Here is a 115,343-nt window from a genome sequence, read left to right on the forward strand (position 1 = left end):
GGCCCCTCTGAAGACGGTAACCACCGAGATTGCCGGGCGCGATGGCGAAGATATGCGCCCGATTTCCCCTCACGATGCACCGGAAGAAATCCGGCCCCTGACGACGGCGCTGAATGCGCTCTTCTCGAAGGTCGAAGCCGCTCGACGACATGAACGGGAGATCACCGCCTTCGCAGCCCATGAATTGCGCACCCCCCTGGCGGGCCTGAAGACACAGGCCCAGGTGGCCCTGGCGACGCCCGACGGCCCCGGTCGGGAGCGGGCGCTTCGCCATATTGTCACCTCGGTCGACCGCACCAGCCGGATCGTTCGTCAACTCCTCGCCTTGGCCACGCTTGAAGCCGCGCCACCGGCATCCACAGTGGCCAGGTTCAATGTCGGTGAGGTGCTCCAGGACATTGTCGGGTCAACTCCAAAACCAGACCTCGTTTGCGTTGTAATCGATGAGACGATCGCTCATCTGACGATCCGAGGTGACCCTGATGACCTGAAACTTGTCCTGCGCAACCTTCATGAAAACGCCATCGAGCATATGCCTGAAGGGGGACGAATTACCTGGAATGCGATGCCCGGCGGCCATGGCATCGTTGTTGCAGATCAGGGATCTGGCGTCGACGAAGATGACTTGCCACGCATCACGGAGAGGTTTTTCCGGGGACGAAATAAGAGCACTTCCGGCACAGGCCTCGGGCTCACGATCGCGGCAATGGCAGCCCAGAGACTGGGTGCCGCCATCACGTTCCAGAACCAGCCGGACGGCTCAGGTCTGATCGCGGAGCTACGGTGGCGGGCAGAGATCTCCTGAAACCATACGCCCACCCAGCCGGTCGAAGATCAGCCAGTCTTTTCGAGACGCGCCCAGTGCGCCATTTCGTCTGGAAAGCTCGCGTCGGCACGCCGGGTTGATGGAAGCGCAGTCACTTTCGACGGGATGGGCTAGACGACGACTGTGGAGAGTGTTCCACAGAACATCTGCATGAGCATTGTCATAACGACGGCGACGCAATCATCGGCGATGGAATAGTAAATCTGCGGGGATTCACGGCGGGTCTGAACGACGCCGGCCTGCCGCAGTTCCGACAGTTGCTGCGAAAGCGCTGGCTGCTTGAAGCCGAGATCTTCCTGGATTTCTCCGACCGACCGCTCTTGCTGCGCGATGTGGCAAGAAGCATGAGACGGGCACTGTAACGTTAACCGAGAAACGATGAAAATGTAGGATCTGGCGGCATGACCAGATCTGCACGTGATCCTCTCTATCGTCGCCACCGTTTTCCAGCGGAAGCGATTGCCCATGCCGTATGGCTCTATTTCCGGTTTCCGCTCAGCCTACGCATGGTCGAGGATATTCTGGCAACTCGAGGTATCATCGTCTCTCACCAGACCGTGAGACTGTGGGCGGAGAAATTCGGCAGGCAGTTCGCCAATGATATTCGGAGGCGATCAGCCGGTAGGCTTGGTGACAAATGGTACCTCGACGAGGTCGTCATCACCATTGGCGGGAAGAAACACTGGTTGTGGCGCGCCGTCGATCATCATGGCTTCGTCCTCGACATTCTGCTCAAAAGCCGCCGCGATGCCTGGGCTGCCAAGCGGTTGATGCGCAAGCTTCTGAAAGCGTTCAAGTCAACCCGACAACTTCAGCGCTTCGTTCCAATCCACGACCCGATCGCCAACCTCTTCCAAATTCCCCGCCACGACATCCCATCTCACCATTATCGCGAGCTGCGAAGGGCCGCGATGAAGATGTGGAGCGAGATCACCCATCTTCAAGTAGCCTGATCGCAGACCTCGTGCCTTACCTTGACCCGAGGCCGATAAGTTTACAGTGCCATGCTGTGCTCGTATCAGTCACCAGGTCCAATACCTCGCGCCATTGATAAGCACGGCAAACCCTTGATTTCATGCTGTCTGAGCATCGCAACGAGGCTGCCGCTACCGATTTTTTCGCCCACACCATCGAGAACAATGGCTGGCCGGACAAAGTCGTGATCGACAAGAGCGGGGCGAATTTGGCAGCAATGCAGAACATTAACCTCCTGCTGCTGTTGCGCGGTTGGTTCTGGCTGATTGAGATTTGCCAAGACAAACATCTCAACAACATGATTGAGCAAGATCATCGTTTCATCAAGAAGCTGACTCGGCTCATGAAGGGGCTTCAAACCTTTTGGTCCGCATCAGCTACACTGGACGGCATCGAAGTCGCCCATATGATCCGCAAACAGCAGTTTTCCACCAGTGGCCAATCGGCATTCAAACAGTTCTCCGCACTCGCCGCATAACTGTGTCCTGGGATAGCCCTCTTTGCGACCATGCCAAAAGTTTGCGACAAAACCCAAGATCCTCTACGAACTCTGGGCCGGTTCCACCGAAGATTTCAATGTGCTGCGTGATGGATGGTTCGAACGTCAGAACCATCATCTGGCGATGGGCGGTATCGATCTTCGTGTCGATGCCCCCTGCGATCGGTCTCGTAAGCCCCTAATTTATTAAGATGAAATGGAGATCGTATGGGATCACGATCGACACCGACGTTGACGCCGCTCTCGTTGTAATTTTGCATTTAAAATCAGCTACTTACTGCATTTTCGAATGAGATCTACCTTTGGTGCTGTTTCAGGGGGTGAATCCGTGAACGTGCAACGGACGCATTGAACTGCCCCCCATTTCGACCGGACAGTCGGCATAAGCAGAAAGGCTCAAGCACAGGCTTGAGGACAGGCTTATGTCTAACGAGTATCGACACGTTGAATTGCTGACGGGTGATGTTCGCCGCAGGCGGTGGACAACCGAGCAGAAGCTGACAATCATTGAGCAGAGTTTCGAACCAGGCGAGACGGTATCGTCCACCGCTCGCCGCATGGCGTTGCGCCCAATCTGCTTTACCGGTGGCGCAGGCTGTTGAGCGAGGAGGTGCTGCAGCCGTGGATTCAGACGAGCCGGTTGTCGGCAATTCGGAAGTGAAGAAGCTGGAGGATCGCGTTCGCGAGCTGGAGCGCATGCTCGGCCGCAAGACGATGGAGGTCGAAATCCTCCGCGAAGCCCTTTCCAAAGCGGACTCAAAAAAACGGATATCGCGGCCGATCTTGTTGCCGAAGGACGGTTCCCGATGAAGACCGTCGCCGACACGCTGGGCGTTTCCCGTTCCAACCTCGTCGAGCGGCTGAAAGGCAGATCGAAGCCGCGCGGCTCCTATCACAAGGCCGAGGATACAGAGCTTTTGCCCATCATCCGCAGGCTGGTAGATCAAAGGCCAACCTATGGCTATCGGCGGATCGCCGCGCTCCTCAATCGCGAGAGGCGAGCCGCCGATAAGCCTGTCGTCAACGCCAAGCGGGTTCATCGCATCATGGGCAACCACGCCATGCTGCTGGAGAAACATACGGCCGTTCGCAAAGGCCGCATCCATGATGGCAAGGTCATGGTCATGCGCTCGAACCTGCGCTGGTGCTCCGACGGTCTGGAGTTCACCTGCTGGAATGGCGAGGTCATCCGTCTCGCCTTCATCATCGACGCCTTCGACCGGGAGATCATCGCTTGGACGGCGGTCGCCAACGCGGGCATCTCCGGCTCTGACGTGCGCGACATGATGCTGGAGGCGGTCGAGAAGCGGTTCGCAGCAACGAGAGCCCCGCACGCAATCGAGCATCTCTCGGACAAGGGCTCGGCTTACACCGCGAGGGACACGAGGCTATTTGCCCAGGCGCTCAATCTGACGCCTTGCTTCACGCCGGTGGCCAGTCCGCAGTGGAACGGCATGTCGGAAGCCTTCGTCAAAACCCTGAAGCGGGACTATATCCGCATCGCAGCACTACCGGACGCCGAAACAGCGCTCCGGCTCATCCACGGATGGATCGAGGACTATAACGAAATCCATCCCCATTCCGCGCTCAAGATGGATTCCCCTCGGCAGTTCATCAGGGCTAAATCAACCTAGCCGACCTGTCCGGTGAAACGGGGTGCACTCCACGCATATTAATTTCAACGGACTGCAGGTGCTGCCGTTTGATCACCCCGACCACTCTTCAAAATCAGAATTTGACAAAACAAAAGAGTAAACCTGAATATGAAAAATTAGAGGTATAAAATTATATGTACTTCTTAGGTTGTTTTTTACGATTATAAATTGAAAATAACTTCCAATAAGAGCGATTCGATAGCGTGTGCAATTTTTTGATTTGGAGTGACGAATGCCCAGAAGCAGCCTATTCTACGTGCTCAGTAGCTTACTGATTTTTGCGCCACAGTCAGTATTTGCACAGACAGCGACGTCTCCTTTCACCGTGCAGATGACGATAACTGCGGACTGTCAAATCACTTCGGCTGGCAATCTGAGCTTTGGCAGCGCCGGGCTAATCAGCAGTAACCGTGATGCGACCAGCACCCTCACCGTGCAATGTACAAATGGCACCGCGTATAATCTCGGGCTAAATGAAGGTGCAGGGACGGGAGCAACTGTAACAAGCCGACTGATGACGGGCCCAGCTTCAGCAACCATCGGTTATGCACTCTATAGAGATACGGCCCGCAGCACGGTCTGGGGCAATACCGTGGGCACCAACACCGTCAGTGCAAGCGGCACCGGCTCAACCCAGACCTATACGGTATATGGGCGTGTGGCATCTCAAACAACACCCGCTGCGGGTGCTTACACGGATACGGTCACCGTCACAGTCACATATTAAGGAAAGGATACGCTGTGCGTATTCGCATTTTTGTCACCCTATTGGCGACGGCTCTCGGATTCTGCAATGAAGGCATGGCCGCTTCTCTGCGCGTTACGCCCGTGATTATCGAACTTCCTGCTCCGATGGCCACATCAAGCCTCAGGCTCTGGAATGAAGCGAGCAAACCGATCAACGTTCAGGTGCGCATTTTTCGCTGGGTACAAAAAGATGGTACGGATGCCCTTCTGCCGGCTGAAGGTGTGGTCATCAGCCCTCCCATTGCAGCTTTGGCACCCAACGGGCAAAATCTTGTGCGCATCGTGCGTACCTCAAAGCAACCTGTTATCGGCGAAGAAAGCTATCGCCTCCTTGTCGATGAATTGCCGCCACCGAACCGGCAGGCGGCAACGGTCGCCATGGTGGTACGCCATTCAATTCCACTGTTTTTTCATGGCCAACAAGCTACGCCAGCATCCGTAACCTGGTCTGTGAATACCGCACCGGGTGGTTATCGAATCACTGCAATCAACAAGGGACATAAACGCATGAAGGTCTTCAATCTGACCATGACGGGCGACGGTAAACAGATCGCCCGGCGGGACGGGTTGCTCGGCTATGTGCTTGGTGGCTCAACAGCAAGCTGGATCTTACCTTCCTCTCAAGGGGCAAAGAGCAGCATCATGATTTATGGCGAGAGCGAGGCCGGGAAGTTCAATGCCAAGGCCGAATTCAAACCGGGGTAGCGTCCACCTAATCGTTATGATTGGCCTTCTGATCTATGCTGGCGGCAATAATCAGACTTTTGCGCTTGCACAACAGTCTTCGACAGACAACCAGGCTGGTCATGAAACGGACTATGACCTTCAGCTGGAGGTCATCATGAACGGTACTCCAAGCGGTTGGATTGCCGCTTTTTACCAGAGGCCAGATGGAATGCTGGCGATTGATCCCGAGCAATTGCGCAATATCGGCCTTATACCTCAAAAAGAAGCTATTCTCGCGGACGGCAAAGTGGATATCGCCCGCCTTCGGGATGTTTCTTTTCAATATGACAAAGAAGAACAGACTATCTCGTTTAGGGCCAAACAACACGCATTGGCCCCACGAAAGCTGGATGGCGGCGGGCGTAAGACCAAACAGAACAATGAGCGTAAACCTGAAAGTCATTTAGGCGCGCTGGTTAATTACACTCTCTATAGCTCTTATGACACGACAAAGTTCGGTTCGCCGTGGATATTCAACGGCATATCGGGATCATTTGAAAATCGTGTCTTTGGTCCGCTCGGAACACTCACATCCTCGCAACTCGTGACGTTCTCGCCGAATGATCAATATTCTACAACGCGCCTTGACACGACATGGTCGTATTGGGATCCGGATAGAATTATCTCCTATCACATGGGCGACGTTATAACTGGTGGACTCTCATGGACGCGGCCAGTGCGATTGGGCGGCCTGCAAATCCAGCGAAACTTCAGTTTACGGCCAGATCTCGTTACCATGCCGCTACCGGAATTATCAGGCAGTGCAGCGGTCCCGTCGACGGTGGATGTCTACATCAATAACACCAAACGGGTGAGCGAAAACATTCCAGCTGGTCCTTTTCAGATTTCTGACGTTCCAGTGGTGACGGGTGATGCGACTGCAAGGATGGTTGTACGCGACGCGCTGGGTCGCGAGACCGTTACTGAGACGCCGCTTTATGCATCGGCTTCTCTCTTGGCCACCGGAATGATTGACTACTCCGTCGAGGTAGGGTTCGCCCGTCGCTCATATGGCACGGAATCATTTTCCTATGACGCACTTTTGGTCGGCTCCGGAACGCTGCGTTATGGTGTAACCGATCGTGTAACGTTCGAAGGCCACGTCGAAGGGGGTGAGACATTCGTAAATGGTGGAATGGCCTTGGTGGCAGGCCTTGGACAGTACGGCGTTGGTACATTTGCAGGGGCGTGGAGTGGCCACCAACGCGGCGGCGGCTATCTTTCGTCTGCCAGCGTGGAGACCACGATATGGGGGGTAAACCTGCGCGCCAGCACCCAGCGAACCTTCGGCAATTATCAGGACATTGCTTCGATATCTTCTGAAAAAACCATAAAATACCAGGGTACGGCGGCTGCAAGCTCAGGGCCGGCAAAAGCTCTCGATCAAGTCACCGTATCTGTTCCGCTCGACTACCAGTCGACCAATCTCAATTTTACCTTCACCAATGTTGAAACGACAAAAAATGATCGGTCGCGGATCTTCAGTGTTAGCGCAAACAGGCCCGTCGGCGAAAAAGGAAATCTATTCGTCAATGTCTATGCAGATATTGAGGATAGTAAGTCCTTTGGCATATATGCCGGGTTAAGCTGGTCTTTTGGAAATAACACGACCGCCTCCACAGCCATGGTAAGCGATGCCGATGGCACTAGTGTCGTTTCGGAAATCTTCACACGAAAACAAAACAAAAACAGCACTATCGACTGGCGTTTTCGCGATTCCGAAGGACACCAAACCTCCCGGGCGGTGGCAGCCACCTATTCTGACGCCACAACAAGGAGCAGCGCTCGCATCGAACAGTCGGGTAATTCGCTTTCCGTCAATGGCGAAGCCGAAGGGGCGCTGGTTTTCATCGGTGGGGAGGCTTTTGCAACTCGCCAGATCGACGATGCATTTGCCGTCATAGACACCGGCAATCCGGGAGTTGAAGTGGAATTCGAAAATCGACCGATTGGCAAGACGGGCCGTCGAGGAACGCTGCTAATTCCCGATCTGCGCGCCTATGAAGGCAATACCATTCGCATCAACCCTGAAAGCCTCCCGATCCACGCTTCCATTGGTAAAACATCTGAAAAGATCGTTCCACATAAACACAGCGGCGTCCGGGTGGATTTTGGTGTCAAAACAGACGTTCATTCGGTCGTGGTTATCTTGAAACGCAAGGATGGAAACTACGTCGAAGCTGGTTCAGTCGTTAGCCTGGAAGACGGCTCCGACAACTATATCGTGGGATATGACGGTCAGGCCTATCTGACGGATGTCAGTGGCCGCGCTCGCCTTGTTGTGTCTCAAACTGGATTTCCGTCCTGCCGAGTCGAGGTGGATTTTGGGCAACGAAGTGCAGGTCGCACTGAGTTTGGGTCCCTAGTATGTGAGGATATTCAATGATCAAGTCTCTTGCCCAGACCATTTCTTTTTTAGTCGGGATCATTGCGTTTGCCCTGCCAGCATTTAGCCAGACGTGCACGGCTTCAATTTCAAATCTGAATTTCGGTACCGTAAATCTTTTGAGTGGTGGCGTTTATGACAGTACCGCGACCCTCAGCATGAGTTGTACAAACACTTTAAATCTGAGCCTCGCCGCAAGAGCCTGTGTCAGTTTAGGAGGTGGCAGTGGCGGTACTTCGGGGAGTGCTCGGACAATGGCGAGCGGGGCGCGGTTGCTGAACTATCAGCTTTATCAGGATTCTGCCCGCTCCGTTCCGTGGGGGGCAGCCTCCGCTTCTGGCTTGGGAACGACTTGGTCGCATGACTTTCTTTTGCTTCCTCTGACCACGTACACAACAAGCAGAACCATCTACGGAAGAATACTGGCCAATCAAAGCACGACACTGGCCGGAACATACATCTCGGCTTTTTCTGGCACCCAAGCCACACTGAATTGGACAGCCTATGATCTCACTGCACCAACCTGCAACACGATCACACAAAATCCGGTCCACCCCAGTTTCACTGTTCAAGCGCTTGTTGACAGGACCTGTAGTGTCACGACCGAGAACATTAATTTCGGAGGCCGTGGGCTACTGAAAACCCAGGTTGATGCTGCCGGCAGACTTTTTGTCAGCTGTACATCAGGCTTACCGTTCACCGTGGGTTTGAATGGCGGTCTTACCAATGCTTTGCCAACACAGCGAAAGATGAGTTATAACGGGCAATCGATCACATATGGCCTTTATAGCGATACATCTCGACAAAGTCCTTGGGGCAATACGGCTGGCGCTATTTTGAGTGGAGTTGGAAACGGCCTGTCGCAGATTTTAAACGTCTATGGCCGTGTCCCGCCGCAAACCACGCCCTCACCCGGGATCTATACCGATACTGTTGTGGTGACAGTGACGTTCTGAGTTGCTTCCACTGGGAGCTCACCCGTGGTGTGAAACCCTCGGGTTGAACCACGAGACGCGAAAAACTGATACGGCTTATCGGTGGGTCGTGAGGTGGTTCGGCGGCATCGAAAAAGCCGCAGAGCTAACTTTACACGGTCGAACAAAACATAAGGCGGCATTTCGGAAAAACGTTATCATGAGCCGTATGCAACTAGATTATTGTATGATGCGATATTTTTATAGTGAAAATATTTATTCTACAATTTGAAGTTGTTTTTGGAGTTATATTGATGAGACAATCCAAAATATCTAAAATTTAATATAAAAAACAATTTTCGCGCCTGGGTAGAATAAAAAATCTCATAATATTTCTTCAATATTGAAATATTATGCTTCATGAGGCGATGACTGTCATTATATTATTATGAATTTTTTAAGGCATATACGATACAAATGTAAATCGAGCGTCGAGTTGCAATCAAGGACGACAGGTCCACAAGATTGTGTTTATCCCGGCATGATGCTGGATTGTCGCCAATTTAATCATGTTTTGAGATAGCAACGGCTCGCCTCTTGAAAGAATTCATCTCTTCAAGTTCGCGAATTAGGGAACTGGACGATGAAAATTCTGGATAATATACGGATCGTAGCAAAAATTGGTCTGACCTTTGCAATCCTTCTTGCTGTCAGCCTTGTTGTAAATATTGTTAGCTGGCGTTCGCTCACAAATCAGGAGCAATCGTCGGGTTGGACCGTGCATACCTATCAAGTTTTGCAGAAAATGGATGCAATCGTCGCAGCCATGGTCAATCAGGAAACCGGTGTTCGCGCCTATCTTCTGTCGGAAGCCGATGAGAAATTTCTCGATCCACAGAAGGCTGGTTTGAAGGGCTATGCCGATGCTTATGCAGCTGTTCGCAGCCTGACATCCGACAATCAGGTCCAGCAGAAGCGTCTCGCTGATCTTGATGCGATCGTTCAGGATTGGCAGACGAAAGTCGTTGCCAAGGAAATTTCCCTTGCGAAAGACCCGGCCACCCGGGATCAGGGCCGCCAGCTGGAAATCTCCGGCGCGGGCAAGACCTATATGGATGGCATTCGCGCCAAGGCCAAGGAAATTGCCGACGAGGAAAACGCACTTCTGACCGTGCGCCAGAAAGTTGCCGCGGAAGCCGCCTATGATGCGCGCCGCAATATCCTGATCGGCAGCGGGTTGCTTGTCGTACTGATCGGTTTCTCGCTTCTGCTTCTCAACAAGGGCATGATTGCGCCGCTGACCCGGATCACGGCGTCGATGCGAGCATTGGCGACCGGCGAAACGGCCATCGACATCCCCGGCATTGGCCGCCGCGACGAAGTCGGTCATATGGCTGATGCGGTTGAAGTGTTCCGCAAGAATGCCATTGCCAATCGCCAGCTGGAAGAGCAGGCCGCGGCCAATCGCCAGGAAACGGCGCAGACCCAGGCTGCCCATCAACAGCGCGCAGAACAGGAAGCGGCCAATCTACGATTTGCAACGCAGACCCTTGGCGAGGGCTTGAAGCGCCTGGCGCAGGGCGACGTATCCTTCCAGCTCAACGATGCTTTTGCGGCTGAATATGAATCGCTGCGCCAGGATTTCAACGCCTCGCTTGAGCAGCTTGGAACGACACTCGGCTCCGTCCTCCAGACCGTTGAAGGCATGGAAAACGGCACCCGTGAAATTGCCGATGGCACCAATGATCTGTCCAAGCGGACCGAGCAGCAGGCCGCGGCCCTGGAAGAAACAGCGGCGGCCCTCGACCAGATCACCGTCAATGTGACCAATTCCTCGCAGCGCACGGAAGAAGCCCGCTCTGTGGCGATTACAGCCAACCAGAACGCCGTGCGGTCGTCGGAAGTCGTCAATCAGGCCGAAAACGCCATGAAGCGGATCGAGGAAAGCTCGCAGCAGATTTCCAACATCATCGGCGTGATCGATGAAATCGCCTTCCAGACCAATCTTCTGGCACTGAATGCCGGTGTCGAAGCAGCGCGCGCCGGTGAAGCCGGTAAGGGCTTTGCGGTGGTTGCCCAGGAAGTGCGTGAATTGGCGCAACGGTCTGCCCAGGCTGCCAAGGAAATCAAGGGTCTGATCCAGAACTCCTCTTCGGAAGTCGATAGCGGCGTTAAGCTGGTGCGGGAAACCGGTGTTGCCCTGAAATCGATCGGCGATCATGTGGTCCAGATCAACCAGCTGATGGAAGCAATCGCTACATCGGCACGGGAACAGTCCACCGGTCTTGCCGAAGTCAATTCGGCGGTCAACCAGATGGACCAGACGACGCAGCAAAATGCCGCCATGGTCGAGCAATCGACCGCTGCCGCTGCCGCTCTTGCCTCCAAGATCGGCAAGGCCTTCGGTGGAGGTGCATCGTCCGCCGCCGTGAAACAGGAATGGGCGGAATTCTGATCGAACTGTCCACCATCATCGGTGGGTGTACGTCAACAAAACCCCGCTTGCTTCATAGCCAGCGGGGTTTTGGTATGTCCACCTTTGAACCAACCTCGAAGGTTGGCCCTATTCGATCTCCATTTAATTTGAGCAAATCAATATTTTAAGCGACTGATTATAGGGATCAACCTAATGGTTCGACTCATATTTGGTGACGGTTTCTTTTATATTGCGCTGATCAATCGTGTCCGAAGAAGATCCGGTTTAGCACGCCCATACATTTGTCTTTTAATGAGCTTCAACCTGTTGATGTGTCCTTCGATATGGCCATTCGAGCAGGGTTCTGTGATTGCTGCAGACACTGCTGCCTTGTCTTTTCCGAGCCCGTTGGCAAAGGGAGCGAACAAGTTTTTTAGTACGTCGGCTAACCATGGGTCGAATTCTGTCCTGGCCTTCCTTCGGATCATTGCCCGGAAACAATCAATCAGATTGCGGGCTTCGACCAAGGCAGGAACACCAACTTCTATGGCCGCGATGGTAATTGTGTCGGCTTTGCTCAGTTGATCGCGAGCAGTTGTCATCAATCAGCGGTCGTTCTGGCGGGCGGCACTTTTTGAAGTTGCTGATCGTAGCCCGCTCGGCTCTCCGTCGCCTTGCCGCCCACTCTCCAACTACTCGAAAACAACCAAGAAAGCCTCTGCATTTGAATTGCCGCCAGAGTTCAGTACCGTTATGCTGCCCAGACATCTAAAGTTGATCTAGGTGTTTGGTCCCAACATGTCATGGCTTGGGTTTCGAATGAAGATTTCCGGCTTTTTCTTGCTGAGTTGGCGGATGGCTTCGTAGGGTGTTTTGAATCGTAACGCTTTGAGCTGTTTGGCGTAGTTGTAGGCGAGTAGCCAGTCCCGGATATGTCGCCGCAGGTCAGTGATCGAGGCGTAATGGAATGACTTAACAGTCGCGTCCTTGACCGTTCTGACCATGCGTTCAGCCTGCCCATTGGTCCATGGATGATAGGGCTTGGTCTGACGGTGCTCGATATCATTTGCTGCGCATACCGCGCCGAAGATGTGATCGACGAACCCACGTTCTGTCCGTCTGTCATGCTGCACGAATTGGACGCCGTTATCCGTGAGCACTGTGTGGATTTTGTAGGGTACCGTTTTAACCACGGCCTTGAGGAAGCCGGCTGCGACAAGCTTTGTCGCCTTGCGATAGGTCCTGGCGACGACGATCTTCGAAATCCGATCGACTGCGACAAAGAGGAAGGCCTTGCTGCCCTCATATCGCAACTCTCAATATCGATATGGAAATAGCCGATTTCGTAGGATTTGAAGCGCTTAGGCTTTTCACGATCCGACTTTGGCAAGCGGGAGATACCGTGGCGCTGCAAGCAGCGATGAAGGCTTGAACGGGACAGATGCGGGATCACACCGACAACAAAAAAAGCCGCGGCGAAATCGCACCCGACCTTCCTCATCTTCGTCCATTCGTCAGGTCAGGACATCCGTGGAGAGGTTGTCCTGACGTCGCTCGCACGACAGCGAGTAGCCGCTTCATCTCGAATGCGAGCTACTGTACCCCTGAAACTTGTTAGGCCACCTTCCGCCGTCGGTTCTGCCCTAGGCCATTTTCCTTTGCCAAACGCGAACGCGCTTCCGCGTATGCAGGAGCGACCATGGGGTAGTCGCTCGATAGATCCCATTTTTCTCGATACTGGTCAGGGGAAAGCGAATGATGGGTCATCAGATGACGCTTCAAGGACTTAAAGCCATTCCCGCATTCCAGACACGTCATCTGATCTTCCTGGAAAGACTTGCGGACCGAAACAGCTGGCTTCTGCTTCTCGACAATGACTTCAGCTACGGCAGGTATCGACGTCGACGTCAATGCTGCGTGGACATCTGCTATCAGCAAACGTAGTTCACTCACGGGGATGACATGGTTGCTGACGTAGGCTGATACGATATCGGACGTCAGTTCAACCAGCAGGCTTTCACTGTGGGTCTTCGGTAATTTGTCCATGGATATAATCTTCTTCCAATGACGCATTCAGCGGTCAGGCAAGCCAAAAAGTATTTCTGCTGTTTCCCATATAAATCCCAGGCGGGCAACCGCCTCCCGTATCCCCGGGCTTTGGCGTCTTTGAGGCCGTCACGAAATCTTTTTGATGGCGCGATTGTCACGCAGGCAAGCTTATTACGGCAGATTTTCCTATGCGATTGACTCTAACGTGCCGCTCGCTGCTGACCCAACAGCGGTTGGTTTCCAACCACGGCCCGATCAGCAACCTCTTCCACATTCCCCGCCACGACATTCCATCCAACCACCATTGTGAAATGCGGGGAGCCGTCTTGGATACTTGGTTTGACGCCACTCGCCTTCAAACTGCCTGATCCCAACAAATATGGCACCTCCCTCGCCATGGCATGTTAAGTTTATGATGTCACAGGAATAGAATTGACCAACGGGCCGGATCATCCAAAGTTAACGGCTGTCCGTGCGCTTGGCGACCGGAAGGAGATCAGGAGCTGTCTGGATACAGTCCCTTCCCGCAGCCTTGGCTGCATAGAGCGCCGCGTCAGCCTGCAGAAGGAGGTCCGTCTTGCGCAGGCCCGGCATCGATTTCAGATTAGCGGCCCCGACACTCACTGTGACGATGCGCTTTTCGCTTCCAACATGCTCGATGGCCAGAGTACGCACGGCTGCACAAACGAGCCTGGCAACTGCCTCGGTTTCGGATATCGATGCATTCGGCAACACGACGGTCAATTCTTCCCCACCATATCGCGCCACAATGCTTCCCGTAAATGACCTGGATGTCGCATGAACCGTGTTGGCGACAAGCTGTAGACATTTATCCCCGGCGGGGTGCCCATAGGTGTCGTTATAAGCCTTGAACCAATCGACATCGATAAGAAGAAGGCCGATATTGGCGCCCTGATCCTTAGCTCTGTCAAAAGCTTGGTCCATGGACGCTTCCAAACCACGGCGGTTCATCAAACCAGTCAATTCGTCCGTATCGGCCAACGCCGACAAGCGATCGTTCAACTCATGCAACCGCGCTTCTCGTTGGCAATGAAGAGTGATATCCGCGTAAACGATCATCGCCTCCCCCTCGCCCGTGACACGCGTTCTTGCCTCGATTGAACGTCCGTCGGCCAGTTGGATCAGACGATCGCTGGGCCGGAACAGGCCTTCCGCAACACGATCGATGATAGGATCGACATCCGATTCAACAGAGGCTTCTTCATTGCGTTCGAAGGATGTCCGCAAGATTTCTCGGATGTTTTTCCCGGGCACCCTGACATCTGCCGTTTCCTTGAAGAGATCGAGGTATCTCTGATTTGTGAAAACCAGCACGCCGTCGCGGTCGAAAAGAGCCAATCCATCCGCCATGGTCGCGAGCGCATCGGCTAGACGGATCTGTGCCGCGGCCAGATCCCTCTCAAGCGCCGTCTGCTTCATCTCCTGTGCGATGGCAAGAGCTGATAACAGGGTTGCTCCAAACAATACCAGCATGAATGGGCCGACTGTTTCGGCGATCAGGTTTCCCCAGGCATCAAAGGGACGCACGACAAAGAAGCCGGCTACGCCGCTGACTGCGACGAACAGAGCAAGTGCTGCGATCTGCGGGAAAGTCGGGATCTTGCCGCGAAGCAATCGGCTTGCAATGACACCAATCAATGCCGCCGCGATGATTTGCCGGATGCCAATCGTGATACCCATGCCTCCGATCATTAGTCGCCTGACAATTGCCGCGACAAGCGGCGGGATGGCGGCAATGGGGCCGCCGAAGAAAGCCGAAATAGCGAGAAACGTATAGCGGGTGTCCAGGAAAACACCTTGGGAGAAGCGAAACGGCAAGGCCATGGTCGCAACGAGCCCAACGGCCATGAAGCAGCCAAAAATCAATGAAAAGGCGCGAGGACCTCGGAAGACGCAGTTTGGCCGGACAAATGTCCAGGTCAATGTCGTGATGGCAACGATTGCCAGGTTCGCAAGGAGTTCAGGCCAAGGATACATTCAGTGCTCGCAAGGTGATGCGATATTTATATCGGCCCGGCCTAAATAAAGCGATAGCGTGAATGGTTAAGAAGCGATCTACCAAGGAGAGGTGCAACGCTTCGCAAGAACTGCCCATATTATTGTGAGGTAAGATTGACCCAGCTTATCGTTTCGTCAAGGCTCGTTTTCAATTCCAAAGGCTTTTTGCCCGCAATTCGTTACGCTTGCTAGGTGGGACGAGGCCAGATGAAAAATGCGTCAAAATCTGCTGAAACTCAACGAGCAGTAGATTAAATCGCGCCAAAATCCAGGCGCACAAATTTTTAATGAGTAATATTTAAAATTAATCAATAATTTTATGCAAAATTTGCATTGCATGCGGATGGGAATTTATCCAACGCAATCTCGGCAGGCATGACGCCCGGCTTTCTCCCAAGCACAATGATTTTGCTCTCGGGGATATTTTTCGCTCACGCGCGTGACCGCTTGGAATAACGGCCATCGGAAAGGTTTGTCATGCAGAACATCTCAATCATCGGGAAATTTCTGCCTATCTTCACCGTTTTTGGTATTTTTGCGCTGGCCGTCGCTAGCTATTCTGCGGTGCAGATGGAAAGGTTTTGATTGAGTGGACGGTCTCCTCCCCCGGCATCTGAGATGCCATAGTGCGGCTGTTGGAAGCCTCAGAAAGGAGAGCCGTCCACTCAATCAAAACCCGTTGTGGTCAGCTCTACCACGTTCACGCCGTCAACTGTCGGAATCACTCAACTGGAACGCTAGGTCTTGGAGGTGTGAGCCTAGCATGAAGCGGTAGTGCCAACGGGGCGGCGCCGGGCCCCTTGCGCGTCATATCGAGACGAAATTCAACAGATCCGCGTCTTTCAAACTGCTTATAGGCATTAGGGGATGAGGACGAAAACTTGGACTACCAGGGGGTAGTTCATGTATTCCTATGAAGACAGGATCCGAGCGCTCGAGCTCTACATCAAGCTGGGCAAACGTGTCAGGGCAACCATTCGTCAGATGGGTTACCCAACCAAGAATGCCCTGAAGGGCATCGTAACGTTAACCGAACATCGAGCAAAATGTGGGATCTGGCTGGATGACCAGATTTACCCGTGATCCTCTTTATCGCCGACATCGATTTCCAGCGGAAGTTATCGCCCATGCCGTTTGGCTGTATTTCCGGTTTCCGCTCAGCCTGCGGATGGTTGAGGATCTGCTAGCAGCGCGTGGCATCATCGTCTTTCATCAGACCGTTTGACTTTGGGCCGAGAAGTTCGGCAGACACTTCGCCAAGGACATCCGCAAGCGATCTGCGGGCAAGCTCGGGGACAAATGGCACCTTGATGACGTAGTTATCACCATCGGTGGAAAGAAGCACTGGCTTTGGCGCGCCGTTGATCAGGACGGCTTTGTTCTCGACGTGCTGGTGCAAAGCCGTCGCAACGCCAAGGCGGCAAAGCGTTTGATGCGCAAGCTCCTCAAAGCGCAAGGCCGCGCGCCGCGTGTAATGATCACTGACAAGCTACGCTCCTATGGCGCGGCAAAACGGGAGATCATGCCCGGCATCGAACACCGTTCTCATAAGGGACTGAACAATCGAGCGGAGAACTCCCATCAGCCCGTCCGACGAAGGGAGAGGATCATGAAGCGCTTCAAGTCGGCGCGACATCTTCAGCGTTTCGCGTCCATCCACGACCCGATCGCAAACCTCTTCAACCTTCCCCGCCACGATCTTCCATCCAACCATCATCGCGAACTGCGAACAGCAGCCTTGGATATTTGGCGAGACGTCGCTCGCCTTCAAGCTATCTGATCGAAGCAAATATCGAGCTTCCTTGGAATTGGCACGTTAACTTTACGATGCCGGACAATCAAGCTCGTGTCCCAGGTGTGCGAATGATGACGGCCTCCCTTAAGAATTCGAAAATGCTTGTTCAAACTTCCCAACTAGAAAGCTCGACCCATCTTCTCATCATTTTCAATTCGTGTGACACAGCCGGTGATCTTGGCAAGCAGGATGTCGAAATCAATCGGCTTGGTTAGGTAGTCAGCGGCTCCACTCTGAAGGCCGGCAATCATATTGTCCCTGTCGGCGAGCGCAGTCAGGAAAATGAACGGAACATTGGAAAACTCGGGATGGTTGATCTGGATCTCCGCCATCACCTGATGCCCATCCATTTCTGGCATCGTAATATCGCAAATAACGATGTCGGGCCATTTTGTCAGGATCACTTCCAGGCCCTCCCTTCCGTTGCTGGCCTGCAACGTCTTAAAGCCGGCATCCTCCAGTTCTTCCACCACCAGAGTGCGGATCGCTTCCTCGTCTTCGATGCATAGAATAGTAATCTTGCTCATGCTGAATTCCCGCCTCAGGCGGCCTCTGTTTTGTGGATGTCTGATGTGATTTTTTCGGTTGCGGCAAATGGGAGGCTGATGGTGAAGATCGATCCCTGGCCTTTTTCACTTGTGACCGAAAGCGTACCCCGGTGAAGTTCGACGATCTGCTGCACCAGGCTGAGCCCGATACCCGTCCCGGCTATGCCGGTAGACGTGCGTGCCCGAAAGTAGCGCTGGAACATTTTCGGCAGGTCGTCGGCGTCGATCCCGATGCCCCGGTCCCTGACAGATACATGAACGCTGCCGTTCTCCTGCCATCCCCGAACGTCGATCTCGGGTGAATTGGGTGCGTATTTGACTGCGTTGGAGAGAAGGTTCGTAACGACCTGCTGCAGCGCAGACCGATCAGCCGAGATCATCGCCGGTAAATGCTCGAGATCCAGATTGAAGCGATGGCTGGGGGTGATATCGCGTTGGCTTGCGGCGCAAAGGCGGATCAGGTCGGCAATGGCGCAAGGTTCCGGCCGGATGTCGATCATGCCATGGTCGAGCCGGCCGACAGCAAGGATGCTTTCCATCAGGTCAACCATGCGCGATACCGAGCCACGGATCTGGCCGACCTTTTCGCCAACAAATTCTGGCGTGACCTCGCTCTTGCGCCGCATCAGGCGCTGCGCCGCCCCGTCTATGATGGCCAGCGGCGTGCGGAACTCATGTGACGCCATGGCCACGAACTGGCGCTGCTGTTCGTTGACGTGGCGTTCATGGTTCAGCAGTCGCTCCAGCTTTTTTGCCTGCAGCTCAATTTCGGCCGTGCGTTCCGTCACGATCTCCTCCAGCCGGTCACGGTGGTGCAGCAGTTCGCGCTCTGCCATCTTGCGGGCGGTGACATCGACATAGGTCAGGACACATCCCCCGCCGGGCGATGGGGTGGAGCGAACCTCAAGCACAAGCCCCGAAGCAGTGTCGCGATCGAATGCATGGTCGACAAACAGTTTGGCGTGGCGAATGCGCTCTTGGGCCAATTGCTCGACATCGCCCTGGCCATATTCTCCACGAGCCGCATTGAACCGCAAAATGTCGCCGAAATTGCTGCCAGCGGGAAACAGCGCCTCGGGCAGGGTCAGAATCTCATAGAAGCGCTTGTTGGTCATGGCGACCGTCAGATCACTAGACAGGACACATATGCCACCGGGAAAATTGTCGATTGTCGCCCGCAGGAGGTCGAGGACATTGTCTCCCGGCTTTCCTCCAGCAGTTTCATCGCCAAGCCGGCGGCTCGCCGCGGGCGCTGGCCCCGATTTCTTGTCAGCCCGCTGCTGCTTGCCGAGGATGACCGTCGAAATGTCCTGCGCCAACATGTCGAGGGCACCTGCGTGTTGGTAGTCCCCGCCGTTGTCGGTATAGACTGCCAGTGCGCCGACAGGCTCTGTGGCGGGGCCTCTGATCGGAACCAGTATCCGCGTCAGGTCTCCATGGGGATCGGCCCCTATCTGGACCGTGCCGCATATGGCAATAGAGTTTTCGAGCTGGGACCAATGGATGTTATAATAGCCCGCCAACATCGCCGTCTGCATGGTGTCGCCATTGAGATAAACGGCGGCTCTCGGCTTCAATTGCAATTGGCTGGTTTCAACGATGACCCGCAAAATATCGGGAATGATCTGTCCGATGATGCGATCCGAATAGCCGATCCGCAGGATTTCGCGCCCGGCGGCTGCGGCCCAGGATGCAATCTCCAAACTGTTTGCGCGCCGTCTGCTCATGGCCAGCCCTAACCCAAGGTTGAGAAACCGCTATGATCACGGCGGGCGGTAAAGATATATTTAAGGACCAATACATATTCAGGACTGCCAACCAATGGGGCCGTGATTAATTCAGCGCGGACATTAATATTTACGTCCCGTTGGCAGGACTTCGGGAGGGACGACGTTGACTGTCGTTTCGAACAAAAAACCGGCTACAACCTCCGCCATCTCGTCACTCCATCACAGTGGTAGAAAGTGAGATAGGAGCCCAATTACCGACGACAAGATCAGGCAACGGAGCTGACTGAGGAGCCTGCGATCTATCGCTAACTCTGTTCAGCTTAAGAATTTTACGGGATCGACATAAAAGATCGGTCCGCTCACTTGACGAGTTTTTCTGCACGCAGTTTCAATACGACGACAACGCCTTTTTCCGACCAGTCGTAGGCTATTATTCCGCCGAGTTGACCCGACACACTCCGGTTGAGCAGCTTGCTCCCATAACCCTCAGCCTCATTGGGGGCTTCCACTGCCGGCCCACCCCGCTCGGTCCAGGTCAGCGTCACCTCGTCGCTTTCTGCGGAGCCCGAGAGATCCAGAATTCCGGTGCCAACGGAGAGCGCACCGTATTTCATCGAGTTTGTCGCCAGTTCATGGAAGATAAGCGCCAAGGCCGTCGCGGCGGTCTCCCCTACCCCCATGCGCGGCACCGCGACCCGAATGCGCCCTTTGAACGCTCCAAGGTCCTCATATGGCGCCAGCAAAACTGATAGAAGATCACCCAGAAGAGCGGCATGACCTTGTGCACCAGGAATCGGGCGGACGAGATCATGTGCTCTTCCGAGAGCCGCCAGCCGAGCCGTCAATTCCTTCGCCATTTCCTTAGCAGTTGTCGTTGACTGCGAGGTTATATTGGTAAGGCCCATGGCAATGGCCAGCAGGTTCTTGACCCGATGGCTCATTTCGCCAGCGAGCAGTTCATTGCCTTCTTCGGCCTGCTTGCGGCCGGTGACATCCAGAAACACGCCGAACATCTGACCTTCGTGCAGTGCGGCATCGTCGCCCAACCCGCGAGCCGAGATCCAGCGTATTTCATTACCAACCATAATTCGAAAATCAATCTCGTAAGACCCAACGATCCCTCTCGTTGCCGTGAAAGCTGCGCGCACACGATCACGATCAGCGGGGTGGATATGGGCTGAGAGGTCTTCAAATTTCACCTCCCCGCCCTTGACGATCCCCCAGAGCTCGAACGCCTGTTCATCCATTGCGAAACGATCGTTCGTGACGTTCCACGACCAGAGGGCGACTCCTGCGGCGTGGACGGCACGACGCAGATTTTCCGGCTTCCACAGCGGATGATTGGGGTCGCTAAACGGCATCGAGGTATCTCCATGGGATTTGCATTTGCTGACTATCGCGAGTTTTGAGACTCAACGGCTTCGAGCTTGCAATAAACCTCACATTGTTGATTGTCGGGGAAGATTAATCCAGTTTATCGTTTCGTCATGATCCACTTTCAATTCGAAAAGTTTTTTGCCCACAACTAGTTACTCTTACGTAGGTGGGATTAGATCAAACGCACAAATGGGGCAAAATCTTCTGAAACTCCACAATGCCTCCGTCGCGGCTATTACCGGAAAGGTAGCATTTGTGCTCTAGAGAATATCTGGCAACCATAGATAAATTTAGCAAAATACAATTCAGCAAAAAGGGGTATTAAATCACAATTCATTAATGTTTATATAGCTAACTTAATCGCATCACTAATTCGGTCAGTCATGAGGCATTGAATGCGACTTCTATCGATTTTTGGTAACGATCTCGCTTATATCATGAAGGCATTCGATCGGTCTCAGGCGATCATTTCCTTTACACCGGACGGCAAGATCCTTGATGCCAACGAGAACTTCTGCAAGGCAATCGGCTATTCGCGCGACGAGATCATTGGCAAACATCATCGCATGTTCGTTGACCCAAAAGAGGCTCAGTTTCCAGAATACAAGGCCTTCTGGAAACGGCTAGCCGACGGTGAGTACGACCAGCGTCAGTACAAGCGCATTGGCAAAGGTGGAAAGGAAATCTGGATCGAGGCTTCCTATAACCCAGTCATTCGCGGCGGCAAGGTGATCAAGGTAGTCAAAATTGCAACTGAGATAACCGCTTCAAAACACGAAAGCTTGGAGAGTAAAGGCAAGCTTGAGGCGCTTTCGCGCGCCCAGGCGATTATCGAGTTCATGCCCGACGGCAAGATCCTGACAGCCAATAAGAATTTCCTTGAGACACTCGGTTACACGCTTGAGGAGATTGTTGGCAAGCATCATCGAATATTCTGCGAACCCGATTTCGTGGCATCGCGCGAATATTCGGAATTCTGGACGAGGCTTGCCAAAGGCGAATACTATAGCGATGAGTTCAAGCGGATCTGCAAAGATGGTCACCCAGTCTATATACAGGCAACCTATAATCCGATCTTGGACGAGGACGGCAACGTCTTCAAGGTGGTGAAATTTGCGACCGATGTATCCGGGCGCGTCTTGGCGCTGCAGGAGATTGGATCGGGGCTCGAGCGCCTTTCAGACTGCAATATACGTGTTACTATCGATGAACCCTTTGTCGAAGAGTTCGAACACCTGCGCCACGACTTCAACGAGTCGCTCGCCAAATTCCAGGAGACGCTGGAAGAGGTTATGTCACAGACCACCATGCTCTCCTCAAAAAGTGGGGACATGAGCGAGAGCGCAAACGGCATTGCCCACCGCTCGGAGCAGCAGGCAGCAGCACTGGAAGAAACCTCGGCTGCACTGGAAGAAATAACTGTTACTGTTCGTGAGTCCGTTGGGAGAACAGCCGAGGCAAGAGACCTGGTTCGAGACGCTCGGTCCGCCGCCTCAAAATCGGTTCAAGTCGTCAATTCTACAGTGAATGCGATGGGGCGAATCGAGGCTGCGTCGAGGGAAATCACAAACATTATTGACGTGATTGACCAGATTTCATTTCAAACAAATCTTCTCGCCCTGAACGCCGGTGTTGAAGCAGCGCGCGCTGGTGACGCCGGCAAGGGCTTTGCGGTTGTAGCACAAGAGGTACGAGAACTTGCTCAGCGGTCAACCAAAGCCGCCAAAGAAATCGCCGTTCTTATCGGCAATTCTTCAAATGCGGTGAAGGACGGTGTGCGCCTGGTAGGCGAAACGGGCGATGCCCTTAAGAGCATCGAAGGCTATGTGCAGTCGATAGATGCAAACATCGATGGTATCGCGTTGGCATCGTCAGAGCAGTCGACCAGTCTCAATGAGATCAACTCAGCTGTGAACTCACTTGACCAGATGACTCAACAAAATGCTGGCATGGTGAGCAGCATGGGCACCATTGCCGAAGCTGTGGCATCAGGCGCTGCGGAGCTTGAAGCGCTTGTTAAACGCTTCAAGCTCAACCGTCGCGAGTGGATTCGTGAACCGGGATCAGAGGCAGCAAAGCTTGGTCCGGAAAGCAGGGGGTATGGTAAGAATACGATATACCAACCCAAGCGTGCTCCTCAACAAACGAAAGGCTCTTCTACGATGAAGCTAGCCTCGTGAGTGTTTCTGGAGGATTTCGCTATTTCAATGCGGCAGGATGTGAAATAGCGCGGAAGGGTGACACCATACGAAAAGGTGGGAAGCGCCTGACTTTACCTGCAAAATAGCACCGAGAGCGGGGTCATCATCGGCGCTGTTTCACAGAGATGACGATGACGATTTCAATCGAACAGCATATCGAGGAACTGCGGCTCGAAGCACGCGAACCGGCAACCAGGCACGAACGCCGCCAGATCGAGGCTGAATTCGGACTGGCGCTGGCCGAGCTTGCAGTTATCACGACTGAGCAGGGCGCAACGTCAGCGCGGAGCCTCCTTTCTAGGAGGCTTACATCGTACTGCCGCCGGCAGCCTTTTCGCCTCACGCATTCAGCGCGTCCTAGACGGCCCTGCCGGGTGTAAAGGTCAGCTTCTTCGATGCGGCGATCTTGATCGTTGCGCCCGTGGCCGGATTGCGGCCTTGGCGTTCCGGAGTGTCCTTGATTTTGAATTTGCCGAACGACGGAATCGACGTTTCCGCGCCGGCTAGAGCAGCATCAGTGATATGTTTAAAGACGCTTTCGACAATGGTCTTGGCCTGCGCCTTGGTTAGGCTCTGCTCGGATGCGAGCTTGCCAGCAATTTCGTTTGTGGTGGTCATGGAAAGACAGTCTCCTTGGGTACGGTGTCTTCCCGGTATCACAATAAAGATGTGGCGGGGAAAGGGGCGTGAGGCTCCTCGCGTCTGCAGATCGTCCGGAAATCACAGGAAATTTAGGTTCGCGGACTTTTGCGGCATTGCCCCCGCTTTTTATCGACAACCTGCGGCAGGTCCAGGACGCTGGACGGCCGAATACAACGAGGGCCGTCAATCACCCCGTGGTAGCAGGGCGTTCCAGCGTGATCCACAACCCCTTCGTTGTCGGGCACATGTTGGGGGAAGAAGTCGAAAAATCGTGCTGGAATGGACAAGAAGTTTTCACAGCACTTTTGAGCGGAACATGAGAGCACGGTCGGCAGCGATTGCCATACCTGATGCAGTTCCAACGGAGAACGTCACATCGATCGTCTCTGGTACCGTTATGGACGCCTCACTGCCACACGTTGCTGTAGGCTTTAACCCTTTGGAAGCATATTGCCGTGCAGCCCTTTCGCTTGCTGACGAAAGCGGCAATGAACTTGCAGCCCCGTATTTAACGTCGGCCCTGAACGTACTTTCGACCCAGCCTGAACGCGAGTGATGCCACTGCCAAATCTGCTGTGACACCTCCATGATGCATGCGGACATTTTAACTTTTTGAATTAGCACTCTATGATATAGTGTGTCCGCTGACAACAAGGTCCTGATTTGTTCAATATTTTGGCGCTTTCTTGCTGATTTTGGCATATGCCTGGATCCAAGCCACCACGAGGTACACGATGAACAAGATGTCCCTAGCCGCGCAGCCAGACTTCGTGGAAACGAGCGCAGCACTCCTGAAAGCGATGGCGAACCCTGCTCGCATTAACATTCTGATTATTCTGGCTGAAAGAGAGGTTTCCGTCGGCCCGCTCAGTGAACTTGTTGGCTTGAGCCAGTCGGCGTTGTCACAGCATCTCGCCAAATTGCGACAGGCCGGTCTTGTGACGACCCGCCGGGAGGGACATGCCGTCTATTATATTTGCAAATCCAGCGCGGTTCTGCGGGTTTTGGCAATGCTCTCAGAGTTCTATCGGCCTCATCCTATGCATGCTTCGAATGCAGCGAAGCCTCAACGTAGTGCCCTGCCAGACTAAGCGAACTTTTTTCGATACCTGAAGCCTCGTCTCTCCTACCCAAGCGATGGTTTGTTCGAGAAGCTTGCCCATCGTGCGGAAAGTTGACCCCTTATTGGATCTTGCCATAGATCTGCGTTGAAGATGAGCAGGCATGTTGAGTTCCAGATGATGGTCGATTTCAAAGGCAGTCACTACCCCAAAGACGTGGTTTTATACGCGGTGTTTTTCTACGTCCGACATGCATTGTCCTATCGTGATCTGGAAGAGATTCTGGCCGAGCGCGGTGTTGCCGTTGACCACGCGACGCTGAACAAATGGGTCGTAAAATATTCGCCGCTTATTGCTTGCCAGGCCCGGTGCCGCTAATCCGTGACCAGCCGTTCCTGGCGAGTAGACAAAACCTATATGCAGGTCAAAGGCAAGTGGAACTATTTCTATCGCGCTGTCGATAAATTCGGCAAAACCCTTGATTTCATGCTGTCCGAGCATCGTGATGAGGCTGCAGCCAGCGCCTTCTTCGCCCGCACGATCGAGACAGTCTCTCAGCCATCATTGAGCAAGTTTATATCTACCAGTAATACTACTCGTTGTCAGTGATTACCTACCGTCTCATTGATGCATCATCCAGCGAGAAAAGGAAAACCCATGCTTCGTAAAATCACCCTCGCAATAGCTGCTCTCATGATCATCACCTCCGGCCCTTCCTTTGCCGCCGAGCGATGCCGGGATGCCAAGGGCAAGTTCGTAAAATGCGCGACGACCAAGCCACCCACGCCGACAAAATGCAAGGATGCAAAAGGTAAGTTTGCAAAATGCGGAACGCCTGGCGCAAAGTCGATGTAACAGTATTTACCCTCGCCTTCGGTCACGCGGATCGCATTCTCAGGCCGCGTGACTGGCTGCTCATCACTAGCGGTGGCGTCGCCTTAACGGCTTGGTTGGGATCGCCTTTTTATTCGGGTTGTCATGACCGAAGCTGCTCATGTTCACTTCAGACACCACCGCTTTCCCGCTGAGATCATTGCTCATGCCGTATGGCTCTATTATCGGTTTCCGCTCAGCCTACGCGACGTCGAAGATCTGTTGGCCGAGCGCGGCATCAACGTCTCATTCCAGACGGTCTCGGAATGGGCGGCGAAATTCGGCTTGAAGTTTGCTTATCAGCTCAGATGGCGCTCACGCGGCCACTTTGCCGACAAGTGGCATCTCGATGAGATGGTCGTGTCCATAAAGGGAAAGAAATACTGGCTGTGGCGCGCCGTCGATGCCAACGGCTACGTTCTCGATGCTCTGCTACAAAGCCGCAGAAACAAGAGAGCCGCTCTTCGGCTGATGCGCAAACTGCTGAAGAGCCAGGGCGTCACGCCCCGCGTGATGGTGACAGACAAGCTGGGCTCTTACTCCGCCGCAAAGCGACAGCTCATGCCGGGTATCGAGCACCGTTCGCACAAAGGGCTCAACAACCGCGTCGAGAATTCTCACCTTCCCGTGCGACTACGAGAGCGACGCATGATGCGGCTCAAGTCGGCGCGGCAATGCCAGCGTTTCGTCTCAACCCACGGCCAGATTGCCAATCTTTTTCTTCTTCACCGGAAGCATTTGACCGCCGCCGATCATCGCCAACTCCGCGCCCACGCCAGCACCACCTGGCGTGAGATCGCCTTGTCGATCAAAGCGTGATATTCACGCCGAAGCAACGATCGCGTGCTGTGCTCGGTTAAGGCGACGCCACCAGTAAAATACCCATGTTGCGACGATCAATTAAATCGGCCTCTCGACCGGAATCTAATCGTTGCAACACGTCCCATCTCAGGCGGCTTTATTTTCGTACTGACGTGCGGAAGCTTGGACGGAAGTTTTGGCGTCGAGTTGAAATTGTTCGATCAGAGCACGAAGTGTATTGGTTTCAGAGGCAAGAGCCGCGCCAGCTGCCGTGGTTTCTTCCACCATAGCGGCGTTTTGCTGAGTGACCTGATCCAGTTGGTTAATAGCTGTGTTCACCTCTGCAAGTCCGGTTGACTGCTCCCGCGACGATGTCGCAATCGCATTCATATGCTCATTGACAGTTACGATGTAGTTTTCGATGGTTTTCAATGCCGCTCCTGTTTCGCGAACAAGCTTGACGCCACTTTGCACCTCGATGCTTGAACTGCGGATCAATTCCTTGATTTCGCGCGCGGCCTGCGCCGATCGTTGAGCTAGTTCCCGCACTTCCTGAGCAACGACCGCAAAACCCTTACCTGCGTCTCCAGCTCGAGCAGCTTCTACGCCGGCATTCAGCGCGAGAAGATTGGTCTGAAACGCGATTTCATCAATGACGCCGATGATGTTAGAGACCTGATTGGACGATTCTTCAATCTTCCGCATAGCGTCCACTGCACTTGCGACAACCACACCTGAATCCGAGGCGCTTGCGTTGGCTTGCGCGGCGACTACACGGGCCTCCTCTGCACGCTTTGTAGAATTTGCAACATTGACTGTGATCTCATCGAGCGCCGCTGCGGTTTGTTCGAGCGAGGCTGCCTGCTGCTCGGTCCGTTTTGACAAATCTCCGGCGGCATGACTGATTTCGTTGCTTCCGGTATCGATAGCACCCACTGAGCCCACAATGGCATGCAGCGTTCCCCCGAGCTGCTTTACTGCAGTATTCAGATCGTGTCGTAGCGCCTCAAACTCGGATGAGAATGGGATATTGATCTGGAAGGCTAGGTCGCCCGCTGCGAGTCGGCGGAGGCCTTTGGCAAGGCCGTCTGTTGCCTCCTGTAAACGCTTTTGGGCTGCCGCCTCAGCCTGCAGGCTCACGCGCTGACGTTCGGCTTCCATCTCCAAATCCGCTTCTTTAGCCCGAAGAGCCATTTCGGCGTTGACCTCCTGGGCGGTCTTCGCCTGATCCATGGCTGCTTCCGCGGATTCAAGAGCGGAGATCAAGGAGTACACCAGAGCGAACAGCACGCCGGTTTCCACAATCAAGATTGCAGCATGCAACACCACACGCGAAAAATCGGATCCCTCTGGAAAGACGGCCAGGGATGAGACGAAGAATAGAAGAATATGATGAACGCTGACAAACGCCGCATATGCCAGGATTGCGCGCCAATCAACCCAAACGGCGCAAATCGCAAGATTGGCGAAGAAATACATATGCATGTCGATCTGCAACGGCGAGCCGGAAAACGAAAACACCAGAATCGCGACTGATGCTGCGTGCGCCATGGACGTCACCACGCGGGTCGTGGGTCCTGTGCGATCGCTGTTCCACAAAACGCTCGCCAGAGTTCCCATGATAATAGCCGTAACGACCGTGGCCAGGTCAACGCCCTCTGATCGAAGCAAATTTCTCAGGATGATCAGGGCGACATTGATCCAGAGAAGCACGAGAATACCAATTGAGGATTTCTGGCGAATTTTATCGAGGGCGTTCATCGGAAGCCTCCTGCTGGCAAGTAGAAATGGAATTGGCACTGAAAACAAAAAGGGCGCCTGCACTGCGCAAGCGCGCCGGAAATGAAGGTGCATTGGAATAAGCAACCGCGACCCACGGTGCGATTCCAGAACTCACGAAAGAGCCATCGGCGTCCGCGATCAGGGACCATGTCGATTGCGCGGTAGTGAACGGTCTTGCTACAACAACGACAAAAGGCCCGCGCGGTACAATCCACATCCAAATGACAAGCAAAGTCATGATCAGAAAAACGCTGGAGACGATCTTCCAATTCACTTTCATCGTAGGGTTGGTAGCAGATGCTTTTTCCACGAGAAGCGCCCGATTTCAATTGCTTGAAGAGTGCTATGGATTTATTGACAACGAATTAAACAGTCAGGCTGGTTCCTTTAGATTCGACGTAAAGGCTTGCAGATGACGGGTGCGCGAACACTTAACTGGGCACTGTAAAGTTAATCTGGCATCGATCTTAACCGCACCGGGTTTGCCGGATGTTAAATTTCAGCAGGATTTGACCCGTTTTTTCGCTTGGTGGCGCGCCATCTAGGTCGACTTACCAATCTGTATATTCACAGCGTTTTTGACTTATGCAGGTTCAGGGGGAAATGAAAAATCCCATACAGGGTCAGTTCTCAGTGACAATCAACAAAGTGCGCTTATGGTCATCCGTTAGATCGATAGTAAGCACTTGCGGCCAACATTATAACTCCGGCGATTGATATCAGAATACCCCAAGAGACATAATAATAAATCGCATCCTCTATGCCGACCACTGTGGGGGATATGTAGATTGCCATGCCTAAAAGGCTGACAACCATCGATGTGGCAGCCCGTACTCGTCCGATTTCCTCGTTCCTCGCCAGAATCAATATGCGGCCATCACAGATCGCTCTTCCCAATGCGAACATTCCACCGAGTAACGCGTAGATCACGACCAGTAAGGTGATGCTTCTGGAGGCGGCAAATACCACCATTGCCAGCCCGACCACTATGAGGATGACAAGCTCCCAACGATGGGCGCTGAACAATTTAGTTTGCGCTGCGGCTGTCGCCAGAATTGCCCCTCCCCCAACCGCCCAAGCTGTTTCAAGGAGGCCATAGACATCGCTGCCCCGTTGAAGGGTGTCTTTGACGAAGCCAGGAACGAGAACATTGGCCATCTGAGATGCGGAGAAAAATAGCCCAACGTTCAAGATGGTAATTGCGAGTGAACGGTGCCTAAGGATCGCCACCACCCCCTCTTTCCATGCTGAAATAATATCCTGTGAAGATTTTGAAGGGGCGTTTTGATAGTCAGCAAAAAACCTGCTGATGATGACGAATTGAACCGTCATCAGGACCACCATCAACAACACCGACCAAATGGCTGGAAAATAGTGAAGGGCTACACCCCCTAGACCTGTGCCGCACAAGATTCCGACTTGGCGACAGATAGAGACCCGGATGGAAAGCTTCATGCGCTGCTGTTCATCTACTGCCAGTTGGACGATCCCATCCAAAGCGCCGGCGTTCAAGGCGGTACCTACCGAAAACAAAACAGCGTAAGCAAACAGCCATGGTGCAGATGTAGAACTGAGGGAGCCGACTGCCAAAGCGGCAACGCCAAGAAGTCTCAAAGCCTGGCCTTGCCGAATAACAGAAAGGCGGTTCTTCCGATCAGTCACCACTCCGGCATAGACAGAGAAAACAAGTGAGGTCGCGCTGCTGGCGAAGAACAATTGGCCGACCAGAGAGATTGATCCCTCGATAGCCGCGATCCAAGATGTCACAACTAAACTAAGGCCAATCGTCGCGAAAGAGGCGAAAGAGAAGACAATAACGGCAATCTCGATCGCCGCAACCTCGCGGAGATACTGAACAAGTCCGGTCGAGCGCGGTTGATTTTCCAAGGTCGCTCCGGCGTTTGGAATTCAAATGGTCATCCGCCGACTCCTGAAAGCCGGCAGACGAAGATTGAAGGCGATTCTACATTACGTGACCGGTATTAACCGCTTCCACGGAAACGCTTCTGAGATAGTTGCGCGTTTCCTCATGTCCTAAGATCGGGTCCTCGAAGATGTCTCGCGCGTGAAAACCACTCATATTGTTTAAAACAATCAATCGGCGGGACCTTTGCTCGGCCGCATATCTGAAGGGATTCTGGGCAATAGCGGTCTGGAAAGACTTCAGGCGATTGGCGTAATCTGTGCCTGCACCTTCTTTCCCTGCGAACTTCCCGTTCATGAATGTGATAATGCTGCCATCTTCGCCTTCGCTGAAGATCGCAGTCTTGACCTTCCGCTCAACGACATTGTCTATCTTAGAACCGTTCTCACCGTATATGGCTGGCGTCAGCTCGAAGGTGAAATCGTCATCGAAGCCGATCCGGTCGACGTGCTCCGACAAGTTGTCGATCGCGGAAATCGGGACCCAATAAAAACTCCCGCACTTCCGATAGTTGATGAACGTGTTGTAGATGGCGATATAGCGCGGTACCCCAAGAGACTTCCCCCGGATCAGCCCGTCAGAATGGAAATCCAGAATGTCGGTCGGAGAAATATTCAAGAGACCAGCCTCGTTGAGCGCTTTGTTGCTCTCATAGGACGCGCTGAACATCGTGAAAGGAGTGAGATTTTCAATGTCTTTTGACGGCTCAATGAGCGTCGACGTAAGGGCGATCGAGACCAGCGCACCAGCAATTGCATCGTCAGTAACGTCCTCGTATATAGGAGGAATATCGATGGCGGCTATCCCGCACGTCTTGTCCGCGATCCGCGTCTCGATTTGTGCAGTGGTACCAGAAAACGCAGTCTTCAATTCACTACTCAACTGTTCCAGAACTGAAGCTTCTCTAGTGTCCCCAAGGGACCGCAGTTCACCGTCGACCTCCAAAACGTCATGGCAGAATTGGCGGACTTTCTCTTTATCCAAAGCGAACGAGGGGGCTTCTGCATATGCTTTGCTGTGAAACATGAGTGGGTTCCTTATTCGATATAGACCTCTTAATTTGAAAATGAAGAAGGGCCGGTTTCCGGCCCTTCTCGATTGTTCACGCTGCTCAGGTAAGTGAGGTATCGGTGCATTCCGGGCGCGTCAGGCTGGGCTTCACACCCTTTGACAGGCGCTTCATCGAAACTGTGGTAACAGGTGCTTCGCTCTTGCGATTATCGATGGTCTGCATCGTCTTACTCCCTTTGAGCAGGATACCCTGCTCTTTTCAGGTTTCGAGACAGCCAACCACTGGCTGCACCCTTAGGTTTCAGAAAGAATGTGGCAAAAATTGTAAGAGCTTATTTTAAAAAACTATATATTTGAATTTTAAAGACAATTTTTTCATCGAACTAGGTGTCACCCTTTTACGATGACGTACGCATTCCTGACATCAATACAATTTACACAACTTTACCGATGACAAAATATCTATTCCTTAGACATAAAAATGGTGTATCGGCGGTCCTAATTAATCGGCTCGAAATTCATTAACCTGACCCATGGAAATCCTATCAATATATCTAATGTTCAGAGAACGCGCTTTTACCTCTATCCAGTTAACCGCAGAATATTTTCAAACGCACGGCTTCAGCAAAAGCTTAAAGGGACTTCTTCAATCCAAATTTTTCAAGCATTGTTACCAGAATAAGATCGAACTCAGATCGCTACCACACTTCCGTGTATTCAATGTCCGGGATCGAGGCACGGCTCTCGTCCCATCGAAGGTCCAACATTCCGGCGAGCTCCTTGACTAAGGGCGAACCGATTGTGGCGGATCGCCGCGTCAGTAATCGGGTGGCCCAAAAAAGCTTTCTCGCCGGGCCGGGATCGCGGCCAGCGGAGGTGAACCAACCGCGTCACGGAGTGACATTTTCCTCTTCATTGCAGGCAATTTGAGGGCAAGACGGTCACACTAGCAATCGAGCCAGGCTGGTTCTACGCGGATAAGATCATCTAATGATTGCTGGGCAATACCGGTGGCAAGGGCAGTATCGGATTCGCTGGTTTCGCGGCCACGCGACGGTGTCCAGGTTGGCAGGCAAGGTGACCAAGTTGATGACGGTTCCATTGCGGGAGAGAGCGAAACGATGCGAGAGAGAATAAATAATGAGTGCGGTTTATACCGGAGATATTGCAAAAACCGCACACATCGTCGCTAACAAAATACGTTCAATAATCTTGCATCATCAGTTTTTATATTCATTTTTGAAAGAAATGTCTTGATCTACCAGCACATTGAACTTGTAGCCGGGGCGAATTTCGAGGGTCGGCTGGACATCCATATTGCGCTGGATGGTACGATCAGCAACCCGGCCGAACGTTTCTGCGAAATTTCGCCGCGCCGCATCCGAGGCTGTATCCTGTGTTGCCAACGTCGAGCTCTCAGGCACGGCCATATCGATCCCAGTGCCGATCAGCGCGATCAGCACGGCTGAGCCGAAGGTTTTCAAATAATGATTGTTCACCTTGTCGTTGAACCCACTATGTGCTTGCGCATCGGTCCCCGACATGCCGCCGATCTGCAACGTCGAACCATTCGGGAAGATGATGTCGGTCCAGACAACCAGCACACGCTTCTGTCCGAATGACACTTTGCTATCGTAACGACCGAACAGCTTTGTGCCCTGCGGGACCAGCAGACGATGCCCGGTGGCGCTGTCATAGACGTTCTGGCTCACCTGGGCGGTGATCCTGCCCGGGAGATCGGAATTGATGCCGGTGATTAGTGTGGCGGGTATGACAGACCCGCGTTTCAACTCGAAGGGCGATTGCTGAGGCACCACACGGTTCGACAAGTAACCGAGATCTTTGAGATCGGCGTTGAAGAAGTCCTCTTTTGAGCTTTGCCCATTGGGATCGGCATTTTGAGCACCTAAGCCAGCGCGCAACGCAGCCGCATAGAGATCCGACGGCTGCCCCGCCGTTGCGGATCGCGTTGTGGCAACTGCGGCCGTGTCCGCAGTCGCGTCTTTTGCTTCCGCGCGCGCTTCGAGCTTGCTGTGATCAATGGCCAACGGCGCGTCGTATGCGGCATTGTTCGCCTGCAGGCGAGCCATCCGCTGGCGCTGCTGCTCCCGCAGATATTGCTCTTGCTGTTCTCGCTGAAGTCGGGCACGCCAGACCTCTTCGGGCTCAAGCTCACGGCCCCGCTGCTGGTTCTCTCGCCCTTCCGGCTGCGACGCGAAGGGATTGTTGATCTTATCTTCGACCCGTTTTGTTTCGGCCGGCGTCGGTTGAAACGTAGTCTGCTGCTGCGGTTCGCCAATGATGCCATCGGTGACGCCGCGTTTGATCTGGTCGGCGTAGGTGGACGCGGGGTTGCCCGAACTCGTCTCCGGGCCAATGTCCTTGCCGAAGTAGAGCCCGCGCGAGGCGAGCCCGTAGAAGATCACGCCCAGAAACGCGACCGCCAGAACGATAATGACGATGATCGGCAGCCGATTGATCCGCTTGATGCGGGATTGCGCCTGGCTATTCTGCGCGCCGCCAAGATTGAGGGATTGCACCATTGGATCCTCCCTTACGCGCGCCGCATGAGCGACAAGGCGCTCGCTGGCGTCGCGCCGTTGGCTGTGACCGTGTATGCCCGTCCGAGCTCGATAGTGTTGGTCGAAAGCCGGGCCAGCACCTGACCATCAACAGCCAACATCACATAGGCGAGCGGGATGACCGTCATGCCACCATCGGTCTTCTGATCGGTGACCACGGCGTAGCCCATCCCTTCAACGCCGCTTCCAGTGCCTGGCCGAAGGACGAGGGATCCACCTTGAGGACGACCGTTGCCTTCCCCGGTCCGATCTGTTCGGCAAGACGGCTCACCATATCGCCGGCGATTGCACTTGCGGCCGGGCCGGAAATCTCGGGCGGCGCATTGCTCGTGACGAGGCCGTCGGCTCCGGTAGACTGGCATCCGGCGAGGAGGATGGTGAGGGCGCAGGCTGCGGCAAGGCTTCGGATTGGGCCCAGGAAGCTTTTCGCACGGGCAAAGGTATCCATCATTGCCCTCCCCTTTTGATCGTTACCTTCTCTTGTTTCCACCCGACGCCGGAAACGAGCACCGCGCGGTCGATATGATAGTCGACGACCATCATATTGTTCTTCATGCGGTAATTGACGATGCGATTCTGCCCGCCTGACGTGACGAACAGAACCGGCGCGTCCTGGCCGGAGATCGTGCGCGGGAACTGGATGTAAGTTTTGAGCCCATCGGAATAGACGCGCGTCGGTCGCCAGCCAGCGCTGCCCGAAACAGAATAAGAGAAGTTCAGCTGCTCGGCGGGGACACCGGCACCTGGAATTGTACTCGCCTGGAGCCGGGCATTGACGTCGGCAAGCTTTGCCGAAACGTCCTCCGGATATTCGAAACCGACGCGCGCCATATACTGGGTCGAATGAGACTTGAGCTGGATGTGATAGGTGCGCCGTGACGTCGTCACCACCATGGAGGTCACAAGGCCCGGCTCCGACGGTTTTACAATCAGGTGAATGGCCTGACCGCCGGCAGCACCCGAGGTCGCTGGCTCTACCTTCCAGCGCACCGTATCACCGACCAATACGTCGCGGACCACCTCGCCGCCCTGAAGCTCGATGTCGCAAACCTGCAGCGGCGAGCAGACGACGGAGGGCTGGACCTCGCCGTAGAGAAAGATCACCTTGCCGTCTGGGCCCTTGGTGACGAGACCCCGCGACCCACGCCATTGGGTAGAAATCCCCATCCCTTTGGCCTCGTTCGCAGTGACACCGTCAGCAGCTAAAGCGTGGAGAGGGTTGAGGAAGACAGAAGTCAGCATCACTGACCCAAGGGTGCTTAAAGTCAGCCTGGCCGAAAAATTCTCAAGTCGGATAATCATGTTCAGGCCATGCCTTTCAAAGCTGTGCTGTCCAGTCGAAATCGCGGAGATAGAGACCAATGGGGTTTAATCGAATGACGCCCTCATCCTGCGGTGGGGTGAGGGTCACGGTGGCGATGCCACGGAATCGGCGGACGGCGGTTTCCTTGCCGCGCCGGTCGCGCTCAAATTCGGTCCAGTCGATCTGGTAACTCTGGTTCGACAGCGCGACGATGTTGTTCACTTCGATAGCCACGGTCGAATTCTTTGCTTTCTCGAAGGGCGAGTTCGAGCGAAACCAGTCATTGACCTTCTCGGTTGCGGGGTCCGAGGTCCTGAGCAATGCATAGGTCCGGTCGATATATTGCTTCTGCACCACGGCATCGGGCGTGACGCTCCGAAAACTCGAGACGAAACTGCCGAGGGTGGCGCGTACCACCCGCGGATCGGCATATTCGATCTGTTGGGGAACGCCGGCATTGACGGCCGTGCCGAGCTTGTCGACCTCGACGATATAGGGAACGAGCTTCACCTGGGTGCTCTGGTAGAGTGCGTAGCTAAAGCCGATCACAGCCATGGTCATGCCGATGATACCGACGATCCGCCAGGCGGCGGCGGCCTTTACGTAGGATCCATAGCGCTCGTTCCATTCGTTGCGCGCAGCGAGATAGGGATTATCGGGCATGTTTTGTCCGGCCATGGTGGATCGGCCTCCAGTCATTTGGTGTCGTTGATCGGCGGGGGTGGAGGCGTAGCTCCGGGGCGGCTGGCCTGCTGGTCGAGTTTGGCATTCGCGAGCCCCAGCAGCGAACCGGCATAGGCGCCGGGTGACCCGACCGCTTTGTCTTTCGCGGCCGAACCGACAGCACCTGCCGCGCCACCGATGCCGGCCTCCATGCCGCGCATCGCGGCACTGCCAAGGGACGCTCCCCCTGCCCTTGCCGCACTTGCAGCCTGAAACCCTCTGCTGGCTGCTGCGGTAGCCAAAAAGCCGGCGCCCGCCGCAACAGATGCGGCCTGTCCGCCGTGGCGGATCGACTCCATGCCACTGGTTACGGAGGCGCCCTGAACGACACCCTGCAGGATTGGCGGCACATACATGGCGATGACGAAGACCACGACCGATATGCCGGCGATCGCGAGCGTCGTGATGAACTGCTCCGAGGTTGCGGTTGGTGCCTCCGCCAGGCCCAGCAGGATGTCGGAGCCGATCTTGGCGATCATCACCAGCGCCATCAGCTTCATGCCGACAGAAAAGGCGTAGACCAAGTATTTGATGGCGAAGTCCTTGGTATAGGACGTTCCGCCCAATCCGAGCATGATCATGCCGGCAAGCAAGCCGACATACATCTCGACCATGACCGAGACGAAGATGGCAGCAACAAGCGAGAAGCAGACGACGACCACGACCATGGCGAAGACGGCGGCTATCGCCAGGGCATTATCCTCGAAGAGGCCAAATTTCGCCTGTTCCGACATCTTGGTCGCAACGCGAATGCCGGCGTCAAAAATGTTGGCCGGCGACGCAGACCCACCGCCAGCACCAATTTGGTAGAGGCTGTCGACGACAGCCTTGGCGAAGGCCGGCCCCCGGTCGAGGATGAAGGCGAATAATCCGATGAACATGATGCGCTTCACCAGCTCGGCAAACCAGCTATCAAGCGAGGCAGCGCTAATCGCCAGCCACACGGCGGCGATGCCGATCTCGATCCCCGCCAGGATCCAGAACAATGACCGGGCCGCATTCATGACCGTCGTCTCCCAGCCTTTGGCTGCAGTAACAACGGAATTCTCCAGGGTGGTCAGCACCTGACCCTGTTGTGCAAAGGCCGGCGCGCTCGCAAACAACACAAGGCCGATCGCGACCAGGGCGAGTTTGAGGCGGAGGGGACGTGCAACGATCACCATCTCGGTTTCATTTCCTGGCCACCGCGAATGTCGCGATCGGTATCGCCACCGAAGAATTTTTCTCGATATTCGCGTCGGGCCGCATCGGATGAGGTCGCCGACGATGCTTCTCCCGTTCCAGATACGGACGCCGGATGGGGCAGTACGATCCACCTCGCGACGCCTACACCCGACGCGACGATCCCCATGACAGCAAGGATGATAACGAGACGCGGGCTCACCAGCGGGGCTCCATCGTCTGGCCACCGCGTATATCATGCTCGCTTCCGCTGAAGAATTGTTCGCGCCGAGCTTGGGCCAAATCCTTTTGCGTCTGTTCCGACTGGAACCATGTGCCCATCATCGTCATCTGCTGGGAAACCAGGCCACGCAGCTTTTGCATCTGCGCGACCTGTTGGGCGGCGATCTGGTGTCCGACCTGCAGCGCCTTCATCTGGCCGTCAGCCGTCTCCGACATTGATCGCAGCGACGACATCGTGCTCTCCTCGCTCGAGAACTGGTCCGCTGTCAGGTTTGCGGCCTTCAAGGTGCCGCCGATCGTATCGCGATTGGTGTCGGACCAGCTTTGATAGGTCGACGAGAAGCTTGCACCATCCGGTAGATTGCTCTTCATCTCGGAAAAACTCTGGAAGCGCTGTTTCAGGACATCGTCGATATTGCCCATCGAGAAGGCGACGCCCTGCCCTTGGGCAACGACATTTTGAAGGTTCTTGAGGTCGTTCTCGACCTGGCCCCAGACATGGTTTGGCAATTGTGCCGTGTTTTGAAGCATGTTCTTGTAGATGTTGATCTGGTTCTGGATTTGCTCGGCAAGCTGCGAGATCTGGGTAATCTGGTTGTTGACCTGCTCGGCCGACTTGCCGACAAGCGAGATCAGTTCTGTATTGTTGGCGAGCTGTGTCCATTCGGTTGCCTGTCCCGTCACGCCGCCGGCTTCAGCTGGAAGCGGCAACGCCATCGTAAGCGCAGCCACAACGACGGCGACCATGTTTGCAGTCTCAAGAGGTCGGAAAGAGTGTTTCGACATGTGCGATCCCCCTTTGCTGGAGCCAGTGGAGAGGCCAGGAGGCCCCCTGTTCGGAATGCAGGGTGCGAATTTGCTTCAGGTCTTCCTTACCCGTCGCTCCGACGAAGGAGAGTGCGACCGGACCGAGCGCCATGTTAAAAAGACGGCGACCCTCTGGTGAGACAACGTAATATTCGCGCTTGGGAATAGCGGTTGCGACGATTTCGATCTGCCGCTCGTTAAAACCGATGCGCTCATAGAACTCGCGGGTGCCCGGTTCACGCGCCGCTCCGTTCGGTAGGCAGATCTTTGTCGGGCAGCTCTCCTTCAAGACATCGATGATCCCGGATCGCTCGGCATCCGAAATCGACTGGGTGGCAAGTACGACGGCGCAATTGGCCTTTCGCAACACCTTCAGCCATTCCCGAATCTTGTCGCGAAACACTGGATGACCGAGCATCAGCCAGGCTTCGTCGAGGATGATCAGGCTAGGAGAGCCGGTCAGGCGGTTCTCGATGCGCCGAAACAGGTAGGTGAGAACGGGGACGAGATTGCGCTCGCCCATGTTCATCAGCTCCTCGATCTCGAAGCATTGGAAAGCGCCAAGCGCCAGACCGTCCTCTTCGGCATCGAGCAACTGGCCCATCGGGCCGTCAACGGTGTAGTGATGGAGCGCGTCCTTGATCTCACGCATCTGCACGCCTGAGACAAAATCTGAGAGCGAGCGGCCACGCGAATCCGCCATCAGTGCGATCTGCCGGGAGATGGCGTTGCGATAATCCGGGGTGATCGTCACACCCTGTAGCGCCACCAGCATCTCGATCCATTCGGCGGCCCAGGCACGGTCACCGTCGCTGGACAGTTCGGCGAGCGGGCAGAAGGCGAGCGCTTTCACCTCACCATTTACCGACGGACCGATATCGCCGCCGATCTGATAGTGATCGCCGTCGACGCCCAACGCTAGGGGAAGCATTGAGCCGCCCTTGTCGAAGGCGAATAGCTGGGCATCGGCATAACGCCGGAACTGCGCGGCGATCAGCGCCAGCAGCGTTGATTTGCCGGAGCCAGTCGGACCGAAGATCAGCGTATGGCCGACATCATCGACGTGCAGGTTCAGCCGGAATGGCGTCGAACCGGACGCAACCTGCATCAGGGGTGGCGAGGCAGGCGAATAGAACGGGCAAGGCGCGGTCGGACTTCCGGACCAGACGGAGTTCAAGGGGATAAGATCGGCGAGATTGCGGGTGTTGACCAGCGGCTCGCGGATATTGGCGTAAGTGACGCCGGGCAGGCTGCCGAGAAAAGCATCCGTGGCGTTTAAGGTTTCGATCCGGGCGCCAAACCCTTCGGCCTGGATCAAGCGGCGGATCGCCTCGCACTTTTCCTGGAGGCGAGTTTGGTCTTCTTCAAAGATGACGATGACCGGTGTGTAGTAGCCATAGGCGACGAGCTGCGAGGACGCTTCGGCGATGGCGTCCTCGGTTTCTGCCACCATCAGCATGGCGTCCTGATCGACCGAGCGGCTTTGTGTCTGGAAGAGCTGGTCGAAGAACGGTCGCACCTTCTGCTGCCACTTCTTGCGGGTGCGCTCAAGCCGCGCCCTCGCTTCCTCCGCGTCGAGAAAGATGAAGCGAGACGACCAGCGATAGGTCAGCGGCATCAGGTCCAGCGTGTTGAGGATTCCAGGCCAGCTTTCGGCCGGTAGGCCGTCGATCGCCACCACGCCGAGAAAGCGGTTTTCCACGAGCGGTGTCAGGCCATGCTGCAGCTCGGCCGTCACCAGCCAATCGAGATACATCGGGATATCAGGCAGGCGCACCGGATGGTTCTCGCCAGTGATGCAGAAACGGATGAACTGGAAGAGTTCGTCGTATCGGGCGATACGGAACCCACCGCGCTCTGAAATCTCTCGCGTCATCATCCGACGGATCGACAGGACATTGGCAAGATATTGCTCGACTTCACGGATCGAGGTCAGGAAGCTTTGCAACATCGTGTCGGCATAGGTCGCAGAACGGCTCGCCGCATCCGAATAGACATACCGTGTCAGGCCGGAACGCCGGGGCTCCGGCGGCCGCCACGTCAGGATCAAAGCATGGCGGCTCTCGAAATGCCCCCTCTCCTTCTGGAAATGCGCCCGCCGCTCGTCGTCGATGGCGCGCGTGACAGGATCGGGAAAATGAGACTCTGCATCGCTTGGATAGTCTCCAGTCGGGACGCGCACGGCCTCGACCTGGATCATCCATCCCGAGCCGAGCCGCGATAGGATGGCGTTGATCTGTCGTGATACCTCGTTGCGTTCAGCGTCGGTCGAGCTCTCGCTATCCGGCCCCGCAAAATACCAGCCGGCCATCAGCGAACCGTCCTTCAGCAGAATGACACCGTTATCGACAAGGCCGGCATAGGGCACGAGATCGGCGAAGGACGGCCCGGAATGACGGAAGGATTTGAGGGCAACCATTGCAAAGACCTCAGTATGCTCGCCAAGGCGACGACGTCGCGCGGTAAAAGGTCTTGTAGGAAATATGCCGGAGGTAGATCCTGCGCATCAGTGGATCGGCTTTGGCCATCATGCGGAGTGCCGCGACAGCCACCAGCCAAATCGCGATGCCGAACAGAGCCGCGTACCAGGTCAGCACGACGAAGATCAGTATGACCGCCGCAAGCGCCGTCAGCAGAACCAGTTCGCGATCGGCCCCCATCAGGAGATTCGGTCGCGACAGCGCCCGGTGTACCCGCGAGCGTGCGAGAGAGGAACCAGCCTCAGCCATGGGCCCCCTCCCCCACAGTGGCCGCCGTCATCGAGGGCTCGGTCATGCTGCGCCCAGCCTGCGAATGAGCCTCGCCGATCGAGGCACCGGTCGCGCCGAAGAGAGCGACAATCTGGGTAGCTCCGAGAAGTACCCCCCCAACCAGCGCGACGTAGCAAAGCCGCCTCGCGAAATCATTCAATTCGCCGCCGAAGATCAGCATCGCACCGGCAATGGCGACCGCCGCCAACGCGATAAAACCGGCGACGGGTCCAGTGATCGATTGCTGGATTTGCTCCAGCGGCGATTCCCACGGCAGACTACCGCCGCCCGAAGAGGCGAGTGCGAAGTCAGCATAGCCGACAGAAACGGCGGCAAGCGCTGCGCCAACGAGAAGAATGGAGATTTTACGCGACATGGCTGTCCTCATCGATCTGGGCATAATACTCGGTCTGGTAGCGGCCGTTGCGGTATCCCTCGATGTGGATGACCTCGCGGACCCGCCTCCCCTTTCCCGTTCGCTCAATTGAGACGACGAGATCGACGGCTTCACCGATCACCTCCTGCATCGGCTGTTGGCTGGCTTCCGCCGTCAGTTGCTCCAGTCGGCGCAGGGCTGACATCGCCGTGTTGGAATGGATTGTCGTGACGCCGCCCGGATGTCCCGTGTTCCAGGCCTTGAGCAGCGTCAGGGCTGCACCATCGCGGACCTCACCGACAATAATGCGGTCGGGACGAAGGCGCATCGTGCTCTTGAGCAGGCGCGCCATGTCGATTGTATCGCTCGTGTGCAACGAGACTGCATTCTCTGCCGTGCATTGAATCTCTGCGGTGTCTTCGAGAATGACCATCCGATCGTCCGGGGCAGCGGCTACGACCTCGGCGATAATGGCATTGGCGAGAGTTGTCTTTCCCGATCCCGTGCCCCCTGAAATGACGATGTTCATCCGTGCATCGATCGCGCTGCGAATGGCTGACGCCTGCGCCTCGGTCATCACCTTCAACTTCACGTAGTCCGTCAGTGGGATGAGACGCGAAGCGCGCCTGCGGATGGTGAATGCTGGACTTGATACGATCGGAGGCAACAGGCCCTCGAAGCGGTGTCCGCCGATTGGCAGTTCGCCGGAGATGATTGGTCGCTCATTGTCGGCCTCCGACTGGAGCGCGTGGGCGACGCTGCCGATGACGACTTCGGCCGCGGTAGAGCTCATCGCGCCGGCAGCTGTAACGCCGTGCCCCAGCCGTTCGATGAATAGCCGGCCATCGGGATTGAGCATGATTTCGACCACTGTCGCGTCATCAAGCGCAACGCAGAGTTGGTCGCCTAGGGTGTCCTGCAGTTTGCGAACCAACCGTGGATGGGAGCGAAGTTGGGTCACGCAGCGCTCCTGATCTGAAGGCCGCGATATTCGGCGATGATCGAGCGGTAGTCTGACGGGCATACTCGGTGGAAACTTGCTTGATCGGCTGGCAACGTTCCTGCAACAGCGACAGTGTTGCCGACTGCCACGGGATCGCCAAGCCGCTTCATTGGCCATCCGGCTCGGTTCAAGATGCGCTCAAAACGGAGGTCGGTTGCCGTGACGATCTCGTCATAGCCGTTTTCCATCGACCATTCGATGATGCCTGAAAACATGGTAAGCGTCGCGGAATGAAGTTGGCCCCCTCCCCTGCCGGCGGGCAGAGTCGTATCGACGCAGAAGCGCGAGCTCTCGACCATATTTGCGGATGCGTTGAGGGAACCGGTTGCCAGCAGTTGCGGGAATGTGAGTTCCAGCATGGTCGGGCCTATTGCCGGAAGCAGCCGAGCGCAGCCGACGACCCTCTCATCACTGGTGATCGCGAGTATGTAAGTCGGGCCGAAATCGTCGTACTCGTCCCGTTCTCCTGCCTCAGTAGTCGTGACGTCCCATTCGAGACGATCGCGGAAGACTGCGGCACGCAAGCAGTGCATCTGTTTCAGGAGATTCGAATGATTGACGTATCGATCAGGTGAAACGGTTAGAATCTGCATCTCTATCTCCGCATGATGTGGTCTTGCGGGAGAAAAACCATCTCAGGCGACTGATGGCTATCTGCAGATCTGCAGAGGGTGATGTCACGTTGCTAGTGGCTTAACGGTTGATAGCTAAGCCGGCGCGATGAACCCGTCGATCATCAGCTACAAGAGCCATCGTTTTCCACCGCCGATCATTGCCCACGCCGTGTGGCTTTATTTCCGGTTTCCTCTGAGCCTGCGTCTGGTCGAGGAAATGCTTCTGGAACGCGGCATTATTGTCTCCTACGAAACGGTCCGGCGATGGAGCCGTAAGTTCGGTGCTGCCTACGCAAAGCAGTTGTGCAGAAAGAAGCCGTCGCGAAAGGACATCTGGTACCTCGACGAGGTGGTAATTCCATAGATGGCCAGAAGCACTGGCTTTCGCGAGCCGTAGACCAGGACGGCTATGTTCTCGACGAGATCGTCCAGATCCGCCGTGATACAAAGGCAGACAAGCGGTTGTTGATTAGACTGCTGAAGAAGCAGGGCCTCGCACCAAAGAGGATTATCACCGACAAGCTGCGCTCATATGGAGCGGCGAAGCGAGACGTCATGCCTACCGTTGAACATCGCTCGCATAAACGCTTGAACAATCGTGCGGAGAATTCACACCTGCCGCTGCGAAAGCGAGAACGGATGATGCAAGGCTTCCGATCCGCCGGTGGATTGCAACGATTCATCGAGGTCTTTTCGGCAATCAGAAATCACTTCGTCCCGCCCCACCAGAAGCACACCGCCCTCGCCACTCACATTCATAGTATCCGCGCAATGGCGCAGTGGAAGGCTGTGACAGGTGCAGATGCCTGAGTTCAACTGCAAGTCCTTCGCCGGCTTCAGTCAAACAACGTGACATAACCGGAGGGTGTGTTTCCGAATATTTTTGTCATTGTTGTCGTCCCTTGATGGAAGAAGTCATCGCTCCGATACAGCCAGCAATGACAGAGTGATCTTCGGGACGCGAAGGCGATAAAACCATTTTTTGTACTGCAAAAAAATAGGCTTTTGCACAATTTCATTCCTCAAGAACAATAATATATTGTTTTTATGGATTAATTGAATTCGGCAATGAAATGGATGGATTCGCATACACCTCAGCGTCTTGATCGCGTCAGTCCCCGACTGCGTTGGCAAGCCGTCGACCGGGCCTCATAAATCAACAGGCGCCCCTGAAACACTGAGAGCATCGTACAGAAAATACGAATCGGCACGATGCTCTATATGTCGTAGCTATGTGCGGCATTGATCGTGGAGATGAAACGCTTTGTGCGGTCCTGTTGCGGGACCGTGAAGATATTTTTCGCACTGCCGGTTTCAACGACACGACCTGCTTCAAGGAAAACAACATCGTTGGCGATCTTTGAGGCAAGCCGGAGATCATGCGTGGCAATGACCATGGTGGTCCCCTCCCCGGCCAATCGGCTCAACACATCCACAACCTCTGCCGCAAGTTCCGGATCCAGTGCCGATGTTGGCTCGTCACACAACAAAACACGCGGCGACGGTGCTAGGGCTCTGGCAATGGCAATGCGTTGCTGCTGGCCACCAGACAAAGTGGATGGCCAGACATCGGCTTTGTGGGCCATACCCACTTTGTTCAGTAGCTCAATGGCGCGCTGACGCGCTTTTTCCTTTGGCCATTTCAGCACGGTGACCAAGCCTTCCATCACATTTTCGATGGCTGTTTGATGCGGAAACAATTGAAAATTTTGAAAAACCATTCCGGTCTGGCGGCGAATTTTCTGAATGGATTGCCAACCGTTTTTTTGTCCGGGTGCAAATGTCAGACTTGCTTCACCGATTTTAACGGTGCCGATTGTCGGGATTTCCAGCAAATTGATGCAGCGCAGCAACGTGCTTTTGCCACCTCCGGACGGTCCGACTAGCGCCGTAACATTTCCTTCCGGGATACGCAGGTTGATATCATTCAGGATAACAGCCTCACCGAAACGCTTTTCGATATTGGAGAGCTCGATCATGCGTTGGACTCCATCATACCGCCATAGCGGGCAAAGCGACGCTCCAATCGCACCTGCACTGTCGAGAGCACAGAGCACAGGGCAAGATAGATCAATGCTGCTTCGATATAGAGGATCAGTGGTTCATAGGTGGTGGCGACAATGCGTTGGGCAGCCTGAAACAGCTCCGGCACGGTGATAGCCGCGGCGAGCGATGTGTCCTTCACAAGCGAAATGAATGTATTGGACAGCGGCGGCACAGCGACGCGGGTTGCCTGCGGCAGGATCGTGCGCAGCATGGCTTGACGCCAGCTCATACCAATCGAATAGGCCGCTTCCCATTGTCCTTTCGGCACGGAGGAGATGACAGCGCGAATGATTTCAGAACTATAGGCCCCTATGTTCAGCGTGAAGCCGATGAGCGCCGCTGGAAACGCATCCAGCAAAATACCAATGCTTGGCAAGCCGTAGAAAATTACAAAAAGCTGGACAAGCAGAGGGGTGCCACGAATGACCCAAACATAAAAGCGGGCAATCGCCGCCACCGGTTTCCCTCCGAACAGCCGGCCGATGGCCGTAACAAGCCCAAGTGTCAAGCCGAACGTGAAGGAAAGTATCGTTAGCGGAATGGTAAACAGCAACCCTGCCCACAGAAGAGGGACAAGCGAATCCACCATCAATTGAAGCCAGTGCGGCAAAGACATCTTCCTCAAAAGAGATGCGCCCGGCAGACAATCCCGCCGGGCGCTTTTCACATCAATATAGGGCGGTTTGAACGATATCCAGCTTTCTTCAAAACGTTATTTGGAAACGTCTTGACCGAAATACTTCTCAGAAATTTTCTGATAAGTGCCATCGGCTTTGATGTCAGCCAGCGCCTTGTTGATAGCGGTCAGCAATTCGGGCTCTTGCTTGCGAATGATCACGCCGGAATAATCGGCATCGCTCTGCTCTGCGGCGATCTTTACCGGCGCATCCGGTTTGTGCTTTTTGAAATCCAGGAAGGACAGGCTGTCATTGATCGTGGCATCGGCACGACGCGTCAGCACGAGTTGAATGGACTGATCAAACCCATCGGTACCAACCAGTTCCGCACCCGACTTTTCAGCCAGCTTTCCGAAATTGCTGCTCAGGGATTGCGCCGATTTCTTGCCCTTCAGATCAGCAAAGTCCTTGATACTGTTGTCATCACTGCGGACGATCAGAACAGCTTTCGAGGCGATATAGGGGTCCGAAAAATCATATTTCTGTTTGCGCGTCTCGGTGATGCCAACTTGATTGATTACAGCGTCATATCGTTTTGCATCGAGACCGGCGATCAATCCGTCCCATTTTCCCTCAATGAATTCGGCTTTGACGCCGAGTTTGGCAGCGATCGCTTCTCCGATCTCCACGTCAAAACCAACCAGCTTGCCGCCCTCGTTGTGATAGGTGAAGGGCGCATACGTACCCTCGGTACCGATCTTGAAAACGCCAGCGGACTTGATCGTCGCGAGATTTTCACCAGCATGGGCGGGCATGAGCAGAACAGCCTGCAGCAACGCTACGGTGGCAATAGATTTGAGCAGTTTCATATCGGTGATGCGTCCTTATTAGTGATGTCAGACAATCGCAGAAATCACACCGAAAATCGGAGTATAAAACTGCGCGGAAAATAAGCAATTGCAAATATTTTTCTCATTTTCGCGCAAATGCCATGGGATGGCGCAAGCACCCTTCAATCTTTGTTGGTAGGAATGAGATCGTGTATGCCATGTTCCCGATGTATCGGTAGTTCTATGCGGATTTCCTTGGAAACTCTGCAAGGCCGCGGATGCCCCGATCGACAAGTTTGATCGCCTCGTCAAGATCATGGGGCACAATCGCCATGGTTGCCTGCCCAATGTCGAAGAGATGGTGTTGAAGGCGGCTTCTTGTCATGGCGTGGATTGCCGAAAACTGCTCCTCTAACAGCAGCGCTTCTGGACTTGCGACAAGAGCGCGGGCAACAACAACGCGTTGTGCCTGTACATCGTCCCAGTTTTGCCGGAGGCCGTTGGCTTGAATTATGTGGCCATGGCTGCTGCGTCCAGCATGGGACAGTATCGTTCTTTTGCCTCGGGGCGCCGCGATGGGTCGATACAAGGGTGTCATTGGACTGCGTTTGCGCGCTCGATCATTACTTGCTCAACAGACAGAGGCCGCGATCGGCGTCACCATCCTGAACCGAATGCTTGCCTGGGGAAGTCCGAAATCCGCTCAGCGCCAAGCCGGCGACTTCCCGCGACGCGCAATTCACTTGAACATCGCTAACCGGGCGATTAAGTTATCTCAGTTTTTTTGTAAATTCATTTTATTTAATAATAAGTTTGCTTAATTAGGTTGAAACCGCGTCATGCGTTCCCGGGAGAGGTGCAATGAATTTCACATCTGGCAGTTTGCCCGTCGCAACGCGTGACGTTTCTCAAGCGAAAGCAGACCTTGATCAGTTCGGCTATGCGATCCTGGCCGATTTGGTGACGGGTTCTGGACTGGAGGCTCTTCGCCAGCGACTGGTCGAACAGGCGGATGCGGAATGCGCCGCCGGAGTAGCGCTTTTGCATGATGCGGATGACAAGCCACTATCGCAGGAGGTGGCACGAACAATCGATCGACACCTAGTGCCCAGGCAGATCCTGATGATGCTTTACAACAAGGGGAAGGTGTTTCGCGAAATCGCTCATAACCCCAGCCTTGTCACGTGCGTGCGGCACATGTTTGGGGGGCGGGAATTCAACCTCTCAGGGCTTGCGGCCCAGATTACCAACCATGGCAGGCCAGCCCAGAAATTGCACACCGATCAGGACCAGTTGCCGCTTGATCCGTCGAAGGCTTACGTTGCCAACATCTTGGTGATGGTCAGCGATTTCACAGAAGCTAACGGTGCCACGCGGGTGATTCCGGGCTCGCACCTTTGGCCGCGTCCGCCTTGGTCGCGCAGCCCCAATACCGCCCCGGATTACCCCTTCCGCACCATGGACATTCCAGCCCCGCCGATGGATACAATAGCGGTAGAGGGTCAGCCAGGCAGCGCCCTTATTCTCGACGGTCGCGTATGGCACGGCGCGGGAGCGCATACCGCACCAGGGGTTACCCGATATGCTTTGGCGTCATCCTATGTACTGCCCTTTATCAGGCAATACGAGAATTTTCCGGCTAATATTCTGCCCGAAATATTCGAGGCCTTGTCCAGCGATGAGCGACATCTCCTAGGGTATGCGGGATATAAGGGATCTCTGGGCTATGTCGAGCCAAAGGCTTCCCGGATCGGTGAGAGCGCATCAGCCGGCTAAAGCGCGTCCACTAACCGCTTCGGGCGGTCTTGAATGCGTAAATTCAAAAACCAAGATCTTAGCTCGTTTTGCCTAGGCCCGCATATCCGGACATCATCCATTTGGCGCAATCGACGCCAAGTTCTGCCATGGCATGCTGTTCAAACCTTGCGCTAGCCTCCGTCGTCAGCGTATCGATCCATCGCCCGTTTTGCCCCTTATTGAAGAACAACTTGCCATCGTCTTTCCACAGGCCTGCTCCATGAGGAACATAGCGACGGGCATTGTTCCTCATATGTCCGAGGCTACAGTTGTGCAAAATGCGCGGTAGCCGATCAAGCGACAATGGGACCTCTAAAAAGGCAGCGATCCTAAGGATTTGTTCGCCCATATCCGTGATGAGGTCGGCATAGTGCACAAACAGGACATTCGGGAGAATCCGCGCCAACCACCAGGATCGTAGATTTTCCCAGAACGGCCAGAACGGAAAACCATCTTTATCGAGCCAGGCATCGAAAAAATCGGTGATTGACGACTGCGGCGGTGTCGCCACCCGCAGCCGCCCAGAACGCCCCGCTTCCTTGTCTAGCAGCAGTTGCGCATCTTGGCGGGCCGCATTTTGGTGATCGAAAAGGCTCCAGACGATATCTCGGCCATCTCGCCCGACGTAGATATATTTCGCCTTCTCCGAAAGGATCAGCGCATCCATGGGCAAATGTGTTTTTAGAAACCGCCGATGGGTTTGCGCCTCGATCAGGCCCAGTTTAACCTGTTTGTCGGGATAAACTGAATCAATCCAAGGCGAAATAGTTGCCACGTCCACATCGTTATCCTGATCAAAAATGAGTTGCGCAATAATCTGTTGAACCAGTGTCGTTCCTGCTTTGGCATAGCTTGCGACAACGATATCTCCATCACGATATTTTATGTCGTTCCAGATGCTGGCATCAAAATAGCGGTTGGCAAAATCCCGCTTCTTCAAAGGGTGATCGTTCGCATCCATGACGTCCTCCGAAACCACGTCTTAACGAAATGTCGTTTGATGTAAGCCGTCCAGGTAATCGCGCGTATTGTCTTCAAGCTCTTCTGGCTTTTGTTCAGGCATCGACCGCCTCTGGAACAGGTTCCAGCGGGATTTCTTAGGCCGCGCATGGAGCCAAGGATAAGCCACCTCAGGGCATGCAACGCCCAGAAACGCGCAAAGCGGATCCCATCCCTCACCTGCGTCCAACACGAGCAAGCGATCGGCGGGAACTTCATCGATAACGGACTGATTCCACCGACGGAAATAGTTGGTCATGAACGTCCGGTCGCTTATATTGTCGCCGAAATCCCTGCGCAAAAAGTCGCTGAGGGCAAGGCCATCGTTGCCCAATAACATCCCTTTCCGTTTGGCTGGAAAGATTGTTTCACTGACGGATTCGAACCAGCCATCCGGGTCTCGCCTGGTCAGAATGACTTTCGCCTGCGGATAATGCTCCATCAATTCGCGCCAGAACAGGCAACTTGGGTAATCGACAGTTGCACGATATCCTTCGAAGATACGGTCCCAATCGGCCGTTCCACCGATAGCGTCGTTCCAAAGTGGCAGGGAGGTCCGAACCGTCGCGGCGATTTCCATGGCGTGATAGCAGGGCGCTATCCCCAAATGCTCTAGAGCGAGCTTGAGGGATAAAGTCCCTGTTCGACCTAATCCGGCACCAATAACACAAAGGCTCATAACATTTCCCTCATTCTATCAATGGTGCCATCTATGCCAGTCAGAATCTGCGGTATTCTGAAATCGCTGTTCGGCTGGCGGAAACGAACGACTCGCGCTGCCAATTGCTCCACCGAGCATGAAGAAAGAGGCCGGCAGACCGCGCGAGCAAGTCCAGTTCATTCGGCCAGACGCATCGGATCTTGTGTCGGAAGACCTTGGGATGTGTACCGATGACCATGATGCGCTGCTCAAGCACTTGAGAGATCGGATCGCCCTTCACCCCCATGAGCATGACGGACGCCATCCCGTCCTCGTCCGATGGCAGGTCCCCCATGCGGTTGAGCCGGAAGTCGCTGCTGAAAATCGCTTCGTTTGGAATGATCGTTTGGACAACCAGCGAACCGCCCTCTGCGAGATGTTTTTCTGCATTGGCGAAGAAGCGCAGCTGCTCCTCTTGGGTGAGGAGATAGTCGAACGACGCCACACAATAAATGAGGCCGAATTCTCCCTCTATGGGCACATCCGCCATATCGCCTAGAACCAGGGACAGTTTTTCTGCTCCCGGCTTTCGCTTTAGCCGTTCGAGCATCGCTTCGGAAAGGTCAATGCCGGAGACGTCAAGGCCGCGCTGAGACAGTGGCAAGGCGATCCGTCCTGTCCCAACGCCAAGTTCAAGCGCAGGGCGGCCATCGGCGATGTCCGCGAGAACATTTACGCAGGGAGTCATGACACTTTCGGGCCAGGATTCCTGCCAGCTATCGTAAAACTCTGCATAGCTGTCATAGTTGTTAAACGAGCTTGCCGTCATATGAAGGTCCTATCTAGTCCGGCTTCCGAGGCACGGGGCGTTAAAGTCAGTGTGACACCCAAAGGGCGCAAGACGAGTGCTGGATAGGGTCGCACTTTGGTATGTGGCATCCGTTTCAAGGTGAAGCGCCTCAAAATACAGACCAATATGGCTGTCATATGGATCATGCTGAAATGCTCGCCGATGCAGCGCCGGCTGCCCCCGCCAAAGGGGAAAAAGGCGTAGCGCGGTAAGCGTTCTTCCAGCGTGCCGTCCAGCCAACGGTCCGGCCGATAGTGCTCGGGCAAGTCGAAATAGCGGGCACTGCGGTGATTGACCCAGGGACTGATCATCAAGGCGCTACCCTTTGGGAGAAGGAAGTCGCCGAGCACCGTATCCTCAAAGACAGTCCGCCCGGTTAGCCAGGCCGGTGGGAACAGTCGCAGGGCCTCCTTGAGCGCAGCCCTTGTCTCGCGCAATCCGTTCTCGTTCAATCCGTCAAGGCTGATCGGGCCGTCGCCGTTCGTAGCCCAATCACTGCCCGTCAATGCCAACGCATCTATTTCTGCGGTCACACGTCGCAGAACGTCCGGGTGCGCTGTCAACAGGTGCAAGGTCCAGGCAAGTCCGGCAGACATCGGCTCCAGCCCGGAGAGGATCATGGTGCAAAACTCGTCGCGCAGCCAGTTGTCATCCTCATCAGACGCCTTATCGAAGGATCGTTCGAACCCATCGTGCCATGCGACGCTCTTGTCGCTGCCTTGGCGCGGCTGCCGCGCACGGGCAAGGGCAGCGCCAGCCAGTTCCTTCGCAGCATCTCGGGCGCAGGCAAGTCGTGCCTCCGTCCTGTCGAATGGGCCGAGTGGAAAGCGTATACCGTCGCGCGTCTTCGCTATGATCAAATCTGATAGGATCACGAACGCGGACTGCTCATTCTCGCCAAGCGTGGTTTTGAGAAAAAATTGACAGCCGATGTCAAAACACAGCCGCTGCAGGGATTTTCTGATGTCGGAATATGGAGGCTCGATCTGCCATCGATCAAGATGGCCCTGGGTAATTTCGATTGTTGCATCCACGCCCTTTGCAACGGCGTCGCGACTAAAGCCGGGTTGCAACATCTTTCGCTTGCGGCGCCAGTCTTCACCAGAGCTATTCATGATCGAAGAAGCAAAATTGACCATGCCCCTATCTTCATCAGGAAGCGACTTTTGAAATACCTGATGCTTGTCATGAAGAACCAATTCAATCAGTTCAGGGGCAACGACAACATAGAAGCCGTCATCGATGCCGATCAAAGGACTGTCAATTTGACAGCACGAAGACAGCAATGACAGAGGATCCTTGCGGAATCTGAAGCTGTTGTTGAAAAGGCATCGCTGCCGAATATTTGGAATTTTTTGTTGATAATTCTCAACTGAGGCCATCGGAAATAGCAACCGCCAAAACTGGAAAGCCTATATTCACCAATATTAATTCAAACAAAGAATCGGCGTCCTCGGGAATTCAAAATTAAACCCCCGAGGAGCAACAGGTTATCAGTATGTATAGATATAACGTGGCTTACGACGATTAAGCTTAGATGCGCCAATAAAGACGGCAAGAAATTTCTTCATATCTTACTCCTTTATTATTCGTCGACGCTAACAGGGCGCCGGAAAATAAAAATATCTTATATTACAAAAGAAGTCAATTTAATTGTATTTATTTGATTCACAACTTGATATTTTATGAGAATATTCAATATATGCATAATTTAAACAGTAATAAATAATTGGAATTTTATTTCCAACTATCCTTTGAATGGGATGCTGGGAATGCCGTTAAGGGCCTTTTGCGCGGATCGCCGGAGAACTGCTATCAAGCGACGGTTTTTGGGGCACTGTAACGTCAACCGGACATCGATCAAATGTGGGATCTGGTTACATGACCAGATTTGCCCGGGATCCTGTTTATCGTCGCCGTCGATTTCCAGCCGAAGTGATTTCCTATGCCGTTTGGCTGTACCTCCGGTTTCCGCTCAGCCTGCGTATGGTCGAGGATCTGCTGGCGGCGCTCGGCATCATCGTCTCTCATCAAACCGTAAGGCCGCGCTGCCGTCAGAAGTCAAAGGCCAGTCAAGTCTGGAACCGGGAATCCAGCCACACAGCAAATCCGCCCTTGAATGCATTGGCGTTATCGCCGTGACGGGCATTGGTCGGCAGTGTTTTCAACCTGGTGACATTGCCGCCGCCGATGACAACATAGTCCGGCTCCAGTGCCGCGCTGAGTTGCTCTACAGCCCTCAACACATGTTTCTCCCATTTACTATGCCCGCGTTCTTCCAGGCTGGCCTGACCGAGGTAGTCCTCATAGCTGCGGCCTTTGCGATAGGGAAGATGCGCTAGTTCCATGGGTTGGGTGACATAGTTGACGATCATGGCCGCTCCCAGCCCGGTGCCAAGGCCGAGAAACAGCATACGTCCGCCTTCATAGCTTCCCATAGCCTGCATCAGGGCATCGTTGACAATACGTACGGGCTTGCCGAACCGCTTTGCAAAATCGAAGCCTGTCCATCCAGCAGCTAAGTTATGCGGCTCCGCCAAAATACGATTATGAACAACCGGACCAGGATAACCAATGGCGATAACGTCATAATCCATGCCTGACGCAAGTGTCTCGACTGCGTCGGCCATTGCGACAGCATCCATTTCAGGACCCGAGACAGCCTTTCTTTCCACGCCGTCAGCGCTGTTCATGATTTTCACATGCGACCCGCCGACATCGACGGCAAGCACGATCTGTGGCTTTTCATCCATAGATGTCTTCCTTTATGGTTGCGGATTGACCCAGCCACCGGGAGGAGCGAAATCCTTAAAGGCATCGGCAGGCCCCCAGGTACCGGGCAGATAGACGGCTGGCTGTTCCTTAAGATCAAGCACAGGATCCACCACGCGCCAGGCCAGCTCAGCCGCGTCCTGCCGAGTGAAGAGCTGGCGCCTGCCGTTCAGGGCATCGCCGATCAACCGCTCGTAGGGCATCATGTCGTCGGTCGTATCATCAAGCGCACCGAGTTCAACGCTTTCACCGACCATCCCCTCGCCCGGCGCCTTGCGTCGGGTACCAATGCCGATTGCCACCTGCGGTCCAACACGGAACCGCAGATAATTGGCTTCGGCTGCGGTAACTTCGTCGAAAAGAGCAACGGGCGGGCGGCGAAACCGCACGACAACTTCTGTCGCACGGACCGGCAGGTGCTTGCCGGCTCTGATAAAAAAGGGCACATCCTTCCATCGCCACGTATCCACGAACAGGCGCACAGCGGCAAATGTCTCGACAGGTGAGCCGGGCGCAACACCCGGTTCGTCGTGATAGCCTTGGAACTGTCCCCTTACGAGGTCATGCGTCGAGAGCGGACGAATGGCTCGGAGAACCTGGACCTTTTCGTCACTAAGTTCATCAGAACCGTTGTTGACAGGTGGTTCAATCGTCAGCAGCAGGAGGATATTGATCAGGTGGTTCTGGATGACGTCACGAATGCATCCAACCTCGTCATAGAATTTGCCGCGGCCAGCAATTCCGAAATCCTCAGCCATGGTGATTTGCACGCTTTCCACGTGGGTCCGGTTCCAGACTGGTTCCAGAAAAGCGTTGGCGAAACGGAAATAGATCAGGTTCTGCACCGCTTCCTTGCCCAGGAAATGGTCGATGCGGAACACTGCGTCCTCCTCGAACGCGGAATGCAGGACACCATCCAATGCCTGAGCAGAGGCTAGATCCCGTCCGAAGGGCTTTTCCACCATCAACCGGGCGTTCTCAGCAAGGCCAGCCGCCTTCGATGCCTTGATGACTGTCTCGAAAAGCGAAGGCGGGATGGCCAGATAGTAAAGCGGATGGGTGGCAGGACCAAGCGCCTCACGCAGCCGATCGAAGGTGGCCGGACTTTTGTAGTCGCCACTGACGTAGCGCAGCAATCCCTTCAGCCTGGCAAAAACCGCCTCGTCAACCGTGCCGAACTGTTTGCTGATGCCATCGTGAGCGCGTGCCGCCAGGCGGTCGATATCCCAGTCATCGAGTGCCACCCCGATGACTGGCTCGCTCAACTGGCCTCGCCTCACCATCTGGTAAAGTGACGGGAGTATCATCTTATAGGCGAGATCACCGGTCACGCCGAACACGACGAGGGCGTCGGATCTGCCTTGTATCATGACTTGCTCTCCGGCTTCTCCACATGACCGCCAAAGGCGTGCCGCATGGCGGAAAGCAGCTTGTTGGCAAATTCATCGTTGTCACGTGACGTGAAGCGTCCGAACAAGGCAGAAGACAGGACCGGAGCAGGCACTCCGGTTTCGACCGCCGCCTGCAATGTCCAACGGCCTTCGCCGGAATCCGACACGCGACCACCATACTGTGACAATTGCGGATCCTGCTTCAACGCGGATGCTGTGAGATCAAGCAACCAGGAGCCAATGACACTGCCATGGCGCCAGACTTCCGTCACAGCCACCAGATCAAGGTCAAAACGATAATATTGCGGATCCCGCAATGGCGCGGTTTCGGCATCGGCGTCACGCGCCTCGCTGCCTGCATCAGCAGCCTTCAGGATGTTCAGCCCTTCGGCATAGGCGGCCATGATGCCATATTCTATGCCATTATGGACCATCTTGACGAAGTGACCGGCACCCGGCGGACCGCAGTGCAGATAGCCTTCCGTTCCTGTATCGGCGGTGCCGCCCGTGGCCCCCGTGCCGTCTTTTCCAGGGGCAAGGGCCGCAAAGATAGGGTCAAGATGCTGCGCCGCTTTCTTCTCACCGCCGATCATCAGGCTATAGCCACGATCGATCCCCCAGACCCCGCCACTGGTCCCGACGTCAACGAAGGAGATACCTTGAGAACCAAGCTCAGTTCCGAGATCGACCGCGTCGCGGTAATAGGAGTTTCCGCCATCGATCAGAATATCACCGCTCGTCATTTCGCCAGCCAAGTCGCGGGCTATCTTTCCCGTGATCGCGGCTGGCAGCATCAGCCAGACAGCACGGGGCGTGGCCAATTTGGCGAGAAAATCGGCGTAGCTCGCCGCGCCGACAGCACCTTCGGCCACAAGAGAAGCAACGTTTTGCGGATTGACGTCATAGACGACACATTGATGCCCCGCCTTTATCAACCGCCGCACCATGTTCGCGCCCATACGACCGAGGCCGACCATTCCCAATTGCATGTCTATCTCCGTCAAACGTTAAGCTATGATTTGAACTTTGAAATTGGCATTTTCCCAGAGGTCCGCCTCCTCCCAGAAGAAGGTGAACACCAGCTCCTGGCCGATCACGCCGTCCGCCAGGTCGATATCGACAACATGGGTCCCGAGACCGGTTTCGCGTGTTCTGGTGTCCGCCACCTCGTGCCAGCCCGTGGCGCTCCAGTGCACCAGGGCTGGCGCTTCCAGTTCAAGCCGCAATGTCTTGCCGTGGGGTATGGTGGAAATCTGATTGTTGAAGCGCCAGATGCGCAATGTTGATGGCGTCTGATGTTTTACATAGCGCTCAACTGTTTGCGGCGGCATGTCAAAAACGGCACCATCGTTCAGCGAGCGCAACAGCTTGATGTATTCCGCATGCGCCCAGACCAGTGGCATGGCGCTGCCTGACGGGCGGCCCAGGAACAACTCGCGTTCGGTGAGATCTGGTCCGTCCCAGCTCTGCTCGGGCAGAAGTCCCTCCGTCCCCGCCGAAGCCTCAAGCGTCTCCAGAAGCCGTTCGGCCATATCGCGATTTCCAGCCGCCAGCTCGTAATGTGCGCGCTCACCCGCCAGCAATGGCCACGGACGCCCCTGCCCGATGCCATCAAATGGGCTGCCATCAGGATGTTCGCCATAACCGTCACCCGTATAGCGATACCAGAGCGGACCTTGCGGCAGATCAATCTTCAACTGATGGTCGATGACCTTTATCGTGTCGAGGATCCTCGGATCGTCAGCGGCCCGCAACCCAAACCGAACAAGCGCCAGGGCGTCGGGGCTGATAACGTCACGGGTCGGCAATAGCGACGTGTCGGCTGCCCGGTTGCGGATAATGGTCTGCCCTTGAGTGCCCGTCGCTACGTCAGTGACATCGAGCCCCCCAATACGGACATAATATCCTTTCACGCCGACGACATCGCAAAGGGTGGAATTGCTGGTATAAGTCCAGTTTTCAATCTGCTCATTCCAGCAGTCTGCGGTTTCGCGCAAATGCCGGGCCACATCCGGCTCACCGACAACGTCCAGACTGTCTGCGGCGGCCAGCAATGCGGCAATCTCGACGGCCAGGGTGAACGGGCTATAGCCGCCATCTTCTTCCCAGCGGTCCTGGTTGGTGGCCGGCCCATTAGCGATGATGTAGCCAGCCGCCTTGCGGATCATCGGGAGGAATCGGGTCAGCAGCGTGTCCGGCAGATGACCATTTCGATACAGGAGATCGGCCAGCAGAATAGGAAAAGCGCATTCATCCATCTGCACCCCGAGCCAATAGGGCTTTCCATCCAGCCAGAGATTCTGCGGCCAACGACCGGACGCCAACTGAACCTCGCGTAGATATTCCAGGATTTCGATTGCTTCCTTCCAGTCACCAGCAGCGAGAAAGCCGCCCGCGCTTTCCACGAGATCGCGAGGCCAGACAAGGTGATAACCACCCAGATCATCATCCCCTTTGCTCGCCCCCCAAGGAATGGACAGGCTGGCAACCACGGCTCCTCGCCGGTCAGCCGCGCGATGGGCGGCAAGCACGGCGGTCGAGACGCGGTACATATTGATGGGCTTTGCGGTCTCGCGATCCAGATCGTAGAGACTTTTCTGCCAGCCGCGCCAATTCGCACAATACATGCCGAACGCGGCATCGAATCCATCCCGCAGACTGGCGAGTGCCTGGGCGCCTGCTTCCGTTTCCGACTGGCCGAAGCTGAGGGCCAGAATTGCGGTGTCAGCACTTTCCGTGAACTGGATTTGCCCCGTCAGCGCCGTATTGCCATCGTCGGCACGCTGATATTGGTGATGGAGACGGCCGTTTTGCAGTAATTGGCTATAGCCATCAGACTGTCCGGCAAAGCCGGCAGATCGCTCGCCCCATGGAAGTGATGATCCAAGCGCAAGATAGCGTGATCGGCCGCTTGCAAAGAGAAGTGCAGTATCGTCTTGCTCACCAATCCAGGCGGAATTATCCATCCCCGCGTTGACAAGATGAGGCGCAAGCAGCGCATAGACCTTGTAATCGGAAATGTTACCGACCAAAGGCCTGAACGTGATGCGCTGAAGAACTGTTGCGCGAGCGGGATCGGAAATGATCTGCTTTTCGATCCGGTAGCGGCCATCTCGTGAAATGTTGACGACATCAAACGCCAGTACGCCGCTTTCCACTTGATGGGTCGTTGTAATGCAATCGCGCTTTTCCTCGGAAAAATATCCTTCAGGACCAGTAACAAGTAGCCCAAGATCTCGAATACAGGCGCTGTCTACCCTGGGGTAATAGACTTCATTCAGCACCCCATGGCTCACTGTGAACCATACGGGAGACCGCGCCGAAAGCGCGGTGCCAATTCCGCTCTTGGCGCTCGAAGTCCAACGCGCCTGAATTCCTGGATTGCCGGGGGCAAAATCGACGAGGGTAGTCAACTGCGTTCCCCTTGCTATGTAAGCTCGACTTATCGGCTCTCAAACATGTCGGACATGTGATCCAGAATACATAGGGCCGTTTTGTGATTTGGCAGCGCAAATAGTCGTGATTGTTATCAAATCGCTCTGAACGGCATTCCGATTGCCGCGGCTTACGCGAGTGCGACTTTCTTGGGCGCTATTTTCAGAAGAAGGTGCCGGCCATTTGGGGAGAACCCTCCAGGGCGTGGCCCATGAATTCCAGCGCACCCTTGAGGGTCTCCCGGCGTATGGGGCCGCCGAGGCAAACCCGAACAGCTTCCTCGGCCACGCCATCGACAGTGAAGGCATCACTTGCGACCACGCCAATGCCGGATGCGCGCATGTGCGTGCCGAAGGTTGAGCGCGTCCACCCATTCGTCAAGGGTAGCCAGATATTGAAGCTGATGGGGTCGCTTTGATAGCTGCCCGCCGGTAGCACTTCGGCAACGAGCGCCTGGCGTGCAGCGGCCTCGGTGCGGATGAAGCGCAGAATGCTGTCTGCTGTGCCATCTTCGATCCAGCGGGTGGCAAGAGCGGTAGAGAGCGGCGAGGCCATGACGCTTGCCGTCCGCATGGCGCTGGCAAAGGGCCAGGCTGCCTTGGTGTCGGGAACGACGACATACGCAAGCCGCAGGCCCGCACCGATGCATTTCGCCAATCCGCCAATATGCCAGGTGAGATCCGGCGCCATCGCGGCAAGCGGTGCCGGGCTATGAAGCGGGATGAACCCATAGGCATCATCCTCGACGATCGGAACATGATATTTGCGGGCGACCGCGCAAATTTCCTCCCGTCGCTTTTCGGGTATGGTGAGGGTCATCGGGTTCTGAAGCGTCGGATTGAGATACAGCGCCTTTGGCTTGGCGGTCTCACAGATCTCGGCGAATGCGGCCGGGATAATGCCTTCCGCATCCATCGGAAGGCCCGTCAGATGAAGGCGGAGCTGGGCTGCAATCGAGCGCATGCCGGGATAGGTGATGTTCTCGGAGAGCACCATTTCGCCCGGTTTTGCCAGAAGTCCGAAAATCGCCAGAAGGGCCGGATGGGCGCCGGGTGTGACGAAGATACGTTCCTGGGAGGGAACAAGGCCACGGCGACTGAGCCATGATGCGGCGGCCTCCTTGTCCATGCCGGCTCCGCCGAACCCCTGATAGCGCAGGAGCGGGATCATATTGGTGGCGACGGCGGACAGCCCCTCCTGCATGCGCGCCAGAAGATCTGGATCATCAGGCTCCGGCGGCATGTTCATCGAGAAATCGACCACCGACATGCGCCGGGCATCCAGTGCGGCCTGCGATACGAAGCCGCGCCGTTGCTTTTCAGGACCGCCAGTCACGAAGGTTCCGCGTCCGACATGGGTCGCCACAAGTCCGCGCTTTTGCGCCTCAACATAACCGCGTGCCACAGTCGTAAAATCGATGGCCAGCCGTTTGGCAAGGTCTCTTTGCGGCGGCAACCTGTCGCCCACCAGAAGCCTGCCGCTTTTCAAATCCATCTCGATAACGTCGGCGATCGCCAGGTAACGCGGGCCGTCGCTGCGGGAGAGGTCGGGGGTCCAGGTTTTCATGAAAGCTCATCGATATTGAACATTGACTGTATATTGTTGCTTTCCCTTTCTGTCACTCCAGAAAATAGGTTTTCACCAAAAAGACCCATTCACGCACCGGACAAGGCTAATTGATCGCACATTGACTGCACGCAAAATTGCTGGTTATGCCTATGAGGATGGCACAAAATTGCCCTGATATTGACACGCCGGTTCGTTCACCGCTTATATTGAATGTATTATTGACTGCAAATTTCTCGATTTTGATTTGATAATAGGCAAAACCTCATCTGGCATAGGCTTTGCAATTGAATGGTCGTGGCCCGTCAGGTGGGCCGACCTCGAAACAGGAGCCATTCATGCCCGCAATCACTGCACCGGCCCACGCTGATGGGGACTTCTTCGTTGATTACGAGGAAAAAGTTTTCGAAGATATCCAGGCCAATGAAGGTGAAAAAGCCCTCATCACCTTCCACACCGTTGCTTTTGAAGGCTCTATCGGCCTCGTCAATCTGCTTCAGGCCAAACGCCTTAAGCGCAAGGGCTATGACACGTCCATATTGCTCTATGGTCCCGGCGTCACCCTGGGTATCCAGCGTGGTTTCCCCAAGCTCGGCTCGGAGGCTTTCCCGGGGCATTTGAACTTCAACAACCAGATCAAGGGCTTTCTGGAAGAGGGCGGCAAGGTCTATGCCTGCCGGTTTGCTCTCCAGGCGCTCTACGGCCATGGCGAGCCTGCGTTGATCCCCGGCATCACACCCATCAGCCCGCTGGATGTGCTGGACCTGATGCTCATCCACCGTCGTGCCGGGGCTGTCATTCTGGACACATGGACACTCTGACTGACCTCCGCGCTCCGATCAGCGCGCCCGGAAGGCGGGGACAGCCCCGCCTCCTTCACCCCAATCCAAGGAATTCGTCATGGAGAAAAGCAGGACCGTTCGGGCTGCCGCCGCACAGATCGCGCCGGATCTCACCTCCCGCGACAAAACGCTTGCCCGCGTGCTGGAAACAATCCGCGAGGCGGCTGGCAAAGGCGCGGAGCTCATCGTTTTTCCAGAAACCTTCGTTCCCTGGTATCCCTATTTTTCCTTCGTCCTGCCACCCGTTCTGTCTGGTCGCGAACATCTCCGGCTTTACGACGAGGCTGTCACTATTCCGAGTAACACGACCGAGGCCGTGGCGGCAGCGGCGCGCGAGCACGGCATCGTTGTCGCACTCGGCGTCAACGAACGGGATCATGGCACGCTTTACAATACGCAACTGGTTTTTGACGCGGATGGAGAGTTGGTGCTCAACCGGCGCAAGATCACGCCGACCTTCCATGAGCGGATGATCTGGGGCCAGGGCGACGCCTCCGGCCTTAGGGTGGTCGATAGCAAAATCGGCCGCATCGGCGCGCTGGCCTGCTGGGAGCACTACAATCCCCTCGCCCGTTATGCGCTGATGGCCCAGCATGAGGAAATCCACGTCGCGCAATTCCCCGGCTCCATGGTCGGGCCGATCTTTGCCGACCAGATGGAAGTGACAATCCGCCATCATGCGCTGGAAAGCGGTTGTTTCGTCGTCAACGCCACCGGCTGGCTGACCGACGAGCAGATCCGCACGATCACCCCTGAGGAAGGCCTGCAAAAGGCACTGCGCGGCGGCTGCATGACGGCGATCATTTCGCCGGAAGGCAAGCACCTGGCGCCCCCGATTACCGAGGGCGAAGGCATCCTCATTGCCGACCTGGACATCAGCCTGATCCTGAAACGCAAGCGAATGATGGATTCCGTTGGCCACTATGCGCGACCGGAACTTCTGCATCTCGTCATCGATGACCGCCCGGCAAATCCGATGGTTGCAGCCCATCCTTTCCTCGAAACCGCACCGACAGGGAGCAATACCGATGGATACCAGACCCCAGCTTTCGACGGAAACGCTGATCAACGAATTGCAGTCGTTCGGCGCGAGGCTCGTTGATCCGAAGGCCGGCCACGAAAGCCGCCGTGGTGGTGCAGGCCCTTCCGATCACAAGGCCCTGACCATCGATGGCATGACGGTGATGGTGCCGGTACACACGGCACCCGCATTCGAGAGTCCTTACCTCGTCGAAAAACCGGATGACGCCGGTAACAGCCGCATCAGTCGCGACGGCCATATCATCGGGGAAGTCTCCTTCCCCTTGCGTCCACGCTTTTACGAGCGCTCGACGGCGGACGGCATTCCCTATTCGCAGATTGCCGTGCTTCACGGTCGCGACGTGCTGGCAACAACCGTTCTACAGACCTGTATCCGCTACCAGAGCCGGACGAAAACCTGTCAGTTCTGCGCCATCGGCCAGTCGCTGGCGGCTGGCCGCACTGTTGCCCACAAGACGCCGGAACAGCTTGCTGAAGTCGCCAAGGCCGCCGTGGAACTGGACGGCGTCAAGCATATGGTCATGACAACAGGCACACCGAAAGGCGACGACCGGGGAGCCGCAGTGCTTGCCGAAAGCGCCCGCGCCATCAAGGCTGCCGTCAACATTCCCATTCAAGCACAATGCGAGCCACCGGAAGATGACATCTGGTTTTCCCGGATGAAAGACGCTGGCGTGGATACGCTCGGCATGCATCTCGAAGTCGTCACGCCGGAAATCCGCGCCCGCATCATGCCGGGCAAGGCGCAGGTCGGCATCGAAAAATACATGGCCTCTTTCAAGGCTGCGGTCGAAGTGTTCGGGCGCGGTCAGGTCTCCACCTATATCCTCGCCGGGCTTGGAGACACACGCGAGGCCATCCTCGAAATCTGCGAAAGACTGGTGGCGATAGGCGTCTATCCCTTCGTCGTGCCCTTCGTGCCGATCTCGGGAACGCCGCTGGAAAGCCATCCCGCGCCGAAGCCGGACTTCATGCATTCGATCCTCGGCCCGCTCTCAAAAATGCTCGTAGAGAGTGGCCTGAAGGCCGTCGATATCAAGGCTGGCTGCGGAAAATGCGGCGCCTGTTCTGCCCTTTCCACCTATGAGAGGATGCTGACGCGATGATGATCGAACCTTTCTCACCCTTCCACACCAGCGAATTTCAGGTGAAGTTCGCGACATCAACTTGGGAGCGTCGCGAGGCTCATGCCCTTCGCCGTGATGTCTTCTGCCGCGAACAGCAGATTTTTGAGAGCGACGACCGGGACGAAATCGACGACCACGCCACCCCCATCGTTGCGCTCTCCATGCTGGGTGTGGCCGCCGACAGGCTGGTTGGCACTGTGCGCATTCACGAGGAACAGTCGGGCCTCTGGTGGGGGTCGCGCCTTGCCGTACATGAGGATTTCCGCAGGATCGGCGCGCTGGGCGCAACTCTGATCCGGCTTGCCGTCTCCTCCGCCAATGCGATGGGCTGCCATACGTTTCTGGCCAATGTGCAGGTGCAGAACGGCTTGCTCTTTCGCCGCCTGCACTGGGATGTTGTCGAGGAATTCGAGATTTACGGCAAACCACACCTGCGCATGAAGGCGGATCTAAGCTGGTATCCGCCCTGCGCCACGCCGGAGGCAGGTTTCGTGGCGCTGGCCAAACGGGCGGCATGACGATGGCCGGTTTCGGGAGGGACATCGATCTCGACGCACTGGCTGAAAAGCTGCGCCCAAGCGGCGGGATCGCTGCGAAACACGATATCGGCAGCGTCACCGCGCGGCTCGGCGTGAAAGGCAAGTCTGTTCCGGTGGGGGACGACTGCGCCGCCTTGCCGCAGGGGAATGGCTACCTGCTTTTCGCCATCGAGGGTTTCATGAATGCCTTTGTAGCCGCAGACCCCTGGTTTGCCGGGTGGTGCGGCGTCATGGTCAACATCTCCGACGTCGTCGCCATGGGCGGTAGGCCGACCGCCGTGGTCGATGCTGTCTGGGCCGATGGCGAAGCGGGTGCCGCCCCGGTGCTGGATGGCATGCGAGCGGCGGCAGAGGCCTATGGCGTGCCCATCGTCGGCGGTCACACCAATATCCGTACCGACCGGGGCCAATTGTCCGTCGCAATCCTCGGACGCGCAAAGCACCTGCTCACAAGCTTCGACGCCCGTCCCGGCGACGTCCTCGTCGCCGCCGTGGATCATCGTGGCCGATATCGCCCACCCTTCGACAATTGGGAAGCGGCCACCGACGCACCTGCCGAGCGGTTGCGCGGCGATCTCGAGATCCTGCCGCAGATTGCCGAAGCCGGGCTCGCCCTGGCTGCCAAGGACATCAGCCAAGGCGGCATTGTCGGCACGGCAATCATGCTGGCCGAATGCTCCGGCATCGGCATAGACATCGATGTGGCGGCTATTCCCCTGCCCGACGGCGTCAGCCTTGACCGTTGGTTGGCGACCTTCCCAAGCTTCGGCTATCTGCTGTCCGTGCCGCCCGAAAACATCGATGCCGTGCTGACCCGTTTCGAAGCGCGCGACATCACCGCTGCGGCAATCGGCAGCGTCTCTATCGGCAGCACTGTTGCGATCACCAATGGCAGCAAGCGGATTGTCATTCGTGACCATGCCGCAACGCCCCTGATGCAACTCGGGCCAGCGGAGCATTGCGTATGATCAGCCCGCTGCGCATCGCCATGCTCACGCATTCCACCAATCCACGCGGTGGTGTCGTGCATGCCATGCAGCTTTCCGAAGCGCTAACGGCCCTCGGTCATGCGGTGACCCTGCACGCGCCCGATCCGAAGGGCACCGGCTTCTTCCGCCCGCCCGCCTGTGGCACGGTCTGCTTTCCCGTACCGCCTGCCCCGACGGATATGACAGCCATGGTCGAGCAGCGGATTGCCGATTACACCGGCCACTTCGAACAGGCAGACAATCGTGACTTCGATGTCTTTCATGCCCATGACGGCATTTCGGGAAATGCGCTGGCGACGCTCAAAGACCGTGGTCTGATCCCCGGTTTCGTGCGTACCGTTCATCATATCGATCAGTTTGAAGATCCGCGCCTTATGGCCCTTCAGGACCGTTCGATCAAACGGGCCGATGCCTTCCTTGCCGTCAGCGACGCATGGCAGACCATCTTGCGCGACACCTACGGCGTGGACGCAACCGTGGTCGGCAACGGTGTCGATAACAGGCGCTTTGCCCCTGCCTGGAGCGGCGAGCAGACTGCGCTGCGAGACCGGATCGGTCTTCATTCCGGTCCCGTCTTCCTCAGCATCGGCGGCATCGAAGCGCGCAAGAACACGCTTGGCATTCTCGATGCCTTCCGGCAGTTGCGAGCGGTCAAGCCGGACGCACAACTGGTCATCGCTGGCGGGGTCTCGCTGCTCGATCATCGGGATTATCAGGAGGAGTTCCAGTCCCACTTGCGGGCGCTGCGCGATGATGCCGCCGCCGTACACATTATCGGCGCCGTATCTGACAACGATATGCCGAACCTCTACCGGCTTGCCGATGCGCTGGTGTTCCCGTCGCTGAAGGAAGGGTTCGGTCTTGTCGTGTTGGAGGCGATGGCCAGCAGCGTTCCAACCATCGTACCATCGATTGCGCCCTTCATAGACTATCTCGGCAGCGACGATGCCCTCTGGTGCGATCCCCGCCACTCCGCCTCGATTGCAGAAGCCATGGCCCTGGCGCTGGTGCCTGAGATCCGCGAGCGGATCATTCCGCGTGGCCTGGAGGTTGCCGGCCGTTTTCCCTGGCGGCGCGTCGCCGAGGCACATCTTTCCACCTATGCAACCTTGAAGGAGGCAGCCCATGCCTGAGATGCGCTTTGTCATCACCTGGCCCGATGGCCAGGAAGAGACCTGTTATTCACCGTCGCTAATCATTCGCGAGTTCTTCACCGAGGGTGAAAGTTATCCGGTGGCGGATTTTGTCGAGCGCAGCCGAAAAGCGCTCACCATCGCCAGTGACCGCGTCGAGGCAAAATACGGATTTGCCTGCTCATCCGCAAACGACCAGCTCGCCCGCATCGAAACCGCCGCCCTCCCCTTCCTTGAGCGCGCCGATGCCCGCGTTCGCTGCGAGACCTTTATCCTGTGAAAGGACATATAAGATGACCCGATCCCTGAAGCCGCATTACAGCGCCGTCGTGGTGGGGGGTGGTCAGGCCGGCCTCTCCGCCAGCCATTACCTCACGAAACACGGTATCGACCATGTCGTTTTCGAAAAGAAGACTGTCGCCCACAAGTGGAAGGACGAGCGCTGGGATGCCTTCTGTCTGGTCACTCCAAACTGGCAATGCCAGCTGCCCGACCATCCCTATGACGGTGCCGATCCGCACGGTTTCATGGTGAAGGAGGAGATTGTCGCCTATGTTGATCGCTTCGTCACAAAGGTCGATGCGCCCGTTTTCGAAGGCACGAGCGTGACCGCGCTGGAGAAAACGGGAGAGCTGTTCCGGATCGAATCGACGGCTGGCACCATCACCGCCGACAGCGTCATTCTCGCCACCAGCCTCTACAGCCAGCCCTTCGTGCCGCGTGCCGCAGAACGCATTCCCGATGGCATAGCCCAGATCCATACGGCCGATTATCGCAATCCCGCGCAACTGCCACCAGGCGGCGTCATCGTCGTCGGGTCCGGCCAGTCAGGCTGCCAGATTGCCGAGGATCTGCATCTTGCCGGCCTCAAGGTGCATATGGTCACCGGCAATGCGCCGCGCTGCGCCCGCTTCTACCGGGGCCGCGATGTCGTCGATTGGCTGGCCGATATTGGGCAATATGATATCACCATCGCCCATGACGGCATGGCGAAAAAGAAGCATGATACCAATCATTATCTGACCGGACGGGATGGCGGACGCGATATCGATCTTCGAAAGTTCGCGTTGGAGGGCATGGCCCTTTATGGTCGTATGGCTGGCGTTTCCGCCGGAAAAATGCTGTTCGAGACCAATCTGAAGAGCAATCTCGACAGCGCCGACCGGGTGTATAACGGCATCAATGCCCTCATTGATCGCCATATCGCGGAAAAGGGCATTCACGCACCGGCAGGCGGACCTTATGTTGCGCTCTGGGAACCGCAGAGTGAAACGACCGAGCTGGACTTTGAGGCCGAAGGTGTCACGTCAGTCATCTGGGCGACGGGCTTTACTCCTGATTGGTCCTATGTCGGATTGCCTATCTTCGATGGCACCGGCTATCCGATCCAGCGCCGTGGCGTCACCGGCATCGAGGGTGTTTACGTCCTCGGCCTGCCCTGGCTCTGGACCTGGGGGTCGGGCCGGTTCCTCGCAGTCGGCAAGGATGCCGAATATGTGGTGGACCATCTGTTGACACTGCTGGAGCAAGCCCGGTGCCCGCAAAAGCAAGCGGCGAACGGATAAGCGATGAACCTCGCATTGCGCACGTCATGCTCATTAAATACACTCTCGAGCCGCGATCTGATGGACCGCGCGCTCGAGCCTCATCTGCTGATTGGCATGCCGCACCTGACGCCACATGGCCTGTCGGAAACCTGGTTGATGAAGGAGCTGGGCCACCGCCATTGGCTGATGCTGGCGCGCGACCTCGGCATGGACAATGCCGATTTCCGAACCGCCGATGGAGAGGAGGTCTATGCGGCGATCTGCGCTACGTCACTAACAGAGGCTCGCTTCGAGCTCGTGCGGGCGAATGATATATTGACCATCCAATCCCTGATTTCGGCAGTATCCAGGACCCAGACGTCGACGACCCATCTCCTGTCTATCGCGGGCCGGAGCGTCGGAAGAATAGAATTAGTTTCCGCCTTCGTTCACAGGGAAATCCAGGGGAGCAATCGCTCCATCGCACGGGTGACAGCGCCCAGGACGCAAACGAGACCGTACGAAGTCAGTCTTCTGGCGCAACATGCGGCGCATATCCGCAATGGGCGGCTTCAGACCTATTGGGGGCTTCCTTTAGATGCTGCCGAAGCGCTGCGCACCTTCAGATTTGCCCCCAGCACGGCGCAGGAGTTCAACGGAGCAGGACTTTTCTATTTCGCGGAGTTCCAGGCTGTGACAAATCGCGCCCTTGAAGCCTGCAGACCGTGTCAAAAGTCCCGGCCTGGCTGACTTCTGCCAAGCGCAAGCTTTGACACCAATTCGGCGACTGATTGCCCCACATCCTGCGCCGCAGTATCGACAACGAGTGGGCTTTGCCCCCAATCGTCATAGTGTCGGGCCATAATTTCTTCCCAGGTTGGCTTTATCAACCCCTGAACATCTGTTGCCCGCGTTTCCGCCCTTCGGCGATGTTCATTTTTGTCGGAACAGATAACCTCTATTTCAACTGATGGCACTGCCGAGCGCGTGGCAACCGATAGCCAGGCATCTCGCGTGACCTTCAAGCAATTCACAGAATCCGCAATGACCGTATTGCCGAGCGCCAGATTGTCTTCCGCGATCCCATAGGCGACCATATATCCCGCTGGGCCGACGTCCGCTTTCAAGACGGCAGAAGCTCGTATATTTTGTTCGACCGTATCGACGCGGACATAGCTCGCCCCGAGCTCCTTCGCCAAAGCACGCGCGATCGTCGTTTTTCCGGTGCCCGGCAAGCCGCCAAAAATAATAAGCATGAATACTGACCTTCCGTGTGCTCATGGGCGCTGGGAACCCGACTGGAGGATTCCTGATCGCAAAATCTCATGGTATATTCTGCCATGGCACATTTATCAGGAACAGACCGCTTGCAAATGCTGCTTCTGCCTGAAGTGGTGGACGACTATGTCGGCGCAGACAACCCGGTCCGATTCATCGAAGCTTTCATTGACGGGCTGAATTTGCAGGCCTCCGGATTTGTCCGCGTCGAGCCCAAGGGGACGGGTCGTCCCGGTTACGATCCGGCCGATCTGCTGAAGCTCTACCTCTATGGATATTTGAACCGGGTGAGGTCGAGCCGGCGGCTTGAAGTCGAGACACATCGCAACATCGAAGTGATCTGGCTGCTGCGCCACCTGAAGCCCGACCACAAGACGATCGCCAACTTTCGCCGGGTGAACCATACCGCGTTTCGCCAGGTGTTCAGCGAATTCGTCATCGTGTGCCGACAGCTCGATCTGTTCGGGCGGGAGTTGCTGGCGGTGGACGGCACGCGCATCAAGGCGGTCAACAACAAGGATCGTAATTTCACGCGGGCGGCGCTGACAAAGTTCATCCGCGAGGCCGACGAACGGCTGACCGAGTATATGAAGCGGCTCGATGACGGCGATGCACAGGAAAAGAATACTGGCAGCGGCAGACCGCAAGCCAAAAACCTTGCCGAGAAGATCGCTGCGATCAAAGGCAAGCGTGATCGCCACAAGGCCCTGCTTGATGAGCTGGATCGCACCGGCGAAGACCAGATATCGCTCACCGATCCCGATAGCCGCGCTATGGCGCGCATGACCAATGTCGGCGTCGGTTACAACATCCAGCTTGCCGTCGACGTGAAGCACAAGCTGATCGCCGAACAGGAGGTCAGCAGCCAGGTCGTCGACATGGGACTGCTGACACAGACGACGCAGGCGGCGATGGACACGCTCGGCGTCGGGCAGATTGAGGTGGTTGCCGATCGCGGCTACTTCAAGGTCGAGGACATCGAGGCCTGCGAGAAGGCAGGCATCACCGCCTATGTCCCCAAGCCATTGCGAGGAGCCGCTGTCCGCGAGGGCTTCTTTTCCAAGGACGAGTTCCGCTATGATGCCGGGAAGGATGTCTATGTCTGCCCGGCGGGACAGCATCTTTCTCCGCGCTATGAGAAAAAGACGCGCGATCTGAAGCTTGTCGAATACTGCAACCGTGATGCCTGCCGGTCCTGCGGGTTGAAACCTCACTGTACACATGGGTACCGAAGGGTTGGGCGTGTCGAGAACGAGGCGGTGCTAGACCGGATGGCAGCGCGCATTGCCGCCAGACCAGAAGTCCTAGACCAGCGACGCGAAAGCGTTGAGCACCCGTTCGGGACCATAAAACAATGGATGTATCAGGGTGCATTCCTGATGCGGCGGCTGGAAAATGTGCGCGGCGAGTTCAGCTTGACGGCACTCGCCTACAACATTCGAAGAGCCATCACTCTCGTCGGCGTCACCGGCCTGATAGCCGCTGTCAGGGCTTGAGGGGAAGCTCAGCAACCCGAAAAGCAGTATCTTTCCCCTCAAAGAGCCGATCATATCCCGTCAGAAACGGATTATCACACGAGCAGGAGCCGACCACCAAAGTTTCCATAGCAACGACGGCGCAAGCGCTAAAACTCATCGCGTCACGAGTTTTGACACGGTCTGCCTGGTTTCCCGGCAGAAAACCGGTCGTGCGAAGGGACGTCTTCTTTCTTGGTAATATCGACCCAAACGAAACCGTGTCCTTCGACCTCATGGGATGGTCAGACGATCATGACATATTGCACGGCAAACTGAGGCGCGAATCCGGGGATTTGATCGCGACGATATTCATGTCTTCAAAAGATCTCCCGTGGTGACAACGTCTGGCTATGGCAACGCAGCCTCATTCAGATGCAGCAGCCAAAACAGTTGATCAATTCAATTTGATTTCCGGCTCATTAAAGAACGACAAGCATGATGAATTGAGCGCGGGAAACAACGCAGGTCGACCTTTGATATCACTCCAAACGCCGTCGAGCCCAGGGTCTAGCGCACGAAGTGGTCTCTCCAAGCTGCGGTCCATCGCATAAATTTCAAAGACATATGGTCGTCTTTACGGAGGCTTTCTGGTTCGGGATTGCTGGAACCATCCCCCGTCCGTGACGTTCTTTGGTTTTTAAAGGAGCGACATATGACAGCCCCCACGCCTGTCCGTTATTCCCCGGACCTCGAAACAGTCAAACCGGGAGAACAGGAGACGGTCTCCGCTCTCATCAAGCAGTTCGATATCATCCTCGAAAAGACCGCTGAAGACTACGGCCATGCCGTGCGCTCCGTGCATGCCAAGGCACATGGAATTCTCGAAGGCAGGATGATCGTCAAAGATGGCTTGCCAGCCGAACTTGCCCAGGGCCTGTTTGCGAAAGCCGGTGAATATCCGGTCTATATGCGTCTCTCTACAAACGCCGGTGACATCCTGCCCGATGCTATCGCTCTTCCGCGTGGTTTGGCCATCAAGGTCGTTGGCGTCGAGGGACCGCGTTTGCCGGACGCAAACGGCGATACGCAGGACTTTGTGATGGTGAATGGTCCGGTCTTCCAGGCACCTAACCCCGAGAAGTTTCTCTCCAGCCTCAAGCTTCTTGCCCGGACGACGGACAGAATGGAAGGTACCAAGACTGTGTTGTCGAGCGTGCTTCAAACCGTCAACAAAGGCCTTGAGGCCGTCGGCATTTCCAGCTCGACCATTCAGTCTCTCGGCGGCGCACCGAATGTCGATCCGCTTGGCGAGACATATTTCAGCGTTACCCCGTTCCGTTACGGTGACTACATCGCCAAGTTTCGTTTAAAGCCAGTCTCACCCGATTTGACGAAGCGGACCGGAACGGAAATCGATGTCAGCGTTCGTGAGGATGCGATCCGCGAGACCGTCCAGGCGGAGATGCAGTATACCCATGGGGAATGGGAATTCCAGGTGCAACTCTGTCGTGACGTCGAAATGCAGCCGATCGAAGACCCGACTGTCGAGTGGGTGGAAGATGAAGCGCCGTTCGTCACCGTCGCCACTGTAACCTCCATGCCCCAGGACAGTTGGAGCGATACGAAGGTTCAGAAGGTCGATGAACAGATGCGGTTTAGCGTCTGGACTGGCCTCGCGGACCATCAGCCTCTCGGCGGCATCAACCGCGTCCGCAAGGACACCTATGAGCACTCGGCAGAGTTCAGGGCAAAGTTCAATGGGTGTCCGTTCCATGAGCCACGTCAGTAGCCAGCTGTCGATACCAAACCATTTGGAGGCATGGCTGTTTTAAAGCCGCCTCTTTTCCTAACCTCACATCAAAAGAAAGGTCCGCCATGGCCGACCCTATCAAAAACCCGGAAGCCGAAGGTCCCGCTGGTGGCTGGGGATCGGTAAAGTCGATCGCCCGTATGCTGGGCGACAACAAACCCTCACCCGCAATCCTTGAAACGCTTTACCGCCTGAATAAGCCTGCCGGGCTTATGTGCGTTTCCTGCGCGTGGCCGAAACCCGCAAACTATCATCCCTTCGAGTTCTGCGAAAACGGCGCCAAGGCAACGATCTCGGACCTGACCAGTGCGCGCTGCACGCCTGATTTCTGGAGCCGCCATACCGTTGCTGAACTCAGGAACTGGAAAGACTATGACCTCGAACAGACCGGGCGGCTGACGCATCCTCTCCGCTATGACGCTGCAACGGACCGCTATGTTGAGGTGACGTGGGACAAGGCCTTCTCTGAAATCGGCGCGACGTTGAAATCCTTGCCGCGCGAGAGCGTTGTCTTCTATTCTTCCGGCCATGCCGGTCTTGAAGCATCCTATCTCTACGCCCTGGTCGCGCGGGTCTACGGCAACAACAACCTGCCCCAGAGTTCCAACATGTGCCATGAGACGACGTCAGTCGGGCTTCAGAAGGTTATCGGCTCGCCTGTTGGCACCATTGTCTGGGACGACCTGGAGAAGGCCGACGCATTCTTCTTTTTCGGCCAAAACCCGGGATCGAACAGTCCGCGCTTCCTTCACCCATTGCAGGAGGCCAAGCAGCGCGGTGCGCGCATCGTCACATTCAACCCGGTTGTCGAGCAGGGGCTGGTATCATTCGTCAATCCACAAAGCCCGGTTGACATGCTGACGGGACGCGAAACGCAGATTTCAGACGAGTATCTCCAAGTCCGGGCTGGCAGTGACATTTCTGCAATACTGGGTCTATGCAAGGTTGTCATCGAAGCTGACGACATGGCGGTGGCCAATGGACAAAAGCGCGTGCTCGATGTGGCGTTCATCGATGAGCACACGACAGGATTCGATAGTTTTATCGCCCTTGTCAGAACCACGAACTGGGCCGATATCGAGCGTGAAAGCGGCCTGACTGAATCGGCGATCCGGCGTGCCGGTGAAATATATATCGACGCGGAAAGGGTCATCGGTGTCTACGGCATGGGCCTGACGCAGCATTCGCAAGGCGCGATTAATGTGGCCATGCTGGTCAATCTGCTGCTTCTGCGCGGCAATATCGGACGCGAAGGAGCTGGCTGCTGTCCGGTTCGCGGCCATTCGAATGTACAGGGTCAACGAACCGTCGGGATCGCTGAGAAGACCAAGCTTATTCCCATGGACAGGTTGAAAGAGCTCTTCGATTTCGATCCCCCGACCGAGGACGGCACGACCATCGTCGATGCCGTGAAAGGGCTGATGGCTGACAAGATCAAAGCCTTCATTTCATTGGGAGGCAATCTTGTCCGCGCCGTACCAGATCAAAAGGAGATGGAACGCGCTTGGGCTCGCCAGGAGCTGACCGTGATTGTCTCTACCAAGCTAAACCGGAGCCATCTTTTTCCCGGCAAGCAGGCCTATATCCTTCCCTGCCTGTCGCGTGCAGAGATAGATGAGCAGACCACAGGAAATCAAGCCGTATCCATCGAGGATAGCTTCTCCCATATTTCTGGATCAATCGGCAAAAGACCTCCCGCCTCCAAACATTTGAAGAGCGAACTGGCGATCGTGGCCGGCATTGCAAAGGCGACGCTCGCCGTAAGGCCAAAACTGAAATGGGATGAATGGCAAGGTGACTACAGGCTCGTGCGAGACCTGATCGAAGCGACCTATCCCGAGGACTTCAAGGACTATAATGCACGCATGTTCCAGCCGGGCGGGTTTTACCGCGGCAATGCAGCTCATGAACGCATCTGGAAGACCGAGGAAAAGAAGGCTGTCTTTACAACGCCTAGCCAAATGAATGCGCTGTCCTTCGAGGATGCCGACGGCCGGTTCAGACTTGTCACAATGCGATCAAACGATCAATTCAATACGACAATCTATGGTTACTCCGACCGCTTCCGCGGCATAGAGGGCACTCGCGACGTCCTGTTGATGTGCGAAAGCGATATCGCGACATCGGGACTTAAACCGGGGCAGGTTGTCACACTCGTCAGCGATTTCGGCGACGGCGTTCGCAGAGAGCTCGGTGGCTTGACGGTCACCGCTCATAATCTGCCAAAAGGGACGATCGGCACTTATTATCCTGAAGCCAATGTGCTGATCGCCATTGATCATCATGACGAGATGTCGAAGACACCCGCATCGAAAGCAATTCCAGTCCGGATCGAAACCTAGAGTTTACCTTAGGAAAAGTGTGAGGTGGTTTTACCTCTGGAAATGCTCTAACGAACCAGCACCGAATCCACTCCGAGCCAGTCGTCGCGCAGAAGCGCCATCAAAAGCAAATCGGCGCGACGGCCATCCGGGTAGCGCAACGCGCTGCGCATCAGTCCCTCCTCGATAAAACCCAGTTTGGTATAGACGCGCCGTGCAATCGTGTTTGACGGAAGGACATCGAGAATCAGGCGACCAATTGTCGGATCTGAGAAAACATCAGCGCAGATACGCTGCATAAACGCGCTGCCCATGCCGCTCCCGGACCGCTCAACGGCGACACGTCGAATTACGACATTCCCCATGCCGTCGTCCGGCCTCAACACCACGAAGCCAACGGGCTTTTCTACACACACGCCGATCAGATATTTGCAGGTGGGGTCAGCCATTCGGCTTTCATGTTCCTGAACCGAATAGGTACCCACGCGCTCTGGATAGCCGGGGAGCCGTTCGACACGCATGACGAAATCGATGTCATCCCGGGTTGCGGGCCGGATGGTAAGCGCAGGAAGTGCTGGCATCGCAACGCTCTCAGATTTTTCCGGGTACGACATCGTCTATGTCAGCCTGGAGCCATCCATTGGCACGCGTTAGATAGGCAATGCTCTCAAAGCCAGCGGCTCGGATCGCTGCAACGGACTGCTCAAGCCCAACGCCCACGGTGTCCACGCCGTGGCTGTCATCACCCAGCGTCACGCGGATACCCATATGGCAAGCACGTTTGAGTATGTGCGGCAGGGGGTAAACCGGGCCGTAGCCATTGCGAAATGCGGCGCAGTTCACATCCAATATGCCGCCATAGGCCTTGATCGCTTCGAGAAGAATGTCCACCTCGCGCAGAACCGCCGGGGAAAATTCGAAGCTGGCTGGCTCAAATTTTCGAACAAGATCGAGATGGGCAACGACATCTGGACGAAGGCGCTGCACCATGTCGGTTGCCGACCGGAAATAGGCGATCTGCAGGGCATCGGTGCCACCCAGTTCCTGCTTGAGAGCCTCGGTCGATTGGGCAGAGTAATCGAGCCAACATCCGTCGATATCATGGACACTGCCGACAATGTAATCGAATGGATGAGCGTCCCGTATAGCTTTCATCTTCGCAAGCCAGGTATCCGGCGGCAATTTCTCAGTCTCAAAACCGATCAGCAACTCGATCCGGTCCGCATAGGCGTCACGAAGCTTGAATGCGTGATCGACATAATCGGCGAACTGCCGCACAAGACCCGCAACCCCTAACCTTTCTTCGCCGGGATAAAGATCTTCTTCGCGATATCGCGGGCAGTGTTCGCTCAGGCCGTAATGGGTAAAGCCGCGGTCGATTGCCGTTTCGATGACCTCAGCAAGGGTGGATTTCGCATGGTCGCAGAATTGTCCGCTGTGTCCGCCGTGATAACTAAACCAAGTCATAGCGTGTCCTCAGGCCGTTTTCGCAGGCGAGCGATAGATCGAACCCTTGTAATCCTCGATATAGCTCTTCATCAGCCCATCTATAGCCATGAATTCAACCGAGATATCATCCTTGCCGAAGTCCAGCAATGTCACGCCCAGCAGCTCTTTGCCTGGCTGGCTCGGCATGGATTCGTCGCGGGCCAGAAAGCTGGATGCAGGCGTCCAGATTAACACCGGCTCATCCTTCTGCCGCAGATGCAGCGTGCGATGCATATGGCCTGAGATCACCGCAAACACGCCGTGCTCGGCGATCAGCCGCTGCAACCGCAGACGGTCTTGTGTCTTCAGCGCCCATGCAGGCCTGTCGGCTTCGTTCCAGTCTTCAAGAAAGAGAGGCATGTGGAGAAACAAGACCGGTTTACGGTTGCCCCGCTCGGTCAACATGCGCTCCAAGGCTGCCCATTGCTGCTCCTCGGCTAGCAGGCCCGAGCCGATAATCTGGCTGTTCAGGCCGATCAGCCTCCAGCCCTCAGCAGCGTCGCTGTGCCAGGCCCAGGCGCCAAAATGCTTCTCCCAGGCCGCGAGACGCGCCTCATTTGCGGGCTGCACGCTGTCACTGGCAATATCGCCAACATCATGATTGCCCGGCAGGACGAGAACCGGAGCCGTGATTTCCTTGAGTTCAGCCGCGCCAAATGCCAGATCTGCCTCGAGATTTGCACCATCCAACGTCAGATCGCCGAGAACAATTGCCAGTCCCACATCGTCACAGCCGTTGACGGTTTTAACCGCCGCCTTCCAGTTTTCGACGAATATGTCGTTTTGAGAGCCGATGTGAGGATCGGCCAGGATCGCTATTTTCATTATCTTTCCTTGGACGCTTTAATCTGCAACTGCCGATCACTGCGCATAAGCTGGCGGCAGGTGGGGCGCACCGAAGGGTGCGCCCCGGCTTGCATTATTTCGCCGCCATCACAGCCGCGACATGCTCACGAATTTTCGGCATGGCAGCCTCGGGCGTGATCTTGCCCCGCTGCAATTGGTCCAGAACCGGAGCAACGCCCTTCCACACGCCATCCGCCGTATTCTTCGGATAGGCAAACCACGGCATGGCGGCATTCATCGACTTGAAGACCGTCTGGAAGTTTGGATGCTCTGCATAAAAACCCTCGAGCGCCTTGGCAGCCTGGACGTTGACCGGCATGTAACCGCTTGTCTTTGAGACTTCAGCCTGAACCGAGGCGCTGGTCATGTATTTGACGAACTCCCAGGCGGCAGCGCGCTTGGCGGCATCCTTGGAAAACACCATCAGGGCATTACCGCCAGCCGGCAGGCCGCCCTTCTTGGCGTCGATCAGCGGGAAGCGGACGGTGCGCATGGTGAAGCGGTCGCCGATGGCGGTCTCGTAAGCCACGAGATCGGACGGCGACTCCACGACGATGCCAATCTTCCCGGCAAAGAACTGCTGCTGCGCAGGCTTGGGGTCGGCATAAACGGACATGCCCGTCTTGACCGCCAGATCCTGGGTGATGCGCAGTGCTTCCAGCCCCGCCTTGTTATCATAACCAATGCCGGTGGCCTTGGCATCAAGCATCTGGTCGCCAGCGCTCATTACCATCATCTGCCAGTACCAGTCATCGCTCAATCCACCGACGGAGAAACCGATGCCCGAAACACCATTGCCAAGCTTGCTGATCTTGGCAGCCAGATCAATGACGCCATCCCACGTGGTCGGGAACTGATCGACATTGCCACCAGCCTTTTCGACCAAATCCTTGTTGACGTAGAGAAGCGGCAGGGAGGCCGTAAATGGCATCGCATACTGTTGACCATCGACTTTTGCGAGGTCGAGAATGGCCGGCGCATAATTGGCCGCCTGCCAGTCCTTCCCTTCCTTATCCAGCAGCGGATCGAGCGAGCTTGTCTCGCCCCGATCCTTCATCACGCCCACAAGGCTAGGAATGGAGGAGTAAGACGCGAGATAGACATCCGGCGTCGAGCCCGTCATCATTCCACGAATGACGCTTTGGTCACCAGCGCTGTAGTTTTCGGCTGGTGCCTGCTCTTTGATGATGATCTCAGGATGTGCCTTCTTGAAACCCTCCAGAATAGGCTGCATAAATGCAAGCCGTGTGTGATAGAAGGTCAGCGTGACGGGATCAGCGGCGAAAGCCGATGTGGTACCGGCGATGGTCAGGGCCGCAGCCGCGAAGATGTTTTTCATTTTCATGGTGGTTCCTACAAGGTGAAGTGGTCTTGACTTTCGGACCTGCCCGGTGGCCGCCGGGCAGGTCCGCATCACTTGACGCCGGTCATCGTAACGCCCTGAACGAATCCGCGCTGTGCAGCGAGGAACAACAGGATCAGCGGTCCGGTGATCAGGGTCGCGCAGGCCATTAAAGGCCCGAAGCTGTCTCCGCCTTCCTGGCTCCGGAAAAACAGGAGGCCGAGCGTCGGTGGTGACAGATCGATGGATCTGATCACGATCATTGGCCAATAGAGATCGTTCCAATGAAAGGTGATCGAGAAGATCGCGAATGCGGCAATGGCGGGTTTCATCGCTGGCAGAATGATGCGAACGACGATTTCGATCTCGCTCATCCCGTCCAGCCGTGCAGCCAGAAGAATCTCGTCGGGGAACGAGCGAATGAACTGATAGAACATGAAGATCGCAAAACCCGAGGTCAGGTAGGGCAGCATCACGCCCGCATAGGTATCCAGAAGCCCGAACTTGGCGAGCACCATGAAGATCGGCAGGGCGGTTGCCTGGGCGGGAACGGAGAGGCTGATCAGAACAATCGCGAAAAGAAGGTGCTGACCACGAAACCTGAACTTCGCAAGCGCATAGGCACAGGTGACCGTCGTCAGGATCTGGAACAGCAGGATACCGCCGGTCATGATGACGCCGTTGAGCATAAACCGTGGCAATGGAGACTCGAACAGCGCTCGCGTATAGTTGTCCGTTATCGATGTCAGGATCGGCGGCGCATCATTGAGGCTGCCGAATATCTCCCCCGGGGCCTGCGTTGACGCCCGCCACATCCAGAAAAACGGATAGACCATCAGAAAGGCACCGCCGAGCAGAACGGCATGCGACATCACGGCACGAAGCAAAGAGCGAACCATCAGAAATGCGCCCTTCTGTTGCTCAAGCCGACATGGACGATCGAAAATGTGCCGATCAACAGGAGATACACGACAGTTAGCGCGCTGCCATAACCTGCTTTCAGGCCTGTGAACGTATCCGTGTTGATCTTGTGCAGCAGCATTTCAGTTGCGCCATAGGGGCCACCATTGGTCAGAACCGCTACCGTGTCGAAGACCTGGAACGACTGTATGCAGCTCAAAACGACAACGATGATCGTCGTCGGGGCCAACAGCGGCCAGGTCAGGTAACGAAGACGGTCCCAAAAGCCGTCCATGCCATCAAGGGCAGACGCCTCGTTCAGCTCGCTTGAAATAACCGTGAGCCCCGCCAGAAAAAGGATGAGATTGAAGCCGAAGAGATGCCAGATGCCGATGATGGCAAGGCCGATCAGCGCAAGCGTTCCATCGGCAAAAAAATCGAGGGGTGGCAAGCCCAGAGCTTCCAGCAGGCTGGCCAGGGGCCCGATATGGCCATTGAGCAGGTAGCTCCAGACAATGGACATGGCCGTCAGTGTGGACGTGACGGGCAGAAAGTAGACGATTTCGTAGAAACGCCGCGAGCGGCGGCGACCGTTGAGCAGCACGGCAACACACAGCGCACCGAACACCGATACGGGTACGACAATTGCCGTATAGAGTGCGCTGTTGCGCAAGGCGGCCCAGAAGAATGGGTCATTGATCATTTTGTAATAGTTGCCAAGGCCGACGAAATTCAGGCTGAGCCGACCGAGTCGATAATCGGTCAAGCTGATCAGGACCACGACGAAGATCGGCGCAACCACCGTTGCGATCAGCAGAAAGAAGACCGGAGCCGCAAAGAGATGCGCCATGGCGGCATAACTGAAGCGCTTTGATGAGACCGCAGACGATTGGGAGTGCAGATTAGACAGAGACGTCATAACATGCCTCCTCCACCGGAGCTGCCAAAGGAAGCGACATTGGAACACGACGACCGCTTTGATCAAAGATGAGTGGGGCATCTGAGGCGATCCGCAGCGCAATCCTTTCACCTATCTTGCGGCCCGTCGCCAATCGGGCAAAGCTCTCTGGCCGCAGTTGCACGCGCACAGTACCAGCACCGATCTCAGTGCCGTCGCACCGGATGCCGACATCGTTGCCCGCGAACTCCACCTGTTCCACCCGAAGCGAAAAATCCCCATTTCCATCTTCAGTCGGATGCAGTCGTTCCGGCCGGATCGCCAATTGGTATGAACCATCCGCGATGCCCGGCAATGTCAGCTGCAATGCCCGTCCATTGATTGAAACCACCCCCTTGCTGACCGTCACCGGCATTTCGTTGATCGCCGTTGTGCCGACAAACCGTGCGACGGAAAGATAGTTCGGCTGGTCGTAGATCTCTGCCGGTGCTCCACACTGCCTGATCTCTCCACCTTCCATCACGGCGATCCGATCTGACATCGTCATGGCCTCGGTCTGGTCGTGGGTGACGTAAACGAATGTGATGCCAGTCCGGCGGTGCAGGTCCACGATCTCATCACGTAACTGCTGGCGCAGCTTCGCATCGAGGTTCGAAAGTGGCTCGTCCATCAGAAAGACGCCAGGTTGCCGGACCATTGCGCGACCGACCGCTACACGCTGTCTTTGGCCGCCGGACAGCTGTGAAGGCTTGCGATCCATCAACGTTTCGAGGCCAAGTTGTCTTGCTGTCCGGATGATATCCGTCTCGATATCGTTGCGGATGCTGCGCACCCTTGATGACAGAAGCGAGGCCCCCGGCAGGCGCTGGCTGAACGACAACCGCGCCATTTCGAGCGGCATGGCCAGGTTCGCACGGACCGTCATATGCGGATAGAGCGCATAATTCTGGAAAACCATGGCAATGCCGCGTCGCTTCGGCGGCAGTGAGGACACGTCACGTCCTTCGATCATGATATGCCCGTCTGTGGAAGGTTCAAAACCAGCCAGCAGCCGCAACAGTGTCGATTTTCCACACCCGGATGGCCCGAGCAGCGTCAGGAATTCACCCTCACGGATGTGAAGGTTGATGCGCTTTAGAACCTGCACGCGCTCAAAGCGCTTTTCCAGGTCAACGATATCAATGGAATGACCGACCATATTCTTCACTGCTTTTCCCGGATCACACCGTCAAAATTACGAGGGTCGAAACACAGCGATGTTTCAGCCAACGCCCTCAGTCAATTCGCCCCCTGATGTAAGAGGGTTTTTTAAAGACTCGATGACAAATCCCCTAAAATAAAATATTTTTATCCATATTTCTTATGGAGATAGATTGCATAAATAACGAATTGGTTACTTTATAAATCACTCTAAGCTGTTGACGCAGGCCGTAAAACCGCCTTATCCAACATTGGCAATGACCGGGCCGAAATCGCCGTTTGGTCTGGGTGAAGCAAGGACGCCGATCTTGAAGTGAGGGTCATCGTGACGGAAGAAAAACAGGCAACGAAGCAGCCTCGGCGCCGACATCCGCGCAGGCCGGATTTGTCTCAAAACCGAATTCTGGAGGCTGCCGTTGTCGAGTTTGCGGCAAATGGTCTGACGGGCACCCGCGTTGAAGCCATTGCAGAACGGGCAGAGATCAACAAGCGGATGATCTATCAGTATTTCGGCAATAAGGAATTGCTCTATCAGGCGGTGATCGAGAAGGTCTATCGCGATGTCTGGGACGCCGAGGCGGCGTTGAATCTCGATCAGCTACCACCGCGCGACGCGCTGATCGCCTTGGTCACGTTCGTCTGGACATATTATCTTGAACACCCGGAATTCATTACCATCCTGAACTCCGAGAATCAGTTGAAAGCCATCCACTTCAAAAAGTCCCGCGCCATCCGGGAAGGTGCTGCCAGCTCCCGGCCACTCGTTGATGACATCCTGCGGCGTGGTGAGGCGGATGGCACCTTTCGTCTTGGAATTGATCCGATCCAGTTGAGCCTGACGATCACCTCGATCTGCTACTACTATTTCACCAACCAAGCCACCAGTTCAATCGTCTACGGGCAGCGAATGATGATGCGAGCGGCCTTGGAAAGGCGCCTCGCTTTCAACATTCAGACAGTTCTGGCCATCGTAAGCCCTGATCGGAACGAGCCTTGAAAAACGCGGCGTCGCGGTCGCGAACCGGCAACGAGGTGCACTCCTGATAATCCGGCATGCTGCCAGGCAAAATTCAACCGTGAGATGGAACAGGATCCTCCTCGTGGCGTTTGCCTGCCATCATCAAAGGAGGTTCAGGATGGCTTTTATCGAAGCGAAAGATGGTACGCAATTGCACGTAAAGGACATGGGAAAAGGCCGCCCGGTGGTGCTTATCCATGGATGGCCCTTGACCGGCGATATGTTCGAATATCAGACACTCGCTCTGCTGGAAGCGGGCTTTCGCGTCATCACTTACGACCGTCGTGGCTTTGGTCAGTCAGGTCATCCAGCCGATGGCTACAATTACGACACGTTTGCCGATGACCTCGCCAGCGTGATTGATAGCCTCGAACTTCAGGATGTGTCGCTCGTCGGCTTTTCCATGGGTGGTGGCGAGATCGCCCGCTACCTGTCGCGACACGGGGATTCAAAGGTCTCCAAGGCGGTGCTGGTTGCCTCTGTGGCGCCGTATCTTCTCAAGGATGCAAGCAATCCTGAGGGTGTCGACGCTAGCGTATTTGAGGGTATGAAGGAGGACATCCGCAAAGACCGGTTTGCGTTTCTTCAGAGCTTTGCCAAGACCTTCTACGGCGTCGGCCTGGTCACCAGTCCGGTGAGCCAGGGCGTATTGGATTGGTCATTCATTCTCGGCGTTATGGCCAGCCCCAAAGCGACAATTGATTGTGTCGATGCATTTGGTAAGACCGATTTCAGGCCAGATCTTGCCGCGTTCACCATCCCCACACTGGTCATCCATGGCACGGCAGACAAGACCGTACCGATTGACCCCGCAGGTCGGGCAGCAGCCAATGGTATCGCAGGTGCCAAACTTATCGAATACGAAGGCGAGCCTCACGGCCTGTTTGCCACGGCTCCAGACCGGCTCAATCGAGATCTGATCGAGTTCCTTGGATAATTCGTTTTTGGTGCGCCTTGCGAAAGCATAAGGCGCATCAAATCGTCTTGGAAGACAGCGACTTCGGCTGATATCATACATTGGGTTTTGATGCGGCATCCTATGTCTGATACCAAGTCTAGGTGATGCCTTAGCCTTATCGAGACTTTTATAATGCTTAAAAGACTACAGTCCCACATAGCGGGCTCGAGGTCGTATCAGTTTGTCATCCAGCTTTTGCTCCAAGGCATGAGCGATCCAGCCGACGGTTCGCGCAATGGCGAAGAGTGCAAGCGCGGAGCCTCGTGGCAGTTTAAGGCTTCGCCGCAGACATACTAACGCCACATCGCAAGTTGGCAATTGCCCGGCACTGTCGTTCATAACGTGCAAGAGCTCTTCGCGTCGTTCATTTGGGGGGAGATGCGGGAGCAGACCAGCCGCGCGCGGATCTCCATCGGGATAGAGTGGATGATGGAAGCCGGGAATGGTTTCTCCCCTCCGCAGCCGTTCATCGATTACCCGCTCCGCGTCACCATGCCGGTCCAGTTCATCGAAAAGACGTTCAACAAGGCTTGTCATGCCGCCGTGCATGGGTCCACTCAGCGCCGAAAGCCCTGCATTGAGGCAGGCACCAAGTGAGGCACCCGTGGACGCAACGACGCGCACGGCGAATGCCGAGGCATTGAGTTCGTGATCGGCCTGAAGCACAAGGGCGCGACGGATGAGATCTGCGCCTGCTGCATCCACCTGCCATGCGTCTGCAAGGGACAGGTGAACCGGCTGCGTCTCCGGCTGACGTAAGGTGCAGGCTGCGGCAATCGTTCGTAACATCACCGCAGCGCCAGACCAGAGACGTCGATTGTCGCGGCGCCAAGTGGTCATGCGGCCTGCCTCAACGAGGGGAAGAAGCATCTGACACCGCTCCGTCAGCGGCAAGTCTGCGGCGTGGATAAGAACAGACTGAGGCCATGGAACTGGAGTGCCCTTTGTATCTTCGAACGGATTGGCCTCGCCGCACCCCCATAGCAGACATGCTATCTCTTCCAGATTAGCCTCTTGTGACAGTGCCAGTGCGTCCTGTCCGCGATAGCGCAGCTGCCCTTCAGCAATCTCGGTAATTGAGGATTCCAGCACTGGCAGTCCCCAATCGAGTGTGGCGGCAGCCACCTGCCCCGGACGACGCCCGACGCTTTTCCGCTTCTTGAGCGTCTCGATATCATGCGCGCTGTAAAGTTTACGACGGGGATCGTCCTCTGCGCCACTCGTATGGATCAGGCCGCGGCTTACGTAGGCGTAAAGGGTCGCTCTGCTGACACCCAACGCTGCGGCGGCGCGATCAGCGGTTATAAACTTATCGGAATGCTGCATAAGGATCCTGTATTGATTATATCAATCAATATTGACTATATATGCGTGGTGCATCACCCTCAAGCGTAATTTCATTGTTGGATTGAGGATGACCATGTCTGCCCAGCCTGCTTTTATTCACGAAAATTCCGCTCCCGGCCTTGATAACGTCGTAGCGGCTGAAACCATCCTCAGCCATGTTGATGGCCAGGCGGGTGATCTGATCATTCGCGGCCATCATCTAAAGGACCTGGCGCAGTGGTCTTTTGAGCAGGTGCTGGAGCTTCTTTGGGCTGAACTGACACCGGAATCCGTGACGGCGCGGGATATCCGTGAGCAACTCGGAAGTGCGCGGCAGCGCGCTTTCGAACTGATGCAGCCTCTCCTTCCGGCCCTACCTGGCGTTTCTTCCGTCGAGGCTTTACGCCTTTTATTGTCGGCTCTGCCAGATAACGAACGAATTCCACATTATATAGTGGCTGTCGCAGCTGTACCGGTCTTTGCCTCGACTATCATCCGCAGCAGGCAAGAGCTTGCGCCGATTGCGCCGGATGTCTCGCTAGGCCATTCGGAAGATTTCCTGCGCATGGTATCCGGTGCGGTCCCTTCTGCGCAGAAGGTGCGGGCGCTTGACACCTACTTGACCACGGTTGCCGATCATGGACTGAACGCCTCCACGTTTACCGCCCGGGTGATTGCGTCAACAGGGGCTGGACTTTTTTCATCAGTCGTTGGCGCCCTTTGTGCCTTGAAGGGTCCTCTTCATGGCGGCGCACCGGGACCGGTGCTTAATATGTTGGATGCGATTGGAGATGATGCAAAAATCGAGCCGTGGTTGAACGATGCATTGGCGCGCGGGGAGCGCCTGATGGGCTTCGGCCACCGGATATACCGTGTACGTGACCCCCGTGCCGACGTGCTGAAGGGCGCCGTATACGCTCTGAAGGACGGTTCCAGCCGGATTGCCTTTGCAGGCAAAGTAGAAGAGGCAGCCCTGGCGCTTCTCAAGGAGAAGAAACCACTTCGCCCGCTACAAACCAATGTAGAATTCTACACTGCACTTGTGTTGGAGGCTGTCGGTTTCCCGCGTGACAGTTTCACCAATGTGTTCGCGGCTGGACGGATGGCAGGCTGGACAGCCCATGTATTGGAGCAGGAGAGAGCGGGACGGCTCATCCGCCCACAATCCCGCTATATCGGCCCGAAGCCGAGGTAAAATTGTCCGCAACGGAAAGAAATGAGAGTCTGCCTGGTTTAACCTGACAGGCTCTTGTCGACTGAATTTCCACGGCGATTGTCGACAAGCAAATCCTTGGAAATCTGGCCGATACCCGTTACTCCTAACAGAGCCATGTTGCGGTAAAGCTCATCCTTCAGAATATCAATGGCCCTGGTAACACCTGCCTCTCCCCGAACCGCTGCCGCGTAAAGGAAGGGGCGACCCACGAAAACGAACGCCGCGCCGAGCGCCAATGCCTTTATGATATCCGTTCCTCGCCGAATGCCTCCATCGAGCATAACCACCGCCCGTCCGGCGACCCGATCGACGATGGCGGGCAGCGCAATCGGCGGCGAAACGGTTCCATCCAGCTGACGCCCACCATGGTTGGAAACAATGATCCCGTCTACACCGTGAGCCACCGCAATTGCCGCGTCCTCTTCATGTATGATCCCCTTGATCACCAGCTTTCCAGCCCAACGATCCCTGATACGGGCGAAATGGCTCCAGTCCAGGTGATCCCGCTTGCCGAAATCCCTGACCACCGTCGAGGAAACGATGGGCGCTCCACGAGTGGCATAGGAATTTTCGAAATGCGGAATACCATGTTTCACCAAGGTTCTGGCAAAGGTTCCGATGCTCCATGTCGGGTGCGAAAGGCCCTGCCAGAGAAGAGGCAGGCTGGGACGGAGCGGCGTGGAAAATCCAGCCCTGATGGTGTTCTCGCGATTGGCAAGTGTTGCCGTATCCACTGTCAGCACCAATGTCTGAAAGCCAGCGGCAGCGACACGATCGACCAATGCGTCGATCCGATCGTTCTCACCGGGTAGATAGGCCTGAAACCAGCTTTTAGGCGCGACGTCAGCAACCTCCTCAAGACGGATCAGGGAGGAGCCAGACATGACCATTGGAATTCGAGCATCACGCGCCGCCTTGGCCAAAACCAGATCACCACGATAGGCCATCAGGGCGCTTATACCCATTGGCGCGATGCCAAAAGGTGCGGCATAGCCCTCACCGAAAAGCGTCGTTTCGGTACTGCGCGCAGAGACATTGGTCAGAACCCGCGGTTTGAAGCCATAGACCTCGAATGCCGCCCGGTTGGCGCTCAGGGATGCATTGGTTTCGCTGGCGCCTGCTATGTAGCCAAACAGTGGCTTTGGCAGATGCCTTCTGGCCTGCGCTTCAAAATCGTCCAACGACAGGACACCATGAAGTCTCCGGTTCGGCCCGACACCCTTTCCCAGCGACACGTTCACTCCCTCCACGGCACTGCCCCAGGATTTTTGGGACACTGTTCTCGGTGTCCCAAAAAGCTCAGTCTTCACTGGCCTCGAAAGCCTCTTTGCGTCCCTGGCGGATCGATGGCAAAATCAGCGTGATCAGCATCAATCCGGTTATGGCCAGCAGGACAGCGCTGATCGGATGGACAAAGAAGACCGACCAATCCCCTTGCGACAGAAGCATTGCACGACGCAGATTGGTCTCTAGCAATGGACCGAGCACAAAACCAAGCAAGAGGGGCCCCGGTTCACATTTCGCCTTGCGCAGAATGTAGCCAAGTATGCCGAAGAGGATCACAAGGGCAACATCGAAACCACGATTGCTGACACTGTAGACACCGACACAGCAGAACAGCAGGATCGCTGGATACATCAACCGGTAGGGAATGCTCAGCAGCTTCACCCACAAGCCGATGAGCGGCAGGTTGATGACCAGCAGCATGGCGTTGCCGAGCCACATCGACGCCACCAGTCCCCAGAACAGTTCTGGCTGGTTTTGAATGACCGATGGACCTGGCGTGATGCCATGGATGGTCATGGCACCCAACATCATCGCCATGATCGAGTTTGACGGAATACCCAGTGTCAGCAGCGGAATGAACGATGACTGTGCGCCCGCATTATTGGCCGCTTCCGGACCGGCGACACCGGCAATCGCGCCATGACCGAATTTTTCAGGTGTTTTGGAAACCCTCTTCTCAACAGAATAGGCGCTGAAGGCGCTGAGCGTCGCTCCGCCACCGGGAAGGACACCAAGGATGGTTCCAACACCGGTTCCTCGCAGGATGGCGCCCCAGCTCTGCTTGAATTCCTCCCGTGTTGGCCAAAGACGTCCGATTTTGCTCTGTAGAATGCCGCGCGCTTCGGTCGATTCCAGATTTGTGGCGATTTCCGCCACGCCAAAAAGTCCGACTGCGATGACGACGAATTCGATGCCGTCATAAAGGTCCGTGGAGCCGAATGTAAGGCGAGCCGAACCACTGTTTACGTCGATACCCACCATTCCGAGAACAAGTCCAAGGCAGACCATGCCAATTGCCTTGATCACCGATCCATGCGCAAGAATTGTGGCCGCCAACAGTCCGAATATGCACAGAGACACATACTCCGCCGGTCCGAATGACAAGGCAAAAGAAGAGAGTGTCGGACCTGCAATCGCCAAGGCGATGGTGGCGACCGTGCCTGCGAAGAACGATCCGAGTGCGGCGATGGCAAGTGCCGCGCCCGCTCGTCCCTGCCGGGCCATTTGATAACCGTCTATCGCTGTGACCACCGCTGAGGCTTCCCCTGGCAGGTTAACCAGAATGGCAGTCGTCGAGCCACCATATTGGGCGCCGTAGAAGATCCCCGCCAGCATGATGAGAGCACCCAGCGGCGGCAGGAAGAAGGTTACGGGCAGGAGAATGGCAACGGTCGCCGTTGGACCAATGCCTGGAAGTACACCAATCAGAGTTCCCAGCAGGGCGCCGATAAAACAGAACAGAAGATTTGTCGGCGTTAGGGCTTCCGAAAAGCCGAGCATGAGTACATCAAGAAAAGCCATGATTTTGTCCGATCAAAACGGAAAGCGGTCAGAACGGCGAGATGGGCATCTGAACCCCGAGGCCGTAGACAAACAGAAGCGCACCGAGAGAGGCGAGCACCGCGGTTGATATCAACACTTCTCGCCATCTCGATTCAGGATCGGCGAGGCTGCCGATGACCAGCAGCCAAACCGACGCGACGAGGAAGCCAAAACTTTCGGCGGTGTATGCAAAGCCAGAGATAGCCACCACAAGGATCGCAAGCGGTCGCACATTGATTGTCTCAAAATCCTCGCGCGGCTTGGCCAATCCCTTGACCAGCACATAACTTCCGATCGCCATCATGATGACGCAGAGGGACTTTGGCAGGAAGCCGGGTCCCATCATTGCAGGCGAGCCGAAAGTCAGGTCTCGCCCGGCCCAAAGGCCGAGCGCTCCCAGCGCGATCAACAGGCAACCGGCCAGGATATCAGGCAAGTCCCGCTGTTTTGCGCGCCCCGATATCATTGCTGCACCCAAGGCGTTTCGTTCCAGATTTTCTGGAAGCGTTCAAGGCGCACCGGCATGGCCTTTTCCCAATCAGGACCACTCAAATAGGCAAGCGGAAGCGCCAGCTTCTTGGCCTGTTCCTGAAATTTTGGGTTGTCGAGGGTTGCCTTTACCGCCGCCGACATCCTGTCTGAGATCTTGACCGGGACGTCGCGCGGCGCAGCAATGCCCCGTTCGGACGTCATCTCGACATTGAAACCGGATTCAATCGCTGTCGGAACATCCGGAAGCTGTGGCGAGCGCTCGGTGCCGAACGTTGCGATCATCCGCAGGCCCGACGTGTCATTGCCGGCAAATTCGCTAACGTTCAAGCCGCCGCCAGTGACCTGAGATCCGAGAATGGCTGTGCGGGTCTCTCCGGCGCCGTTGAACGGAATGTGAGTGATCTTGGTTCCGGTTTCCGACCCCAGGATGATCATCCATCGCGAGATGGTCATCGGTGCCAATGCCCGAAGAGCCGAAGGACACCGCGCCGGGGTTGGCCTTGGCAGCCGCGACGAAGTCCGCGATCGTCGTGATCTTGGAGGACTGCGGCACCACGATCGCAGCCGGATCATCAACGATGCGGGCGATCGGCTTGATGGTCTTCGGATCGTAGCCCAGTTTGCGCTGCACCTGCATGGAGAGGAAGCCCGGGGTGTTGATGTAGGAGAAGGTATAGCCGTCCGGCTTCGCCTTTGAGAGCGCCGTATAGGCTATCTCGCCGGAAGCACCCGGACGGTTTTCAATCACAATATCAGCGCCCAATTCCTTCTCGAGAAAGGGTTCCATAGCCCGCGCCATCACATCAGTGCTGCCGCCGGGGGCGAATGCAACAATCATCTGGATCGGGCGGTCATTTGGCCATTCCGCGTGCGCAGAGCCACACGCGGCAAGGATCGTACTCGCCGACAGCGCGGCAATTTTCAGAGTTCGCATACGTAGGTTCCTCCCTGGAACGATGTGCGGGCCCCGGACCCGCTCAAAACTAAACCGGGTCTCCTCCCATAGCCGCAGTCAGCTTCTGCGCGGCCACCTGAAGTATCTGAAGATTTTTTGCGATTGCCTCTTGGGTGAAACGCGGCGTCGGCCCGGTCAAAGCCATGGACCCAAACAGCTTGTGTCCATCACGAAACACCGGCACGGCGATGCTTGCGACCTGAGGGTCACGTTCGCCTTGGGTCGCATAAAACCCGCGTTGGCGTATCTCGTCGTAAATGGCACCAGACGCGCCGGAAAAGGCCAGAATGATGCGACCGGGCGCACCGCGGTCGAGCGGCAAAGTGTCGCCAATGCGGGCCGTGTGGCGGATGGATTGCGTTGAATCATGCCGATGCAGGCAAACCCGGACATCACCTTCCTTGACATAGATGGCGGCGCTTTCGCCGCTTGCATCGCTGATTTCGGCCAGCAGCGGCTCAACGACAGCGGAGGACTTGAAAGTCGACTGGTAAAGCGCGCCTAACCGGACAAGCTTGGGCCCAAGGCGCCAGCTGCCATCATCGTTGCGAATGAGCATGGAGGATTTGGCCAGCGATCGCGCGATGCGAAGCGCAGTCGATTTGTCAAGTTCTGTCCGGCGCGCAAGCTCTCCGAGCGTCAGCGAGTAATCAAGCTCACTAAACGCTTCGAGCAGCGACACGGCCCTTTCGACAGCCACAACACCTGATGAATTTCCTGGCACTTGGTAACCTCCCGTGAAAAGAACTGTTGTACTAGGTACAACGTCTTTTCATTTAGTACAATACCCGATAATAGGCATTCGTCAACAGTGGCGGAACTGCTCCGCATCCAACCAAGAAACCGGGAGGTTTTCATGAGTGATACCAGCGAGTTGCCGAAAGCAACGCAGCACAATACGTCGGCAGGAGCGGCGGCTTCTGTGCTGATAACAGGTGCGCAACTCGCGCCGGAAGCTGGAGAATTGCTGGAAAGATTCTCGATCAAGGCGATTTATGCCGACGGCTATAGCGGGTCGGAAAAACTTGCCCAGTTGGCGGCGGACCATCAGGTTGACGCCATCCTGGTACGTCAGGGCCAAATTTCCGAGACGGTTATTTCGGCCTCTCCCAGACTGCGCGTCATTGCAAAACATGGAAGCGGCGTTGACAACATCGATCTCGGCTCAGCGACTGCACACGGCATACCGGTGTTGCGGGCGCTTGCCGCCAATGCGCAGTCGGTCGCTGAACTCGCCTTAACGTTGGCCCTGACGGCGATGAAAGATATCAATCTGCTCAATACAGCAGTGAAAGGCGGAAATTGGCCAAAGACCAAATATGTCGGTCGCGACATAGCTGGCGCTTGTTTCGGTATTGTCGGCTTCGGAGAAATCGGCCGGCGTGCAGCCAGGCTTGCCCGGGGCATTGGCATGGAAACGCTGGCCTATGACCCTTTCGCTTCGGATGCCGAGGGAACACGGGTGACCAGCGATCTCAATGAGGTCTTATCGACCAGCGACATCGTCAGCCTGCATTGCCCGCTTACCCCTGAAACTCATCATCTGATCAACAGCGACCGCCTCGGCCTGATGAAACCAACCGCCTTCCTGGTCAACACCTCGCGTGGCGCGGTGGTCGACGAAGCGGCTCTTTTCGAGGTTTTGAGCAGGGGGGGAATCGCGGGCGCGGCCCTCGACAGTTTCGAAGAGGAGCCACCAAGGGCCGACCACCCCTTGTGGAGCCTGCCGAACCTGATCGCCACGCCGCATGTTGGTGGCGCAAGCCGATCGGCTCTCAGAAACATGGCGGTGCAAAGCGCCCAGCACATTGTCGATGTGCTGACGGGCCAGGAATTCGATCGCCGCGCGCTCGCCAACCGGGACTTGGCCTGACGCCCAACATCACACTTCAACGGAGGACATAAGATGCTTGGTTTTAAAGTCTGCAAACGCAAGGAAACAGTCACAAGGGAGTGGGTCAAAAAATTTGCGCAGCTTCCTGTCGCCAATCTGAGTGATGTCATGTCACGTATGACGGCCGGCGGCGCGCCATTGCGGCCATTCTATACCGGCGCACGGATGGTCGGCCCCGCGATCACAGTCAAGGCGCGTCCCGGCGACAACCTGATGGTCCACAAGGCACTCGACATCGCCGAGCCAGGTGACGTTGTGGTGGTCGATGCCGGTGGCGACCTGACCAATGCGATCATTGGAGAGTTGATGGTTGCCCACGCCGCACAGCGAGGATTGGGTGGCATCGTGATTTTCGGCGCGATCCGCGACAGCGCGGAAATTCAGGCGGGTTCGTTTCCGGTCTTTGCGGCTGGCGTGACCCATCGCGGCCCTTACAAGGATGGACCGGGCGAGGTGAATGTGCCCATCGCCATCAACGGCATGGTGATCCAGCCGGGCGACCTCATCTGCGGCGACCCCGATGGCTTGCTGTCTGTGCCAGCGGACTTGGTAGGGGAAGTCTACACTGCGGCCTCCAAGAAACACGAGGCAGAAACCAGGCAGATGGAAAACATCAAGCTCGGCAAGAATGACCGAACCTGGGTTGATGCCACACTTGCCAGACTCGGTTGCACGATTGAACTTTGATTGACGCAGATGCGCGATCTGGCGCCGTGCATTCCCGCGATGCCAGGCGTTGCAATCATCACTCCGTCTTGCGTGCCGCAGAGATAATGGCGGCAAACAGATTGAGATCAGCCATGGACTCTGATGGTGGCGTTCGGTTTTCGCCACCTTGCGTGACCGCCGCATGAAAGGCTCTCAACTCGACATCAAACGGGTCTTGATAAAAAGGGCCAAGCCGGGTGAGGCTGTTATCGTGATCCGTTGAATTCTGAACTTCCAGCACCATTGGCAGATTGCGGATGTAAGGGGTTGGATATTCGAAGGCCAGACGATTGTAGCGGGAGTTGATCTCGAAACCCGCTTCAAAGCGCACGACATCGCCGATCATGCATTCATAAATTGCGGTAAAATGACCGTAGTCAAAGAGTGCTGTGATCTGGCTGCCACCCTGCTTGATCTCGGCGGCAATCACGCGCTTGGGACTGCCCAGCAGATCCCGCATCGCCGAGAGGGAATGAGAGGACAGCCCTGTCAGCACAGAATACGCCGTCTGAAGGTCAGCGGGTGCATTCGGGCCAAGCACGCTGTCCATCATCGCGCCGCGCAACTGACGGCTTTCCTCTATAAGGCTTGCCGGAATATCGCCGTTGGGTGTGACAACCGTGTCTGTCTGGCGAAAATACCAGGGGCCTTCGCAGATGACATCTCGAACACGAACATAGGTTATGTCGGAAAAAGCTGGCAATCGCTTTTTCGCCTCCACAAACGCCGGTGCAAATCGGCGCATATAGCCAACCATGGCAACGCAATCCGTCTGTTCCACCACTTCACTGAGTGCGGTGAGGTCTTCCATCGTCAAGCAGCAGGGCTTTTCAATCAAAACATGCTTATCAGCTTTCAGGGCCGCACGGGCATGACGGCCATGGTATTGGTCCGGGCTCATGATCAGAATTGCATCAATATCCGGTGACGCAACCATCGCATCGACACTGTCAAATACGCGCTCAATGCTCCACCGTGTCGAAATCGACTGGGCCACGCCGGGGGACGGATCGTAAGCGCCTGCAAGTGTGAACATTTCGGTCAGTCTCTGCAAAATCGGCAGATGGATCAACTGCGCCACTTCTCCAAGCCCAACAAGACCAAGTCTCACCATAGGATTTCCCGCTTTCGACCAGCTTTTAAGATGCGATAGATATCTAATTGCACATTAAATACACAATAATGATTATATCAAGGGATGCTTTGCCGAAAAAGCGCGGTTCCGGCGATGGATTTTGAGAGCGAAAACAGCTTAATGATTGAATTCGCTTTATTTTGCTCGATTTTAAAGAAAATAGCATTTTTGACGTGGCGCTCTTTCGATTTCGAAACAGATCAATTAAGGTGTCGCTGTAGATTTAATAATCGATGGAGTCGACTATGAAGCTTGCGACAGCGCCCGACGCCTGGGGCGTTTGGTATGCAGACGATCCGCGGCAGACCCCTTGGGAGCGCTATCTGGACGAGGTGAGAGACTCCGGCTTTACAGCGACAGAGACCGGACCTTGGGGCTATCTGCCCACCGATCCGTCTCATTTGACGGATGCTCTCGGTAGCCGTGGATTGAGCGTATGCGGATCAGCGCTCGTACACCTGCTTGCTCCCACGGATGCAATGGAAACCCTTCGACCCAGACTTGAGCAGACCTGCGGTCTGCTGAAAGCCATGAAGGCTGAGTGGGTGGTGCTGATGGATGATTCAGACCTGCCTCAGCCCGGCAAAAGCCGCGCGCTTTCCCCACAAGACTGGGCATCAATGATCCGCAACGTCAAGGAAGCGGCCCATTATGTCACTGAAGAGCATGGACTATCCTTCGTTTTTCATCCGCATGTTGGCTCCGGCGTGGAAACGGAGGCCGAAGTCATCCGCCTGCTGGAAGAAACGGCAGAAGATAGCGTTGGGCTTTGCTTCGATTTTGGTCATCATGCCTATACCGGTGCCGATGCCGTGGCCTTTATGAAGCGCTATGCGGACCGTATTCCCTATTACCACTTCAAGAATGTTGATCCCGTTTTGCTGGCGCACATACGCCAAAACAACATTAACTTCATTGAGGGCTTCCAGTCGGGCGTTATGTGCGAACTGGACAAGGGCATGGTGGATTTTGCAGAGGTTCGGGATTTTCTTGCAACCCGTGGGTTTGATGGCTATGCCGTTTATGAACAGGATATGTATCCCTGCCCTCCGGAGAAGCCCTTTCCGATTGCGCGCCACAACCGGCAGGTCTTGCGTGAGCTTGGGATTTAACATCCATACCGAGAGTGGCGTGCGACAATAGGACGAAGGAACAGCCGTGACACTTCTGGATCGGTTTGATGGAGGCTTTGCCCGGGACGGTGAGGACATCATTGCGGGCAGCCGGATTGAAGATGCCCGCATTCACAATCGTCGTCTGGTGTTTGAAACCATTTTTCAACGCGGCCCCATCAGCCGGGTGGAGATTTCAGCCATTGTCGGGCTGAAGCCCCAAACTATTTCGTCCATCACCCGCGAATTGCTTGAGCAGGAATTGATCGTCGAGGCCGGACGCTCCTCCGGTCTTCGCGGTCAGCCGCAAATCTATCTCGAGGCCAATGCCGAGGCGGGCTTTTCAATCGGGGTCCACCTGGATCAGAACCAGTGTCATATTCTGGTGTTTGATCTGAAACGGCAGGAACGCGCCCGCAAGTCAATGCGGTGCGATACGGCAAACCCCGACGTGACCGTGCGGATGCTGGCGCAAACCATAACAACATTGTTGCACGACAATGCCCTGCCTGCGGAACGGATCTGGGGCCTTGGTCTGGTACTGCCCACATTCGGCTCCGATGTCTATGATTTCGATTTTTCCATGCAGCATTGGGAGGCCTGGCGCGATGCATCCTTTGCCGAAGACCTGCAACGCCTGACCGGCTTTGCCGTATTGGTCGAGAATGACGGTACGGCAGCCGCCATTGGCGAGCGCCTTCACCGCCACGATGCACAGGAGGCGTCGTTTGCCTATTTCTATATCGGCCATGGTGCCGGTGCTGGGCTGATTATTGATGGTTATCCCTTCAAGGGTGTTGGCGGAAATGCCGGCGAAATCGGGCTGTTGCCCATCCTTGGCCTTGGTGCCAATCCGGTCTGGCCGGATAATCCCGGCAGCCCTGTTCCCAGTAACCCAGTTCAAGGTGGGGTTCTCTCGATTGGCGGGCTTGCTAGCGCCTGCGGCCTATCGGAACTGTCGATGGACGAGCAGAGCATTTTGCACCTGCTGGAGCGGCGTGATCATAGGTTGATGGATTGGCTGGCGTCTGCGGCCAGTGTGCTACGTGATGTCTGCGCTGTTATAGAAGTGATGTTCGATCCTGGCTTTATTGCCGTGGGCGGCGCTTTGCCGCGCGCGCTGGTGGAACGGCTGGTGGATCGCGCCTATCCGTTACGCCCCACGCCATCGGCCCGGCGTGACCGGGCCTTGCCACGGCTTTTGCCAGCAACGCTGATCGAGGATGCGGCGGTGACGGGAGCTGCTATGCTACCGATTTTTGTCACCACCAGCCATAATTTCCGCCATCTCTATTTCCGGCAGATTCTCGCAGACGACAGGTAATCGTTATGCAGGCCCTGCATGATGCACCGCCTTGTTATCACGAAACACCGTGTAGCGGGCGACAACGGGTGTGTAGAACACCCCTTCCTTGATATCGGCATCTTTTGGTGTCTGAACTTTCCAGACGGTGCCATCCTGCGCCTGCGCCTCGATCTTGAGGAAAGAGCCGTAATTGACAATGCGCCGCACACACGCTCCTTGCGTGCCACCTGATGGCGACAGGACAATATCTTCAGGCCGCACCGTTAACAGTGCCTCGCCCGTCTCAATCGGCGCATCAATGGCAACGCCACCCAGATGTGCCCGACCTTGATCGATCTGAATGACATGGCAATTCATATCGCCAATAAAGCTGGCAACGAAGGGCGAATTGGGCGTTGAATAAATCTCACGGGGCGTGCCCACTTGTTCAATCCGCCCCATGCTCATCACCACAATCCGGTCGGCAACGGAGAGCGCTTCATCCTGACCATGGGTCACGAACACGGTGGTAATGCCGAGTTTCTTCTGGATTTGCCGCACTTCTTCGCGCAAACGGTCGCGCAAGTGTTGGTCAAGGCTGGCAAAAGGCTCATCCATCAGCAGAATTTTCGGCTCCAGTACCACGCAGCGGGCAATGGCAACGCGCTGGCGCTGGCCACCGGACAGATGCGCCGGAAGGCGCTTGCCATAATCCGCCAATCCCACCATGGCCAAGGCATCGGACACCTTCCGGGCAATCTCGGCCTTGGGCAGGCCGCGCAGCGTCAGGCCAAAGGCAATGTTTTCAAACACGGTCATGTGTTGCCACAGGGCGTGGCTCTGAAAGACCATCGCGGTTGGGCGTTTCTCTGGCGGCGTGCGTGCGACATCCACGCCATCAATCAGCACCTTGCCGCCGGATGGCGTCTCGAACCCGCCAATAATGCGCAGCAATGTCGATTTTCCCGAGCCGGATGGGCCGAGAAGGCAAACCAGTTCACCGTCATCAATCGTGAGCGACAAAGGCTCAATCGCGGTGACGATGGAATAGTTCTTCGAGACGTTTTCGAGGGCGAGTGTGGACATGCGTTCAGTGTCTTTCTCGAAAAAGAGCATCGGACCGAAAAGTGGAAATCGGTTTTCGGATCAATCCGATGCATAAACAAGGACTTCCAGTGTCTGTCAGGTTCAATCTGAACCTGACAGACACTGGGTTTGAATCATCATCCGCCCAGTCCTTTGGCAAAAGCCTCGCCGCCAATCACCCGCCGCGCCATCAGGATTGCGGCCAGAGATGGCACCCAGAGCATGACCGACAGCACAGCCCCATATTGCACCACCAACTGATTGTTGATCATCGACATCATCAACAGCGGCATGGTGCGAATGCGCGGCGCACCCACCAGCCATGCGCCTTCCGTCTCGTAAAAGGTCCAAACGAAGGTCATCAGCAAGGCGGCGGCAATGGTGGGAAAGGCCTGCGGCAAGGTGATGTGGCGAAACACCTGCCAGCGGTTTGCCCCGACATCGCGGGCGGCTTCTTCCATATCCCGGCTGACAGCTCTGAAGGCAGCGGTTGGCAACCAGATCATCAACAGCAGCGTATTCAGCAACTGGATAATCACCACGCCGGTAAAGGTGCCCACCAGATTGAAGGATAAAAACAGCACCGCAATGGAGATAATCAAGGCAAAGCGCGGAAAGGCATTGGCCATCAAAAACGATAGCATGAACACCGATTTTCCCGGAAAATCCATGCGGGCAAAGGCATAGGCCGCAGGCAGGCAGATGATGGCGGACAGCAACGTGACGGTCAGCGACAGTTCAACCGATGTCCAAAGGGCCGCCCAGACATCCGGGCGGGCCAAGACCGCGGACCAGAAGCGAAAGCCCCATTTGGTGGGCAGAACGGACGGATAGAACCATTGTTCGGCAAAGGCCCAGAGAAAAACCGTGAGCACGGGCAAAACGATGAAAACAATCAGAAACAGCAGAATAAGCAGGCCAAACACATCATGGCGGCGACTGGACAGCAACATCATCACTCTCCGTCTAGAGGCTTGCGGGCAATCGAGCGGACATAGGCAATGCCAGCAAGAGAGCAGATGAGAAAGGTGATGGTCGCCTGCGTTGAGGCTTGCAGCGGATCACGCACGCTGGCAAATGTGCGCAACATGAACGGCCCCATCATCTCCGGGCTTGTAGGTCCCAGCATGAACGGCATCAGGGCTTGGCCGAAAAAGCCTAGGAAATTCAGCGCCGACACGATCAGCAGCGAATGCATGATTTGCGGAATGATGATGCGGACCAGAATCCGCAGCCTCCCCGCCCCCACATCACGGGCCGCTTCAATTGATGCATCCGAAATGCCCGACAGGCCGGAGATCAAGATCAGCAAGGTTAGCGGCATACCGTCCCAGAGCAGGCCGATCACCGGCCCCCAAGGGGTCAGATAGGGCGACGCATAATGGTGGAACCCGATCAAGGACAGCAGGCTTTGCAACCAGCCGTTCGGCCCCAGATAGCGGATCAGCGCGTAGCAGATGATAATGCCGGGAACAAACATGGGAAACAGCGCCAAGCCTTGAATGAGGCTGGCCAGCGGGCCACGGGTAAAGCGCATATAAAGCGCAATCGGCAGATTGATGGCAATCAGCAGCGCAAGACTAACGAAGGTGGTCCAGAGCGTTCTGCCAAGATTGGAGAGGCTATAGGCATCGGTGAAGAAGAAAACATAGCTGTCAAAATTCAGCGCATGGACACCATCACGGCCTTCACGCCAGAAGGTGCTGACAATGGTCAGCGCCGCCGGATAGAACAGAAAAATCACGATGGACAGAACCGGAATGGCCACAAAGGCCAATCCGGTCCAGCGCGATCCTTCCGAGAGGCCGTGCGCGCGCATCACCCTGCCTCAGCGCTTGATGTTTGAGGCGACGTTGCGATACCAGCCCTCAAACAGCGCAGGCTCCCATGTGCCGGGGAAAAGCGGGATGGATTTGGGCGCGACCTTTGCGAATTTATCCTGAAGTTCCTTGGACATGAACTCCCACTTGATGCCGGGGAAGCCGCCGAGGTCGGTCACAACGTGGTTCTGAATATCCGGTGTGATCAAGTAATCGGCAAGCTTGAGCACCATATCCTTGTTGGCTGCCACCGTTGGCACGACAATGCCGGAAAAGCCGCCGGTAAATGCCAGATCCTGCAACTGCGCAACAGATGTTGTCTCAGGTACCACGCCCTGGCTCATGGCCTGCAAGGCCATATCTGACCAGGCAACCGTCATGGAAACAGCACCGCTGGCCAGCATCTGGATAGAGGCTGTGTTGCCGGAAGTGTATTCACCGCCATTGAACAGTGAGGGCTGGATATCCTTCAGCAGAGGCCAGAGCTTGGAAAACATTGGTTCGGCATAGGCTGGGGTGTAATTTTCCGGCAGGAAGAGATCGGGGTTCAAGCCGGTGACTTCCTGAAGCGCACGCTCGATAAAGCAGGCACCGGAATCGCCAAGATCAGGACGGGCATAAGCAAACTGGCCGGGATTGGCCTTGATCCACGCCACAAGTTCCTTGAATGTGGTAGGGACCGTTTTGACCTTGTCGGAATTATACATCATCACGACTTGCGAGCCGCGATAGGGCAAAAGCGCCGGGCTTTGCACCACGACCGGGTTGACCTTATCGTAATTGGACAGGCCCGCCTTGGAAAAATCAACCCAGAGACCCGCCTCCAGTGATCCCGTGGGATAAAACGGGGTGACAGCTTCCAGCATATCGACCTGCGGGTCCTTCTTGGCTTTGAAGGCAGCCATGGCGCGATCAGCCAAAGAGTTCATCGCCGACCCGCCACCGCCGGGAACAAGATTGAGCGTAACACCGGAATGGGCCGCTTCAAAACCCGGCTTGATCACCTGGGTCCAGAAATCAATAACATTGGTATCGCTGTTGAAGAATATGTCGAGAACGCCGGGGGCCGCAAAGGCGGGCCTTGCACCGGCCACGGCCAGGCCAACACCTGTCGCAGAATATTTCAGGAATTCACGTCGTTGCATGCGCATTGACACCTCCATTGGCAGCACGGACACGCGCCTGCCCTTTGTTTGGCCACGGATAAGGCCAGGTTCCCACTCCAGGTTGGCGACCGCGCTTTACATGCGTCTCTATCTGCCAATATTTAAATTCTTAGCACGAATTATATCGCTTCTGTCAAGCAGACAATTCGACGAGCGTTGGCTTGATGCTGCATCGCGACCACTCATATCCAACCCGGATGCAGCTTGAAGTGGCGCCTCGAAAGATTGTCAATCGAGCACTGCTCGCGATAAAATCTGATAGATTTGAGAGATATTGGTCGATTTCAAGCGGTAATTCGCTATTGTCGTGTCAGTTATGGCAGTGGAATCACGAGCCGATTTTCCATAAATATTATATCATCAACGATGATTAAATGTTGCAGTGCCAAATAAAACCAGCCCGGGAGACAATCATGCGTGCCTATCGAGATCGCCAGCGTAGCCTTGAACAGCTTTCGCGTCACATCGAAGTCTGGGCCGATGAACTGGAAGCTTACGAGCTGCGCGAACGCATGTCACTTGGGGCTTTTCTTGGCAGCACGCCAGACGGGCTGACGACGCGCATGGGTGTTGGTGATGCCTGGCCAAATCGCCATGGCATTCACACGTTTCTGCTGGAAGACGCAATTGTGGTACCGGAAGGCCCAGATGTGGAACTGAGGCTTGATTTTGGGGGTGAAAGCCTTGTCCGCCTGATGGGTCTGGATGGCGAAATTCTTGAGAGTTTTGCTGCCAACCCCTGCCATCGCAGGTTTGATGTCCCGCGCGGCATTCCCTTCAAAATCAAAGCGGAATCCGCAGCGCGCAGTCTTTTTGGTGTGCCCAATCGCAACCCCGTGCTCGCCATGGCCGAAATTTATGGATATTATTCAGAAATTCGCGCCTTGCGCCGTCGCCTGCTGATTTTGCGCAACACCGCCGACACGGTGAAAGACAAGGAACTTGCCCGCACGCTCTATGAGGCGGCGGAAATTGCCCTTTCAGGCTTGCGGCTGCCAACAGCAACACAGGATGTCGGCCCCCGTTTGGCCAGCCGCACTTGGGCGCACGATATATGGGAGCGCAGTTTTGAGCCCACCGACGCCCCGCAAGCCCTGACACAGGAAGCCCTCGCTTCTGTTGAGACGACAACCGTCAGGCTTGATGCCATGCTGACTGAGCTTCGACACACCTATCCCAAACAGGGACGTGTGCTGGTGACCGGTCACGCCCATATTGATTATGCCTGGCTCTGGCCGCAGCCGGAAACGGTGCGAAAGATCGTGCGAACCTTCAATAGCGTCAACGCATTGCTCAAGCGCCACGATGATTTTCGTTTTCTGCAATCATCCTCGCTCTACTATCAGCATGTTGAGCAAGAAGACCCCGCGCTGTTTGAAGAGATCAAGCAGCGCGTTGCGGAGGGCCGTTGGGAAGTTATCGGCGGCATGCTGGTGGAGTGTGATACCAACATGCCCTCGGCAGAGGCGTTTTTGCGACAGTTTCTGCATGGGCAGCGCTATTTTCAAAAGCACTTCGGCATCACCAGCTGCACGGCGTGGCTGCCCGATACGTTTGGCTTTACCGCCGCCATGCCGCAGATCATGCGGCACGCGGGCATCGACACATTGGTGACAATCAAAGTGTCATGGAATGAGACCAACAGCCTGCCAGACAATCTTTTCCGCTGGCAGGGCAATGATGGCTCACGGGTGCTGGTTCACACCTTCGACGCCTATGACAATGACGGCTACAATATGCTGATGACGCCCGCCGCCCTGTGCGAGGTATGGGGCAAGCATGCCGCCAAGGATATGACGGACACGGTCATTGCCTCCTATGGCTGGGGTGATGGCGGCGGCGGGCCGGACCCGGATCAGATCGAAACCCTGCCACTTCTCAATCTGATGCCTGCCATTCCAACCGTCGAGCATGGAGCCATAGAGCCGCATATTCAGGCCTTGGCAATGGATCTTGAAGCGGCAGCCCTGCCCGTCTGGCGTGGCGAGCTTTATCTGGAATATCACCGGGCAACATTGACCACGCAGGCGCGCACCAAACAACTCAACCGACAGGCAGAGGCTGTTTTGGTGGCTGCGGAAGCCATCTCGGTGCTGGATGCACTTGAGGGCGGAGCGCCTGCCACGAACAACCTCAAACCGCAGTGGGAATTGCTGCTTCGAAACCAGTTTCACGACATTTTGCCGGGTTCGTCCATCCGCGAGGTCTATCAGCAGACCGAGCCAGAGCTTGAAGGCGTGATCCATGATGCAACAGCGCTGATCCAGACCCGCCTGCAAGCCATTGCGGCACGCCATAGCGGTGAGCTTGAAGGATTGCTGGTGGCCAACCTGTCAGGCTCCAGAAAAACCGCATTCCAGATTGAAAGTGAACACCCCCTGCCCGCTGCCTTGCAAGCACAGGAGCTGAACGGGCACTATGTTGCCGCTATTGAGCGTGACCTGAAGCCACTCAGTCTCGGTTTTGTCAGCGCTGCCAGCCAGCGCCGCGTAACAACGAACGGCAAAACCATGGAAAATGATTTTGTCCGGCTGACGCTGGATGAAGCAGGCCGGATGATCAGCCTGATCGACAAGAGATCGGACCGTGAGTTGATGGACGGACCCGGCAACCAATTGCTGCTGTATCGCAATGATCTGCCCCGCAATTTTGACGCCTGGGATATTGAACCCGGATTTGAGCTTGGTGAAGAAGAATGGCTGTCGCTTGAAACGCTGGAGGTGACGGCCAATGGCCCGCATCTGGCAGAAATCACCATCACCAGACGCTTTTCGGCCAGCACGATCCAGCAAAAAATCCGGCTGTGGTCCAACAGTCCAAGGGTGGAATTTGTCACAGATCTGAATTGGCACGACCGGCGCACCTATCTGCGTGCGGCCTTCCCCGTAACCGTACTGGCAGAGGATGCGGTGTTCGATCAGGCCATTGGTGTCACCCGCCGACCCACGCATGACAATACCAGCTGGCAGAAAGCCCAGTTCGAATCCTGCGGCCATCGTTTTGTGTCACTTTCGGAAACAGACTGGGGTGCGGCCCTGCTCTCGGCGGACAAATATGGCTTTTCTGCCAAGGGCAACAGGCTAACTTTAAGCCTTGTTCGCGGCCCCATGTTTCCCGACATGCTGGCCGACGAGGGCAATCACCCCTTCGTTTACGCCCTTTTGCCCCATGATGGCCGCTGGTGGAGCGAAGAGGTTCAGGCGGAGGCTGACCTCGTCAATGCGGGCCTGCATTTCACGCCCGCCACCGCCACTGAAAACTGCGACATCGCGCCCGTAGGTTTTTCCGGTCAAAGTGTCCGCGTGCATGCCCTCAAGCCTGCGGAGGATGGGGAAGGCCATGTCCTGCGCCTGTCGGAGTCCGCCGGTCGTCGCGGGGTGTTTCGTTTGACACTGCCAGACGGCCGTAAACCAACCCAAATCAACGCCATCGAGCTGCCGCTTGATGACCTGGATGATCCTGCAAGCCGTCCTTTCGGTCTCGCAAGCTTCCTCTTTTGAAGATGAGAGAACCGTAAGCTGGGCACGCGGCGAAGAGCTGGTTGATCTTGTGTCATTCTCGCAGAAACCCCGCAACGGCTTCAGGAAATTAGCTCTTTGACCAGGCAGCTGATACACCTGTGCCTATGGGCTACCCGCAAACCCGTCTTTGAGACAGCGGCCTGAAATAGGAGAGCTTGTATTGGGGTGGAAAACGTCGAAGATCGAATATGTAAACGGCTACAAGATTGTGGAGGTCGATGGGCCGTCTTTTAAAGTCTTTAAGGGCGATCAACAGCTCGGGGATGATTTCCCCTATTCCGGTGAAGCCGCGGCTCACGCGCGATCCTTGCCAAAACTGGATAATTCGCAGCGTTAAGTACATCAAAGGCGAGAAATTTCGCGTCAGACTGTAGCCACGGCGGTTTCCTTAACCGCAGTGGCTATTCTGTTGCGATGGCCTGTTCAGATTCACGCCGTTCTATAGCGTTCCAGCCAGTGAGCATATGGTGCGGGAAGTGTCCAGGACGGCTTATCGATACCGAGCTCAAGCGCTGCTTGATAAGGCCAATGGCTGTTGGCAAGCAGCGGGCGGCCAAGTGACACCATATCTACAAAATCGTCTGCGATCAGCGCATCGGCCTGCTTTGGCTCGCTGATGAACCAACTCGTGGTGGCGGGAAGCCCAACTTCACGCCGTACCCGTTGGGCGATCGGTCCCATGAACGCAGGCCCCCAGGGAATATTCGCGGTCGGCGTGGAGAAGCCGATGCTGACATCAATAATGTCGAGGCCACCGGCCTTGAAGCGGCGAACCATTTCGATCCCCTCTTCCAGGTCGTTCGAACCGTCGAATTCGGTCACGCCGAAGCGAGCGGCAAGCGGCAAATGTTCGGGCCAGACATCGCGAACAGCAGCCAGCGTTTCGAGCAGAAATCTGGCTCGTCCGTCAAAGTCGCCGCCATAATTGTCTGTGCGCTTATTAGACCAGGTCGAAAAGAAGCTTTGTCCGAGATAGCCATGAGCAAAGTGAAGCTCAAGCCATTCAAAGCCGGCTGCCAGCGCCCGCTTTGCCGCAGCGACAAAGTCGGCCTTGATACGTTCGATATCTGCAAGGGTCATGGCCTGTGGCACCTTGCCAAGGTTTGCTCCGAATGCAATGGCGGATGGTGCCAGCGTTTCCCAGCCACGCGGGTCAGACCCGGAAATATGGTCGTCTCCCTCCCATGGACGATTGGCGCTCGCTTTGCGGCCCGCATGTCCGATCTGAATTCCAGGAACAGCACCTGCCGCCTTCATCAAATCCACCGCTTTTTTCCAAGGCTCAATCTGCTCATCGCTCCAGATGCCTGCGCATCCGGGGGTGATACGGCCTTCCGGCGATACAGCTGTCGCTTCAGCAACCACCAAGCCTGCCCCGCCGCGCGCAAGTCCAGCCAGATGGACGTGATGCCAGTCATTGATAATGCCGTCCTCGGCCGAATACTGGCACATAGGCGATACCGCAATGCGATTTCGCAGTGTTATGCCTTTGAGTGTGAAAGGGGTAAATAAGGATGACATGGAGACTCCAATTGATCGTTATAAATTCACATATAGGTCTTCGATAGTTCGATTACAATCGAACTTTGCAACAAGACTCCGTGATGGTAGGATGAACCATGCGCGCTATCCCACATCCCGCTTTGAAAGACGTTACTCTCACCCAGGTGCTCTACGCCCTCAGCGACCCTGTACGGCTGGGCGTCGTGCGTCAGCTTTCAAATGAGGGACAGGCCACATGCTCTGCACTGGATGGGGGCCGGCCGAAGTCCAGCATGTCCCACCACTTTAAAGTCTTGAGAGAGGGTGGCCTGGTTTTTACCCGTACAGATGGACCAACGCACTTGAACGAGCTGCGCCGTGAAGAAATCGATGAACGATTTCCGGGTCTATTGGACGCTGTCCTGGCCGTATCAGACGAGCCGGGCTGACGGCACCGCACGGTGATCCCGTGGTGGTTGATAGCAGCCCGGCTCGTTTGTAATTCGAAGGCCAAATGGCTTTAGATCCGGCGACCAACGTCAAATGGGAAATGCCGTCAAAGCCCTTCAGCATTCATCTGCACGCAATACCGTAAATGTTTGTTCGATATCTCGGGTGCAGCCTTGAGAGAATCGAACCTACGACCCCATGGTTGATATTCGAGGGAAGGCGTAAAATATCAGGCTGTCTTGAGGCTTAAAAATCCCAGTCCTCGTCCTCGGTCGCAACTGCCTTGCCGATGACATAGGACGAGCCCGAACCGGAAAAGAAATCATGATTCTCATCGGCATTCGGCGAGAGCGCTGACAGGATTGCCGGATTGACCTTGCAGGCCTCCGGCGGAAACAGAGCCTCGTAGCCGAGGTTCATCAGCGCCTTGTTCGCGTTGTAATGCAGAAATTTTTTGACATCCTCTGTCAGTCCGACACCGTCATAGAGCGCCTCGGTGTATTTGGCCTCGTTGTCGTAGAGTTCGAGCAGCAGATCGAAGGCAAAGTCCTTGACTTCCTGCTGCCGCACCTCGCTCAAGGGCTCGAGACCACGCTGAAACTTGTAGCCGATGTAATAGCCATGCACAGCCTCGTCGCGGATGATGAGACGGATCATGTCAGCCGTGTTGGTGAGCCTGGCGCGGCTCGACCAGAACATCGGCAGATAGAAGCCGGAATAAAACAGGAAGCTTTCCAGGAACACACTGGCGATCTTGCGTTTCAGCGGGTCAGGATTGCGATAGTGTTCGAGGATCAGCGCCGACTTCTTCTGCAGAAACTCGTTTTCTTCAGACCAGCGATAAGCATCATCCACATCTGACGTCGAACACAGGGTCGAGAAGATCGAGGAATAGGAACGGGCATGCACCGCCTCCATGAACGAGATGTTCGAATAGACCGCCTCCTCATGCGGCGTGATCGAATCCTCCATCAGCGTTGGCGCACCGATGCTCGTCTGTATGGTATCGAGCAGGGTCAGTCCCGTGAAGACGCGGATGGTCAACTGCTGTTCCTCCGGCTTCAACGCCGCCCAGGATGGGATGTCGTTTGACAACGGCACCTTCTCCGGCAGCCAGAAATTGCCGGTCAGCCTGTTCCAGACCTCAAGGTCCTTGTCGTCGTCGATGCGGTTCCAGTTGATCGCACGCACCGGCTTGGTTTGCGTCGGAGTGTTGGTCTTCATCTGTATGTTCATGTGATATCTCGATCTCACAGCGCGCAGGATACGCAGCCCTGCACTTGCGTGCCGGTCAGCGCCATCTGGCGAAGGCGAATGTAATAGATGGTCTTGATGCCCTTCTTCCAGGCGTAGATTTGCGCCCGATTGATGTCGCGGGTCGTTGCGGTGTCACGGAAGAACAGCGTCAGCGAAAGACCCTGATCCACGTGCTGGGTGGCCGCCGCATAAGTGTCTATGATCTTTTCGGGTCCGATCTCATAGGCGTCCTGATAGTAATCAAGGTTATCATTGCTCATGAAGGCGGCCGGATAGTAGACGCGGCCGATCTTGCCTTCCTTGCGGATCTCGATCTTCGAGACGATAGGATGGATCGAGGAGGTCGAATGGTTGATGTAGGAGATCGACCCCGTCGGCGGCACGGCCTGAAGGTTCTGGTTATAAAGGCCGGACGTCATCACCGCCTCTTTCAGCGCCAACCAGTCATCCTGTGTCGGGATCGCGATTCCCGCCGTTTGAAACAGGTCTGCGACGCGTCCGGTCGCTGGAAGCCATTCGGTTTGCGTATACTTGTCGAAATACTCGCCGGACGCATATTTCGAGTTCTCGAAGCCCTTGAAGCTCTTGCCACGTTCGACGGCAATCCGGTTCGAGGCGCGGATGGCGTGATAGGTCACGGTGTAGAAATAAATGTTGGTGAAATCGATGCCCTCTTCCGATCCGTAGAAGATGCGCTCGCGTGCGAGATAGCCGTGCAGGTTCATCTGGCCAAGGCCGATAGCGTGGCTATCGTTATTGCCTCTCTCGATCGAGGGAACCGACGAGATATGGCTCATGTCGGACACGGCGGTCAGCGCCCGGATCGCGGTCTCTATGGTCTTGCCGAAGTCTGAGGAATCCATCACGGCTGCGATGTTCAAGGACCCGAGATTGCAGGAGATGTCCTTACCCATGGTCTTGTAGGACAGGTCGTCATTGTAAGTGCTGACGTCGCTCACCTGTAGGATTTCGGAGCAGAGATTGCTCATCGAAATGCGGCCGGCTATCGGGTTGGCGCGGTTCACCGTGTCCTCGAACATGATGTATGGATAGCCGCTCTCGAACTGGATTTCGGCGAGAACCTGGAAGAAATCACGCGCCTTGATCTTCTTCTTGCGAATGCGACTGTCGGCGACCATCTCGCGGTATTTTTCCGTGACCGAGATTTCGGAAAACGCGACGCCGTAGACACGTTCCACGTCGTAAGGTGAGAACAGATACATATCCTCGTTGTTCTTCGCCAATTCAAAGGTGATGTCTGGAACCACCACACCGAGCGACAGTGTTTTGATCCTGATCTTCTCATCGGCGTTTTCACGCTTGGTATCGAGGAAGCGCATGATATCGGGATGATGGGCATTCAGGTAGACAGCCCCTGCCCCCTGGCGCGCACCGAGCTGATTGGCATAGGAAAAACTGTCCTCCAGCAGCTTCATCACCGGGATGACGCCCGAGGACTGGTTCTCGATTTGCTTGATCGGTGCGCCTGCCTCGCGAATATTGGTCAGGGATAACGCCACCCCACCCCCACGCTTTGAAAGTTGCAGTGCCGAGTTGATGCCACGGGCGATGCTTTCCATATTGTCTTCCATGCGCAGCAGGAAGCAGGAGACCAGTTCGCCGCGTTGCTTCTTGCCGGCATTGAGAAATGTAGGTGTCGCTGGCTGGAAGCGGCCAGAGATAATCTCGTCGACCATGTCACGTGCTAAAGCCTCATTGCCCTGCGCCAGCGTCAACGCCACCATGCAGATACGGTCTTCGTAGCGCTCCAGATAGCGCTTTCCGTCGAAGGTCTTCAGCGTGTAGCTGGTGTAATATTTGAAAGCGCCGAGAAAGGTCGGGAAGCGAAACTTCTTCGCATAGGCATGATCGAAAAGATCGCGGACGAAGTTGAACGTATACTGATCCAACACCGCCTGCTCATAGTAGCCTTCATCCACGAGGTAATCGAGCTTCTCCCGCAGATTATGGAAGAAGACGGTGTTCTGGTTGACGTGCTGCAAGAAATACTGCTTTGCCGCCAGAGCGTCCTTATCGAGTTGGATTTTACCATCCTCATCGTAGAGGTTTAGCATCGCGTTCAGCGCGTGATAATCCAGCGCCTGTTCGTCCGCCTTCAAAGGGCGCTCGAAAGTTGTGACGTCCAAAATCGTTCCATCCCATATTTGACATTGGCGACATCCTCGTCCGTGCCGAGCAATTCGAACCTGTAAAGGTACGGCACCCGACATTTCTGTGAGATCACGTCGCCTGCGAGACAGAAGGTCTCGCCGAAATTACTATTGCCCGCGGCGATCACGCCCCGGAGATGAGAGCGGTTGTCCGCATCGTTGAGGAAGCGGATGACCTGTTTTGGAACGGCCCCTTTGCCATCGTCACCCGAATAGGTTGGCACGATCAGAACGTAAGGTTCAGTGATCGACGGATTGCCGCTCCTTGGGCTGACGGGGATACGTGACGCGCGCAAACCAAGCTTGCCGACAAAGCGATGGGTGTTTTCCGACGCACTGGAAAAATAGACAATCAGCCCCATCGCCAGACACTCACGCCAGTGCGTTGATCATGTCGGGACGAAAACCCGACCAATGCGTATCGCCAGCGATGACGACGGGAACCTGACGATAGCCAAGACCTTGAACCTTGGCATAGGCGTCCTCATCGACGGAAATGTCGACGATAAGGTAGTCGAGACCCTGGCGATCGAGCGCGCGGGTGGTTGCATTGCACTGGACGCAGGCAGGTTTGCTGTAAACGGTGATGGTCATCATATCCTCGTTGGGTTTTGATTTCTGGCCGCAGAAAGGCCTCCGAAGACGCCGTTGCCGACGCTCGTTTCTGGACATTGAGTGGGAGAATGACAGGGGCTCAGACGCTGTTCAGTGACCGTCTTCGTTTAAACGCCGGACCGTTACAGGAAAAATCACGCATGCCTTCACCCCGAAGTGTTTTGACGGATTGTCGGCAAGGAAACGCGGGCAAGCGACATCCTATCGCTTGCCGTCACGCGACCTGCCGGGCACCCCGCCCGTGGACGTTTTCGTTTGAGGCAGGTCTCCTGGCTCGCGGGTCGTTACATCCATCCTTGCCTTCCCGAAGCATGATGCTTCAGTGGCTTTCGCTGGACAGATGCTCGCCGCTTACAGTTGCGGGGGCAGCTTCGGCATTGCCCGACCATCCCTGGTCCGGCGCACCGCATTCCCGTCTTAGCTTTCGATTCACATGGAGAATCGAAAGAACCTCGAACACCACATATGGTATACGAGGTTGAATTTTCGTCAACACTTATGCCATCTAAAGGGACAGCTCTCCCCAGGAAGATGTCGGGGAGGACAAGCTATTCACGGCTCCTGCGCCGTGTGCCATATGAGGCGCACAAAGGTTCGCTGTAGTTCTCTATATTTGTTGCATAATTTTTCCTTTAAACTCATTCCGGTTTTAAAGAATCATGCAATCGCGTGGCGAGGTCGGTATTTGGGACGGATTGATCGTGACAGCGTCTTGCCGGTGACGCCGCCCGTTCGGCGATCAGCGGTGAGGTGAAGGCGCGTCGCCGTAGCCCAAAAAGTCTCAAATCATTCGACGACGGACACTATTACTCCCGGTATAAACGCCCCTGCTGTTCTGCCGAGATTAGTGCTCATCCGGCTCGGCAGTAATCCGACCAAAGACAAACAACTTGGCAATGCCCTTGCGCCTTCTCGACATCTTTGTCGATGGCATGCGCAAATGCTGAAATGGGTAGCGGCGAGAGAGTCTTGCCGTACTTGATAGACAAAAATCGGCACTATTGGATATTGGCGCAAATTGACCCATCATGCGGTTTGAGTTTATTCTGACCAAGAAGGCGCATATTTTTGGCGTTTACCCTGAGACAATTGCAATATTTCGTCGCGGTCGCTGAAAAGGGGACGGTCTCGGGTGCGGCCCAGGCCATGTCGATCTCGCAATCCTCTATTACCGAAGCGATCAAAGATCTGGAGTCTGATCTTGGCGTATCGATGTTTGATCGCCATCCACGCGGACTGGCCATCACCCATAACGGCCACCAGTTTCTCCGACACGCGACCAACATTCTGGCCTCTGTTTCCGACGCAAGGCGCTCGCTGGCGATCAAGGACGATGCCATGACCGGCCAGTTGAACCTTGGCGTGACATCGCTGGTTGCCGGTTATGTGTTGTCGGAGCTTTTGCGCCGTTATCGTCGGGCATGTCCTGCCGTCGATGTGACAGCTATGGAGGATAGCAGCAGCTATCTGGAGCATCTGTTGATTGGGGGCGAACTCGATCTTGCCGTCATGACCATGTCTAATCTCCGCGACCGTATGGCATTGCAGGCCGAAATCATCGAGACGTCGCCCTATCGTCTCTGGCTTCCCATTGGTCATCCATTGGGGGTCGCCGATATCATTTCCGTCAGCGATATCGCCAAGGAACCATTGATTATGCTGACGATTGACGAAATCGAGGAAAATACGGCCAAGCTGCTCTATGCGCTTGGCGCAAAGCCGCATGTTGCCTTCCGCACCCGCTCCGTGGAGGCCGTTCGCAGTCTGGTCGCAACGGGTGCCGGCATCGCTCTGCTGCCCGATCTGGTCTACCGGCCATGGTCGCTGGAAGGCGATCGCATTGAGAGCCGCGATGTTTCAGGCGCGTTACCTGTTGTGCAGGTGGGGCTTGTCTGGCGGCGCGGTTCTACATTACCGCCAGCCGCCCGCGAGTTTCTGCGTGTTGCCGAAACGGCGAGAGCCTTCAGGGATCGATAATCCGATATCGGAATTTCCGAAACCGGAATTCTGTATAAAGAAATTGCGAACGCAGCCTTTTTTTGCCTTTCTCTGTTCCAGAAAGTTCAAAAAGGGGAACCAACATGAAGAGCCTTCTGAAAGCATCGACCGCGCTGATTGCCGCGCTTTCTTTTTGCACCAATACTATCGCTGCCGAAATGATGACCTCGATTGGCCCTGGTGAGGGCGAAGTCGATATCGTCGCCTGGGCTGGCTATATCGAGCGTGGTGCGAGCGACAAGGCCTATGATTGGGTCACGGGTTTTGAAAAGGAAACTGGTTGCAAGGTCAACGTCAAGACGGCAGCGACATCAGATGAAATGGTGACCCTGATGAACCAGGGTGGTTTCGATCTGGTGACGGCGTCCGGCGATGCATCGCTCCGACTGGTGGCTGGCGGCAAGGTTCAGCCGATCAATACAAGCCTGATCAAAAGCTGGTCGACCATCGACCCCCGTCTTCAAAATGCCCCCTGGCACACAGTTGATGGTGTTCATTACGGCGCGCCCTATCAGTGGGGGCCTAATGTGTTGATGTATAACACCAAGGCTTTTGGCGATAAGGCCCCGGCAAGCTGGGATGTGGTCTTCAAGGAAATGACGCTTCCTGATGGCAAGTCCAACAAGGGCCGGGTTCAAGCCTATGATGGACCGATCTACATTGCCGATGCCGCTCTCTATCTGAAGACTGCAAAGCCGGAACTGGGTATCAAGGATCCCTATGAACTCAATGAAGAGCAATATGCCGCGGCCATTACTCTTCTGAAGGGGCAGCGCGCGCTGATCGGCCGCTATTGGCACGATGCAACGGTGCAGACCGACGATTTCAAAAACGAGGGCGTGGTTGCATCCGGTTCCTGGCCCTATCAGGTCAATTTGCTGCAAGCCGGCAAACAGCCAATCGGCTCCACCATCCCGAAGGAAGGCGCAACCGGTTGGGCAGACACGACCATGATGCACATTGCCGCCAAGCATCCAAACTGCGCTTATATGTGGATCGAGCATTCACTGTCAGCCAAGGTGCAAGGCGATGTTGCCGCCTGGTTCGGCTCGGTTCCGTCCGTTCCCGCAGCTTGCAAGGGCAACGAACTTTTGACTGAAGGTGGTTGTGCGGCCAATGGGTTTGCCAATTTCGACCGGATCTCCTTCTGGAAAACACCGGTATCGAAATGCAAGGCTGAAGGTACCTGCGTTCCCTATAGCCGCTGGGTCAGCGACTATATCGCCGTGATGGGTGGATAAGAGCCATCACTTCGGAGGCTAACCTCCGTTCTTTGCTCGCTTCGGGTGCCATTTCATAACGAGACCTGACATGGCGCCCCGAGGTGGGTGTGGGATGCTGCATGTCTGAATGCTTGCAGTGCTTTTAGTATTATCGGAGATCACATATGCCCCCGGCAGTCATCTTGCGCGCGGTTTCACGGCATTTCGGCAGCGTCCGGGCCGTCGATAATGTCGATCTGGAAATCGCCGAGGGCGAATTCTTTGCCATGCTCGGGCCATCCGGTTCCGGCAAGACAACCTGCCTGCGACTGGTTGCGGGCTTCGAGCAACCAACCGCCGGCGAAATCGTGATTTTCAACGAGAATGCCAACGGCATTCCGCCCTGGAAACGCAACGTCAATACGGTCTTTCAGGATTACGCGCTCTTTCCGCATATGAGCATTCTCGACAATGTCGCTTACGGCCTGATGGTCAAGGGCGTTGGCAAGAAGGAAAGGCTGAAAGCCGCAGAAGAAGCGCTAGACCTGGTAAAGCTTGGTGGCTACGGCGCGCGCAAGACCGGCCAGCTCTCCGGCGGTCAACGGCAGCGCGTGGCGCTGGCTCGTGCTCTCGTCAACAAGCCAAAAGTGTTGCTGTTGGACGAGCCGCTTGGCGCACTTGATCTGAAATTGCGTGAAGCCATGCAGGAAGAATTGAAAAGCCTGCAAAAGGCGCTCGGCATTACCTTCATCTTCGTCACCCACGATCAGGGCGAGGCGCTATCCATGGCGGATCGAGTCGCCGTGTTCAGCAACGGGAAAATCGTTCAGGCCGGAAGTCCGGAGATGATCTATCAAAATCCGCGAACGAAATTTGTCGCCGACTTCGTAGGCTCATCCAATATCCTGCCGCCAGACCTGACAGCCAAGCTGACAGGCAAGAGAGCCTGGTCGAGCATTCGTCCCGAACAGATCAGCATCGGTGGGAACGCACACGATGTTCTTAAAGTCTCGGGCCAACTTGGCTCCAGCAGTTTTCTCGGCGCATTCAAGCGCATCATCGTCAATGCAGGCGGTCTGCAGTTGCATGCAAACCTGCCAATCGGACAGGATGTGCCGCCACCGGGAAGTGATGTTTCGCTTTGCTTTGACCGCGCATCACTCAACATGTTGGAAGATGCGGCATGACGGGCGCTCTCTCTAATGAAGGCCTGATTGGCCGCGTTTGCGCGACATTCTGGCGAAAGCCAAAACTGCTGGTCATTCTGATGCTGGCACCACCGCTCCTGTGGCTCGGCGTTGTCTACGTCGGTTCGCTTCTGGCGCTCTTGCTGCAGAGTTTCTTTTCGATTGATGATTACAGCGGCCTGATCAAATATCAGCTGACACTGTCCACCTATGCCCAGCTGTTGAGCGGCTCCAATATCGATATCATCCGCCGCACGGTTGTCATGGCGGCTTTGGTGACGGTTGCCGCTGCCATTCTTGCCTTTCCTATTGCCTATTATGCGGCGCGTTATGCGAAAGGACGCTGGAAGGCGGTGTTTTATCTTGGTGTGATGCTGCCGCTCTGGTCGAGCTATCTGGTGAAGATCTACGCCTGGAAAATGATCCTGTCGAAAGAAGGCATCATCAACTGGGTCGCCGACAAGCTGCATCTGACGCCCTTGCTGGACGCCTATCTGGCAATTCCCAACATCGGCGGCAATTCGCTTTCGGTGAGCGCAACAGGAACGTTCTTGGTTTTCCTTTATATCTGGCTTCCCTATATGATCTTGCCGGTTCAGGCTGCGTTGGAGCGGGTGCCCGCAAACCTGATCGAAGCCTCGCATGATCTGGGTGCTTCCCCCGGTCAAACCTTCCGGCACGTGCTTTTGCCCTTGGCAATGCCAGGTGTTGCAGCGGGATCGATTTTCACCTTTTCGCTGACGCTGGGCGACTACATCATCCCCGGCATCATTGGCACCTCGCGGCTCTTCATCGGCCAAACAGTCTATATTCAGCAGGGAACTGCCGGAAACGTGCCGCTTGCCGCCGCCTTTTCCGTGGTGCCGGTTGTCATCATGGGCATCTATCTCTGGCTTGCCAAAAAACAGGGGGCGTTCGATGCGCTCTGATAAAACCAATTCCGCACCCTTCAGCTTGAAACTTGCCGCAATTGGCGGCCTGCTATTCCTGCATCTGCCGATCCTGCTGATCTTCGTCTATGCCTTCACAACGGAAGACAAAAGCTTCCAGTGGCCGCCGCCGGGCCTGACAACGCGCTGGCTTTATGCTGCCTGGGAACGTAGCGATGTCTGGAAAGCGCTTGGTCTTTCCGTGCAGGTTGCCTCTGTTGCCACGCTGGTTGCGCTGGTGCTCGGCACGCTTTGCGCCGCAGCCGTGGCCAGAACGAAGTTTTTCGGCCGGGAGGCGATCACACTGTTGGTCATCTTGCCGATCGCCCTTCCCGGCATTGTCACCGGCATTGCGCTTCGCTCTGCTTTCGGCCTGTTTGAAATACCTTTCTCCTTCTGGACGATTGTTCTGGGTCATGCGACTTTCTGCATGGTCGTGGTCTATAACAATGCCGTTGCCCGCTTTCGCCGACTGTCGCCCTCCTTGATCGAAGCCTCTTATGATCTCGGCGCCAACGGCCTTACGACATTCCGCCATGTCGTGTTGCCCAATATCGGCTCGGCGCTTCTGGCCGGCGGTATGCTCGCCTTTGCGCTGTCCTTCGACGAGGTGATTGTCACGACATTCACCGCCGGGCAGCAGCAGACTCTGCCAATCTGGATGCTGGAAGAACTGATCCGTCCGCACGAACGGCCCGTCACCAATGTTGTCGCAATGATTGTGGTGCTGGTGACCTTTCTGCCGATCCTGGGTGCCTATATGTTGACGCGCAGCGGTGAAGAAACCTGTGGCTCCGATAAATAATTCAAAGAAAACAAGGACCCTTGTCATGGAAAAATCAATGCTTATCGGCTCGAAACTTGTTTCCGGTGAAGGCCAGGACGAGCGGATCCTCAACCCCAGGACCGGTGAACTGATCACGGAAATACCCGAGGCCTCGCAGGCGCAAGTCGATGCGGCGGTTGCCGCTGCTGACAGGGCTTTCCAGGGCTGGTCGAAGACGACACCGGCAGAGCGTTCGGTCTATCTGTTGCAGATCGCCGACCGTATCGAGGCTGAGGCGGATGCCTTTGCAGCCTTGGAAGCGCTCAACTGCGGTAAGCCTATTAACGCTGTGCGTAATGATGAAATTCCGGCCATCGTCGATTGTTACCGTTATTTCGCCGGTGCCGTGCGCAATATGCAAGGTGTCATTGCCGGCCAATATCTGCCGGGCATGACCTCGATGATCCGGCGTGATCCCGTCGGCATTATCGGCTCCATCGCGCCCTGGAACTATCCCTTGATGATGATGGCCTGGAAGCTTGCACCGGCCATTGCCGGCGGCAACA

101 protein-coding genes, 13 pseudogenes and 1 riboswitch (2 of these 115 only partly in view) are annotated in these 115,343 nt (G+C 55.8%); of the genes and pseudogenes, 48 read left to right on the forward strand and 66 right to left on the reverse strand.

The window, feature by feature from the left end; all coding sequences use genetic code 11:
* Positions 1 to 805, forward strand: the 3' portion of a protein-coding gene (locus G6L01_RS23995) for an ATP-binding protein (RefSeq protein ID WP_070165836.1). It extends 521 nt beyond the left edge of the window; the window shows 805 of its 1,326 coding nt (coding positions 522-1,326); its start codon lies beyond the left edge, outside the window; it ends in the stop codon at positions 803 to 805.
* A 131-nt stretch (positions 806 to 936) separates the two neighbouring features.
* On the opposite strand, the gene G6L01_RS24000 is transcribed toward G6L01_RS23995, so the two are convergent.
* Complete coding sequence (locus G6L01_RS24000; RefSeq protein ID WP_234891849.1) at positions 937 to 1,293, reverse strand: ArsR/SmtB family transcription factor; 357 nt, start codon at positions 1,291 to 1,293, stop codon at positions 937 to 939.
* On the opposite strand from G6L01_RS24000, the gene G6L01_RS24005 reads away from it, so the two are divergent.
* From G6L01_RS24005 to G6L01_RS24040, 8 genes and pseudogenes are all read left to right on the forward strand, one after another.
* Positions 1,228 to 1,779, forward strand: coding sequence for an IS6 family transposase (locus G6L01_RS24005; protein WP_070165839.1), 552 nt, complete (start codon positions 1,228 to 1,230; stop codon positions 1,777 to 1,779). The two genes, G6L01_RS24000 and G6L01_RS24005, sit on opposite strands and share 66 nt — an antisense overlap.
* 87 nt (positions 1,780 to 1,866) lie before the next feature.
* Positions 1,867 to 2,279 (forward strand): annotated as a pseudogene (locus G6L01_RS24010) (DDE-type integrase/transposase/recombinase); the annotation flags it as partial.
* Positions 2,280 to 2,722: 443 nt separating this feature from the next.
* A pseudogene (locus G6L01_RS24015) lies at positions 2,723 to 3,934 on the forward strand (IS3 family transposase).
* 253 nt (positions 3,935 to 4,187) lie between these two features.
* A complete protein-coding gene (locus G6L01_RS24020) occupies positions 4,188 to 4,682 on the forward strand; it encodes a Csu type fimbrial protein (RefSeq protein WP_070165847.1) in 495 nt (164 codons plus the stop codon).
* 14 nt (positions 4,683 to 4,696) lie between these two features.
* Entirely contained in the window at positions 4,697 to 5,407 is a 711-nt protein-coding gene (locus G6L01_RS24025) for a fimbrial biogenesis chaperone (protein ID WP_337692748.1), read from the forward strand.
* Between the two features lie 136 nt (positions 5,408 to 5,543).
* The gene (locus G6L01_RS24030) at positions 5,544 to 7,814 is read left to right on the forward strand and encodes a fimbria/pilus outer membrane usher protein (protein ID WP_174089373.1); all 2,271 of its coding nucleotides are present in this window, start codon (positions 5,544 to 5,546) and stop codon (positions 7,812 to 7,814) included.
* The gene (locus tag G6L01_RS24035) at positions 7,811 to 8,770 is read left to right on the forward strand and encodes a Csu type fimbrial protein (protein ID WP_081344110.1); all 960 of its coding nucleotides are present in this window, start codon (positions 7,811 to 7,813) and stop codon (positions 8,768 to 8,770) included. The genes G6L01_RS24030 and G6L01_RS24035 overlap by 4 nt, the downstream gene beginning before the upstream one ends.
* Before the next feature lie 601 nt (positions 8,771 to 9,371).
* Complete coding sequence (locus tag G6L01_RS24040; RefSeq protein ID WP_156612769.1) at positions 9,372 to 11,183, forward strand: methyl-accepting chemotaxis protein; 1,812 nt, start codon at positions 9,372 to 9,374, stop codon at positions 11,181 to 11,183.
* A 206-nt stretch (positions 11,184 to 11,389) separates the two neighbouring features.
* Here the strand turns inward: G6L01_RS24040 and G6L01_RS24045 are convergent.
* The 3 genes and pseudogenes from G6L01_RS24045 to G6L01_RS24055 form a co-directional block, all read right to left on the reverse strand.
* Positions 11,390 to 11,897, reverse strand: a pseudogene (locus tag G6L01_RS24045) (transposase); the annotation flags it as partial.
* 26 nt (positions 11,898 to 11,923) lie between these two features.
* Positions 11,924 to 12,597 (reverse strand): annotated as a pseudogene (locus G6L01_RS24050) (integrase core domain-containing protein); the annotation flags it as partial.
* A 161-nt stretch (positions 12,598 to 12,758) separates the two neighbouring features.
* Positions 12,759 to 13,190 carry a Ros/MucR family transcriptional regulator gene (locus G6L01_RS24055; RefSeq protein ID WP_071206645.1) on the reverse strand — a complete coding sequence of 144 codons (432 nt, stop codon included), beginning with the start codon at positions 13,188 to 13,190 and terminating at the stop codon, positions 12,759 to 12,761.
* Between the two features lie 230 nt (positions 13,191 to 13,420).
* Here G6L01_RS24055 and G6L01_RS24060 point away from each other — a divergent pair.
* Positions 13,421 to 13,561, forward strand: a pseudogene (locus tag G6L01_RS24060) (IS6 family transposase); the annotation flags it as partial.
* Between the two features lie 91 nt (positions 13,562 to 13,652).
* On the opposite strand, the gene G6L01_RS24065 reads toward G6L01_RS24060, so the two are convergent.
* On the reverse strand, positions 13,653 to 15,191 hold the full coding sequence (locus tag G6L01_RS24065) for a diguanylate cyclase (RefSeq protein ID WP_070165864.1): 1,539 nt from the start codon (positions 15,189 to 15,191) through the stop codon (positions 13,653 to 13,655).
* 924 nt (positions 15,192 to 16,115) lie between these two features.
* Between G6L01_RS24065 and G6L01_RS28185 the strand changes: the two genes are divergently transcribed.
* Positions 16,116 to 16,295: a hypothetical protein gene (locus G6L01_RS28185; protein ID WP_070165866.1), complete on the forward strand. Its 180-nt coding sequence runs from the start codon at positions 16,116 to 16,118 to the stop codon at positions 16,293 to 16,295.
* A pseudogene (locus tag G6L01_RS24075) lies at positions 16,276 to 16,992 on the forward strand (IS6 family transposase). The gene G6L01_RS28185 and the pseudogene G6L01_RS24075 overlap by 20 nt, the downstream one beginning before the upstream one ends.
* Positions 16,993 to 17,126: 134 nt before the next feature.
* Here the strand turns inward: G6L01_RS24075 and G6L01_RS24080 are convergent.
* The 3 genes from G6L01_RS24080 to G6L01_RS24090 all read right to left on the reverse strand — a co-directional run bounded on the left by G6L01_RS24080 (position 17,127) and on the right by G6L01_RS24090 (position 20,646).
* Positions 17,127 to 17,534 carry a response regulator gene (locus G6L01_RS24080; protein ID WP_070165868.1) on the reverse strand — a complete coding sequence of 136 codons (408 nt, stop codon included), beginning with the start codon at positions 17,532 to 17,534 and terminating at the stop codon, positions 17,127 to 17,129.
* A gap of 14 nt (positions 17,535 to 17,548) precedes the next feature.
* The gene (locus G6L01_RS24085) at positions 17,549 to 19,282 is read right to left on the reverse strand and encodes a sensor histidine kinase (RefSeq protein ID WP_081344111.1); all 1,734 of its coding nucleotides are present in this window, start codon (positions 19,280 to 19,282) and stop codon (positions 17,549 to 17,551) included.
* Positions 19,283 to 19,644: 362 nt separating this feature from the next.
* The gene (locus G6L01_RS24090) at positions 19,645 to 20,646 is read right to left on the reverse strand and encodes a sensor histidine kinase (protein WP_070165872.1); all 1,002 of its coding nucleotides are present in this window, start codon (positions 20,644 to 20,646) and stop codon (positions 19,645 to 19,647) included.
* Between the two features lie 411 nt (positions 20,647 to 21,057).
* On the opposite strand from G6L01_RS24090, the gene G6L01_RS24095 reads away from it, so the two are divergent.
* A complete protein-coding gene (locus G6L01_RS24095) occupies positions 21,058 to 22,842 on the forward strand; it encodes a methyl-accepting chemotaxis protein (protein ID WP_070165874.1) in 1,785 nt (594 codons plus the stop codon).
* A gap of 378 nt (positions 22,843 to 23,220) precedes the next feature.
* Here the strand turns inward: G6L01_RS24095 and G6L01_RS24100 are convergent, their stop codons facing one another.
* Positions 23,221 to 23,481: an HU family DNA-binding protein gene (locus G6L01_RS24100; RefSeq protein ID WP_070165876.1), complete on the reverse strand. Its 261-nt coding sequence runs from the start codon at positions 23,479 to 23,481 to the stop codon at positions 23,221 to 23,223.
* A gap of 758 nt (positions 23,482 to 24,239) precedes the next feature.
* Between G6L01_RS24100 and G6L01_RS24105 the strand changes: the two genes are divergently transcribed.
* Entirely contained in the window at positions 24,240 to 24,596 is a 357-nt protein-coding gene (locus tag G6L01_RS24105) for an ArsR/SmtB family transcription factor (protein WP_081344113.1), read from the forward strand.
* Between the two features lie 147 nt (positions 24,597 to 24,743).
* Positions 24,744 to 25,127: pseudogene (locus G6L01_RS24110) on the forward strand (IS6 family transposase); the annotation flags it as partial.
* Positions 25,128 to 25,198: 71 nt separating this feature from the next.
* On the opposite strand, the gene G6L01_RS24115 reads toward G6L01_RS24110, so the two are convergent.
* Positions 25,199 to 25,447 carry a hypothetical protein gene (locus G6L01_RS24115; protein WP_156538623.1) on the reverse strand — a complete coding sequence of 83 codons (249 nt, stop codon included), beginning with the start codon at positions 25,445 to 25,447 and terminating at the stop codon, positions 25,199 to 25,201.
* Between the two features lie 97 nt (positions 25,448 to 25,544).
* On the opposite strand from G6L01_RS24115, the gene G6L01_RS24120 reads away from it, so the two are divergent.
* Positions 25,545 to 26,258 (forward strand): IS6 family transposase, encoded by a 714-nt coding sequence (locus G6L01_RS24120; protein ID WP_081344114.1) that lies wholly within the window; start codon positions 25,545 to 25,547, stop codon positions 26,256 to 26,258.
* A gap of 129 nt (positions 26,259 to 26,387) precedes the next feature.
* Here the strand turns inward: G6L01_RS24120 and G6L01_RS24125 are convergent, their stop codons facing one another.
* The 19 genes and pseudogenes from G6L01_RS24125 to traI form a co-directional block, all read right to left on the reverse strand.
* Complete coding sequence (locus tag G6L01_RS24125; protein ID WP_234891851.1) at positions 26,388 to 28,001, reverse strand: methyl-accepting chemotaxis protein; 1,614 nt, start codon at positions 27,999 to 28,001, stop codon at positions 26,388 to 26,390.
* Positions 27,985 to 28,332 carry a hypothetical protein gene (locus G6L01_RS24130; RefSeq protein ID WP_174089360.1) on the reverse strand — a complete coding sequence of 116 codons (348 nt, stop codon included), beginning with the start codon at positions 28,330 to 28,332 and terminating at the stop codon, positions 27,985 to 27,987. The genes G6L01_RS24125 and G6L01_RS24130 overlap by 17 nt, the downstream gene beginning before the upstream one ends.
* 350 nt (positions 28,333 to 28,682) lie before the next feature.
* Complete coding sequence (locus G6L01_RS24135; protein ID WP_070165887.1) at positions 28,683 to 29,909, reverse strand: MFS transporter; 1,227 nt, start codon at positions 29,907 to 29,909, stop codon at positions 28,683 to 28,685.
* Positions 29,910 to 29,985: 76 nt separating this feature from the next.
* Complete coding sequence (locus G6L01_RS24140) at positions 29,986 to 30,972, reverse strand: hypothetical protein (RefSeq protein ID WP_070165890.1); 987 nt, start codon at positions 30,970 to 30,972, stop codon at positions 29,986 to 29,988.
* An 85-nt stretch (positions 30,973 to 31,057) separates the two neighbouring features.
* A complete protein-coding gene (locus G6L01_RS24145; RefSeq protein ID WP_272951058.1) occupies positions 31,058 to 31,180 on the reverse strand; it encodes a hypothetical protein in 123 nt (40 codons plus the stop codon).
* A gap of 475 nt (positions 31,181 to 31,655) precedes the next feature.
* Positions 31,656 to 31,781 (reverse strand): annotated as a pseudogene (locus tag G6L01_RS28190) (DUF1403 family protein); the annotation flags it as partial.
* A gap of 122 nt (positions 31,782 to 31,903) precedes the next feature.
* Positions 31,904 to 32,059: a DUF1403 family protein gene (locus G6L01_RS28195; protein ID WP_139190382.1), complete on the reverse strand. Its 156-nt coding sequence runs from the start codon at positions 32,057 to 32,059 to the stop codon at positions 31,904 to 31,906.
* A gap of 118 nt (positions 32,060 to 32,177) precedes the next feature.
* Positions 32,178 to 33,500, reverse strand: coding sequence for an IncP-type conjugal transfer protein TrbI (trbI, locus tag G6L01_RS24150; protein WP_070165894.1), 1,323 nt, complete (start codon positions 33,498 to 33,500; stop codon positions 32,178 to 32,180).
* A gap of 11 nt (positions 33,501 to 33,511) precedes the next feature.
* Positions 33,512 to 33,990: pseudogene (gene trbH, locus G6L01_RS24155) on the reverse strand (conjugal transfer protein TrbH).
* A complete protein-coding gene (trbG, locus tag G6L01_RS24160) occupies positions 33,987 to 34,781 on the reverse strand; it encodes a P-type conjugative transfer protein TrbG (RefSeq protein ID WP_234891852.1) in 795 nt (264 codons plus the stop codon). The pseudogene trbH and the gene trbG overlap by 4 nt, the downstream one beginning before the upstream one ends.
* A gap of 76 nt (positions 34,782 to 34,857) precedes the next feature.
* Positions 34,858 to 35,520: a conjugal transfer protein TrbF gene (locus tag G6L01_RS24165; RefSeq protein ID WP_070165898.1), complete on the reverse strand. Its 663-nt coding sequence runs from the start codon at positions 35,518 to 35,520 to the stop codon at positions 34,858 to 34,860.
* Between the two features lie 17 nt (positions 35,521 to 35,537).
* Positions 35,538 to 36,728: a P-type conjugative transfer protein TrbL gene (trbL, locus tag G6L01_RS24170; RefSeq protein WP_070165900.1), complete on the reverse strand. Its 1,191-nt coding sequence runs from the start codon at positions 36,726 to 36,728 to the stop codon at positions 35,538 to 35,540.
* On the reverse strand, positions 36,722 to 36,949 hold the full coding sequence (gene trbK / locus G6L01_RS24175; RefSeq protein WP_081344118.1) for an entry exclusion protein TrbK: 228 nt from the start codon (positions 36,947 to 36,949) through the stop codon (positions 36,722 to 36,724). The genes trbL and trbK overlap by 7 nt, the downstream gene beginning before the upstream one ends.
* Complete coding sequence (gene trbJ, locus G6L01_RS24180; RefSeq protein ID WP_174089371.1) at positions 36,946 to 37,716, reverse strand: P-type conjugative transfer protein TrbJ; 771 nt, start codon at positions 37,714 to 37,716, stop codon at positions 36,946 to 36,948. The genes trbK and trbJ overlap by 4 nt, the downstream gene beginning before the upstream one ends.
* A gap of 10 nt (positions 37,717 to 37,726) precedes the next feature.
* Positions 37,727 to 40,195, reverse strand: coding sequence for a conjugal transfer protein TrbE (locus G6L01_RS24185; RefSeq protein WP_070165904.1), 2,469 nt, complete (start codon positions 40,193 to 40,195; stop codon positions 37,727 to 37,729).
* Between the two features lie 10 nt (positions 40,196 to 40,205).
* Complete coding sequence (locus G6L01_RS24190) at positions 40,206 to 40,505, reverse strand: conjugal transfer protein TrbD (protein ID WP_070165906.1); 300 nt, start codon at positions 40,503 to 40,505, stop codon at positions 40,206 to 40,208.
* The gene (gene trbC, locus G6L01_RS24195) at positions 40,498 to 40,902 is read right to left on the reverse strand and encodes a conjugal transfer pilin TrbC (RefSeq protein ID WP_070165908.1); all 405 of its coding nucleotides are present in this window, start codon (positions 40,900 to 40,902) and stop codon (positions 40,498 to 40,500) included. Before trbC ends, G6L01_RS24190 begins: the two co-directional genes overlap by 8 nt.
* A complete protein-coding gene (gene trbB / locus G6L01_RS24200) occupies positions 40,892 to 41,863 on the reverse strand; it encodes a P-type conjugative transfer ATPase TrbB (RefSeq protein ID WP_070165910.1) in 972 nt (323 codons plus the stop codon). The genes trbC and trbB overlap by 11 nt, the downstream gene beginning before the upstream one ends.
* Entirely contained in the window at positions 41,860 to 42,498 is a 639-nt protein-coding gene (gene traI, locus G6L01_RS24205) for an acyl-homoserine-lactone synthase (RefSeq protein ID WP_070165912.1), read from the reverse strand. Before traI ends, trbB begins: the two co-directional genes overlap by 4 nt.
* A 127-nt stretch (positions 42,499 to 42,625) precedes the next feature.
* Here traI and G6L01_RS24210 point away from each other — a divergent pair.
* Positions 42,626 to 43,329, forward strand: a pseudogene (locus G6L01_RS24210) (IS6 family transposase).
* 407 nt (positions 43,330 to 43,736) lie between these two features.
* Here the strand turns inward: G6L01_RS24210 and G6L01_RS24215 are convergent.
* The 3 genes from G6L01_RS24215 to G6L01_RS24225 all read right to left on the reverse strand — a co-directional run bounded on the left by G6L01_RS24215 (position 43,737) and on the right by G6L01_RS24225 (position 46,051).
* A complete protein-coding gene (locus G6L01_RS24215; RefSeq protein ID WP_070165914.1) occupies positions 43,737 to 44,498 on the reverse strand; it encodes an amino acid ABC transporter ATP-binding protein in 762 nt (253 codons plus the stop codon).
* Positions 44,495 to 45,175, reverse strand: a complete 681-nt coding sequence (locus G6L01_RS24220) for an amino acid ABC transporter permease (protein WP_070166159.1) — start codon at positions 45,173 to 45,175, stop codon at positions 44,495 to 44,497. Before G6L01_RS24220 ends, G6L01_RS24215 begins: the two co-directional genes overlap by 4 nt.
* Before the next feature lie 102 nt (positions 45,176 to 45,277).
* Positions 45,278 to 46,051, reverse strand: a complete 774-nt coding sequence (locus G6L01_RS24225) for an amino acid ABC transporter substrate-binding protein (protein ID WP_070148360.1) — start codon at positions 46,049 to 46,051, stop codon at positions 45,278 to 45,280.
* A gap of 533 nt (positions 46,052 to 46,584) precedes the next feature.
* Between G6L01_RS24225 and G6L01_RS24230 the strand changes: the two are divergent.
* Together G6L01_RS24230 and G6L01_RS24235 are read left to right on the forward strand one after the other, a co-directional pair.
* Positions 46,585 to 46,728, forward strand: a pseudogene (locus G6L01_RS24230) (IS5/IS1182 family transposase); the annotation flags it as partial.
* Between the two features lie 145 nt (positions 46,729 to 46,873).
* Complete coding sequence (locus G6L01_RS24235; protein WP_070165918.1) at positions 46,874 to 47,788, forward strand: phytanoyl-CoA dioxygenase family protein; 915 nt, start codon at positions 46,874 to 46,876, stop codon at positions 47,786 to 47,788.
* A gap of 58 nt (positions 47,789 to 47,846) precedes the next feature.
* On the opposite strand, the gene G6L01_RS24240 is transcribed toward G6L01_RS24235, so the two are convergent.
* Genes G6L01_RS24240 through G6L01_RS24255 form a run of 4 tightly spaced genes read right to left on the reverse strand, consistent with a single transcriptional unit; the run spans position 47,847 to position 51,680 of the window.
* The gene (locus G6L01_RS24240) at positions 47,847 to 48,770 is read right to left on the reverse strand and encodes a sulfotransferase domain-containing protein (RefSeq protein ID WP_070165920.1); all 924 of its coding nucleotides are present in this window, start codon (positions 48,768 to 48,770) and stop codon (positions 47,847 to 47,849) included.
* 21 nt (positions 48,771 to 48,791) lie between these two features.
* Complete coding sequence (locus G6L01_RS24245) at positions 48,792 to 49,487, reverse strand: sulfotransferase family protein (RefSeq protein ID WP_070165922.1); 696 nt, start codon at positions 49,485 to 49,487, stop codon at positions 48,792 to 48,794.
* A 40-nt stretch (positions 49,488 to 49,527) separates the two neighbouring features.
* Positions 49,528 to 50,277, reverse strand: coding sequence for a class I SAM-dependent DNA methyltransferase (locus G6L01_RS24250; RefSeq protein ID WP_070165925.1), 750 nt, complete (start codon positions 50,275 to 50,277; stop codon positions 49,528 to 49,530).
* Positions 50,274 to 51,680 (reverse strand): cytochrome P450, encoded by a 1,407-nt coding sequence (locus tag G6L01_RS24255; protein WP_070165927.1) that lies wholly within the window; start codon positions 51,678 to 51,680, stop codon positions 50,274 to 50,276. The genes G6L01_RS24250 and G6L01_RS24255 overlap by 4 nt, the downstream gene beginning before the upstream one ends.
* 499 nt (positions 51,681 to 52,179) lie before the next feature.
* On the opposite strand from G6L01_RS24255, the pseudogene G6L01_RS24260 reads away from it, so the two are divergent.
* Positions 52,180 to 52,341: pseudogene (locus G6L01_RS24260) on the forward strand (IS6 family transposase); the annotation flags it as partial.
* Positions 52,342 to 52,370: 29 nt separating this feature from the next.
* On the opposite strand, the gene G6L01_RS24265 reads toward G6L01_RS24260, so the two are convergent.
* The 5 genes from G6L01_RS24265 to G6L01_RS24285 form a co-directional block, all read right to left on the reverse strand.
* Entirely contained in the window at positions 52,371 to 53,051 is a 681-nt protein-coding gene (locus G6L01_RS24265) for an ROK family protein (protein WP_070148347.1), read from the reverse strand.
* Between the two features lie 12 nt (positions 53,052 to 53,063).
* Positions 53,064 to 54,440, reverse strand: a complete 1,377-nt coding sequence (zwf, locus tag G6L01_RS24270) for a glucose-6-phosphate dehydrogenase (RefSeq protein ID WP_070165931.1) — start codon at positions 54,438 to 54,440, stop codon at positions 53,064 to 53,066.
* Positions 54,437 to 55,450, reverse strand: a complete 1,014-nt coding sequence (gnd, locus tag G6L01_RS24275; RefSeq protein ID WP_070165933.1) for a phosphogluconate dehydrogenase (NAD(+)-dependent, decarboxylating) — start codon at positions 55,448 to 55,450, stop codon at positions 54,437 to 54,439. The genes zwf and gnd overlap by 4 nt, the downstream gene beginning before the upstream one ends.
* An 18-nt stretch (positions 55,451 to 55,468) precedes the next feature.
* On the reverse strand, positions 55,469 to 57,874 hold the full coding sequence (locus G6L01_RS24280; protein WP_071207311.1) for a glucan 1,4-alpha-glucosidase: 2,406 nt from the start codon (positions 57,872 to 57,874) through the stop codon (positions 55,469 to 55,471).
* A gap of 184 nt (positions 57,875 to 58,058) precedes the next feature.
* Positions 58,059 to 59,462: an aminotransferase-like domain-containing protein gene (locus tag G6L01_RS24285; RefSeq protein ID WP_070165938.1), complete on the reverse strand. Its 1,404-nt coding sequence runs from the start codon at positions 59,460 to 59,462 to the stop codon at positions 58,059 to 58,061.
* A 338-nt stretch (positions 59,463 to 59,800) separates the two neighbouring features.
* Between G6L01_RS24285 and G6L01_RS24290 the strand changes: the two genes are divergently transcribed.
* The 9 genes and pseudogenes from G6L01_RS24290 to G6L01_RS24330 form a co-directional block, all read left to right on the forward strand.
* On the forward strand, positions 59,801 to 60,283 hold the full coding sequence (locus G6L01_RS24290) for an MSMEG_0572/Sll0783 family nitrogen starvation response protein (RefSeq protein ID WP_015918620.1): 483 nt from the start codon (positions 59,801 to 59,803) through the stop codon (positions 60,281 to 60,283).
* 79 nt (positions 60,284 to 60,362) lie between these two features.
* The gene (locus G6L01_RS24295) at positions 60,363 to 61,406 is read left to right on the forward strand and encodes a Nit6803 family nitrilase (RefSeq protein WP_070165940.1); all 1,044 of its coding nucleotides are present in this window, start codon (positions 60,363 to 60,365) and stop codon (positions 61,404 to 61,406) included.
* Positions 61,333 to 62,451, forward strand: coding sequence for an MSMEG_0568 family radical SAM protein (locus G6L01_RS24300; protein WP_070165942.1), 1,119 nt, complete (start codon positions 61,333 to 61,335; stop codon positions 62,449 to 62,451). Before G6L01_RS24295 ends, G6L01_RS24300 begins: the two co-directional genes overlap by 74 nt.
* Positions 62,448 to 62,990 carry an MSMEG_0567/Sll0786 family nitrogen starvation N-acetyltransferase gene (locus G6L01_RS24305; RefSeq protein ID WP_070148333.1) on the forward strand — a complete coding sequence of 181 codons (543 nt, stop codon included), beginning with the start codon at positions 62,448 to 62,450 and terminating at the stop codon, positions 62,988 to 62,990. Before G6L01_RS24300 ends, G6L01_RS24305 begins: the two co-directional genes overlap by 4 nt.
* 2 nt (positions 62,991 to 62,992) lie before the next feature.
* Positions 62,993 to 63,979, forward strand: a complete 987-nt coding sequence (locus G6L01_RS24310; RefSeq protein WP_071206647.1) for a sll0787 family AIR synthase-like protein — start codon at positions 62,993 to 62,995, stop codon at positions 63,977 to 63,979.
* Entirely contained in the window at positions 63,976 to 65,133 is a 1,158-nt protein-coding gene (locus G6L01_RS24315; RefSeq protein WP_070165945.1) for an MSMEG_0565 family glycosyltransferase, read from the forward strand. The genes G6L01_RS24310 and G6L01_RS24315 overlap by 4 nt, the downstream gene beginning before the upstream one ends.
* Positions 65,126 to 65,413: an MSMEG_0570 family nitrogen starvation response protein gene (locus G6L01_RS24320; protein ID WP_041699865.1), complete on the forward strand. Its 288-nt coding sequence runs from the start codon at positions 65,126 to 65,128 to the stop codon at positions 65,411 to 65,413. Before G6L01_RS24315 ends, G6L01_RS24320 begins: the two co-directional genes overlap by 8 nt.
* A gap of 13 nt (positions 65,414 to 65,426) precedes the next feature.
* Complete coding sequence (locus G6L01_RS24325; RefSeq protein ID WP_070165948.1) at positions 65,427 to 66,698, forward strand: MSMEG_0569 family flavin-dependent oxidoreductase; 1,272 nt, start codon at positions 65,427 to 65,429, stop codon at positions 66,696 to 66,698.
* A 3-nt stretch (positions 66,699 to 66,701) separates the two neighbouring features.
* Positions 66,702 to 67,385, forward strand: a pseudogene (locus tag G6L01_RS24330) (Pnap_2097 family protein); the annotation flags it as partial.
* Positions 67,386 to 67,387: 2 nt separating this feature from the next.
* Here the strand turns inward: G6L01_RS24330 and G6L01_RS24335 are convergent.
* A complete protein-coding gene (locus G6L01_RS24335; RefSeq protein ID WP_070165950.1) occupies positions 67,388 to 67,915 on the reverse strand; it encodes a P-loop nucleotide/nucleoside kinase family protein in 528 nt (175 codons plus the stop codon).
* Between the two features lie 84 nt (positions 67,916 to 67,999).
* On the opposite strand from G6L01_RS24335, the gene G6L01_RS24340 reads away from it, so the two are divergent.
* From G6L01_RS24340 to G6L01_RS24350, 3 genes are all read left to right on the forward strand, one after another.
* The gene (locus tag G6L01_RS24340; protein WP_070166161.1) at positions 68,000 to 69,433 is read left to right on the forward strand and encodes an IS1182 family transposase; all 1,434 of its coding nucleotides are present in this window, start codon (positions 68,000 to 68,002) and stop codon (positions 69,431 to 69,433) included.
* 673 nt (positions 69,434 to 70,106) lie between these two features.
* Entirely contained in the window at positions 70,107 to 71,183 is a 1,077-nt protein-coding gene (locus G6L01_RS24345) for a catalase family protein (RefSeq protein WP_070165951.1), read from the forward strand.
* A gap of 86 nt (positions 71,184 to 71,269) precedes the next feature.
* The gene (locus G6L01_RS24350) at positions 71,270 to 73,546 is read left to right on the forward strand and encodes an FdhF/YdeP family oxidoreductase (RefSeq protein WP_070165953.1); all 2,277 of its coding nucleotides are present in this window, start codon (positions 71,270 to 71,272) and stop codon (positions 73,544 to 73,546) included.
* Between the two features lie 47 nt (positions 73,547 to 73,593).
* Here G6L01_RS24350 and G6L01_RS24355 read toward each other — a convergent pair whose 3' ends face one another.
* From G6L01_RS24355 to G6L01_RS24385, 7 genes are all read right to left on the reverse strand, one after another.
* Positions 73,594 to 74,106, reverse strand: a complete 513-nt coding sequence (locus tag G6L01_RS24355; RefSeq protein WP_060717761.1) for a GNAT family N-acetyltransferase — start codon at positions 74,104 to 74,106, stop codon at positions 73,594 to 73,596.
* 10 nt (positions 74,107 to 74,116) lie between these two features.
* Positions 74,117 to 74,992 carry a histidinol-phosphatase gene (locus tag G6L01_RS24360; RefSeq protein WP_060717760.1) on the reverse strand — a complete coding sequence of 292 codons (876 nt, stop codon included), beginning with the start codon at positions 74,990 to 74,992 and terminating at the stop codon, positions 74,117 to 74,119.
* Between the two features lie 9 nt (positions 74,993 to 75,001).
* On the reverse strand, positions 75,002 to 75,838 hold the full coding sequence (locus tag G6L01_RS24365) for a metallophosphoesterase family protein (protein ID WP_060717759.1): 837 nt from the start codon (positions 75,836 to 75,838) through the stop codon (positions 75,002 to 75,004).
* Positions 75,839 to 75,932: 94 nt separating this feature from the next.
* Positions 75,933 to 77,204 carry an ABC transporter substrate-binding protein gene (locus tag G6L01_RS24370; protein WP_234614186.1) on the reverse strand — a complete coding sequence of 424 codons (1,272 nt, stop codon included), beginning with the start codon at positions 77,202 to 77,204 and terminating at the stop codon, positions 75,933 to 75,935.
* 68 nt (positions 77,205 to 77,272) lie between these two features.
* Positions 77,273 to 78,100, reverse strand: coding sequence for a carbohydrate ABC transporter permease (locus G6L01_RS24375; protein WP_060717757.1), 828 nt, complete (start codon positions 78,098 to 78,100; stop codon positions 77,273 to 77,275).
* A complete protein-coding gene (locus G6L01_RS24380) occupies positions 78,100 to 79,020 on the reverse strand; it encodes a carbohydrate ABC transporter permease (RefSeq protein ID WP_060717756.1) in 921 nt (306 codons plus the stop codon). Before G6L01_RS24380 ends, G6L01_RS24375 begins: the two co-directional genes overlap by 1 nt.
* Positions 79,004 to 80,197, reverse strand: coding sequence for an ABC transporter ATP-binding protein (locus tag G6L01_RS24385; RefSeq protein ID WP_060717755.1), 1,194 nt, complete (start codon positions 80,195 to 80,197; stop codon positions 79,004 to 79,006). The genes G6L01_RS24380 and G6L01_RS24385 overlap by 17 nt, the downstream gene beginning before the upstream one ends.
* Before the next feature lie 387 nt (positions 80,198 to 80,584).
* On the opposite strand from G6L01_RS24385, the gene G6L01_RS24390 reads away from it, so the two are divergent.
* Both G6L01_RS24390 and G6L01_RS24395 read left to right on the forward strand, forming a co-directional pair.
* Positions 80,585 to 81,196 carry a TetR/AcrR family transcriptional regulator gene (locus tag G6L01_RS24390; protein ID WP_156545244.1) on the forward strand — a complete coding sequence of 204 codons (612 nt, stop codon included), beginning with the start codon at positions 80,585 to 80,587 and terminating at the stop codon, positions 81,194 to 81,196.
* A 139-nt stretch (positions 81,197 to 81,335) separates the two neighbouring features.
* A complete protein-coding gene (locus G6L01_RS24395) occupies positions 81,336 to 82,154 on the forward strand; it encodes an alpha/beta fold hydrolase (RefSeq protein ID WP_070165955.1) in 819 nt (272 codons plus the stop codon).
* 165 nt (positions 82,155 to 82,319) lie between these two features.
* On the opposite strand, the gene G6L01_RS24400 is transcribed toward G6L01_RS24395, so the two are convergent.
* Entirely contained in the window at positions 82,320 to 83,501 is a 1,182-nt protein-coding gene (locus G6L01_RS24400) for a citrate/2-methylcitrate synthase (protein WP_070165960.1), read from the reverse strand.
* A 94-nt stretch (positions 83,502 to 83,595) separates the two neighbouring features.
* On the opposite strand from G6L01_RS24400, the gene G6L01_RS24405 reads away from it, so the two are divergent.
* Positions 83,596 to 84,696 (forward strand): citrate synthase/methylcitrate synthase, encoded by a 1,101-nt coding sequence (locus G6L01_RS24405; protein WP_060717752.1) that lies wholly within the window; start codon positions 83,596 to 83,598, stop codon positions 84,694 to 84,696.
* A gap of 38 nt (positions 84,697 to 84,734) precedes the next feature.
* On the opposite strand, the gene G6L01_RS24410 is transcribed toward G6L01_RS24405, so the two are convergent.
* The 6 genes from G6L01_RS24410 to G6L01_RS24435 all read right to left on the reverse strand — a co-directional run bounded on the left by G6L01_RS24410 (position 84,735) and on the right by G6L01_RS24435 (position 89,717).
* Complete coding sequence (locus G6L01_RS24410) at positions 84,735 to 85,952, reverse strand: alpha-hydroxy acid oxidase (protein ID WP_234614194.1); 1,218 nt, start codon at positions 85,950 to 85,952, stop codon at positions 84,735 to 84,737.
* A gap of 64 nt (positions 85,953 to 86,016) precedes the next feature.
* Positions 86,017 to 87,525: a tripartite tricarboxylate transporter permease gene (locus G6L01_RS24415; RefSeq protein ID WP_060717751.1), complete on the reverse strand. Its 1,509-nt coding sequence runs from the start codon at positions 87,523 to 87,525 to the stop codon at positions 86,017 to 86,019.
* Positions 87,526 to 87,553: 28 nt separating this feature from the next.
* Positions 87,554 to 88,012, reverse strand: coding sequence for a tripartite tricarboxylate transporter TctB family protein (locus G6L01_RS24420; protein ID WP_060717750.1), 459 nt, complete (start codon positions 88,010 to 88,012; stop codon positions 87,554 to 87,556).
* Positions 88,009 to 88,473 carry a tripartite tricarboxylate transporter substrate-binding protein gene (locus G6L01_RS24425; RefSeq protein ID WP_234891866.1) on the reverse strand — a complete coding sequence of 155 codons (465 nt, stop codon included), beginning with the start codon at positions 88,471 to 88,473 and terminating at the stop codon, positions 88,009 to 88,011. Before G6L01_RS24425 ends, G6L01_RS24420 begins: the two co-directional genes overlap by 4 nt.
* Positions 88,355 to 88,972, reverse strand: a complete 618-nt coding sequence (locus tag G6L01_RS24430; protein WP_234891853.1) for a Bug family tripartite tricarboxylate transporter substrate binding protein — start codon at positions 88,970 to 88,972, stop codon at positions 88,355 to 88,357. The genes G6L01_RS24425 and G6L01_RS24430 overlap by 119 nt, the downstream gene beginning before the upstream one ends.
* Before the next feature lie 49 nt (positions 88,973 to 89,021).
* Complete coding sequence (locus G6L01_RS24435; RefSeq protein WP_060717748.1) at positions 89,022 to 89,717, reverse strand: IclR family transcriptional regulator; 696 nt, start codon at positions 89,715 to 89,717, stop codon at positions 89,022 to 89,024.
* A gap of 132 nt (positions 89,718 to 89,849) precedes the next feature.
* On the opposite strand from G6L01_RS24435, the gene G6L01_RS24440 reads away from it, so the two are divergent.
* Together G6L01_RS24440 and G6L01_RS24445 are read left to right on the forward strand one after the other, a co-directional pair.
* Positions 89,850 to 90,866, forward strand: coding sequence for a hydroxyacid dehydrogenase (locus G6L01_RS24440; protein WP_156543201.1), 1,017 nt, complete (start codon positions 89,850 to 89,852; stop codon positions 90,864 to 90,866).
* Positions 90,867 to 90,899: 33 nt separating this feature from the next.
* Positions 90,900 to 91,574: an RraA family protein gene (locus tag G6L01_RS24445; RefSeq protein WP_060717747.1), complete on the forward strand. Its 675-nt coding sequence runs from the start codon at positions 90,900 to 90,902 to the stop codon at positions 91,572 to 91,574.
* Between the two features lie 58 nt (positions 91,575 to 91,632).
* Here the strand turns inward: G6L01_RS24445 and G6L01_RS24450 are convergent, their stop codons facing one another.
* Positions 91,633 to 92,709, reverse strand: a complete 1,077-nt coding sequence (locus G6L01_RS24450) for a Gfo/Idh/MocA family protein (RefSeq protein ID WP_060717746.1) — start codon at positions 92,707 to 92,709, stop codon at positions 91,633 to 91,635.
* 266 nt (positions 92,710 to 92,975) lie between these two features.
* On the opposite strand from G6L01_RS24450, the gene G6L01_RS24455 reads away from it, so the two are divergent.
* Entirely contained in the window at positions 92,976 to 93,842 is an 867-nt protein-coding gene (locus G6L01_RS24455) for a sugar phosphate isomerase/epimerase family protein (RefSeq protein WP_234614200.1), read from the forward strand.
* Between the two features lie 46 nt (positions 93,843 to 93,888).
* Complete coding sequence (locus G6L01_RS24460) at positions 93,889 to 95,166, forward strand: ROK family protein (RefSeq protein WP_060717744.1); 1,278 nt, start codon at positions 93,889 to 93,891, stop codon at positions 95,164 to 95,166.
* 3 nt (positions 95,167 to 95,169) lie between these two features.
* Here the strand turns inward: G6L01_RS24460 and G6L01_RS24465 are convergent, their stop codons facing one another.
* From G6L01_RS24465 to G6L01_RS24480, 4 genes are all read right to left on the reverse strand, one after another.
* Positions 95,170 to 96,213: an ABC transporter ATP-binding protein gene (locus G6L01_RS24465; protein ID WP_070166162.1), complete on the reverse strand. Its 1,044-nt coding sequence runs from the start codon at positions 96,211 to 96,213 to the stop codon at positions 95,170 to 95,172.
* Between the two features lie 137 nt (positions 96,214 to 96,350).
* Positions 96,351 to 97,166 carry an ABC transporter permease gene (locus G6L01_RS24470; protein ID WP_081089002.1) on the reverse strand — a complete coding sequence of 272 codons (816 nt, stop codon included), beginning with the start codon at positions 97,164 to 97,166 and terminating at the stop codon, positions 96,351 to 96,353.
* Between the two features lie 2 nt (positions 97,167 to 97,168).
* Entirely contained in the window at positions 97,169 to 98,032 is an 864-nt protein-coding gene (locus G6L01_RS24475; protein WP_060717742.1) for an ABC transporter permease, read from the reverse strand.
* Positions 98,033 to 98,041: 9 nt separating this feature from the next.
* A complete protein-coding gene (locus G6L01_RS24480; RefSeq protein ID WP_060717741.1) occupies positions 98,042 to 99,184 on the reverse strand; it encodes an extracellular solute-binding protein in 1,143 nt (380 codons plus the stop codon).
* 428 nt (positions 99,185 to 99,612) lie between these two features.
* Between G6L01_RS24480 and G6L01_RS24485 the strand changes: the two genes are divergently transcribed.
* Positions 99,613 to 102,699 carry an alpha-mannosidase gene (locus G6L01_RS24485; protein WP_070165962.1) on the forward strand — a complete coding sequence of 1,029 codons (3,087 nt, stop codon included), beginning with the start codon at positions 99,613 to 99,615 and terminating at the stop codon, positions 102,697 to 102,699.
* A gap of 181 nt (positions 102,700 to 102,880) precedes the next feature.
* A complete protein-coding gene (locus G6L01_RS24490) occupies positions 102,881 to 103,057 on the forward strand; it encodes a hypothetical protein (protein WP_174089370.1) in 177 nt (58 codons plus the stop codon).
* A 92-nt stretch (positions 103,058 to 103,149) separates the two neighbouring features.
* On the opposite strand, the gene G6L01_RS24495 is transcribed toward G6L01_RS24490, so the two are convergent.
* The gene (locus tag G6L01_RS24495; protein WP_060717739.1) at positions 103,150 to 104,241 is read right to left on the reverse strand and encodes an NADH:flavin oxidoreductase/NADH oxidase; all 1,092 of its coding nucleotides are present in this window, start codon (positions 104,239 to 104,241) and stop codon (positions 103,150 to 103,152) included.
* 98 nt (positions 104,242 to 104,339) lie between these two features.
* Between G6L01_RS24495 and G6L01_RS24500 the strand changes: the two genes are divergently transcribed.
* Positions 104,340 to 104,651 (forward strand): ArsR/SmtB family transcription factor, encoded by a 312-nt coding sequence (locus tag G6L01_RS24500; protein WP_060717738.1) that lies wholly within the window; start codon positions 104,340 to 104,342, stop codon positions 104,649 to 104,651.
* A gap of 247 nt (positions 104,652 to 104,898) precedes the next feature.
* Here G6L01_RS24500 and nrdF read toward each other — a convergent pair whose 3' ends face one another.
* The 4 genes from nrdF to nrdH are packed head-to-tail and all read right to left on the reverse strand — an operon-like array spanning position 104,899 to position 108,674.
* On the reverse strand, positions 104,899 to 105,888 hold the full coding sequence (gene nrdF / locus G6L01_RS24505) for a class 1b ribonucleoside-diphosphate reductase subunit beta (protein ID WP_060717737.1): 990 nt from the start codon (positions 105,886 to 105,888) through the stop codon (positions 104,899 to 104,901).
* Positions 105,889 to 105,902: 14 nt separating this feature from the next.
* Positions 105,903 to 107,984 carry a class 1b ribonucleoside-diphosphate reductase subunit alpha gene (gene nrdE, locus G6L01_RS24510; RefSeq protein ID WP_234614213.1) on the reverse strand — a complete coding sequence of 694 codons (2,082 nt, stop codon included), beginning with the start codon at positions 107,982 to 107,984 and terminating at the stop codon, positions 105,903 to 105,905.
* 41 nt (positions 107,985 to 108,025) lie between these two features.
* A complete protein-coding gene (gene nrdI, locus G6L01_RS24515) occupies positions 108,026 to 108,442 on the reverse strand; it encodes a class Ib ribonucleoside-diphosphate reductase assembly flavoprotein NrdI (RefSeq protein ID WP_060717735.1) in 417 nt (138 codons plus the stop codon).
* 10 nt (positions 108,443 to 108,452) lie between these two features.
* Complete coding sequence (gene nrdH, locus G6L01_RS24520; RefSeq protein WP_060717765.1) at positions 108,453 to 108,674, reverse strand: glutaredoxin-like protein NrdH; 222 nt, start codon at positions 108,672 to 108,674, stop codon at positions 108,453 to 108,455.
* 263 nt (positions 108,675 to 108,937) lie between these two features.
* Positions 108,938 to 109,165, reverse strand: a riboswitch (cobalamin riboswitch).
* 598 nt (positions 109,166 to 109,763) lie between these two features.
* On the opposite strand from nrdH, the gene G6L01_RS24525 reads away from it, so the two are divergent.
* From G6L01_RS24525 to G6L01_RS24550, 6 genes are all read left to right on the forward strand, one after another.
* Positions 109,764 to 110,672, forward strand: coding sequence for a LysR family transcriptional regulator (locus G6L01_RS24525; RefSeq protein ID WP_060717734.1), 909 nt, complete (start codon positions 109,764 to 109,766; stop codon positions 110,670 to 110,672).
* Between the two features lie 104 nt (positions 110,673 to 110,776).
* Positions 110,777 to 111,934, forward strand: coding sequence for an ABC transporter substrate-binding protein (locus G6L01_RS24530; protein WP_060717733.1), 1,158 nt, complete (start codon positions 110,777 to 110,779; stop codon positions 111,932 to 111,934).
* A gap of 146 nt (positions 111,935 to 112,080) precedes the next feature.
* On the forward strand, positions 112,081 to 113,082 hold the full coding sequence (locus G6L01_RS24535; protein WP_060717732.1) for an ABC transporter ATP-binding protein: 1,002 nt from the start codon (positions 112,081 to 112,083) through the stop codon (positions 113,080 to 113,082).
* Positions 113,079 to 114,011 (forward strand): ABC transporter permease, encoded by a 933-nt coding sequence (locus G6L01_RS24540; protein ID WP_060717731.1) that lies wholly within the window; start codon positions 113,079 to 113,081, stop codon positions 114,009 to 114,011. Before G6L01_RS24535 ends, G6L01_RS24540 begins: the two co-directional genes overlap by 4 nt.
* Positions 114,001 to 114,816 (forward strand): ABC transporter permease, encoded by an 816-nt coding sequence (locus tag G6L01_RS24545; RefSeq protein ID WP_060717730.1) that lies wholly within the window; start codon positions 114,001 to 114,003, stop codon positions 114,814 to 114,816. Before G6L01_RS24540 ends, G6L01_RS24545 begins: the two co-directional genes overlap by 11 nt.
* A 25-nt stretch (positions 114,817 to 114,841) precedes the next feature.
* Positions 114,842 to 115,343, forward strand: the 5' portion of a protein-coding gene (locus G6L01_RS24550) for a gamma-aminobutyraldehyde dehydrogenase (RefSeq protein WP_060717729.1). The gene runs 926 nt beyond the window's last position; only the first 502 of its 1,428 coding nucleotides appear in the window; its start codon is at positions 114,842 to 114,844; its stop codon lies beyond the right edge, outside the window.

The sequence above is a fragment of the Agrobacterium vitis genome (assembly GCF_013337045.2).
Taxonomy (GTDB): Bacteria; Pseudomonadota; Alphaproteobacteria; order Rhizobiales; family Rhizobiaceae; genus Allorhizobium; species Allorhizobium vitis_B.

Excerpts from the sequence above, each read along its gene's own strand:
- G6L01_RS24450 (WP_060717746.1), bottom strand. The coding sequence starts at position 92,709 with ATGGTGAGACTTGGTCTTGTTGGGCTTGGAGAAGTGGCGCAGTTGATC.
- G6L01_RS24485 (WP_070165962.1), top strand. The coding sequence starts at position 99,613 with ATGCGTGCCTATCGAGATCGCCAGCGTAGCCTTGAACAGCTTTCGCGT.
- G6L01_RS24215 (WP_070165914.1), bottom strand. The coding sequence starts at position 44,498 with ATGATCGAGCTCTCCAATATCGAAAAGCGTTTCGGTGAGGCTGTTATC.
- gnd (WP_070165933.1), bottom strand. The coding sequence starts at position 55,450 with ATGCAATTGGGAATGGTCGGCCTCGGTCGTATGGGCGCGAACATGGTG.
- G6L01_RS24350 (WP_070165953.1), top strand. The coding sequence starts at position 71,270 with ATGGCCGACCCTATCAAAAACCCGGAAGCCGAAGGTCCCGCTGGTGGC.
- G6L01_RS24445 (WP_060717747.1), top strand. The coding sequence starts at position 90,900 with ATGCTTGGTTTTAAAGTCTGCAAACGCAAGGAAACAGTCACAAGGGAG.
- G6L01_RS24035 (WP_081344110.1), top strand. The coding sequence starts at position 7,811 with ATGATCAAGTCTCTTGCCCAGACCATTTCTTTTTTAGTCGGGATCATT.
- G6L01_RS24500 (WP_060717738.1), top strand. The coding sequence starts at position 104,340 with ATGCGCGCTATCCCACATCCCGCTTTGAAAGACGTTACTCTCACCCAG.
- G6L01_RS24335 (WP_070165950.1), bottom strand. The coding sequence starts at position 67,915 with ATGCTTATTATTTTTGGCGGCTTGCCGGGCACCGGAAAAACGACGATC.
- G6L01_RS24065 (WP_070165864.1), bottom strand. The coding sequence starts at position 15,191 with ATGTATCCTTGGCCTGAACTCCTTGCGAACCTGGCAATCGTTGCCATC.
- G6L01_RS24405 (WP_060717752.1), top strand. The coding sequence starts at position 83,596 with ATGTCTGCCCAGCCTGCTTTTATTCACGAAAATTCCGCTCCCGGCCTT.
- G6L01_RS24290 (WP_015918620.1), top strand. The coding sequence starts at position 59,801 with ATGCCCGCAATCACTGCACCGGCCCACGCTGATGGGGACTTCTTCGTT.
- G6L01_RS24055 (WP_071206645.1), bottom strand. The coding sequence starts at position 13,190 with ATGGACAAATTACCGAAGACCCACAGTGAAAGCCTGCTGGTTGAACTG.
- G6L01_RS24300 (WP_070165942.1), top strand. The coding sequence starts at position 61,333 with ATGGATACCAGACCCCAGCTTTCGACGGAAACGCTGATCAACGAATTG.
- G6L01_RS24380 (WP_060717756.1), bottom strand. The coding sequence starts at position 79,020 with ATGACGTCTCTGTCTAATCTGCACTCCCAATCGTCTGCGGTCTCATCA.
- G6L01_RS24105 (WP_081344113.1), top strand. The coding sequence starts at position 24,240 with ATGAACAAGATGTCCCTAGCCGCGCAGCCAGACTTCGTGGAAACGAGC.
- G6L01_RS24125 (WP_234891851.1), bottom strand. The coding sequence starts at position 28,001 with ATGAACGCCCTCGATAAAATTCGCCAGAAATCCTCAATTGGTATTCTC.
- G6L01_RS24365 (WP_060717759.1), bottom strand. The coding sequence starts at position 75,838 with ATGAAAATAGCGATCCTGGCCGATCCTCACATCGGCTCTCAAAACGAC.
- G6L01_RS24295 (WP_070165940.1), top strand. The coding sequence starts at position 60,363 with ATGGAGAAAAGCAGGACCGTTCGGGCTGCCGCCGCACAGATCGCGCCG.
- G6L01_RS24165 (WP_070165898.1), bottom strand. The coding sequence starts at position 35,520 with ATGGCCGGACAAAACATGCCCGATAATCCCTATCTCGCTGCGCGCAAC.
- G6L01_RS24355 (WP_060717761.1), bottom strand. The coding sequence starts at position 74,106 with ATGCCAGCACTTCCTGCGCTTACCATCCGGCCCGCAACCCGGGATGAC.
- G6L01_RS24420 (WP_060717750.1), bottom strand. The coding sequence starts at position 88,012 with ATGATATCGGGGCGCGCAAAACAGCGGGACTTGCCTGATATCCTGGCC.
- trbC (WP_070165908.1), bottom strand. The coding sequence starts at position 40,902 with ATGTCGCGTAAAATCTCCATTCTTCTCGTTGGCGCAGCGCTTGCCGCC.
- G6L01_RS24415 (WP_060717751.1), bottom strand. The coding sequence starts at position 87,525 with ATGGCTTTTCTTGATGTACTCATGCTCGGCTTTTCGGAAGCCCTAACG.
- G6L01_RS24255 (WP_070165927.1), bottom strand. The coding sequence starts at position 51,680 with ATGGCCTCAGTTGAGAATTATCAACAAAAAATTCCAAATATTCGGCAG.
- trbL (WP_070165900.1), bottom strand. The coding sequence starts at position 36,728 with ATGGTGATCGTTGCACGTCCCCTCCGCCTCAAACTCGCCCTGGTCGCG.
- nrdE (WP_234614213.1), bottom strand. The coding sequence starts at position 107,984 with ATGCTAAACCTCTACGATGAGGATGGTAAAATCCAACTCGATAAGGAC.
- G6L01_RS24305 (WP_070148333.1), top strand. The coding sequence starts at position 62,448 with ATGATGATCGAACCTTTCTCACCCTTCCACACCAGCGAATTTCAGGTG.
- G6L01_RS24040 (WP_156612769.1), top strand. The coding sequence starts at position 9,372 with ATGAAAATTCTGGATAATATACGGATCGTAGCAAAAATTGGTCTGACC.
- G6L01_RS24425 (WP_234891866.1), bottom strand. The coding sequence starts at position 88,473 with ATGATCATCCTGGGGTCGGAAACCGGAACCAAGATCACTCACATTCCG.
- G6L01_RS24370 (WP_234614186.1), bottom strand. The coding sequence starts at position 77,204 with ATGAAAATGAAAAACATCTTCGCGGCTGCGGCCCTGACCATCGCCGGT.
- G6L01_RS24265 (WP_070148347.1), bottom strand. The coding sequence starts at position 53,051 with ATGGATGAAAAGCCACAGATCGTGCTTGCCGTCGATGTCGGCGGGTCG.
- G6L01_RS24375 (WP_060717757.1), bottom strand. The coding sequence starts at position 78,100 with ATGGTTCGCTCTTTGCTTCGTGCCGTGATGTCGCATGCCGTTCTGCTC.
- G6L01_RS24120 (WP_081344114.1), top strand. The coding sequence starts at position 25,545 with ATGACCGAAGCTGCTCATGTTCACTTCAGACACCACCGCTTTCCCGCT.
- G6L01_RS24475 (WP_060717742.1), bottom strand. The coding sequence starts at position 98,032 with ATGCGCGCGCACGGCCTCTCGGAAGGATCGCGCTGGACCGGATTGGCC.
- G6L01_RS24100 (WP_070165876.1), bottom strand. The coding sequence starts at position 23,481 with ATGACCACCACAAACGAAATTGCTGGCAAGCTCGCATCCGAGCAGAGC.
- G6L01_RS24345 (WP_070165951.1), top strand. The coding sequence starts at position 70,107 with ATGACAGCCCCCACGCCTGTCCGTTATTCCCCGGACCTCGAAACAGTC.
- G6L01_RS24340 (WP_070166161.1), top strand. The coding sequence starts at position 68,000 with ATGGCACATTTATCAGGAACAGACCGCTTGCAAATGCTGCTTCTGCCT.
- G6L01_RS28195 (WP_139190382.1), bottom strand. The coding sequence starts at position 32,059 with ATGGAACCGTCATCAACTTGGTCACCTTGCCTGCCAACCTGGACACCG.
- G6L01_RS24430 (WP_234891853.1), bottom strand. The coding sequence starts at position 88,972 with ATGCGAACTCTGAAAATTGCCGCGCTGTCGGCGAGTACGATCCTTGCC.
- G6L01_RS24140 (WP_070165890.1), bottom strand. The coding sequence starts at position 30,972 with ATGTTTCACAGCAAAGCATATGCAGAAGCCCCCTCGTTCGCTTTGGAT.
- G6L01_RS24455 (WP_234614200.1), top strand. The coding sequence starts at position 92,976 with ATGAAGCTTGCGACAGCGCCCGACGCCTGGGGCGTTTGGTATGCAGAC.
- G6L01_RS28185 (WP_070165866.1), top strand. The coding sequence starts at position 16,116 with ATGTATTCCTATGAAGACAGGATCCGAGCGCTCGAGCTCTACATCAAG.
- G6L01_RS24020 (WP_070165847.1), top strand. The coding sequence starts at position 4,188 with ATGCCCAGAAGCAGCCTATTCTACGTGCTCAGTAGCTTACTGATTTTT.
- G6L01_RS24030 (WP_174089373.1), top strand. The coding sequence starts at position 5,544 with ATGAACGGTACTCCAAGCGGTTGGATTGCCGCTTTTTACCAGAGGCCA.
- nrdH (WP_060717765.1), bottom strand. The coding sequence starts at position 108,674 with ATGACCATCACCGTTTACAGCAAACCTGCCTGCGTCCAGTGCAATGCA.
- G6L01_RS24235 (WP_070165918.1), top strand. The coding sequence starts at position 46,874 with ATGAATTTCACATCTGGCAGTTTGCCCGTCGCAACGCGTGACGTTTCT.
- G6L01_RS24535 (WP_060717732.1), top strand. The coding sequence starts at position 112,081 with ATGCCCCCGGCAGTCATCTTGCGCGCGGTTTCACGGCATTTCGGCAGC.
- G6L01_RS24320 (WP_041699865.1), top strand. The coding sequence starts at position 65,126 with ATGCCTGAGATGCGCTTTGTCATCACCTGGCCCGATGGCCAGGAAGAG.
- G6L01_RS24285 (WP_070165938.1), bottom strand. The coding sequence starts at position 59,462 with ATGAAAACCTGGACCCCCGACCTCTCCCGCAGCGACGGCCCGCGTTAC.
- G6L01_RS24145 (WP_272951058.1), bottom strand. The coding sequence starts at position 31,180 with ATGCAGACCATCGATAATCGCAAGAGCGAAGCACCTGTTACCACAGTT.
- traI (WP_070165912.1), bottom strand. The coding sequence starts at position 42,498 with ATGCAGATTCTAACCGTTTCACCTGATCGATACGTCAATCATTCGAAT.
- G6L01_RS24080 (WP_070165868.1), bottom strand. The coding sequence starts at position 17,534 with ATGAGCAAGATTACTATTCTATGCATCGAAGACGAGGAAGCGATCCGC.
- G6L01_RS24470 (WP_081089002.1), bottom strand. The coding sequence starts at position 97,166 with ATGTTGCTGTCCAGTCGCCGCCATGATGTGTTTGGCCTGCTTATTCTG.
- G6L01_RS24465 (WP_070166162.1), bottom strand. The coding sequence starts at position 96,213 with ATGTCCACACTCGCCCTCGAAAACGTCTCGAAGAACTATTCCATCGTC.
- G6L01_RS24495 (WP_060717739.1), bottom strand. The coding sequence starts at position 104,241 with ATGTCATCCTTATTTACCCCTTTCACACTCAAAGGCATAACACTGCGA.
- G6L01_RS24005 (WP_070165839.1), top strand. The coding sequence starts at position 1,228 with ATGACCAGATCTGCACGTGATCCTCTCTATCGTCGCCACCGTTTTCCA.
- trbG (WP_234891852.1), bottom strand. The coding sequence starts at position 34,781 with ATGCTGACTTCTGTCTTCCTCAACCCTCTCCACGCTTTAGCTGCTGAC.
- G6L01_RS24245 (WP_070165922.1), bottom strand. The coding sequence starts at position 49,487 with ATGAGCCTTTGTGTTATTGGTGCCGGATTAGGTCGAACAGGGACTTTA.
- trbI (WP_070165894.1), bottom strand. The coding sequence starts at position 33,500 with ATGGTGCAATCCCTCAATCTTGGCGGCGCGCAGAATAGCCAGGCGCAA.
- G6L01_RS24440 (WP_156543201.1), top strand. The coding sequence starts at position 89,850 with ATGAGTGATACCAGCGAGTTGCCGAAAGCAACGCAGCACAATACGTCG.
- G6L01_RS24360 (WP_060717760.1), bottom strand. The coding sequence starts at position 74,992 with ATGACTTGGTTTAGTTATCACGGCGGACACAGCGGACAATTCTGCGAC.
- G6L01_RS24530 (WP_060717733.1), top strand. The coding sequence starts at position 110,777 with ATGAAGAGCCTTCTGAAAGCATCGACCGCGCTGATTGCCGCGCTTTCT.
- G6L01_RS24480 (WP_060717741.1), bottom strand. The coding sequence starts at position 99,184 with ATGCGCATGCAACGACGTGAATTCCTGAAATATTCTGCGACAGGTGTT.
- G6L01_RS24545 (WP_060717730.1), top strand. The coding sequence starts at position 114,001 with ATGCGCTCTGATAAAACCAATTCCGCACCCTTCAGCTTGAAACTTGCC.
- G6L01_RS24310 (WP_071206647.1), top strand. The coding sequence starts at position 62,993 with ATGGCCGGTTTCGGGAGGGACATCGATCTCGACGCACTGGCTGAAAAG.
- G6L01_RS24090 (WP_070165872.1), bottom strand. The coding sequence starts at position 20,646 with ATGCCGTTTAGCGACCCCAATCATCCGCTGTGGAAGCCGGAAAATCTG.
- G6L01_RS24085 (WP_081344111.1), bottom strand. The coding sequence starts at position 19,282 with ATGAGCAGACGGCGCGCAAACAGTTTGGAGATTGCATCCTGGGCCGCA.
- zwf (WP_070165931.1), bottom strand. The coding sequence starts at position 54,440 with ATGATACAAGGCAGATCCGACGCCCTCGTCGTGTTCGGCGTGACCGGT.
- G6L01_RS24395 (WP_070165955.1), top strand. The coding sequence starts at position 81,336 with ATGGCTTTTATCGAAGCGAAAGATGGTACGCAATTGCACGTAAAGGAC.
- G6L01_RS24385 (WP_060717755.1), bottom strand. The coding sequence starts at position 80,197 with ATGGTCGGTCATTCCATTGATATCGTTGACCTGGAAAAGCGCTTTGAG.
- nrdI (WP_060717735.1), bottom strand. The coding sequence starts at position 108,442 with ATGGGGCTGATTGTCTATTTTTCCAGTGCGTCGGAAAACACCCATCGC.
- G6L01_RS24185 (WP_070165904.1), bottom strand. The coding sequence starts at position 40,195 with ATGGTTGCCCTCAAATCCTTCCGTCATTCCGGGCCGTCCTTCGCCGAT.
- G6L01_RS24325 (WP_070165948.1), top strand. The coding sequence starts at position 65,427 with ATGACCCGATCCCTGAAGCCGCATTACAGCGCCGTCGTGGTGGGGGGT.
- G6L01_RS24250 (WP_070165925.1), bottom strand. The coding sequence starts at position 50,277 with ATGACGGCAAGCTCGTTTAACAACTATGACAGCTATGCAGAGTTTTAC.
- nrdF (WP_060717737.1), bottom strand. The coding sequence starts at position 105,888 with ATGAACATACAGATGAAGACCAACACTCCGACGCAAACCAAGCCGGTG.
- G6L01_RS24400 (WP_070165960.1), bottom strand. The coding sequence starts at position 83,501 with ATGCAGCATTCCGATAAGTTTATAACCGCTGATCGCGCCGCCGCAGCG.
- G6L01_RS24225 (WP_070148360.1), bottom strand. The coding sequence starts at position 46,051 with ATGAAACTGCTCAAATCTATTGCCACCGTAGCGTTGCTGCAGGCTGTT.
- G6L01_RS24000 (WP_234891849.1), bottom strand. The coding sequence starts at position 1,293 with ATGGGCAATCGCTTCCGCTGGAAAACGGTGGCGACGATAGAGAGGATC.
- G6L01_RS24190 (WP_070165906.1), bottom strand. The coding sequence starts at position 40,505 with ATGGCTGAGGCTGGTTCCTCTCTCGCACGCTCGCGGGTACACCGGGCG.
- G6L01_RS24540 (WP_060717731.1), top strand. The coding sequence starts at position 113,079 with ATGACGGGCGCTCTCTCTAATGAAGGCCTGATTGGCCGCGTTTGCGCG.
- G6L01_RS24095 (WP_070165874.1), top strand. The coding sequence starts at position 21,058 with ATGCGACTTCTATCGATTTTTGGTAACGATCTCGCTTATATCATGAAG.
- G6L01_RS24240 (WP_070165920.1), bottom strand. The coding sequence starts at position 48,770 with ATGGATGCGAACGATCACCCTTTGAAGAAGCGGGATTTTGCCAACCGC.
- trbJ (WP_174089371.1), bottom strand. The coding sequence starts at position 37,716 with ATGGTCGCCGTCGTTGTGGCTGCGCTTACGATGGCGTTGCCGCTTCCA.
- G6L01_RS24315 (WP_070165945.1), top strand. The coding sequence starts at position 63,976 with ATGATCAGCCCGCTGCGCATCGCCATGCTCACGCATTCCACCAATCCA.